The sequence below is a fragment of the Nostoc sp. UIC 10607 genome (genome assembly GCF_047228265.1).
GTDB lineage: Bacteria > Cyanobacteriota > Cyanobacteriia > Cyanobacteriales > Nostocaceae > Nostoc > Nostoc foliaceum_A.
On sequence record NZ_JBIQNW010000011.1, the window covers coordinates 1 to 100296 of the forward strand.

Annotated in this window: 87 protein-coding genes and 1 pseudogene; 42 read left to right on the forward strand and 46 right to left on the reverse strand. The window is 41.7% G+C overall.

Annotated features, from left to right (window positions below; translation table 11 throughout):
* Positions 1–173 precede the first annotated feature (173 nt).
* Together ACEYW6_RS12750 and ACEYW6_RS12755 are read right to left on the reverse strand one after the other, a co-directional pair.
* A complete protein-coding gene (locus tag ACEYW6_RS12750) occupies positions 174–536 on the reverse strand; it encodes a hypothetical protein (protein ID WP_412979974.1) in 363 nt (120 codons plus the stop codon).
* Between the two features lie 514 nt (positions 537–1050).
* Positions 1051–1188 carry a hypothetical protein gene (locus tag ACEYW6_RS12755; protein ID WP_412979975.1) on the reverse strand — a complete coding sequence of 46 codons (138 nt, stop codon included), beginning with the start codon at positions 1186–1188 and terminating at the stop codon, positions 1051–1053.
* Between the two features lie 228 nt (positions 1189–1416).
* Between ACEYW6_RS12755 and ACEYW6_RS12760 the strand changes: the two genes are divergently transcribed.
* Positions 1417–1689 (forward strand): GlsB/YeaQ/YmgE family stress response membrane protein, encoded by a 273-nt coding sequence (locus tag ACEYW6_RS12760; protein WP_196510460.1) that lies wholly within the window; start codon positions 1417–1419, stop codon positions 1687–1689.
* A gap of 164 nt (positions 1690–1853) precedes the next feature.
* On the opposite strand, the gene ACEYW6_RS12765 is transcribed toward ACEYW6_RS12760, so the two are convergent.
* Positions 1854–2036, reverse strand: a complete 183-nt coding sequence (locus tag ACEYW6_RS12765; RefSeq protein WP_190890341.1) for a CsbD family protein — start codon at positions 2034–2036, stop codon at positions 1854–1856.
* Between the two features lie 476 nt (positions 2037–2512).
* On the opposite strand from ACEYW6_RS12765, the gene ACEYW6_RS12770 reads away from it, so the two are divergent.
* Both ACEYW6_RS12770 and ACEYW6_RS12775 read left to right on the forward strand, forming a co-directional pair.
* Positions 2513–3400, forward strand: a complete 888-nt coding sequence (locus tag ACEYW6_RS12770) for a TIGR02587 family membrane protein (protein WP_412979976.1) — start codon at positions 2513–2515, stop codon at positions 3398–3400.
* Positions 3397–3792 carry a TIGR02588 family protein gene (locus ACEYW6_RS12775; RefSeq protein WP_412979977.1) on the forward strand — a complete coding sequence of 132 codons (396 nt, stop codon included), beginning with the start codon at positions 3397–3399 and terminating at the stop codon, positions 3790–3792. The genes ACEYW6_RS12770 and ACEYW6_RS12775 overlap by 4 nt, the downstream gene beginning before the upstream one ends.
* 244 nt (positions 3793–4036) lie before the next feature.
* On the opposite strand, the gene ACEYW6_RS12780 is transcribed toward ACEYW6_RS12775, so the two are convergent.
* The 5 genes from ACEYW6_RS12780 to ACEYW6_RS12800 form a co-directional block, all read right to left on the reverse strand.
* On the reverse strand, positions 4037–4804 hold the full coding sequence (locus ACEYW6_RS12780) for a ChaB family protein (protein ID WP_412979978.1): 768 nt from the start codon (positions 4802–4804) through the stop codon (positions 4037–4039).
* 161 nt (positions 4805–4965) lie between these two features.
* Positions 4966–5505 (reverse strand): Dps family protein, encoded by a 540-nt coding sequence (locus tag ACEYW6_RS12785; RefSeq protein WP_190890331.1) that lies wholly within the window; start codon positions 5503–5505, stop codon positions 4966–4968.
* A gap of 371 nt (positions 5506–5876) precedes the next feature.
* Positions 5877–6233, reverse strand: a complete 357-nt coding sequence (locus ACEYW6_RS12790; RefSeq protein ID WP_412979979.1) for a hypothetical protein — start codon at positions 6231–6233, stop codon at positions 5877–5879.
* An 856-nt stretch (positions 6234–7089) separates the two neighbouring features.
* Positions 7090–8190 carry a glutamate--cysteine ligase gene (locus ACEYW6_RS12795; RefSeq protein ID WP_412979980.1) on the reverse strand — a complete coding sequence of 367 codons (1101 nt, stop codon included), beginning with the start codon at positions 8188–8190 and terminating at the stop codon, positions 7090–7092.
* 261 nt (positions 8191–8451) lie between these two features.
* The gene (locus ACEYW6_RS12800; protein ID WP_412979981.1) at positions 8452–8646 is read right to left on the reverse strand and encodes a hypothetical protein; all 195 of its coding nucleotides are present in this window, start codon (positions 8644–8646) and stop codon (positions 8452–8454) included.
* A 241-nt stretch (positions 8647–8887) separates the two neighbouring features.
* Here ACEYW6_RS12800 and ACEYW6_RS12805 point away from each other — a divergent pair, with 241 nt between their 5' ends.
* On the forward strand, positions 8888–9568 hold the full coding sequence (locus ACEYW6_RS12805) for a Mo-dependent nitrogenase C-terminal domain-containing protein (RefSeq protein ID WP_412979982.1): 681 nt from the start codon (positions 8888–8890) through the stop codon (positions 9566–9568).
* 74 nt (positions 9569–9642) lie between these two features.
* Positions 9643–10671 carry a GTPase ObgE gene (gene obgE, locus ACEYW6_RS12810; protein WP_412979983.1) on the forward strand — a complete coding sequence of 343 codons (1029 nt, stop codon included), beginning with the start codon at positions 9643–9645 and terminating at the stop codon, positions 10669–10671.
* A 171-nt stretch (positions 10672–10842) separates the two neighbouring features.
* Here the strand turns inward: obgE and ACEYW6_RS12815 are convergent, their stop codons facing one another.
* Positions 10843–13926 carry a PAS domain S-box protein gene (locus ACEYW6_RS12815; RefSeq protein ID WP_412979984.1) on the reverse strand — a complete coding sequence of 1028 codons (3084 nt, stop codon included), beginning with the start codon at positions 13924–13926 and terminating at the stop codon, positions 10843–10845.
* Positions 13927–14021: 95 nt separating this feature from the next.
* Here ACEYW6_RS12815 and ACEYW6_RS12820 point away from each other — a divergent pair, with 95 nt between their 5' ends.
* From ACEYW6_RS12820 to ACEYW6_RS12835, 4 genes are all read left to right on the forward strand, one after another.
* Positions 14022–14174 carry a hypothetical protein gene (locus tag ACEYW6_RS12820; protein WP_412979985.1) on the forward strand — a complete coding sequence of 51 codons (153 nt, stop codon included), beginning with the start codon at positions 14022–14024 and terminating at the stop codon, positions 14172–14174.
* An 89-nt stretch (positions 14175–14263) separates the two neighbouring features.
* Entirely contained in the window at positions 14264–14869 is a 606-nt protein-coding gene (locus tag ACEYW6_RS12825) for a vWA domain-containing protein (protein ID WP_190890315.1), read from the forward strand.
* Positions 14870–14924: 55 nt separating this feature from the next.
* Positions 14925–15530, forward strand: coding sequence for a vWA domain-containing protein (locus tag ACEYW6_RS12830; protein WP_412979986.1), 606 nt, complete (start codon positions 14925–14927; stop codon positions 15528–15530).
* 140 nt (positions 15531–15670) lie between these two features.
* A complete protein-coding gene (locus ACEYW6_RS12835; protein ID WP_190890311.1) occupies positions 15671–16066 on the forward strand; it encodes a salt stress protein, Slr1339 family in 396 nt (131 codons plus the stop codon).
* A gap of 76 nt (positions 16067–16142) precedes the next feature.
* On the opposite strand, the gene ACEYW6_RS12840 is transcribed toward ACEYW6_RS12835, so the two are convergent.
* Complete coding sequence (locus tag ACEYW6_RS12840) at positions 16143–16484, reverse strand: winged helix-turn-helix transcriptional regulator (protein ID WP_412979987.1); 342 nt, start codon at positions 16482–16484, stop codon at positions 16143–16145.
* A 103-nt stretch (positions 16485–16587) separates the two neighbouring features.
* Positions 16588–16737, reverse strand: coding sequence for a hypothetical protein (locus ACEYW6_RS12845; protein WP_412979988.1), 150 nt, complete (start codon positions 16735–16737; stop codon positions 16588–16590).
* A gap of 1199 nt (positions 16738–17936) precedes the next feature.
* Between ACEYW6_RS12845 and ACEYW6_RS12850 the strand changes: the two genes are divergently transcribed.
* Positions 17937–19661 (forward strand): ABC transporter ATP-binding protein, encoded by a 1725-nt coding sequence (locus ACEYW6_RS12850; RefSeq protein WP_412979989.1) that lies wholly within the window; start codon positions 17937–17939, stop codon positions 19659–19661.
* A gap of 56 nt (positions 19662–19717) precedes the next feature.
* Here ACEYW6_RS12850 and ACEYW6_RS12855 read toward each other — a convergent pair whose 3' ends face one another.
* Positions 19718–20896: a TIR domain-containing protein gene (locus tag ACEYW6_RS12855; RefSeq protein ID WP_412979990.1), complete on the reverse strand. Its 1179-nt coding sequence runs from the start codon at positions 20894–20896 to the stop codon at positions 19718–19720.
* Between the two features lie 397 nt (positions 20897–21293).
* Positions 21294–22751, reverse strand: a complete 1458-nt coding sequence (locus tag ACEYW6_RS12860) for a protein adenylyltransferase SelO (RefSeq protein WP_412979991.1) — start codon at positions 22749–22751, stop codon at positions 21294–21296.
* Between the two features lie 122 nt (positions 22752–22873).
* Between ACEYW6_RS12860 and ACEYW6_RS12865 the strand changes: the two genes are divergently transcribed.
* Positions 22874–23545, forward strand: coding sequence for an SMI1/KNR4 family protein (locus ACEYW6_RS12865; protein ID WP_412979992.1), 672 nt, complete (start codon positions 22874–22876; stop codon positions 23543–23545).
* A gap of 80 nt (positions 23546–23625) precedes the next feature.
* Here ACEYW6_RS12865 and ACEYW6_RS12870 read toward each other — a convergent pair whose 3' ends face one another.
* Positions 23626–24201, reverse strand: a complete 576-nt coding sequence (locus ACEYW6_RS12870; protein ID WP_190890298.1) for a GNAT family N-acetyltransferase — start codon at positions 24199–24201, stop codon at positions 23626–23628.
* Between the two features lie 396 nt (positions 24202–24597).
* On the opposite strand from ACEYW6_RS12870, the gene bioB reads away from it, so the two are divergent.
* Positions 24598–25605, forward strand: a complete 1008-nt coding sequence (gene bioB / locus ACEYW6_RS12875) for a biotin synthase BioB (protein ID WP_412979993.1) — start codon at positions 24598–24600, stop codon at positions 25603–25605.
* Positions 25606–25692: 87 nt separating this feature from the next.
* On the opposite strand, the gene ACEYW6_RS12880 is transcribed toward bioB, so the two are convergent.
* Positions 25693–26187, reverse strand: coding sequence for a MarR family winged helix-turn-helix transcriptional regulator (locus ACEYW6_RS12880; RefSeq protein WP_412979994.1), 495 nt, complete (start codon positions 26185–26187; stop codon positions 25693–25695).
* A 101-nt stretch (positions 26188–26288) separates the two neighbouring features.
* Here ACEYW6_RS12880 and ACEYW6_RS12885 point away from each other — a divergent pair, with 101 nt between their 5' ends.
* Entirely contained in the window at positions 26289–27185 is an 897-nt protein-coding gene (locus ACEYW6_RS12885; RefSeq protein WP_412979995.1) for an EamA family transporter, read from the forward strand.
* A 64-nt stretch (positions 27186–27249) separates the two neighbouring features.
* Here ACEYW6_RS12885 and petL read toward each other — a convergent pair whose 3' ends face one another.
* On the reverse strand, positions 27250–27345 hold the full coding sequence (gene petL / locus ACEYW6_RS12890) for a cytochrome b6-f complex subunit PetL (RefSeq protein WP_100899295.1): 96 nt from the start codon (positions 27343–27345) through the stop codon (positions 27250–27252).
* 152 nt (positions 27346–27497) lie between these two features.
* Between petL and aroB the strand changes: the two genes are divergently transcribed.
* Positions 27498–28589: a 3-dehydroquinate synthase gene (aroB, locus tag ACEYW6_RS12895; RefSeq protein ID WP_412979996.1), complete on the forward strand. Its 1092-nt coding sequence runs from the start codon at positions 27498–27500 to the stop codon at positions 28587–28589.
* Positions 28586–28855 (forward strand): hypothetical protein, encoded by a 270-nt coding sequence (locus ACEYW6_RS12900; RefSeq protein ID WP_412979997.1) that lies wholly within the window; start codon positions 28586–28588, stop codon positions 28853–28855. The genes aroB and ACEYW6_RS12900 overlap by 4 nt, the downstream gene beginning before the upstream one ends.
* A gap of 54 nt (positions 28856–28909) precedes the next feature.
* Here the strand turns inward: ACEYW6_RS12900 and ACEYW6_RS12905 are convergent, their stop codons facing one another.
* The 3 genes from ACEYW6_RS12905 to ACEYW6_RS12915 all read right to left on the reverse strand — a co-directional run bounded on the left by ACEYW6_RS12905 (position 28910) and on the right by ACEYW6_RS12915 (position 34738).
* Positions 28910–29905, reverse strand: coding sequence for a PRC-barrel domain-containing protein (locus ACEYW6_RS12905; RefSeq protein WP_412979998.1), 996 nt, complete (start codon positions 29903–29905; stop codon positions 28910–28912).
* Positions 29906–29963: 58 nt separating this feature from the next.
* Positions 29964–33587: a chromosome segregation protein SMC gene (smc, locus tag ACEYW6_RS12910; protein ID WP_412979999.1), complete on the reverse strand. Its 3624-nt coding sequence runs from the start codon at positions 33585–33587 to the stop codon at positions 29964–29966.
* A gap of 677 nt (positions 33588–34264) precedes the next feature.
* Complete coding sequence (locus ACEYW6_RS12915; RefSeq protein ID WP_412980000.1) at positions 34265–34738, reverse strand: BON domain-containing protein; 474 nt, start codon at positions 34736–34738, stop codon at positions 34265–34267.
* A 649-nt stretch (positions 34739–35387) separates the two neighbouring features.
* Here ACEYW6_RS12915 and ACEYW6_RS12920 point away from each other — a divergent pair.
* Positions 35388–36308, forward strand: coding sequence for a ribonuclease D (locus ACEYW6_RS12920; RefSeq protein ID WP_412980001.1), 921 nt, complete (start codon positions 35388–35390; stop codon positions 36306–36308).
* A gap of 366 nt (positions 36309–36674) precedes the next feature.
* The gene (locus ACEYW6_RS12925; RefSeq protein ID WP_412980002.1) at positions 36675–37517 is read left to right on the forward strand and encodes a tetratricopeptide repeat protein; all 843 of its coding nucleotides are present in this window, start codon (positions 36675–36677) and stop codon (positions 37515–37517) included.
* Positions 37518–37612: 95 nt separating this feature from the next.
* On the opposite strand, the gene ACEYW6_RS12930 is transcribed toward ACEYW6_RS12925, so the two are convergent.
* Complete coding sequence (locus ACEYW6_RS12930) at positions 37613–39268, reverse strand: sodium:solute symporter family protein (RefSeq protein ID WP_412980003.1); 1656 nt, start codon at positions 39266–39268, stop codon at positions 37613–37615.
* Positions 39269–39277: 9 nt separating this feature from the next.
* Positions 39278–39559, reverse strand: a complete 282-nt coding sequence (locus tag ACEYW6_RS12935; protein ID WP_190890283.1) for a DUF4212 domain-containing protein — start codon at positions 39557–39559, stop codon at positions 39278–39280.
* Between the two features lie 760 nt (positions 39560–40319).
* On the opposite strand from ACEYW6_RS12935, the gene ACEYW6_RS12940 reads away from it, so the two are divergent.
* Positions 40320–40943 carry a site-2 protease family protein gene (locus tag ACEYW6_RS12940; protein WP_412980004.1) on the forward strand — a complete coding sequence of 208 codons (624 nt, stop codon included), beginning with the start codon at positions 40320–40322 and terminating at the stop codon, positions 40941–40943.
* 232 nt (positions 40944–41175) lie between these two features.
* Here the strand turns inward: ACEYW6_RS12940 and ACEYW6_RS12945 are convergent, their stop codons facing one another.
* Positions 41176–42567 (reverse strand): hypothetical protein, encoded by a 1392-nt coding sequence (locus ACEYW6_RS12945; RefSeq protein ID WP_412980005.1) that lies wholly within the window; start codon positions 42565–42567, stop codon positions 41176–41178.
* 719 nt (positions 42568–43286) lie between these two features.
* Between ACEYW6_RS12945 and ACEYW6_RS12950 the strand changes: the two genes are divergently transcribed.
* Entirely contained in the window at positions 43287–43676 is a 390-nt protein-coding gene (locus tag ACEYW6_RS12950) for an agenet domain-containing protein (protein ID WP_412980006.1), read from the forward strand.
* Positions 43677–43765: 89 nt separating this feature from the next.
* Here the strand turns inward: ACEYW6_RS12950 and pbpC are convergent, their stop codons facing one another.
* Positions 43766–46117, reverse strand: coding sequence for a penicillin-binding protein 1C (pbpC, locus tag ACEYW6_RS12955; protein WP_412980007.1), 2352 nt, complete (start codon positions 46115–46117; stop codon positions 43766–43768).
* Positions 46118–46603: 486 nt separating this feature from the next.
* Between pbpC and ACEYW6_RS12960 the strand changes: the two genes are divergently transcribed.
* Positions 46604–52282, forward strand: coding sequence for an alpha-2-macroglobulin family protein (locus ACEYW6_RS12960; RefSeq protein ID WP_412980089.1), 5679 nt, complete (start codon positions 46604–46606; stop codon positions 52280–52282).
* Positions 52283–52365: 83 nt separating this feature from the next.
* On the opposite strand, the gene ACEYW6_RS12965 is transcribed toward ACEYW6_RS12960, so the two are convergent.
* Positions 52366–53055, reverse strand: a complete 690-nt coding sequence (locus ACEYW6_RS12965) for a phosphorylase (RefSeq protein ID WP_412980008.1) — start codon at positions 53053–53055, stop codon at positions 52366–52368.
* A 311-nt stretch (positions 53056–53366) separates the two neighbouring features.
* Between ACEYW6_RS12965 and ACEYW6_RS12970 the strand changes: the two genes are divergently transcribed.
* The 10 genes from ACEYW6_RS12970 to ACEYW6_RS13015 all read left to right on the forward strand — a co-directional run bounded on the left by ACEYW6_RS12970 (position 53367) and on the right by ACEYW6_RS13015 (position 64133).
* Entirely contained in the window at positions 53367–56072 is a 2706-nt protein-coding gene (locus ACEYW6_RS12970; protein WP_412980009.1) for an efflux RND transporter permease subunit, read from the forward strand.
* Positions 56072–57055 (forward strand): hopanoid-associated sugar epimerase, encoded by a 984-nt coding sequence (gene hpnA / locus ACEYW6_RS12975; RefSeq protein ID WP_412980010.1) that lies wholly within the window; start codon positions 56072–56074, stop codon positions 57053–57055. The genes ACEYW6_RS12970 and hpnA overlap by 1 nt, the downstream gene beginning before the upstream one ends.
* A 98-nt stretch (positions 57056–57153) precedes the next feature.
* Positions 57154–58173 carry an adenosyl-hopene transferase HpnH gene (gene hpnH, locus ACEYW6_RS12980; protein WP_412980011.1) on the forward strand — a complete coding sequence of 340 codons (1020 nt, stop codon included), beginning with the start codon at positions 57154–57156 and terminating at the stop codon, positions 58171–58173.
* 773 nt (positions 58174–58946) lie between these two features.
* Positions 58947–59468 carry a phycocyanin subunit beta gene (locus ACEYW6_RS12985; protein ID WP_190890270.1) on the forward strand — a complete coding sequence of 174 codons (522 nt, stop codon included), beginning with the start codon at positions 58947–58949 and terminating at the stop codon, positions 59466–59468.
* Between the two features lie 83 nt (positions 59469–59551).
* Complete coding sequence (gene cpcA, locus ACEYW6_RS12990) at positions 59552–60040, forward strand: phycocyanin subunit alpha (RefSeq protein WP_190890269.1); 489 nt, start codon at positions 59552–59554, stop codon at positions 60038–60040.
* 163 nt (positions 60041–60203) lie between these two features.
* Positions 60204–61016, forward strand: coding sequence for a phycobilisome linker polypeptide (locus ACEYW6_RS12995; RefSeq protein WP_190890268.1), 813 nt, complete (start codon positions 60204–60206; stop codon positions 61014–61016).
* 165 nt (positions 61017–61181) lie between these two features.
* Positions 61182–62051, forward strand: a complete 870-nt coding sequence (locus tag ACEYW6_RS13000; RefSeq protein ID WP_412980012.1) for a phycobilisome rod-core linker polypeptide — start codon at positions 61182–61184, stop codon at positions 62049–62051.
* Positions 62052–62147: 96 nt separating this feature from the next.
* Positions 62148–62426, forward strand: coding sequence for a phycobilisome linker polypeptide (locus ACEYW6_RS13005; protein WP_190890266.1), 279 nt, complete (start codon positions 62148–62150; stop codon positions 62424–62426).
* Complete coding sequence (locus ACEYW6_RS13010) at positions 62401–63246, forward strand: HEAT repeat domain-containing protein (RefSeq protein WP_412980013.1); 846 nt, start codon at positions 62401–62403, stop codon at positions 63244–63246. Before ACEYW6_RS13005 ends, ACEYW6_RS13010 begins: the two co-directional genes overlap by 26 nt.
* Before the next feature lie 170 nt (positions 63247–63416).
* Positions 63417–64133 carry a HEAT repeat domain-containing protein gene (locus ACEYW6_RS13015; RefSeq protein ID WP_412980014.1) on the forward strand — a complete coding sequence of 239 codons (717 nt, stop codon included), beginning with the start codon at positions 63417–63419 and terminating at the stop codon, positions 64131–64133.
* Positions 64134–64255: 122 nt separating this feature from the next.
* Here the strand turns inward: ACEYW6_RS13015 and ACEYW6_RS13020 are convergent, their stop codons facing one another.
* The gene (locus tag ACEYW6_RS13020) at positions 64256–64978 is read right to left on the reverse strand and encodes a nuclease-related domain-containing protein (protein ID WP_412980015.1); all 723 of its coding nucleotides are present in this window, start codon (positions 64976–64978) and stop codon (positions 64256–64258) included.
* A 116-nt stretch (positions 64979–65094) separates the two neighbouring features.
* Positions 65095–65745: a hypothetical protein gene (locus ACEYW6_RS13025; protein WP_412980016.1), complete on the reverse strand. Its 651-nt coding sequence runs from the start codon at positions 65743–65745 to the stop codon at positions 65095–65097.
* Between the two features lie 287 nt (positions 65746–66032).
* Between ACEYW6_RS13025 and pruA the strand changes: the two genes are divergently transcribed.
* On the forward strand, positions 66033–69026 hold the full coding sequence (gene pruA / locus ACEYW6_RS13030) for an L-glutamate gamma-semialdehyde dehydrogenase (RefSeq protein WP_412980017.1): 2994 nt from the start codon (positions 66033–66035) through the stop codon (positions 69024–69026).
* Between the two features lie 63 nt (positions 69027–69089).
* Positions 69090–69551, forward strand: a complete 462-nt coding sequence (locus tag ACEYW6_RS13035) for a GNAT family N-acetyltransferase (protein WP_412980018.1) — start codon at positions 69090–69092, stop codon at positions 69549–69551.
* Between the two features lie 78 nt (positions 69552–69629).
* Here ACEYW6_RS13035 and ACEYW6_RS13040 read toward each other — a convergent pair whose 3' ends face one another.
* Positions 69630–71846, reverse strand: coding sequence for a PAS domain S-box protein (locus ACEYW6_RS13040; RefSeq protein WP_412980019.1), 2217 nt, complete (start codon positions 71844–71846; stop codon positions 69630–69632).
* 547 nt (positions 71847–72393) lie between these two features.
* Between ACEYW6_RS13040 and ACEYW6_RS13045 the strand changes: the two genes are divergently transcribed.
* Positions 72394–73320 (forward strand): cobalamin-binding protein, encoded by a 927-nt coding sequence (locus ACEYW6_RS13045; RefSeq protein WP_412980020.1) that lies wholly within the window; start codon positions 72394–72396, stop codon positions 73318–73320.
* 140 nt (positions 73321–73460) lie between these two features.
* Here ACEYW6_RS13045 and ACEYW6_RS13050 read toward each other — a convergent pair whose 3' ends face one another.
* The 3 genes from ACEYW6_RS13050 to ACEYW6_RS13060 form a co-directional block, all read right to left on the reverse strand.
* Entirely contained in the window at positions 73461–73763 is a 303-nt protein-coding gene (locus tag ACEYW6_RS13050; RefSeq protein WP_152589365.1) for a TMEM165/GDT1 family protein, read from the reverse strand.
* Between the two features lie 40 nt (positions 73764–73803).
* Positions 73804–74235, reverse strand: coding sequence for a TMEM165/GDT1 family protein (locus ACEYW6_RS13055; protein WP_412980021.1), 432 nt, complete (start codon positions 74233–74235; stop codon positions 73804–73806).
* A 130-nt stretch (positions 74236–74365) separates the two neighbouring features.
* A complete protein-coding gene (locus tag ACEYW6_RS13060; RefSeq protein ID WP_196510407.1) occupies positions 74366–74716 on the reverse strand; it encodes a YkgJ family cysteine cluster protein in 351 nt (116 codons plus the stop codon).
* Positions 74717–74921: 205 nt separating this feature from the next.
* On the opposite strand from ACEYW6_RS13060, the gene psb30 reads away from it, so the two are divergent.
* A complete protein-coding gene (gene psb30, locus ACEYW6_RS13065; protein ID WP_196510408.1) occupies positions 74922–75053 on the forward strand; it encodes a photosystem II reaction center protein Ycf12/Psb30 in 132 nt (43 codons plus the stop codon).
* A gap of 78 nt (positions 75054–75131) precedes the next feature.
* On the opposite strand, the gene ACEYW6_RS13070 is transcribed toward psb30, so the two are convergent.
* The 7 genes from ACEYW6_RS13070 to ACEYW6_RS13100 all read right to left on the reverse strand — a co-directional run bounded on the left by ACEYW6_RS13070 (position 75132) and on the right by ACEYW6_RS13100 (position 82821).
* The gene (locus ACEYW6_RS13070; protein ID WP_412980022.1) at positions 75132–77231 is read right to left on the reverse strand and encodes a single-stranded-DNA-specific exonuclease RecJ; all 2100 of its coding nucleotides are present in this window, start codon (positions 77229–77231) and stop codon (positions 75132–75134) included.
* Between the two features lie 82 nt (positions 77232–77313).
* A complete protein-coding gene (locus tag ACEYW6_RS13075; protein ID WP_412980023.1) occupies positions 77314–77739 on the reverse strand; it encodes a hypothetical protein in 426 nt (141 codons plus the stop codon).
* Between the two features lie 93 nt (positions 77740–77832).
* Positions 77833–78660: a phosphate ABC transporter ATP-binding protein PstB gene (gene pstB / locus ACEYW6_RS13080; protein WP_412980024.1), complete on the reverse strand. Its 828-nt coding sequence runs from the start codon at positions 78658–78660 to the stop codon at positions 77833–77835.
* A 51-nt stretch (positions 78661–78711) separates the two neighbouring features.
* Positions 78712–79611 carry a phosphate ABC transporter permease PstA gene (gene pstA, locus ACEYW6_RS13085; RefSeq protein ID WP_412980025.1) on the reverse strand — a complete coding sequence of 300 codons (900 nt, stop codon included), beginning with the start codon at positions 79609–79611 and terminating at the stop codon, positions 78712–78714.
* 5 nt (positions 79612–79616) lie between these two features.
* Entirely contained in the window at positions 79617–80558 is a 942-nt protein-coding gene (gene pstC / locus ACEYW6_RS13090; RefSeq protein WP_412980026.1) for a phosphate ABC transporter permease subunit PstC, read from the reverse strand.
* A 46-nt stretch (positions 80559–80604) separates the two neighbouring features.
* On the reverse strand, positions 80605–81606 hold the full coding sequence (locus ACEYW6_RS13095; RefSeq protein ID WP_412980027.1) for a PstS family phosphate ABC transporter substrate-binding protein: 1002 nt from the start codon (positions 81604–81606) through the stop codon (positions 80605–80607).
* Positions 81607–81663: 57 nt separating this feature from the next.
* Entirely contained in the window at positions 81664–82821 is a 1158-nt protein-coding gene (locus ACEYW6_RS13100) for a sulfate ABC transporter substrate-binding protein (protein WP_412980028.1), read from the reverse strand.
* Between the two features lie 523 nt (positions 82822–83344).
* Between ACEYW6_RS13100 and ACEYW6_RS13105 the strand changes: the two genes are divergently transcribed.
* From ACEYW6_RS13105 to ACEYW6_RS13115, 3 genes are all read left to right on the forward strand, one after another.
* Positions 83345–83560: a hypothetical protein gene (locus ACEYW6_RS13105; RefSeq protein ID WP_412980029.1), complete on the forward strand. Its 216-nt coding sequence runs from the start codon at positions 83345–83347 to the stop codon at positions 83558–83560.
* A 7-nt stretch (positions 83561–83567) separates the two neighbouring features.
* Entirely contained in the window at positions 83568–83993 is a 426-nt protein-coding gene (locus ACEYW6_RS13110; RefSeq protein ID WP_163936993.1) for a type II toxin-antitoxin system VapC family toxin, read from the forward strand.
* Positions 83994–84099: 106 nt separating this feature from the next.
* Positions 84100–85668, forward strand: coding sequence for a metallophosphoesterase (locus ACEYW6_RS13115; RefSeq protein ID WP_412980030.1), 1569 nt, complete (start codon positions 84100–84102; stop codon positions 85666–85668).
* A 189-nt stretch (positions 85669–85857) separates the two neighbouring features.
* Here the strand turns inward: ACEYW6_RS13115 and ACEYW6_RS13120 are convergent.
* Positions 85858–86094 (reverse strand): annotated as a pseudogene (locus ACEYW6_RS13120) (hypothetical protein); the annotation flags it as partial.
* Positions 86095–86204: 110 nt separating this feature from the next.
* Between ACEYW6_RS13120 and ACEYW6_RS13125 the strand changes: the two are divergent.
* Entirely contained in the window at positions 86205–86963 is a 759-nt protein-coding gene (locus tag ACEYW6_RS13125) for a YebC/PmpR family DNA-binding transcriptional regulator (RefSeq protein ID WP_412980031.1), read from the forward strand.
* Between the two features lie 345 nt (positions 86964–87308).
* Here the strand turns inward: ACEYW6_RS13125 and ACEYW6_RS13130 are convergent, their stop codons facing one another.
* Positions 87309–87470, reverse strand: coding sequence for a PEP-CTERM sorting domain-containing protein (locus ACEYW6_RS13130; RefSeq protein WP_412980090.1), 162 nt, complete (start codon positions 87468–87470; stop codon positions 87309–87311).
* 90 nt (positions 87471–87560) lie between these two features.
* Between ACEYW6_RS13130 and ACEYW6_RS13135 the strand changes: the two genes are divergently transcribed.
* Positions 87561–88868 (forward strand): FAD-dependent hydroxylase, encoded by a 1308-nt coding sequence (locus tag ACEYW6_RS13135; RefSeq protein WP_412980091.1) that lies wholly within the window; start codon positions 87561–87563, stop codon positions 88866–88868.
* Between the two features lie 19 nt (positions 88869–88887).
* On the opposite strand, the gene ACEYW6_RS13140 is transcribed toward ACEYW6_RS13135, so the two are convergent.
* Positions 88888–89451, reverse strand: a complete 564-nt coding sequence (locus tag ACEYW6_RS13140; protein ID WP_412980032.1) for a Uma2 family endonuclease — start codon at positions 89449–89451, stop codon at positions 88888–88890.
* A 398-nt stretch (positions 89452–89849) separates the two neighbouring features.
* Between ACEYW6_RS13140 and ACEYW6_RS13145 the strand changes: the two genes are divergently transcribed.
* Together ACEYW6_RS13145 and ACEYW6_RS13150 are read left to right on the forward strand one after the other, a co-directional pair.
* Entirely contained in the window at positions 89850–92045 is a 2196-nt protein-coding gene (locus tag ACEYW6_RS13145) for a transglycosylase SLT domain-containing protein (protein WP_412980033.1), read from the forward strand.
* 279 nt (positions 92046–92324) lie between these two features.
* Positions 92325–93701, forward strand: coding sequence for an MATE family efflux transporter (locus ACEYW6_RS13150; RefSeq protein WP_412980034.1), 1377 nt, complete (start codon positions 92325–92327; stop codon positions 93699–93701).
* A gap of 15 nt (positions 93702–93716) precedes the next feature.
* On the opposite strand, the gene ACEYW6_RS13155 is transcribed toward ACEYW6_RS13150, so the two are convergent.
* The 3 genes from ACEYW6_RS13155 to ACEYW6_RS13165 all read right to left on the reverse strand — a co-directional run bounded on the left by ACEYW6_RS13155 (position 93717) and on the right by ACEYW6_RS13165 (position 97250).
* Positions 93717–94706 carry a D-alanine--D-alanine ligase gene (locus ACEYW6_RS13155; protein WP_412980035.1) on the reverse strand — a complete coding sequence of 330 codons (990 nt, stop codon included), beginning with the start codon at positions 94704–94706 and terminating at the stop codon, positions 93717–93719.
* A 165-nt stretch (positions 94707–94871) separates the two neighbouring features.
* Positions 94872–96032 carry a KamA family radical SAM protein gene (locus ACEYW6_RS13160; protein WP_190890210.1) on the reverse strand — a complete coding sequence of 387 codons (1161 nt, stop codon included), beginning with the start codon at positions 96030–96032 and terminating at the stop codon, positions 94872–94874.
* An 813-nt stretch (positions 96033–96845) separates the two neighbouring features.
* Entirely contained in the window at positions 96846–97250 is a 405-nt protein-coding gene (locus tag ACEYW6_RS13165) for a hypothetical protein (protein ID WP_412980036.1), read from the reverse strand.
* A 439-nt stretch (positions 97251–97689) separates the two neighbouring features.
* Here ACEYW6_RS13165 and ACEYW6_RS13170 point away from each other — a divergent pair, with 439 nt between their 5' ends.
* Positions 97690–97974 (forward strand): DUF427 domain-containing protein, encoded by a 285-nt coding sequence (locus ACEYW6_RS13170; protein WP_069070791.1) that lies wholly within the window; start codon positions 97690–97692, stop codon positions 97972–97974.
* 194 nt (positions 97975–98168) lie between these two features.
* Here ACEYW6_RS13170 and ACEYW6_RS13175 read toward each other — a convergent pair whose 3' ends face one another.
* The 3 genes from ACEYW6_RS13175 to ACEYW6_RS13185 all read right to left on the reverse strand — a co-directional run.
* On the reverse strand, positions 98169–98741 hold the full coding sequence (locus ACEYW6_RS13175) for a Uma2 family endonuclease (protein WP_412980037.1): 573 nt from the start codon (positions 98739–98741) through the stop codon (positions 98169–98171).
* 103 nt (positions 98742–98844) lie between these two features.
* The gene (locus ACEYW6_RS13180; protein WP_412980038.1) at positions 98845–99021 is read right to left on the reverse strand and encodes a hypothetical protein; all 177 of its coding nucleotides are present in this window, start codon (positions 99019–99021) and stop codon (positions 98845–98847) included.
* Positions 99022–99550: 529 nt separating this feature from the next.
* Positions 99551–100296 (reverse strand): HEAT repeat domain-containing protein (locus tag ACEYW6_RS13185; RefSeq protein ID WP_412980039.1); only part of this gene is annotated, 746 nt, incomplete at its 5' end.

Below are 100296 nucleotides of genomic sequence, written 5' to 3' on the forward strand. Positions count from 1 at the left end.
TCCTCGGTTTACTTACCCTCAGTGCTAACCTACTTAACAACATTCCAATCTATCTTCATCGCTGGAGTTCTTTTCCTCGTACCCCTGTTGATGAATTTTACTGTTATAACTCCTCCTAACTGTAAAAAACCTACACTTGTCAGAGGGTTCGGGTGGGGTAAAACCCAGATTTATCAAGCAACAGCGTCTTGCTTAGGCTTTCGCACCGGACGTTTGCGATCGCTTCGACGAACGCCCCCCGCCATTTTGTACTCATCGCTATTCTTGCCATACTTTGCAGCTACACTCAGTAACATGTGTTCTGTTAGTTCCATTAGCGACTTTTCGGTAACTTCTAAGGCTTCCTGAGTCATATCCACGGTGGAGAGGCTTGAGTTATAAGCTTCCAACTTGTCTTGTGTTGTTTTGATAAGGGTTGCAAAGGCGTCAATTGTTACCCCATTCCCTAAGTCTAAGGTGGGACTGATCGATTTCAAAGCCGCAATCCGACGCTGCGCTCTATCAATTACTTTAGACCCGCGTTTTAGACGTGACATAAATCACCTTTCTTTTATTAATAATGCACCAGGATAAAAACTGACTTTTACCCTGGACTGTACAGCACTAGGATAAACAGAATTGGGGTTACTTGACACCCGCATTATTCAGTATAAATTGACTTATTTACTACAGATATCTAAAATAGTTTTGCGTAAATTCTTGTAGGTTGCCCAAATTCAATAAACGACTACCCGAATTCAATAAACGACTACCCGAATTCAATAAACAACTACCCGAATTCAATAAACGACTACCCGAATTCAATACACGATTACCCGAATTCAATAAACGACTACCCGAATTCGATAAACAACTACCCGAATTCAATATAGGAACTTATAGCAATCTTATTTGAGTTGTGAGAATTTTTGTTATGGTCGTCCTTGGTCAGTTGTCATTACAAAAGACAAATGACTAATGACATCTTCACGGGTAGTCTATGTAAAAATACTTAAAAACCTATTGACAGGTATAAAATACTACCATAAGTTGAAATAAGAAAGGCGATGTCTACGACGGGCTACGCCTACGCGGACTCTTGGCCGAGGGCGATCGCCTCCGGCGGGCGGTTACGCCATCGCTCAAAATGCCAGCATCAATCATGCGGTGATATTTGTCAATCGTCCATTTAGCAACAATAACAGTCATGACGATTGATTCCTCCTAATAATTCTTGATATTTCCCCATATGAAAGGAAGCCGCTAGCGTGTTTGTGTCTATATAGCCAAGGCTTACAATCATTGTGGGCGGCTGTAATTATTGACAGAAATGGTATTAGTTTTTATTGAACTTTAATACTTATATCTTCGGGTAGAAGGAAAACAATATTGTAATTTATAAGCTAGTTGTGAAGTTTTCTGATGGATGAAATTATGCTGAACATTATTGCTTGGATAATTCTGGGTTTAATTGCTGGAGCTATAGCGAAAGCTATTTATCCCGGTCGTCAGGGTGGTGGAATTGTTTCAACTATGGTTTTAGGTATTGTAGGTGCTGTGATCGGTGGAATTTTAGTTACTCTTTTAGAGACAGGAAGATTTCAATTAACTGCTGCAACCCTCAGTATTCCCGGTGTAATTGTTGCCATCATTGGTGCAATAATTGCGATTTTTATCTGGAACCTATTAGCTAATCGTGCCACTCATTAGTTGAATTAAATCCCCAGCAAAATTAATCATGGTTAGAACCAATTTCTTAGTAATTTTCCCTTTCATATTTTACGCAGACACAAAAACTCCACTTACTAAAAGTTAGTGGAGTAATTAATGTTAGACTATCAATTATGAATGCTATTTGCACTGTAAAAACTAAATTAGTCTAAAGCTTTCTTAAGTTCGTCTTTAATGTTTTCTACAGTGTGAGTAACTTGGGCTTCAGCTTGCTTTGCTTGTCCTTCAGTCTTATCTTGTGGATTACCGGTTATTTCACCCACAACCTCTTGAATTTTTCCTTCAATATTTTTCGCAGTAGCTTCTACTCTTTTTTCGGCACTCATGGTTTTTTTTCCAGCTTGTAGTTGATTCAGTTATTACATAAACTAACAGTAGTGTATTATTTTTGACTTCCATCAACCGATAGAATAATCTGGTAGATTATCTTATCTTAAGATATATACGAAGTGCTATAGGAGCACGCAACGTAAAAAATATGAATATATAGCAATCCTATTTGATTTGTGAAAATTCGCGCTGTCTAGATCCCCGATTTCTTTGAGAAGTCGGGGATCTAACTTTTCACGAATGATTTAGAAGTGCTATATACATCTTCATAGAGAATTAGTATAAGTCAACGTGAGTTCCATGAACCTCTCCCTCCCAGCCTCCCTCTCCGAAACGGAAAGGGAGGAGCAACGAAAAATTCGGCTTTTTGCTCCCCTCTCCGACACGGAGAGGGGTTGGGGGAGAGGTCAAATAAGACTTGTCGAACTCACGTTAAGTTAAAGCAAATTTTCAACAAAAGGAAAGTCAAGGAGTGGCAACAAAACGTAAAAAAAATGTATGGAAGAGTGAGATTAATGACATCATTCGGGGTGCTTGTGGAGGATTTTTATTTGGCATACCCTTGCTGTATACAATGGAGGTTTGGTGGATTGGATCACTTGCAAAACCACAACTGATGATGATGGCGATCGCATTCATGTTTATTGTGGTTTACTTGCTCAATCAGATAGAAGGTTTTCGGAAACGCAGATATACCTGGCTAGCTTATCAAGCCGCAATGGATACCGTAGAAGCGATCGCGATCGGATTAGCTTGCTCTACCTTTGTGCTGCTACTATTGCGAGAATTGACACTAGAAACTTCTCTCAAAGAATCTTTAGGTAAAATCATCTTTGAAAGTGTGCCCTTCGCTCTCGGTGTAGCATTAGCCAATCAGTTGTTGGGAGATAATGGAAACAGCAATGCACAAGGACAAGCAACTGATCAGGTAAACAGCACAACTAAGAACAAAGGGGATGATTTACATGCCACCTTTGCCGATGTGGGTGGAACCCTGATTGGTGCAACCATAATTGCATTTAATATTGCTCCAACAGATGAAATTCCTATGCTTGCAGCCGCAGCCTCACCACCTTGGCAGTTGGCAATGATCGCCACATCTCTGCTGATTTCTTATGGCATTGTATTTCAGGCAGGCTTTTCTGACCAGCAAAAGCGAAGACAGCAAAAGGGAATTTTCCAACGTCCATCAAGCGAAACCATTATGTCCTACCTAGTTTCACTACTAGCAACCGCTTTTATGCTGTGGTTCTTTCAAAAGTTAACTTTTAGCGACCCTTGGACAATGTGGTTAGATCACACCTTAATGCTGGGGTTACCTGCAACTATTGGCGGTGCAGCCGGAAGGTTAGCAATATGACTAAAACAGAACAACCACCACGCTCTATTGCAGAGTGGGTGACATTCAGCGTTGCCTTACTTATCCTAGCAATCATTGTGAGTCTGGTAGGTTACACTTGGCTGAACGAAAAGAATCAACCTCCCATCCTTTCTGTTACCAAAAAACAAACAATTCGGGAAGTTGACGGACAATTTTATGTTCCCTTTGAAGTCGAGAATACTGGAGGAGACACAGCCGAATCAGTCCAAATTATGGCTGAGTTACTAATTGACGGTAAAGTTACAGAAACAGGAGAGCAACAGATCGACTTTTTATCTGGTGGGGAAACTGAAGAAGGCGCATTTATATTCAGCCAGAACCCGCGCCAAGGTGAGTTAAATGTGCGTGTTGGTAGCTATAAATTGCCCTAATGAAGATTTAAAACCGCAGATATAGCGATTCTTATTTGAATAGGGACACGGCAATGCCGTGTCCCTATAAGTATCTGTGTTCATCTTTGGTTAATTATTTTTTCTCTATGTTACCCAACCCATGCGGGAACGGTTATAAACAGAGACGAACACAAGTAATTGTAGAGTGGGTATCTTGGAAGTTTTTAATTAAGGGTGTCAAGATACTCACCAAACAAGATTGGATATTTTTTTTTGGAAATCCTTAAACTTTAACCTTAGCTTTTGACCAAACGCCGTTTTCATCTTCATCATATTGCTGATGAACAGACTCCCAAGCGGCTTGTTCAGCTGTGAATTCGTCATTTTTTTCATTGAAGACAGTGTTATAGCGCTCAATGAATGTGCGTTGAGCTTCATCAGAAAGATGAGCGCGGACTTCAGGAGACAAATCTTGTGGGCTGTTGCACTGTCCGGGACAAGGGCGAGCAAAGGTTTTTTCAATGGTGTTAATTTCTTCGCCACCAGCACTTTCGAGGAGCAATTGAAATTCGCCGGTGCGATCGCTCGGTATTTCTGCCATCAATAAGAACTCGCCAGCTTGTAAGCGGGTTTGGTAGATAGTCGCTTTATCTTCTGGCATCCCCAAAGTAGTTAGAACCGATACTAAACCAGCACCTGCACTACCTGCGATCGCTCCACTAGCAGCCCCTAACAGCACTGCACCAATAGGCCCTGCTGCTACGATTGGGCCGACAAAGGGAATAAACAGTACACCTACACCCGTGAGTAAGCTGAGAAAGGAACCAAACAAGGAACCAAAAACTGCCCCTGTTCTCAAACCTCCCAGAATCACATCTTTTTTACTAATAAAGCCAGCGATTCTAGTTTCCGACTGAAAATTTCTGCCCATGACCGAAATATGATCTCTAGGCACACCCCTGTCTAGTAAACGTCGAATCACATCATCAATTTGCTTCTGTTCTTTAAATACGGCAGAGATAGTACGTTCTGCTTTATATACTTCTGGCACTTAAAAACTCCTTTTTTGGTTTGTATTATCTTGCTTTTGCAATGAATATGGTAAATAGGTAGATGTAGGAAGATTAACCCTTTCACACCATTTAGAAGGAGGATTGATTTCTCCTTCTAACTGATTTAACAGACAACCATGCTCAACTCAGACCTAATGAGCTACACACCGACAGGAGTCTTGGCCCCTTCTGCTGGCTGTCTACCATCTGGGCCCAGTGCTTCCCCTTCAATAAATGAACGCAGCATCCAAGCCATTTCCTCATGCTCTTCCATGAGTCCAGTCAGAAAGTCAGCAGTTCCTTGATCATGGAACTCATCACCAGACTGATCCACATGGTCTCTTAAGTTACGAATAACCTGCTCGTGGTCTTCCACTAGATTAGCTACCATCCCCGTTGCTGTGGGAACATTACCAGCATGTTCCTTGAGAGTAGCAATCTTGAGAAATCCTTCCATTGTGCCAACTGGATAACCGCCCAAAGCACGAATCCGCTCTGCTAAAGCATCAATATTTAGAGTCAGCTTTTCGTAGTGTTCTTCCCAAAGCTGGTGCAAAGAGCGGAACTGAGGCCCAACGACATCCCAGTGATACTTTTTGGTTTTCACCAACAGTAGATAGGCATCTGCCAAATCTTGATTTAACAGATTAATTACACCTTGACGCTGTTCTTCTGTCAAACCAATGTTTATCGCACGCATTGTTTTCCATCCCTAAGCAAACTTATTTACTAACTTCCCAAATTTCACACAGATTCCACATCAACCAAAGGAAATATTATGAGCTTAAATTAATTACCGCATTTACAATTATGCCTATGTCTTAATAGGTAGTGTTAAGCCAGTAATTTAGTAATTAGCGAACTTTATTGTTTTTAAGATCCAAAAATAAAAATATTAAATACAATAGTTAATTAAAACTATCTAAACGCAATTTCCCAAAAATTGCTTAGGATGAACATAATTTTATATTTACTTGAATTTGCCACCTTAAAATTACTAATTAGTAATGGGTGACTGCGTTTACACAATCACCCATTACTACCGAAAAATTACCAGAACTATTATTTTAGTTACTTACCTGTAACTTTCTCCAACACATTCTTTATATTTTCTTCAACAGATGTTGAACTCTGGGAATTTTCTGGACGCTTTTGCTTGTCAATATCAGCAGCTCCCTGCACCTCATTGAGTCCTGCGTTAGTTTCTTTTTGAGTCTTTCTCAATCCTATTGGTGGTTCTTTAGCGGCTTCGTCAGTTTTGCGCTGAATGTCAAGCAGTTGTGTAGTAGCTTCGGTAGGGTCACTTTGGTAGCTATCGATCGCAAAGGCAGGAAAAGCACTAGATAACAATAGTATCGCGCAAGTAAAAGCCACAACTAAAAAACGTACTGGGCTTAAGATAGATAAAACAGAAGCAATAATCTTCATTTCAAATCCTCGATAACAGCTTTAACAACGCAGAACTTTGATTGAAATAGCGGAAGCTCATACCTTTATTTGGTAAACTTGAGCAATAATAAAAATAGCAAGCCACGCTTCAATCTGGAAGTTCTTTAGAAACGAACCTGATGAAGAAATTGTCCTTGTACTTCTGCATCGAAATAGTAAGGGATAATAAGCAAATACCACCTTAATTCTTTAGCAAAATCATTACGTTTTTTCTTGACAATCTTCTCTCAAGGTTCCCTGTTTCTACTTGTACTTTGAAAATGCTAATGCCTGCATCAATCTCTAGAATGAAATTTCCTATATCTATAGTTGTAATAAAATCAGTCTCTAGGTATATCGACTTAATATAGTTATGGCAGGTTAACGAAAATCGGCGGGAATCCCATCTCTTCAAGGAGTATCCGGGATAACTTCCCGCCGATTTAGTCATTAGTCAGTGGTAAATAGTGATTAGTACCAATAACTAATCACTAATGACTTCGATTTCCCCAGCGCAATTCAAGAAAACATCGCTTTGCTCGTTTTTTCGTATTGCCGCGGGATGAGTTAATGTTTCTAGTAAGCTGTTACGCATTTAATTTGTACATTTACCTAATGACTGATGACTGATGACTGATGACTGTTAACAGTCAACAGTCAACAGTTAACAGTTAACAACCATCAAGAGTGTTTATATACTTTAGACGCGCATCAGCTTATTATGTTCAGTTCGCTTGACTTTATCCAGTCAAAGGACTTTAAAGACTATGCACTTTAACCAAACCGGATTGCGAGCACAGGAGCAAACAGAAAATTCTGCCCCTCTGCTCTTAATAGTCCCCATTGGCAATTTCCTCTAAACTTGATAAGTCTGCTTTATTACCTCTTCTATTGAACTTACGCAATGGAACATTTCTATTAATTCATGGGATCTTGTTTTTCGCTTCGTCAGCAGCACTTTTAACGGTGTTAAATAATGAACATCGGGGTCATCTCCCAAAGCAACTTCGGCTGCTTGCAAGACTTTTGTCGCATTCCCAAAAATATCCTCGTTGTCAAACCCTTCTTTTGCAGAAATTTGATGTAATGCTGCATCAGGTACAGTTGCTCTACCCAGCAAGGTTTCATCTAACACCAAACCTTTCAATAATGATAGCAAAGCCGCATAGATTAAAAAATTATCACAACTATCACAAGCCTTAAATTCAATACGTCCTACTTCAGCCGGAATGCGGGCGATTTTTGTCAAGGAAGGTGTGCTATCAATCAGTTGTTCTTGTTTTTGAACAAAAACTAGGGCTGCTGGTCTTTTTCCAGTTCTGATAAAAGTTCGTACTGATAGTCCATCCCATAAACCTCCCTTATAAAAAGGGGAACTATAACTAAAAGGGACGATATAAGGACTGTAATAAGTTAACTTTCTGCCAATATCAATTACACGTTCAGTAGACAAATCTGCCACTGAAATATTTAAGTCCGGGCCGTATGACACCATGTGAATATTAGCAGTTTGTTCGTCAGGATAAGCCTCTAACTGTTTGATTTCATAATCGTTTAATGGGGGTTGAGGCTCAAAAACCGGATTGTATGGATTAAAACTAACTAAAACTGGTGAGAAACCAAAGTTAGCAGCAATCTCACGTAGCAAGCCAAAACTTTCTGATAATTCAGTAATAGCGCCTTGAATATTAGAATGTATAGTCGTTCTAATTTCAATACCTTTAGCATGACAGTCTATCACCTTGTCGGAATCTGCAAATCTCTCAAATCCCTCAATATACCATCTTTTGATCTTAATGCCCGCATCCCCAACCCGCAGTTGAGGATAGTCGCTGGGGTATGTGGGTAGCTTTTCAATAATTTGATTGAAATCAGCAAATTTGGTGTGGGAAAAATCAGCAAATTTTCCTTCTTTGTTTAGGAAAGCGACTTCATGCTCAATGCCAAATAAAAACATTATGTATACCTTAATTCTTTAGAGTTAGCCTAATTTAACTAATGCCAAGCGATACGAATCCCACAGAAGAGGCGTTCCGTTTCCTCAAAAAACTGTCGTCGCAGAACTATGACAGACATCCGGTAAATCTATGTCAAACCAGCAAACTTTGCCGTTATCCACTCGCTCAAAGGGTGTATTCAGTCCTGCACCAATCTCGATAACGGAACCTTGGGGATGCTGATTGAGGTAAGTGCGTACCCAGTTGTCGAGGATGGTTCCTCATAAACAACAGCCTATCTGAGAAGATTTAGCAGTAGTAAATTTATCAAATTCGTAGTCTATCGCTGCAAGAATCTCAGATGATTGAGGATCTACTATAATTGGATCTGCTGCCTGAAGCTCACAAGCTCCAGCCCAGAGGGGAATTAGTAGTGTTCCTTGAATGGTACCGAGGTTAACTTTGGTTTTATTCATGAATACCTCCACAACACAGATTAAATCTCCATTTTCAGTTTAAGTAGAAAAAATTCTCAACATTACTCTCAAATGGATTTTACCCCAAGACCGACTGTTGCGATTTGAAAACTTCTCTGGTTTATTTCTTGAGGCGGCGATACCTACGCAGTTTCTGGTTTTTCTCTGCTGCCCCACTATCTTCCTAGTCGCTGGGTAGGGTAGCTTAGTAATGACTGAGGAAAGCTTGAGACGTGAGTTTATGACAAGTACCGTTCAATCCCCCTACAGCAGCGAACAGATTGCCGCTTGGTTGCGTGGGCTGCTCACCATTGCTTGGGCAGATGGTAATTTTGATGCCCAAGAACAGGAATTAATTGCCAGCATCACCAAAAATGAATTAGCTCCTAAGATTCAATGCGACTCACTAGAGGTAATTACGCCAGAAGAATTAGCCGCAGTGTTGGGTAAAGGTACATCAGCAGCGGAAAATTTCTTAAGGACAGCGATAATGGTAGCGATCGCAGATGGTATTTATTCTCCCAGTGAAGATCAGGTTCTGCATCAGTTCTGCCAAGCCTTAGAACAGCCAGAAAAGTTACTAGAAGCCCTTCGCCACACCCTAGAACACCCACAGCAAGTTACCACCTCCGCTATCCCCACCCCTGCGCTGACAAAGCCTCAAATTGATGCACTACACCCCCTGCGTGACTGGCTGGATGGGCTAGATATCCAAGACCCAAGAGTAGCCCGCTTTTTGTGTAAAATGATTCCCTCCCAGTGTCCCTTTGAGCGGGATGTGACCTTATTTGGACGCAAGATTGTCCACATACCGCCGATGTGTAAAATTAACCCGTTGTATGAACAACTAGTGGGCTTACGTTTCCGCGCCCTCTCCTATCTGGCAGATAAATGCGGTGAAGATGTTTCACCATATATTTAGTTAAAGTGAAGAGTGAGGAGTTATAATTTGTAACTCCTAATTCCTAACTCCTCACTTTTCACTATTATTTAAGTATGCAATTTATCGACCAAGCAAAAATTGAAGTTGAAGCTGGTAAGGGCGGCGATGGTATTGTTGCCTTCCGCCGGGAGAAATATGTGCCGACTGGTGGCCCCTCTGGTGGTAATGGCGGACGAGGCGGTTCAGTATTTTTCGTTGCCGACGAAAACCTGCAAACTTTGCTGGACTTCAGATACAACCATCGCTTTCAGGCAGAAAAAGGGACTCGTGGTGGCCCAAGTAACTGCACCGGAGCAGGAGGAAAGGACTTGATCATCGAAGTTCCCTGCGGTACAACCATTTATGATGCTGAAACTGGCGAATTGCTGGGGGATTTAACTGAGCCGAAGCAGACTTTGCTGATTGCCCAAGGTGGTAAAGGCGGACTGGGAAATCAGCATTTCTTAAGTAACCGTAACCGCGCCCCAGAATATGCCCTCCCAGGATTACCAGGGGAAATAAAGCAGCTGCGCCTGGAGTTGAAACTTTTGGCAGAAGTGGGAATTATTGGCTTACCAAATGCTGGTAAATCCACTCTAATTTCATCTTTATCAGCAGCACGTCCGAAAATCGCAGACTATCCCTTCACTACCCTGATCCCAAATTTGGGTGTAGTGCGGAAACCTACTGGTGATGGTACTGTTTTCGCCGACATTCCCGGACTAATTGAGGGAGCAGCTCACGGCGCAGGATTGGGACATGATTTCTTGCGCCATATCGAGCGCACGCGAGTGCTACTTCACTTGATTGATGCCACTAGTGATGATGTAGTTAGAGACTACAACACAATTAAGGAAGAATTACAAGCTTATGGGCGGGGTTTAGCAGAACGCCCGCAAGTTGTGGCGCTGAACAAAATTGATGCAGTTGATCGGGAAACTGTCGATTTGGAGGCATTAGCAACCCAACTTAATCATCTCTCTTACGCCCCGGTTTTTGTGATTTCAGCAGTTACCCGCACCGGCTTAGAACCGATGTTACAGGAAATTTGGGGAATTCTCGACCAAATGAAGGTTCCTGAAGAAGTTGAAGCATTTAGATAATTACTAATTCGTAATTCGTAATTCGTAATTCGTAATTCGTAATCAATATTTTCAGAAGGGGTAGCTGTCGGTAGTAAAAATACTTTGTTTTTTACTCACGGGGTGAAAGCTGTTAAAATTACGAATTACGTAGATTGCTTCTCGCCAGAGGTGAGTATTATTAATTACAAATTATGTTGACGCATCCTGGATCAGGGGAATTTTAATCATAAACTCAGCGCCTTGTCCTGGCTGCGAAAGACATTTTAAGGAACCGCCATGTCTTTCTGTAATGATCTGGTAGCTAATGGCAAGCCCCATCCCCGTACCTTTGCCGATGGGCTTGGTGGTAAAGAAGGGGTCGAATAGTTGTTTTCTAACATCTTCTGGTATTCCTAATCCATTATCGGCAATCGTAATTGTTACTTGATTTGGCTCCTCTAGTTGAGTGCAAATGCGAATTTGGGGGGAGATCATTTGCTCTACCCTACGGGCGTTTTCCCAATGGATAGGACAAATGACGTAGGCGCTTTGCCTTCCCGCAGGGTATGACTCTTCCAAAGCATCGATCGCATTTGACAAAATATTCATGAATACTTGATTTAGCTGCCCAGCATAACATTCAACCAGCGGGAGTTTGCCGTATTCTTTGATTATTTCAATTGTCGAGCGTTGCTCATTACCCTTGAGACGGCTTTGCAAAATCATCAGAGTACTGTCGATTCCCTCATGGATATCAACAGCTTTCATTTCGGCTTCATCCAAGCGCGAAAAATTCCGCAGGGAAAGCACAATCTCGCGAATACGGTCTGCCCCAACTTTCATTGAGTTGATTATTTGTGGCAAATCTGATGTCAAAAATTCCAGTTCGATGAGTTCTGCAAAATCCTGAATTTCTAGCACAGGTTCAGGATAATGATTTTGGTAGAGTCGTAAAAGTGAAAGTAAATCTTGGGTGTATTCTTGGGCAGGGTTGAGATTGCCATAGATAAAATTCACCGGATTGTTAATTTCGTGTGCCACTCCTGCAACTAGTTGACCCAAGCTGGACATTTTTTCAGTTTGAATCAAGTGAGTTTGGGTGTGTTGAAGTTCGTGGAGTGTTTCTTTGAGTTCTTGGGCTTGTTGTCGAAGTTGCGCTTCTGACTTTAGTAGGGCTTCTTTGGCTTGTTTACGTTCTGTAATGTCCCTAGCAACAGCTACCTGACAGAAAGGCTTTCCTGTTTCAGGATGTTTAACCATAAACAGGCTGCAATCTGTGGGAATTTCTATATCCGTTTGAAAATGCCTATGGCGAAACTCGCCCTGCCAGAAACCATGTTCAAGCATCAAAGGAATAATTTGCTCTTTCAACTCTACAAGAGCTTCTGGTGAATGAAAATCAACCAATAATTTAGTTTTGGCTTCTTCTAACTTATGAAGTCCCACCATCTTGAGTCCGGCGGGGTTCACATAGAGAACTTGCCCTTCTATTGAAGAAATACCAATAAAGTCGCTGCTGTTTTCAATCAACGCGACAAATTTTTGCTGTTCCTCTTCAGCGCGTTTGCGTTCTGTGATGTCTAACACCAGTGAAGCAACACCAATCACCTGGCCATCAGGAGCCACTAACGGGTTGTTATACCACTCACCGACTATTGTCCTACCATCTTTAGTGACGTTCTCATTGACACTCAAACTTCCTCCACGTTGTGTTAACAAGGCGGTGATAATCTCATTTACGTGCTTTCTAGCGTTTTCAGGTACTATGGTCTCAAAACTAGTCCCCAGCATTTCCTCTCTGGTGTATCCAAAGATTCTTTCTGCTGCGCGATTCCATGTCTGAATCTCAAAGTTGGTATTCCATTCAATAATGGCTAAAGGTGTTTGTTCAATCAGCAACGCCAGTCTTTGCTGTGAAGCCCTAAGTTCTGCCTCTGCTTGCTTGTATTCGGTAATGTCGCGGTAATACCAAATCCTACCGTAATAGTCTCCTAAAGGTGATATCTCATCACAAGCCCCTTGCTGTTTACGCACGGGTGCAGAATAGCGCTCAAAAATCTCTCCAGACTTGAGGAAAATTTCATCACGGCTGCTTTCCTCTGGATGCTGATAAAGATACTCCACCTTAGCCAGAAATTCGTCTGGATTTACTAGTTTGTCTAGTACCCATCCCACGAGTTGGCGATCGTCTCCTGTTTGGATCAGGTCCGCAGGAATTTGCCATAACTTGGAGAATTTCTGATTAAATGATGTAACTGTAAGATTTTCATCAATAATCAGAATTCCGTCGATGGAAGCTTCTTGTTGAGCTTGCAGTACAGCATTAATGCGATGTAGGTCTTTCTCTGCTTGCTGGCGTAAGCGCAGCGCAGCAAGCTGTTCGCTGATGTCGCAAATCAAGCAACGCCAGCCGACCTGCTGACCCTGTGAATTATACATAGCAACCATCCTGATCCGAGCAGGAAAGGCTGTACCTCTCCGTGGCTGTAGATAGGCTTCCCAATCCTGCACCTGCTGCAAATTTGCCAGTTGGTTTATGAAGGTTTTGCGGTCTGGTTCAGCGATAAAGAGGATTAATGGTTTACCTACCAGATACTTTTGTCTCACAGATAGTAAAGCTGCGGCTACATGGTTAGCCTCTTTGATGATGCCAGCTACATCGGTCACCAAGTAAGCATCTGGGGCGAGATCAAACAAATCCCGGTAACGCTGATGCTCTAATTCAGCCGTTTCACGAGCGATCGCTAATTCTTCGTTTTGTTGGCGCAGTTCTTCTTCAACTACCTGGAGTTCTTCTAGGGTTACCCGAAGTGCCTCGTAGGTTTCCATAAGATCAGTAGTATCAGTAATGCCAGTTATACCTAGAACTTTCCCGGCTTCATTCTGTAAAATGATGTCTCGAATACTACCCACAATAAATTTATTACCAGTCTCATCCTCAAAGCAAGACTTTTTTGTAGAGATGAGATGGGTTATACCCTGAGCATCGGTAAAAAGATCGTGGTTTTCATTCGTAATATTTGTGGTAAAAACCAGTTCATCTTTTTCGCGGAACACATCAGCTTCTGCTTGAGGAAAAAAATCATAGTCTGACTTACCAATTAATTCTTCTCGACTATGACCGACGAAATCAGAGTAGGTATCGTTAATTAATACCCAGCGATGTTGGCGATCTTTCACAAAAATTGGGTCAGATATGCCATTGATCATCTCATGCAGAAACGCCAAGGAGAAGTTTTGCGGCTGCGTGTTTTGTTTTTGCGCGGGGTTATCTAAGAATTTTGGATGGTTCATACCCGAATTTATCTTTAAAATCAAGCTAAACAAAAGCTGTTTAGCTACGTGTGCGCCAGCATAATTAGTATTTATTATTCCCAGACTAAATACGGATGCAACAACCAAACCAGTCTCTAACTTTTAGTGTTTCCAGGAGATTGGGGACTAGGAAGATTGTGCTTTCTGTGGAAACAAAAACGCTAGGTGATGCCTGCGGCGGTCTACGCCAACGCATTTATCAACTGTGGTGCGGCTTTTTTGAATAGCATAATTGATACAAATGCTTAAAAGCCTTGCTTGCTCGTAAAAAAACGGAGTTAGACTAGAACCACAGGGTAACAATCAGAGGAATATTATGATGAGCGATCGCGACTATACATTAATCATTGACAAAAGCGGTAGTATGTCTACACCAGACCAAGTAGGTGGTAGAAGTAGATGGGAGATAGCCCAAGAGTCTACTCTCGCTTTGGCAAGAAAGGCTGAACAGTTTGACCCCGATGGCATCACCGTTTACTTGTTTTCCGGTAGATTTAAACGCTACGACGATGTGACCTCAGCCAAAGTCGCACAAATATTTCTCGAAAATGACCCTGCTGGAACGACAAACTTAGCAGGTGTACTTCAAGATGCTCTCAATAACTACTTTCAACGCAAAGCTGCCGGTAAAAGCAAGCCAAACGGAGAGACAATTTTAGTCATCACCGATGGTGAACCAGACGATCGCAAAGCTGTGTTTGAAGTGATCATTCATGCGACTCGCCAGATGGAACGTGATGAAGAATTAGCAATTTCGATCATTCAAGTAGGTTCAGATGCCCAAGCAACTAAGTTCCTGAAAGCTTTGGATGATCAATTGCAAAGTGTTGGCGCTAAATTTGATATTTGCGATACCGTCACTTTAGACGACTTAGAAGAAATGAGTCTTGTAGATGTATTGACGAACGCAATAACTGACTAATGTGTTGATCACCCATAGTCCAGTAACTCTGAACTCTTAATTGGAGAATTGAATAATGCTCGAAAATCGTGACTATACCTTGATTATCGACAAAAGTGGCAGCATGGCAACCCAAGATCAAAAGGGTGGTAGAAGTAGATGGTTTGCGGCACAGGAATCTACTTTAGCTTTAGCTAGCAAATGTGAGCAATTTGACCCAGATGGCATTACTATTTATGTATTTTCTGGTAAATTTAAGCGATACGAAAATGTGACATCCAGCAAGGTAGCGCAAATTTTCCGAGAAAATGATCCTTCTGGTACAACTGATTTAGCAAGTGTGTTAAAACACGCAACTGATGATTACCTTCAACGCAAAGCAGCTGGTCAAACCAAGCCAAATGGTGAAACAATTTTAGTGGTTACTGATGGTGAACCGGATGATCGCAAAGCAGTCATGAGGGTGATTATTGAAGCTTCTCGCCGCATAGATCGAGATGAAGAATTAGCCATCTCCTTCATTCAAGTCGGCACAGATCAACAAGCTACCCGATTTCTCAAAGTCTTAGATGATGAACTCCAGAGTGCTGGTGCTAAATTTGATATCTGTGACACCATTACTATGGAAGACATGGAAGATTTGAGTCTATCCGAAGTGCTACTTAATGCCATTAATGACTAGTACAGTTCGGCATAAATAATCCACGCATTGAAAATGTCTAAAACCCTATGCAGTGGAAATTACGTTAGCGTAGCGGGGTGTAGCCCATTACGAATTACGCAAAGCGTTACTAGCTATACCATTTATTAGGAATTGCAAAAATGGATTCCATTGATAAGCTATTAGCTGAACTCCAAACCGAATACAAAGAAGTACAACCACAACAACAGCAGTCAAAATCAGCCACAGCTAAATCGTTTATTCCAGCATCGCCAAAGTCGGCATCTTTCATGGATAACCTTTTGGCAGAAGTTCAGGCTGATTTTGCCGAAGAGGATGCTGCTATTGAATTAAAAAGACAGCAAGAATTAGAACAAGAACGAATTCGACAAGAACAACTCAAAGCCAAACAACTAGAAGCTTTGAAAGTGGAAGCAAAAAAATGGTTAGCCAAAGTAGATCCACTGTCGTCCGAAGGACTTTGGTTTGAAAGGTTTGCTGAAAGTTACCCCTCAAAATTAGAGGCCGCGATTGAGTATTTACGAAACAACGAATAAAGTAATTCGTAATTCGGAAAAATCTGCCAGATAAAATTATAAGGTAGCAATTATTATTTATTATCTATGCTCAATATTAATGGCTATTTGTTTGAGCTAAATGTTGCACAGCCCATTCATGCATAGCATAGAGAATTGGTTGCAAAGTTTCTCCTAAAGGTGTCAGAGAATATTCTACCTTGGGTGGAATTTGGGGATAAACTTCTCGATGAATAATGCCGTCTTCTTCCATTTCTCTAAGTTGCTGAGTTAGCATCTTTTGCGTAACTCCAGGTAAAGCCCGTTGCAACTCACCAAACCGTTTTACGCCAGTCATTAATTCTCTAATAATTAAAACTTTCCAACGTCCGCCAATTACCTTTAGGGTAGTTTCTACTTCACAAGTCAGCCTGAGATGGTTGTCTGCTTCAGCTTTCATAGTTTTTTGTAGGAAATATTTTAATTTTAAGTGCTTTGAGGGGAGTTGAAGCACACCTGCCCCCAGCCTCTTTATTTAACGTTGCTAATGCGCCAAGTGCCAATCATGATTGTTCACTATTAATACTCTCATAAATACTGGATGGTAATTTTTCAAACACAACTGCTTTAAATTCTTGATTGTTCATCACTTGGATAAAGATTTTTTCGCTACCATTGTTGATTGTGTCTATTTTCAAGTCTAGATAAATCATGAGTGAAAGTGAAATGAGTCACTTTTTACGTAGTTTTTGGTTTGAAAACATGTATTTTTATACGTGGTTAAGTCAACGTTAAGAATTCTCTCAAAATCCCCAGTTTTTGGAGTGTAAACAGTTACGTATGGGAAAATAAACTTAAGCATCAACAAATATCTTTTTGTAAATTTTTGTTTGTTTTTTAAAACGTTAATGTGTTGAAACATACGCATGTGTGTAGGTGGGGCCCGTCGTAGCTATCGCTGCATAGATTAATTTAAATTTCTCTTGATTTAGTCTCTGGGAATCAGCAAATAAAGGCTGATTCTCCCAAAGATGAACTTTTATTTACTCAATGCAGGCTTAATGCATTAAGTAAGTGCAAGTTTAATAAAAATTGGAGGTTATAAAATGGCAATTCGGAATAACTTAGTTACTAATTTCTGGCAAAAAGTGCAAAAAGATTCAGTTAGCTGGGGATCGTTAGCTCTTTGGATAAGTGCATTATTTGTTCTATTAATAATGCTTACAATGTTTTCTAACGCTTAATCTCAGCAAGATTATTCTAGTTCCTGGGCAGTAGCCTGGGAACTAAGATAGGGTAAAATCACATCCATAAAAAACTCAAATTTGCATGACTTTCAGAGATATTTGACTCGAATCTTTTAAGTCAAAATAATTTATAGTTAATAGCCCACAAACGCCACTTGCTCTATTTTGGGAACCCCTTCCACCCTAGAAATTAACTACGATTGGGCATAACTTCTGTCGTCCAAATTTGAATTGTTCTGGAATACAATATCTAGAGGTTCTTGTTGAAGCCACTTCCTGGTATCGCAACACTAACGGCAAAGTTGGGTTAGTTGCAGCACAATCTACTGCAAGTATACAGCCACAATTAACTTGTGCTGCGGTTCCTAGGAGTTAATTTACCTCAAGAATTCCAACGGCTCAATACCAGGCGATCGCAAATACTTCCAGTATTCAAATAGCTCCCTTGTCGCTGATGTTAAGAAGAATAGAATTTAGGGAATCTTAAGTTTGGTATAAAATAAAACTTAAAAATGCAGTGCGATCGCTCTCTTTGGGTGGAGTAAATGCCAGATATATTGTGATTCAACAACGCCAATTTTGGGAACTAATTAGTTAACTGTTCAGAAACTCACCAAAAACTGATAGCGTCAAACAAAGTAAAATATCGTTGTGGACGTTAAAGCTTGAAAACGCGTTCTAATTATTGGCAACTGCTGCCTTATATCCGACTCCAGTGGCAAACCATCACCAAGGGTATTGTTGGTATCTTGGGATACGTGCTGGCGACATTAGTGTTGATCAATCTTGCCGGTAAATTGGCAACTCCCTTTGCACAAGGTAATGTAGTAGCGATCGCTCAAATAACTGGCAGTTGCGCCTTAGTATTTCTTGTTAGAGGTTTGTTTCAATCTATACAAGATATGTACATGGCAAAAGCTGCTTTAAGAGTTGCTTTTAATCTCCGCCAGCAAGTCTACGCCCATCTTCAAAAGCTAAATCTCAGCTATTTTGAGACGGCAAAAGCAGGTGATTTGTCTTACCGCCTCACGGAAGATGTTGACCGCGTTGGCGAAGTGGTAAATAAAGTATTTCACGACTTTATCCCCTGCATTTTGCAGTTGCTAGCAATTCCGATTTACATGGTTTACCTAAATTGGCAATTGACATTAGCAACAGTGATAGTTGCACCGCTAATGGCTATTTTAGTTGGCTGGTTTGGTGAACGGTTACGCAAATATTCCTTAAAAAGTCAAAATCGCGTGTCGGGTTTATCAGCCATTCTCGCGGAAGTTTTCAACGGTATTCGTTTGGTACAGGCTTTTGCTGCCGAAAATTACGAAATTGCCCGCTTTGGCCATGAAGCAGAACGCAGTCTCAAAGCAAAATACTCAGCCGAACGCCTCAAAGCGATTCAGATTCCCATCGTCGGATTTCTGGAAGCTTTAAGTGCGTTATCGTTACTGATTGTGGGAGCGTGGCAAATTTCCCAAAACAACTTGACAGTGGCAAATTTTTTCAGTTATCTAGCGGCGGCGGCGCTGTTAATTGATCCCATTGGTCATACTACTAACAACTACAACGAATTTAAGCAGGGTGAAGCATCTGTTGATCGCGTTTTTGAATTGATGGCAATTCAACCAACGGTGATCGAAAAAACAAATGCGATCGCTCTACCTCCAGTCAACGGCAAAGTAGAATATCGTCATATTTCCTTTGCTTATAAACCGGGAGAACCTGTATTAAAAGATATCAGTTTATTGGTATCACCAGGTGAAGCGATCGCTCTTGTGGGTGCTTCTGGCGCTGGTAAAACCACATTTGTCAATCTTCTCCCCCGTTTTTACGACCCCGAAACTGGTCAAATCTTCATTGACGGTGTTGATATTCGGGATGTGAAGCTGCACAGTTTACGGCGACAAATTGGGATTGTTCCTCAAGAAACCATCATGTTTTCGGGGACAATTGCCCAAAATATTGCTTTTGGACAAGATGTTTTTGACATGGAAGCAGTTATAGAGGCGGCGAAAATTGCTAATGCTCATCAATTTATTAGCCAACTGCCAGAGGGTTATCAGACTTGGGTGGGTGAACGTGGGGTAAACTTATCAGGTGGACAAAGACAAAGAATTGCGATCGCTCGTGCTGTTCTGCTCAATCCCCAAATCTTGATTCTTGATGAAGCGACATCAGCATTAGATTCTGAGTCAGAAGCACTGGTACAGGAAGCGCTGGAAAGATTGATGCAAAAACGCACAGTATTTATTATTGCTCACCGTTTATCAACCGTCAGACGGTGCGATCGCATTTTAGTTCTCGAACAGGGACAAATTGTTGAATCGGGAACTCATGAGGAATTATTAGCCTTAGAACGTCGCTATGCGCGGTTTTATGCCCAGCAATTTAGTTAGCTCCGAACTTTAGACATACGGAAAAATTAGCGATTGAGAAACCCTTCAAATGTCCTTTATGGATTTAGCATCATTTTTGCAAAAATAATTTCATTAACAATATCCATGACATCATTTATTACATCTTCTGCTGTTGATGGATCATGGATATATTGATTCAGTGACTTGAATTTTTCCGGTGAGATATTTCCCATTAGTTTACTATCCCAATTTTGTAGCATTTCGTCGAACACTTTTTTGGCATCACCATTAGTGCATACAATAGGAATCACCGGAATTTTTTCTTGTTTAGCATACAGATAAGTCTCATAAGTTCCGCCAACACCCCCCAGAAGAATAACCAAATCTGAATGTCGCAAACAATCGAGCCATTCATTAATACCTGACTCCGTATATTCGACTTTTCCACCCTTAAATACAGGTTGTTTTCCTCGTGGAACAACATGGGTTAACTTCTCGGTTAAGCGGATATTTTGTTGTGCGATTTTTTCAGCAAACTTATCAGCTACAACATAATCTACTCCCTCCCATCCACCTGTTATCAAGTTATAGTTGTATCCTGCTATTTTTTCACCAAGCTTTTGAGCGCACCAATTGATTTCATTAGGAATATTAAAGTATCCTGTGCCTGCAACTAAAATGCTTTTTTTGCTTCTGAGTTGAACAGCATCATTTTTAATAGAATCAGTAAGCTGATTGATAAATGCATTAAAGTTATGTGATGGATCAATGCTTAATTTATCCGAGATGAAAAACATAAACTCATCAATTCTTTGGGAAATTTCTATAATTTTTTCAGCCACATCATACATTGCTGAATGTTCGTGCGAAGATACTTCTGAACCGATGAGTTGTTTGGTTTTTTCTCTCTGTTGCTTCCAATATTTTATGTACTCGCTCTTACCTTCTTTGGTATATACATTCGCATCCTGTAAAACAACTGGAAAAACTTTTTGTTCATAATCCTTGCGTTTCATGATTTCAAGAGCTTCAAACATACAGTATTCCGATCGCAAATATTTGTCGCTGACAACAATAATCACATAGTTACCACGCCCGATTTCCTGCATGAAGTTCTGTATACTCTTGCCTAGTGTTAAGTAATTGCGATCGCGAATTAAGTTGTAATGTTCAGAAACAAGTGCTGCACAAATTTTATCAACTAATTCTTCGCGTTGACTGCCTAATTCACTCTGGTTATCTTTCCATGCATACGTTATGTATATCTGATTCATTCTTTTAAGATTTTCTTAGATGCTATAGAGAAGTTTGGAAACAATGAGTGAATAGAATTTACTACTACATAAACTCTCGTCCAACTACGTGGACTAAAAAATAACCCACGAGGCAAAGATGACTCTGAGCGTGGGTAACCATCAAAACTTTGGATTTTTGTTTGTGTAGTCGTGATTTATAATCGCCGATACTAAATAAAATTTTACTTTTATATTTGACAACTGACCTACGTATTTTCTCGCAATTCAGATTTCTGCATTTCTACAATTCAGCATTGCTTGTAGAGACGTTGCATTGCAACGTCTCTTATCTTATTAGATTATTCGTCGTGTCAGTTACAGCAGATTTAATCTCAATCAGTCTGTCGCTATGAAAAAGAAAATAGCTGTAATCTTACTATTTTTTAGACTGAATTTGCTGCACTAAATCATAAAAAGGTTGCCAATTATCTTCCTGAGCAATTGATTCCCAAATAGATTCAATTACAGGTCTTAATAATGCAGTTTTAGGATTATGATCAGCTAGAGTTTGGGCAATTACATCGATGCAATCGCGCTCCAAATCATTCAAAATTTTATGGTATAGTATGCACCAATCATCAAAAATTCCTGACGCGCCCGGTACTGGCACAATATCTGAACTATTCATCACAAAACCTGGCTCATCTCGCCATTTAGATGAAAAAGTCCGAGCCATCTCATAAAAGAATTGGTGATAACCAACTTGGCTCTCTTTCAAGAATTCAATCGTGAGATTTAAGAGTTCCTTAGCCTCTGGATGCGGCAACTCCACAAAACCTAACTTTTTCAACATCAAAGAACTGTATTCAGCTTGATAATACTCATCAAATATTGCTAATCCAGCTTCCATTTCCTCTTTATCGATAATCGCCTTTAAAGGTTCCTGGAACATTTGTAAATTCAACTGACAAATACTTGGTTGATTACCGTAACAGTAGCGTCCATAATAGTCAAAATATGCAGCTATAAAGGATGGGTTGTAAGTCGGGATAAACGCGTAAGGGCCATAGTCAAAACTCTCTCCAGTAACCGACATATTGTCAGTATTAAGGACTGCATGACAAAAACCAGCCGCCATCCACTGGGCTACTAATTCTGCAACTCGTTTCACTAATTCGGCGTAAAACAAGGCATATTTATTTTGTTCATCACTTAAGTGTCGATAATACTGCTCAATTACGTGGTCTAACAGCTTCTTAGTTAAATCTGGACGCTGGAAATAGTGCAGTCGCTCAAAAGTGCCAAACCGAATATGAGAACTACTCATCCTAATCATCACAGATGAACGGGTAGGCGAAGGTTCATCGCCCCGCCAGAGGGGTAAACCTGTTTCAATCATACTTAGACAGCGCGAGGTACGTACACCCAATTGGTGTAGTGCTTCGGCAGCCAAAACTTCCCGCACCCCACCTTTGAGCGTGAGCATACCATCGCCACCACGGGAGTAGGGCGTTCTCCCAGAGCCTTTCGTGCCAAAATCGTACAATTCGCCATCAGTGGCACGTACTTGTCCGTAGAGAAAGCCTCTACCATCACCTAACTGTCTGTTATATTCACCAAATTGATAGCCGTGGTAACGTAGTGCCAACAAGGGTTTACGCCCCTGAAATTTGCCAAAAGCTGTGATAAAATCTTCGTCTTTGACTAGTTGGGGGTCTAAACCCAAGCGGGGTAGTAGTGCATCGTTACGCCAACGCAGGAGGTGTTGAGGAAATTCCTCTGCTGCAACCTCATCGTAGTAGTCGTCGCCTAGAGATTCTAAAGCGCTTTCGTAGTTGAGGGAGAGAAAAGGATTGCTAGAATTTTTGTAGTTTGGAGTTTCGGCCAGAGTCATTACGAGCAAAGCTTAATTCATTCTTCCCTTAATACTACCTCTGGCTTCAGCATCAGCATAGACGCAAAAAGCGACCCATATCTAAAATATGGCAGCGTCACCATCAAAATCTGGAGCGCATAATGGATAAAGTTTTGCAATTAAAGAAAAAGTTAACTCAATTAGCTATTTTAGACGCTACATTTGAGGTTTTTGGCTCAGAATCACACCAATATAAATTCAAACCTTGCTTGAGTAACAAAGATATTCAAGTATTTGAATCTAGATACAATATTACGCTACCAAGTGAATATCGAAACTTTCTCTTAGAAGTTGGTAATGGTGGTGCGGGGCCAGGATACGGTTTATCTGGACTGTCGGGAATTGAATCTGAAGATGTCACCCCAGAAAAACTATACCAAGAGAACTACGAAATTCTCTCTAAACCATTTCCTTTAACAGAGGCATGGAATGATTTGGATTTGATTGTCAAGAATAATACGGGTTTTGTTATCAACAATGATGCCTACTTCGATGATAAATTTATCCAGGGCACTCTCACCATTACAAATTATGGTTGTGGAATTTATGCGATGTTAGTCATTACCGGGGAGCAGTCAGGAAAAATCTGGATAGATGACCGGACTAATGATAATGGGATATATCCTGCTTCTTTGAGTTTTTGTCATGCTTTCCATGACACCGACCCTGATGATTTTCATGCAGATAGTGATGAAGAGCAGCCTATAAGTTTTTATGATTGGTATGAAGACTGGCTTAACCGAAGTTTGGATCAAATCCGCCAGTCTTCGTAATTCGTAATTCGTAATGACGCTCCTACGTTGCTAATGCTTCGTTATTCGCTATCGAGGGTCATTATCCATTACGAATTATTTTAATATTGAGGTGCTTGCCAATTAGGATTTATGAGACTTGTCAAAATATGATCTTCCCATTGCCCATTAATTAACAAATAGTCTCTAGCATATCCTTCAACAACAAAACCGAGTCTTTTAAGTACATTGCCACTACGCTGATTGTGAGGCATATAATTAGCCATAACCCGATGAAAATTTGACTCTTGAAAAAGATATTGAGTTGCGGCTTTTAAAGCTTCTGTCATATATCCTTTACCTTGTTTACTTTCCGCAAGGCTATATCCCACATAGCAAAAATGAGCGGCACCCCGGACAAAATTACTAAAATTTACAGTTCCAATAATTACGGTTGGATTTTTTTTTGTAAAAATAAATAGCTTTAATGATTGACCATTAATAAATTCCAGAAAACTATTCTCTATCTGATACTGCCAATATTCTTCAGTGAAAAAACCATCAGCCCAAAGAGGGTAGAATGGAGTAAGATAAGTTTTGTTATGAATAAAGTATTTGAGAATTTGGGGTATATCTTCATGGATCGCCGCTCGTAAGAACAGGCGATCGCTTGTAATTAGTGGCAGTTCTGATATCATAAATTACTTCATCGACGGGATCTCTTCCCGGAACATTCTCTAGATTTTGTAAATTCTCTCATAACTCGCGGTTTCGCAGCAGTGAGATTAGCTGTATTATTATGTTCCAATTTGAATAATCAGTGATCTAAGTATGGGTGTTTTGCCAAAAACGCCATTCTTCCGCTTTACTTCCAACAGATAGGGTGAGTATTTTTGCTGTGAATCTGCCATTCCACCAAAATCTTGATAAGCTGATGTCTAATATCTAGAGCCAAAGGATTGAGAGCCAATGGGTGATAAAGGACAGTACGCGGCATAACTTCGATGAAATAGCTTTGCCCAAACGCTGTACCGCCGGAAATTCAACCAAAAGACAGCTCAAGATTTAACCCAGTCTACAAGAAGGATAGTGATGTGGTGGGAATACGCTACGATTGGCAGGAATTAGAGATTCGGGCGATATACAACACGCCATTGCTAGAGCTTATTTATCAAGCTGCTAGCGTGCATCGCCAATATCATGACCCAACAAAAATACAAGTTTGTAAGCTTATATCTATTAAAACGGGAGGTTGCCCAGAAGATTGCAGCTACTGTGCTCAATCTTCCCGCTATAAAACAGAGGTAAAGGCGGAAGCACTCCTAGAAAAGGAAACGGTAGTTAGCATCGCCCAGAAAGCGAAAGAAACTGGTGTTAGTCGTATCTGCATGGGTGCTGCTTGGCGCGAAGTGCGGGATAACTCACAATTTGAGGAAGTCCTGGAAATGGTCAAGGATGTAACCGCAATGGGTTTAGAAGTGTGCTGCACTCTGGGTATGTTGACGGCAAATCAGGCCCGGAAATTGGAAGAAGCGGGACTCTATGCCTACAACCATAACTTAGATACCTCGCAGGAATATTACAGCACAATTATTACCACGAGAACTTATAGCGATCGCTTGAACACAATCGAGAATGTCCGTCAGACAAATGTTACCGTATGTTCCGGCGGTATCCTCGGTTTGGGCGAAACTGTTGATGACCGGGTTGGGATGTTACAAACTCTGGCAAACTTACATCCGCATCCAGAGTCTGTGCCAATTAATATTCTCTCCCAAGTACCAGGCACACCCTTAGAAGATCAGCCTGATGTCCCCATTTGGGATATTGTGCGAATGATTGCCACAGCCAGAATTTTAATGCCAGCTTCTGATGTGCGTCTGAGTGCTGGGAGAGCTAGACTTTCTCAAGTAGAACAAGCTTTCTGCTTTATGGCAGGAGCCAATTCTATCTTTTCTAGCGACGATAACAAAATGTTGACGGTGACAACTCCCTGTCCAGATTACGATAGTGACCGAGAAATGCTGAATTTACTTGGTTTGGGAATGCGTCCGCCTTCCCAAAGACAAGAAAAGGTAGCAAGTCCGGCTGTTGTGGGATAAATATTTGATTTGGTGTAAAACATTTAGTCAAGGATTTAGATCCAGACTAAATGTTTTTTGTTGTGCCTTTCTTGAACAAGGTTGCCGCTATTCTCCTTCAAATGAAGTCAAGAGTTTTCTTAACAGCACAATAAGTAATTCCCGCTCTGACTGCTCCAAAACATTGAGTATGCGATGCTCATTGGCAACATGAGCTTCTACGGCTTTCTCAATTAAGTTGAAACCTTCTTCTGTCAGTTTAATTAAAGTGCCGCGCCGATCACTCGGATCAGGAATTCTTTGTACCAACCCAGCTTTCTCCAGTTGGTCGATGCGATGAGTCATTGTGCCGGATGAAACCATCAACGTGTTAAACAATGCCGTTGGTGATAGCTGGTAAGGAGCGCCAGAGCGACGTAAAGTCGCTAACACATCAAATTCCCCAAGATTCAGACCAAACTGAGAAAACGTCTCTTGGATTGCGTGTTCAAAATGCTTGGCTACCCGTCCCATCCGCCCAATTACTCCCATTGGCGATACATCCAAATCAGGACGCTCACGTTGCCATTGCGCCAAAATCATATCGACTGAATCGGAAGCCATTGTGCTGATTGCTTATACAAGTTTCTTGATATCAAATATCTTAACATCAAGATAAATGCTAAAATCTCGATATCAAGTATCTTGATGTCGAGATAAGTTTCATGAAGATAAAGACTGCCGGAAGGTTTGATATTTGGCTGACAGCCTTAGCACCAGCAATCTGGGGAACTACGTACATTGTGGCAACCGAACTTTTGCCACCGAATCATCCATTGTTAGTTGCAGCATTGCGATCGCTACCCATCGGTATTTTTCTAACCGCAAGTTTGCGACAACTCCCCAAAGGGATTTGGTGGTGGCGGATTTTGCTGCTGGGAGGGTTGAATATTGGTATTTTCCAAGCCTTGTTATTTGTGGCAGCCTATCGTCTTCCCGGTGGAGTAGCAGCAACTGCGGGAGCAATTCAACCGTTATTGGTAGTGATATTTTCGTGGCTATTACTGGGCGATCAAGCATCAAAACGATCAATTATCGCTGCCATTGTTGGATTTATTGGCGTTGGTTTATTGGTTCTCAGTCCTGCGGCTCGTCTTGATTGGATCGGAATTGGCGCTGCGATCGCGGGAGCAGTAACAATGGGCTTAGGAACGACATTAACCAAACGCTGGAAACGTCCAGTTTCTCTGCTGGTGTTTACGGCATGGCAATTGGCAATCGGCGGGATGATTCTTTTACCTATTGCCCTAGTTGTTGAAAAACCGTTGACTAACCTGAGTGTGACAAACCTATTGGGATTTGTCTATTTGGGTTTGGTGGGAACTGGGTTAGCTTATATGCTTTGGTTTCGGGGAATTGAACGATTAAAAGCCACAGCTGTTTCTTGCTTGGGATTGATGAGTCCGGTAGTTGCAACACTGATGGGATTTCTGGTGTTACATCAAACGCTAACACCAATTCAATTGATTGGAGCAGCGATCGTACTAGTGAGTGTTTTAGTGGGACAACAAACTAATCGATTAGGCGATCGTTCGACTACTTTGAAGCGAAACTTGTTATGAATTGAGGGACAGACAGAATGCCCGTCCTTCAATCATCGGTTGATAGGTTGAATGTATCTCTCGGTTAAATTATTTTGGCAGTCCGCAAACCGAACAGCAGACCGACAGCCAAACCAAAGAATAAAGCTAAAAAGCCGATGTAAGCTACAATTGCAAACATTTATGTTTCTCCACAATAGTTTCTAAATCTATTGAATCATTAGTTGTTGGGCATTGGGCATTGGAAAACTTTTCCTCAATCCCCAGTCGCCAATCCTCAATTCCCAGATTGCGATAGAATACAGCCCACGGGCGCTTGTTAGGGATTGGGCAATGACTTCTGTAATTAATGTGAATTTACCAGAGCAGTCTTATGAGATTGCGATTGCACCTTCGAGTTTAGATCAACTGGGTCAGCAGATGGCCAGTCTGAAGCTAGGCAAGAAGGTATTGCTGGTTTCTAATCCGACGATTTTTAAGCATTTTGGGGAAAGAGCGATCGCATCCCTAACATCTGCTGGATTTGAAGTTGCTAGCTGCACCCTACCACCTGGGGAACGTTACAAAACCCTCAATTCCATCCAAAAACTTTACGATATCGCCTTGGAAAACCGCCTAGAACGTTCTTCGACTATGGTGGCTTTGGGCGGAGGTGTAATTGGCGATATGACTGGCTTTGCGGCGGCAACTTGGCTGCGCGGCATTAATGTTGTCCAAGTGCCTACCACTCTCTTGGCGATGGTAGATTCGGCAATTGGTGGCAAAACTGGCGTGAATCATCCCCACGGTAAAAACTTGATTGGGGCATTCCATCAACCACGCTTGGTTTTGATTGATCCAGAAGTATTGAAAACTCTTCCTATGCGTGAGTTTCGGGCAGGCATGGCAGAAGTTATTAAGTACGGTGTGATTTGGGATGCCGAATTGTTTGCCCAGTTGGAAGCAAGTAAACGCCTCGACCAACTCCGCTATGTAAAGCCTGACTTGATAAACACCATATTAACGCGCTCTTGTCAAGCTAAAGCTGATGTTGTTAGCAAAGATGAAAAAGAAGGTGGATTGCGGGCAATTCTCAACTATGGACATACCATCGGTCATGCAGTGGAAAGTTTGACTGGTTATCGTCTAGTAAATCACGGTGAAGCAGTGGCCATTGGCATGGTAGCAGCCGGACAAATTGCTGTGGATTTGGGAATGTGGCAAAAGGAAGACACGGAACGTCAAAACGCTTTAATTCAAAAAACGGGTCTACCAACCAAGTTACCAACTGGGATAGATATTGAAGCAATTATTGACGCGTTGCAACTAGATAAGAAAGTCAAAGCGGGGAAAGTGCGGTTTGTTTTACCAACGGAGATTGGTGTAGTGACAGTTACCGATGAGGTGCCATCGGAAATTATTCGGCAAGCGTTGCGGGGAATGTGAACAATTTACAATTTAACATTAGTTGCTCTGTCCAACGTATCCGTGTTTTAGAAGCAGCAGCGATGCCTTCTCTACGAGAGGCTTTGCCAACGGCGGTAAACTACGCTTTTTTCATCTGTCTAATTTTATGCTTTTTTGAATCCTTTACTCCTGTAATTACCGCTGGAGCTGGTAAATGGCAGCGTGCGGTCAAAGGATGGTCAACAAAAGAAGGGTGGTTTATCTTAAAAAATAACCGATCTTACCTCGGTTATCAATGCTTATAAAAATAAAAACCCCCTCCTCGCTTGCGCGGGGAAGGGGCTAAGGGTGCGGATAGTCTAATATCCGCCTTCTTCTTCGTATTCTGGCTGTCTTTCTTTGACTTTCTTGGGAATATTCACGGGCTTCGGCGCATCTTCCCAAGCATCGCCCTCTACGTCGTCATAATCATCGTATTCATCAACGTATGGCTTGCTATAGGGCTGGGCTTCATACTTTAGCGGCTGCGGTTGTTGATACCTGTCGTTGCCTGTTGCTTCGCTCCAGTTATCTTCTTCCTCGTCTTCTTCGTATTGAATAGATTCATACTGCCGCGCTTTCATTACCTGACGCTGTGGCCTTTCTTCTTCCACATAGTCTTCATTCCATTCTTCTTCCCGCGCTACAGGTTCGGGGGCGCGAACTTTTTGCCTGGGTGGCTGCAATGGCACTCCACTAGGAAGTTGTTTATCTGGTGTAACTTGGCGTGGTGGAGTATAGCCGTATTCTTCTTCTATATCTCGTTCCCAAGGTGCTTTGCCGATACCAAGGCGCTCTAGTAAACCAACTGTCAACTGGTCTACTCGTTCTTCGGCTCCCTCAAACACAATCAATCGATTGGGGCCAGTGCTGACAATTTCATCCACTGAGAACTCGTAAGTACTCAGAAATTGATCGGGAATTTGGGGCAATCCTAAAGAAGCAATAACTATGGAGTTGAGCTTGCCAGTTTCGCCGTTGAACTTGAAGCCCCGAACTTTGCCTAATACTTCGCCTGTTTCTGTAATTACTTCCCAGTTAATCAAATTGCTGAGAGATTCAACTTCGATATCTTCAATTACATCTTCGTTATCAACTAGGATGACATCACCAATCTGGCTGATGTTGTTGAGGTACATATAGCGCGGTATGCCCGAAATAGAGATCAGGCTGTCTCGCAAACCAAGAGCCACAACCTCTCGTTGATCAATATCAACCCAGACTTGACTGATGATGCCTAACCGCTTGCCGTTATCGCGGGTAATCACCTGGGTATTTAATATGTCGGAACGCCTAATTATCTGTTCAGAGGTCATTCTATACCGAGTCCTGATCTCCAATCCGGTTTATATATACACTATTATTAACAAAAATTCAAGCAGATGTATTGGATGATTGTAATTTAATCCCCAAAACTTGAGTGTAAGCTCCTCGTGCTTGAGTAACGCCAATTGTGCGTTCGGCTGATTCTATCATCGGACGACGCAAACTCACAACTATAAATTGCGCTTGTTGTGACTGCTGTTTAATCATTCTAGCTAATCGTTCTACGTTTGCCCCATCTAGGAACATATCTACTTCGTCAAAGGCGTAAAAGGGCGATGGACGGTAGCGTTGCAGGGCAAAGATGAAGCTCAAGGCTGTGAGTGATTTTTCTCCCCCAGACATGGAAGCTAGGCGCTGTACGGGTTTGCCTTTGGGGTGCGCGACTAAATTCAATCCGCTGCTAAAAGGATCTTCAGGATTTTCGAGTTGTAAATAGCCGTCACCGTCTGAAAGAATGGCAAAAATTGATTGAAAGTTTTCGTTCACAGCATCGAAAGCTTCTTTAAAAGCAAGTTGCCGCAATGTGGTAAAGTTTTCAATCCGCAAAAGTAGTTCGGTGCGTTCCCCTTCTAGTGTTTCTAATTTTTGTGTGAGTTCTTGGAGACGGTTTTGGGTGCGTTCGTATTCTTCTAACGCCAGCATATTAACAGGTTCCATTGCCTGTAAGCGTTTGGTAAGCGATCGCAATTCTTTTTGCAATTCTTCCAAATCTACCTTATCTGGAACTTCTGGCAAGGGATTTGGTAATTCTGCTCCTACATCTCGCAACTGGCTTTGCAGTGCAATTAGTTCCTCTCGGCGCTTCTCTTGGGTTTCTTTGAGTTTTTCGATTTCCCATTGCAATTGTTGCTGGCGCAAAAGATGCGATCGCACTTCCTGTTCTGTAGCGTCGCGTTTTTGTTTCTCTTCTCCCAAATTCTGCTCCATTTGGCTGAGATTGGCGCGGGTTTGGGTGATTTGGTCGTCTATTGTTGTGGTTTGTGCAAAGACGCGATGAATAGCGTCTCTACAAGAGATTTGTTGGGTTTCGTATTCGGTGATTCGCGTTTCTGCTTCTTGGATTTTTTCTTGTAAACGTTGTTGCTGATTTTCCAAATTTTTTAATCTTTGTTCAGCTTCGCGTAATGCTGTCTCCCGTTGTTGCAATTGTTGCTCTTGAATTTTAATATTCGCCTGGATTTGCTGCCATTCGCTGGGGGTTTGAGATGCTTCCAACTCTGCTAAAGCGTGTCGCAATTGTTGCAACTGAGTTTCTTGTCCAGGTAATTCCCGCTCTAAAATTTCCAGACGGGATTGAGCAATGGCTAACTTTTCGCTGTTTTGGGCAAGTTGCGATCGCGTCCCCTCTAATTGCGTTGTCAAATTCTTAATATCTTTTTGCAACTGTTCCAATTGCAGCTGCTGTTCGCGGCGCGCTTGACGCGCTTCTGTGAGTTCTTGGGTGAGTTTTTTAGTTCTGGCTGACAAAGTTGCGATCGCTTCGGTACAACGCTCTAAAACCCGCTCAATGTCCACCAAGCGAGTTTTTAAAGCGATCGCTTCATCAGATTCCGCCGCTTCCGCATTGCCAAAGCGCAACGCCGAACGATTGCTGTTGCTACCACCAGTCATTGCACCGCTGGTTTCCAGAAGTTCCCCGTCTAAGGTGACGATGCGATACAGTCCTAAATTTTTCCGCGCCGCCTCAAGGCTGGAAAAAACTACTGTGTTACCGAAAACATAGCTGAATACATCTTGGTAACGGCGATCGCAATCGACTAAGTTAACAGCATAGTTAACGAAACCGCTAGCAAAACGCAGCGTTGCATCTTGAGTAAATTTGGGAGCGTGAATTTTATTCAGCGGTAAAAAAGTCGCCCTCCCTGCACGCTTCTGTTTGAGCAATTCAATACCCGCTGCGGCTACACTATCATCTTCCACCACAATATGTCCCAAGCGTCCACCGGCAGCCATTTCCAAAGCTAGCTGATGGCGGGGTTCAACCTTTCCTAACTGCACAACTAAGCCACAAAGTCCAGGCATTCCCGATTGTAAAATGACTTTACTCGCTTGGGTTCCTTGGACTTCTTGCTGTGCTTGCGCTTGTGCTTCTATTTTATCCAACTGGCGTTGTTTTTCCCGTTGTTCAGAAAGTAAGCGTTTTTGGGTTTCTTGTTGGATTTGTAATTCTTGTTCTGTGGCTGAGAGATTTTGGGCTAAATTTTGGATGGGTTCGCTAGAGGCGTTAAATTCTGTTTCAACTCGACTGCACTCAGTTTGTTTTTGAGCTAATTCGGGTTCGTCACGTTCAATTAACTGGGTTTGCTCTTGGATAAGCTGCTGTAACTGATTATTTCGTTCCCTGAGTTGTGCTTGTTCTGTGCGTTGCGGTTCCAGAGTTTGCAGCAGAGTTTCAATTTGACGGTTGAATGCCGTTTGTTGCTGCACCCACGCTTCGGAAGCTGAGGCGATTTCGGCGGCGGCTTCGCGGGAGGTTTCTAGAGCTTGGTGCGCTTCATTTCTTTGGTGTTGGGAAGACGCGATGAATTGCGTCTCTACAATTTGTGTTTCGGCGATTTCTTGTAGGGAATGGCGGTGTTTTTGAATATCTTGTTGAGTTTGAGCTAGACGTTTGGCAGTTTCTTGAGAAGCTGTTTCTAATTCCGTTAGCTGACGCTGGAGTTGTTTTCGTTCTGCTTCTTGGGTGGCGAGGGTAGATTGTACCGCCAAAAGTTCATCTTCACCCAATGCTTTGACATGGGCGTTGAGTTGTTCAAGTTCAGCAGTTTTTTGAACGATTTCGGAATTTAGGTTTGTGAGTTGGTTAGTGAGTTCAGTAGAATTGCGATCGCCTGTTTGAATTTCGTGAACTAACTTTTCTTGTTGTGCTTGCAAGGAACGCCATGATAAAACAGCTTCCCAAGATTGCTTGGCCAGAAATTCTGTGCGGAGTTTTTGATATTTCTCAGCTTTAGCACGATCTTGGGAAAGGCGATCGCGTTGTGCAGTTAATTCCGTTTCAATAATCCGACAGCTATCTTCCTTTTCCTTTACCTCATCTAAAGTTGATTTGGCTTGAATGATTTTGCGATCGAACGCCGCTACACCAGCCAATTCATCAATAATTTCCCGCCGTTCCCGTGCATTCATCGAGATAATGCTGGTGACATCCCCTTGCAGCACCACGTTATAACCTTCAGGATAAACCCGCAGGTTACTTAGTTGCTGATGCAACTCTGTCAGCGTACAAGCTTCACCATTGATATAGTAATTCGACGTGTAACTTCCTTGGTGAGTGACTCGTAGCCTTCTTGTAACACTCCACTCTCCCGATTTTGGATTTTGGACTTCGGATTTCGGATTTTCTTCCTCTGCTTCCTCTGTTTTCTCACTCTGCACCTTTGCGTCTTTGTGTGAGATTTCATCCGACAAATCAAACGTCACAGTGACGCTAGCCTCAATAGAAGCACGTCCTTTAGAGGTTTGAGTGTTATTTACCAAATCTGGCAGGCGATCGGCTCGCATCCCCTTAGAACTGGAGAGTCCTAGGCAAAATAGCAGTGCATCTAAAATATTCGATTTACCCGAACCATTTGGCCCAGATATGACAGTACACCCCGGTAGCAAAGGGACTGAGGTAGTGCCACCGAAGGATTTGAAGTTCGTAAGTTCCACGCGCTTGATGTGCACCATAGGCGCTGGTTCACTGGGCTAATGAAGAACAAGTGTATCAACTAATTAAAAATTCGCAAGAGGGTAGGAGGGAAATTTAGGATTATCGTAGACGAGTAGCAGCTTACCGCAGGCTACCGCACAGGGGAGGAAAATCGTGGTTCAGAGAAAACCAGAATATAGCGGTTCTCGTTTACGTAAGGTACACCCGTAGGGGCACGGCACTGCCGTGCCCCTACACCTCGTGAAATGTTGTACTGCATCTGAATGGGAACCACAATATTACTAGAGTTAGCATGAGCATGATATTTAATTGCACGCCCTTAGCAATATTAAAAAAATAGCTGCTACGGACGCTCACTAGAACACCAATTCAGTAATCCTGGAAGAACCTATCCCCCACAACCCCTCGACCTTGGCGTAAGCCTGCCGTTAAGCATAGAGGGGAGTTTGGCTCACCCTTCCCTAGCAGGGAAGGGGGCTGGGGGGTTAGGTTTTTGATTACTGAATCGATGCTCTATGTACTAGTATTTTGTCAAGCTAGTTTTGAGGATTTGTAGTAAGGAATTTAGTCCTTATTTTCTAAGCACTAAATTCCTTACTACTAACTTGCAAATACCAAACAGGGACTTACATCTGTGTAAGTCCCTGTTTGGCTTTCATGCCGATGTTAACTGAAAGCTTCAGTTATTCTTCTTTTATGGCTTTTTCACAGTTTCAACTTTTGCTTCCACCTTCACCGTCTTCACACCTTGAACTTCTTTCGCCAAGGTTTCAGCTTTCTGGAGTTCTTCAGCAGAAACCGCTGTGCCTTTGAGGATAATTTCACCCTCTTTATTTTCAACTTGTAACTTATTGCCTGGTAAGCCTTTATTCAACTTTTCGCTAACTTCAGTTTTCAAGTTGCTCTTAGCTTTTGTTGCTGCCGTTTTTTCAGAATCGGTTTTAACTTTAGTGCCTGTACTAGCTGCTAAAGGAGTCGTTCCTTTTGCTGGAACCTTAGTAGTAGTTTTATCCGCAGTTTGATTTATCTGAGAAGCTGGTGTTGCTGGTGCTTGAGCAGCTTGATTGGTAGTGCTCGGAGTTTCCAAACCAGTTTTAGGAGCTTCTTGGCAGCCAAAAGTACCAACTACTAAAATGCCACTAACTAGCAATAGAATTAGCTTTTTCATTATCTATCTCCGAATTGAGTACTTGAAGCGATTAATTGATGTGTGTGTCAAAATAATTCGTAATTGATAATGACGCTAGCGGACTCGCTAACGTAATTCGTAGTTGCACTTCTAGAGGGTTTGTCCCCTCCACTATCTTGTTGACCACTAAATTTTTAACTTAGTGTTGGCTTTGTACCCTGTTAATTACGAATTACGAATTACGAATTACGAATTACGAATTATTTAGTCATAGTGAGGAGCAGATGTTAAAAAACAATTAAAAATGAAGTAGCAAAAGTGCCTAAGCAAGCGCTCAGGTTACTGAAAATTCAAACTTAGACGATTTCTTGAAGCTAAGTTTTTGCGGCCAGTTTTAAGAAATGCCAATTTAATTTTCCTGACGGCTGCTAACATTGATGGCTCTGCATACAGCCTGTAGCTCTCGATGAATTTAACGTAGATGCTGAGTAGCTATTTCAATGGTAGATTATGCCACCCCACAGTGGTGACTCGATGTTATCAGATTTGAGTCAATTTGGCGATGTCTATGACGAATTCCAAATTTCAGCGTTTTTGCAATCCTGTGCCAGCAAAATTACCAACAAAATGTTACTTTAGAAAACTATGGCTTACTTACAATGCCCGAAATATCAGGAAAGATTAGCCAATGCCTTACCTTACTTCTGCCAGCGAAATTAGTGACATTGTTGCTGAATATACCAATGTTAAAACTCTGTGGATAGATACAGAAGTGGCTGACTATAAAAGTCGTAATCCCCGACTATCGCTGATTCAGGTATTAGATAATCCTCAAGATATGAGTGGCGATCGCGTCTACCTTTTAGATGTCCTAGATCAGCCTCATATTATAGCTGAATTTGTTGAAGAAATTATGATAAATTCTGCTATTGAAAAAGTTTTTCACAACGCCAGTTATGATCTAAAGTTTCTCGGTAACAAGAAAGCCAAAAATATTACTTGCACCTTGGAAATGGCAAAAAAAATCCCTTACTATCTTTTGCCATTACCCAACTACCAACTCAAAACTATAGCTACATCACTTTGTAGCTTTAACAACATCGATAAACAAGAACAACAAAGCGATTGGGGAAAACGTCCCTTGACTGAAGAACAGATAGAGTATGCTTACTTAGATTGTATTTATCTTGCACAAATCCACTCAATTTTGTTAGGATTACAAGCCCAAGCTAGCCCCAACCCCGCAACGGAAGACTTAGTATCACTAAGTACCAGATACTCTCAACTTGAGCAGCAATGGAAGTTGTTGAATTCAGAATTTGAGCATTTGCAAGAACGGATGAAAAAAGCCATGCAGGCTCAGAATATATCTGAAACTTCTTATTACAAACTGACTAGCTATGAGCGTACTACAGTCAAAGCTACTTTTACAGAATTAGCAAGGCTAGCACAAAATGAAGGTATTAATTTAGATTTTCCCATTACACTAACTCAAAAACTCCAAAAAGATTTAGGGCAAAATCTGGAACAACTTTCTGTAGATATTGACAAAAGTACTTCTTGGCGACTAACTCCCAAAACTCAAGAGAGTGAAACAGAAGATGAGTAAATTGTTCATCAGGCTACAAATGCCAGAATTTATGGAGTTATTATTTAGAATAAATCTTAATATTTTAAATATATTTTTTCGATAAGTATTCTAAAAAACATGAACAACAGTAGTTTTCTGTTCAGAAATCTCTTGTCAAGAAACTTAGAGATGACAATGGGAAAGAGCGAAATTGGCATTTTTTATACTTCATCTTTTATCATCTATCCTACACATAATAATTAAATAAAGTTAGTGAATATCAAGTAAAATTGTCATTTGATTTTATACTTCTATCAAAAGTTAGAATAATTATTGAGTTCAAGAATTAAAATCTAGATTTTGATACTAATTTAGTTCAGGCGTTATGGCGGTTTATATTAAATTATGAGACGGCGTTTATTTGGGCAAAAGCGAACAAGGGTAAATCAAATATTTACCATAGCTATTTTTACTACATTGACTACAATTAGCAGTATTTCTTGTAGTAAGAATGACAATGTGTTGGTGACAGAAATAGGAGTCAGCCAACCTAGCCGTCGTTCAGCTACAGCTTCCATTGGTGGGGAATTCTATCTTCAGGGAAAGAATCAGCATTTAAACGGTGATTTACAAGCTGCGATCGCTTCATATAGTAAGGCAATTGATCAAAATTCTCAATATGGCGCTGCTTACAACGGGCGGGGATTAGTCTACTTTGATTTGGGAGACAAGGAAAAAGCGATCGCAGATTACAATCAAGCCCTTCGTATCAATTCTAACGACGCGGAAGCCTATAATAACCTAGGGAATGCCCGCGCCTCACTAGGAGGTAACAGAGAAGCAGTTAAAGATTACAGTGAAGCGATTCGTCTGAATCCCAACTATGCCGAAGCCTACAATAACCGGGGGAATGCCCGCGCCACCAATGGGGACAAAAAAGGCGCACTAGATGATCTTGACCAAGCGATTCTCCTCAACCCCAAATATGCGATCGCCTATAATAACCGAGGAAATGCCCGTGCTGCCAATGGAGATCCACAGGGTGCGATCGCAGATTACAATCAAGCCATTCGCCTTAACCCTAACTTTGCCCCTGCCTATAATAACCGAGGAAATGCCCGCGCCACCAATGGAGACAAACAGGGGGCACTCAAGGACTTGGAACAAGCAGCAAACATTTTTCAAAATCAGGGCAACAATGAGTTATACCAACAGGTGACGAAAAACATCAAAGAACTTGGACAGTAGGGAGTGGGGAGTGGAGAGTGGGAAGCAGGGGGAGCAGGGAGCAAGAAAAAAGAGTTTTCCCCTCTGCCTCTTCTCCATGCCCAATCCCCAATCCTCTATTCTTCAATCAATGGGCTGCGGAGGTCTTCTACCATCGCTTGAATTTCTGCTGGAGGAGGTGGTGTTAAGCGCGAAACCACTAAGGTAACAGCAAAGTTAATTAGCATACCCAAAGTACCAATTCCTTCAGGAGAAACCCCAAAAAACCAAGGTTGCATACCGCCAAACTTGACGCCGACAATGTAGATGATCGTAAAAATTAAACCCGTCAACATGCCGGCGATCGCACCTTCAGAATTGGTGCGTTTGTCGAAAATTCCCAGGAAAATCACCGGGAAGAAACTAGCAGCAGCTAAACCAAAGGCAAAAGCTACCACCTCACTCACAAATCCCGGCGGATTCACCCCAAAATATCCGGCGAGGACGAGGGAAAAACCTACCATGATCCGCCCGACAAACACCCGTTTTTGTTCTGATGCTGTGGAATCTATGATGCGGTAGTAAATATCGTGGGCGATGGAACTGGAAATTACCAGCAACAAACCGGATGCTGTAGACAAAGCAGCAGCCAAACCACCAGCCGCTACCAAGCCAATCACCCACGGAGGCAGATTAGCTACCTCTGGGGTGGAAAGTACGATAATATCTCGGTCAATCTTTATTTCATTGGTGTCTTTGTTTGGGGTTAACTGGAGACGGCCATCCTTATTTATGTCATCAAAAGCCAACAGTTTAGTTTTTTCCCACTTGGCCGCCCAGTCTAGCTGCTGCACTTCTGCAACTGTATGATTGTGCAGGGAATCAATCAGGTTGTAGCGGGCAAACATGGACAGGGCTGGAGCAGTGGTATAAAGAATAGCAATAAATAGTAGTGCCCAACCAGCAGAAAAGCGAGCTGCACGCACACTCTTTACTGTGTAAAACCGGACAATAATATGGGGTAAGCCAGCAGTGCCTACCATCAGGGCAATGGTGGTGAACAGCACATCTAGCATCGACTTGTTCACAAATGGCTCAGTATACTGCTTAAACCCCAGGTCAACCTGAATTTTATTGAGTTTGTCAGCAATATCACTGAAGGTAAATGCTAGCTGGGGAACAGGATTACCAGTGAGAAACCAGGCGATCGCGATCGCTGGAATCAGGTAAGCAAAAATCAACACACAGTACTGTGCTACTTGTGTCCAGGTAATGCCTTTCATCCCCCCCAACACAGAGAAAAAGCCCACGATCACCATACCGATGATCACACCTGTATTGATATCTACTTGGAGGAAGCGGCTAAAAACAATGCCCACGCCCCGCATTTGTCCAGCAACGTAGGTGAGGGAGACGAAAATGGCTGCAACTACTGCCACCAGACGAGCGATATTAGAGTAGTAGCGATCGCCTACGAAATCTGGCACTGTATACTTACCAAATTTCCGTAGGTAAGGAGCCAGTAATAATGCCAGCAGCACATAGCCGCCAGTCCAGCCCATTAAATAAATAGAACCGTCGTAGCCCAAAAAAGAAATCAGCCCCGCCATTGAAATGAACGAGGCTGCGGACATCCAGTCGGCGGCGGTGGCCGCACCATTAGCAATTGAAGGTATCCCTTGACCTGCTATAAAGAAGTCTTTACTATTCTCGACTCGTGATTGCCAACCTATATAAATGTAGGCAAGGAAGGAAAGTCCAACTAATACAATAGTCCAAATTTCAACTGACACGGTTTTTCCTCACTTCTTGAGATTGTATTTGTTGTCTTGCTTGCTGAGATTGTATTTGCGGTCTAGCTTATCCATTTGAAAGGCATAAATGAAAATCAAGGCCACAAATACCAGGATTGACCCTTGTTGCGCCATCCAAAAGCCAAAAGGAACGCCAAAAAACCGTATCGCATTCAAAGGTTGAACCAACAAAATACTGAAAACTAGGGAAACCAATGCCCAGACAATTAAAAGATTACGAATTAAAGCAGTATTAGCACGCCAATAAGAACGGCGCTGATCTTCATCCATTGTTGTTCATCATCATTGCGTTGGTGCATCAAAATAATACCAATAAGCCGTTAATATCCTGTCTAGTGACTGTATTAATTTTTAAATTATTTAGTAAATAATATTTAACGTTGAGGTATCAAATATAACTAACTAATAATTAGCTGAGAATTTGTCTATGGTTAGTTATGAACAAATGTTGGTTGATGAAGCTGAAATATCCAATAAATTATTGATACACAATAATTTTATATACGAAAATTTTAAAATATATTACGTGTTATTTACTAGAAATTTTGCAACTATAAATGCTATGAATTGACTTTTTACAGCTATACAAGCAATTGACGCTATAAAATTGAGTAAAGTTAATTAAAAAAAGATACGAATAATTACTATAGATTATTACTTAGTTATTTTAGTAACATTGATATAATGATCTTGTTATTACACACATGGCCCATTACGAAAAGATAGTAAATTATTATACTAATACTTTCTTACACAGCTTTCCGATGCATTGCAGCCGTTATAGATGAGAACTTCGATCATCATGGTGAGAAAAAGCTGATTTCAAGCAACTGATTTGCTTCATTCTCAGCAACCAACGTCTCCATAGATTTTTTAACTAGTTTTGGAAGCCTCGCAAAAATAACTTACCTAATTTATTGGTGAGCAACCTTAATTCTCAAGGTTTGCAGTTTTTTAATTGGGTAACTTTTTCGTGCGTGTCTTCGGAAAGTGCGGATTTCAGCTTTAACCATACCACAAGCCAGAATATATGTTTATCCAAACACTCATCACAGAGCCGATTCATTTTTTCAGAATCGTTGTAATTGTCATATTCTCCATCACTTTGCATGAACTTGCTCACGGCTGGGCTGCGATGAGTCAGGGAGATAACACTCCACAAAAAACTGGTCATCTCACACTTAATCCTGTAGTTCATATGGGTAAGGAATCAATCATCTTTCTCTGTCTCATGGGTATAGCTTGGGGACAAATGCCCGTCAACCCATCTAAGTTTCGCTCTCCCAAGCTAGGCAATATTTTGGTATCCGCAGCTGGGCCATTATCAAATCTGGCTTTAGGCATTCTATTTATTTTGATGCTTAAATTTCTCTCTAATCCGAGTCTCTCAGGGCTTTTGAGTGGAGAATTTCTTTACTTAGCGGCTCGGATAAATTTGACCTTATTTCTGTTTAATCTGCTGCCAATTCCACCACTGGATGGTTTTCATGTTTTCAGTGAAATTTTTCCTCAGCTAAAGCCACTGCAATATAGCCAATTCGGAATTTTTGCAATGATGCTTCTATTTATAATTCCAGAATTTGGGACGGGACTTAGTGAGATTGCTCATTTAGTTATCCAATCGGCGCTTGGGGGAGAATCAGCAGCTTCTTAAACAAAAATAGATTATTTATATAGTGATCCTATTTTATTTGTGAGAATTGAAAGCCATGCAATACTGTTCGGTTAACGCAAGAGACGCGATGAATTGCCGTCTCTACGAAACGACTGATTATTGTAGAGACGGCGATTGATCGCGTCTTTGTGATGATTTATCGCGTCTGTCTTTGTGCTCTCGAATTTTCATCAAAAAACCTTAACCGAGCAGTATTGGGGGGTCTTGTCGATCACGAATGATTTAGGATAGCCACCTTTTTGCTATAATATTCAGTCTTGGCATAAATGCTGATAATACTATCACCAACTGCAAAAAAATTACCTTCTTGCTCATCTTTAGAAAATTGTAAATTTGGGTATTTAGCAGCAGCTTCTTCAGCAGTCATGGCTTTTGCTCCCATTTGTTTTGGCAATACTCCAGTACAACCAATGTAAAATACCAAAGGAGATATCTTATCTTGGTAAATATTTTCTACATATTGTTCTAGATTGTTATTTGCTGCCGTTAAAGCTACAACCATCTCCTCTTTACTGATCTGCTTACCAGCTTGTTTATCCTGCAATAACTGCGCCAAACTATCAGCACCAACTTTCTTAAGAATACCTACGACTATACCATTTTGCTCAAGCCCAAGAAAATCATCAAAAATTGGTTTCATAAACTCGTCAACTTTCGTAATTTTGGTGCGTAATGATAGCCGCCTGTGCCTAAAAGCAAGATTCTCATTCAGTGCGATCGCAAAACTCGGCTTAATGATAATTTCTCCAGTTTCTTTGTCATAAAAGCGATACATTCTATTCAAAAACTTGTTAGCAGAATGAAACTTACTCAGGTTAAGAATATCTTGACTACCGATATCAATTTTATAGCTCAATCTTGAGTCAAGGGTACCATTAACTAGAGCTTCATGGATGTCTGTGTATTCATTAGTTGTAGGGAAGTTGATGTAAACATTTTTGGACAGATAGTGCTTTTTAAACTCCTCTAACTGTCCTGCTACAAATACATCTGACTCCTTTTTCAAGTGAGCAGAAATAATACTAGTAAGTACTTTAATTTCTGCGAGTTCATTGAATAGTCCATCAATGCTGCTGTAACGACTATTAGCAGCTACAAGCGGCAAGTTATCTAACTGAAAGGTATATTCAGCACGGAAGTCAAATTCTTCTGCATCTAACACACCTTTTTCTTTGAGTGAGTCAAAGGCTTTTTTACTGCTGATTTTGACTTGTAAGGACTTGACGTTTATTTTGCCGTCACTGACAATCGTGTAATTATTAAAGCTATTAAGGTCATTTACTAGCAAACCTGCTACCTCAATAGTGGGGGTTTGGTCTTCAAATTTGGCAAGTTTGACTTTACGTTTGATAAGCATATTGATAGTAGCAGTATTCCGATTAAACTGAAACTCTCCCATACCAACATACTCAGCATTATCTATATTTTCTGTCCGCAACCAAGGCTGAAGCAGTTCTCCATTTTCGTTTCTAACACCTTGGATGCGCTTGATACCTGTCCTTTGATAATGTTCTTGTAGGTGTTTGATATTGACGATAATATTTTTGCGGTATTGTGCAAAAATTTGGATTAGTTCTACCAGAGAAATTTTATTATTCGTCATATTGCTACCTTCCATACAAAGATCAAGAATCTTTTAAATCCACGGTTACTGAGGTTTATTACTCTTTCAAAATAAGCTATTACAACCATGTGAAATTGAAAGAAAAACACACAATAAGTTGATGCCAAAATGTTAAATTTTGCTTATATCACACAAATATTGTGTCTTCATGATTGCATTCACTAACTAGCTACTATGGCGTTCATTTACTACAAACTTTGGGCATCGCCTGGTAAACTTCGCTTTGAATACTCACCGGATATTATTTTATAGTACAAGTGTATCATAAAAATACCAAGTTGTGTAGGCATCCCTTAATATCTCTATTTCTCAAAGAGGTGATTCAAAGTTCTTGTATAAATTTTATCGAAAGTTGCATTTAAGAAGTAATTCCTTTACTGATCTCTTTTTTTGCGTACTTTGCGGTAATCTGCGGCAAGCTGCTGCCTCTATACATCTACATTTCATAAATATTAAATGTTTCTTCATTGAGAATTTATCTTACCCTTTCAATTAAGTAAAGTCGATAACTACTGTTAATTTTAAATGCGTTATCTTTCGGCAGTATCTTCATAATTAGCGGTAAAAAATCATAATTTATGCTGAGGTGATCGCTAATTTAATTCCATAAAAATAGTAATAGCTAATTGCAAATTTTGAATTAGATTTCAGAAATCATAATCAAAATTCAGTTTTACTGTTTGAGGATAGAAAAAACGATGAAAAACAAAGTATTGTTTGGTGCCATCTTTATGGCAACCTGGGTAGGAACATTAATCCCCAGTGCTTTTGCTGCCTCACCCTGTTCTGTGGGACAAAAGGCTGAGGTTCTTTGGGAGGAAGCATGGTATCCGGCAACGGTACTTAAGGTTAATGATGATAATTGCTATATTACTTACGATGGTTATGATAGTTCCTGGAATGAATGGGTTAGCGCTGCACGCTTGCGGGCATTATTTAAAGTTGGAGATTCAGTTAGAATCCTGTGGAAAGGAAAATGGTATCAAGGGCAGGTTTTAGAAGTTAGTAACAATCTTTATAAAATTACTTATGATGGCTACGATAGCTCTTGGGATGAGTGGGTTGAACCTTCCAGAGTAAGCAGATAGGAAATATCTCACTTTTATCAATTGGGAGGGACGATTTCACCTGTAGGAGTCGTCCCTTAAATTTTTTATAATTTAATCTGGCTGCCTCCCTAAGAATTACTAATAGAAAAACCTCGACGTGTGGGTTTAATAGTAGCTAACTCTACCTGAAAACTTACTTTGTCGCTCATTTCACCGCTTCTCGCTTCCAAAGTCCACTTACCAGGACGCAGATACCAAAATAAAGAATTAGCTGACTGTGTATTTAGCTTTTCACCATTCAGCCACCACTCTACAGGCGCAGATTTATTTCCCGCTAACTTAAATTCGAGTTTTTGCTTCGCTTCTTCACCTGGATATAGTAAGAATAAATCGCCATGATGCGGAGATAAAATTCTCAAATTGGTAGAAACAAGACTCGATTGCTGTTGTTTTGCTAACCACTCATCATACTCTGGTGGCAAAGTGAATTGATTTTGACTTTGGTAGGCAATCTTATCTTCTGGATAGAAATATTCCTGCACCACTGAGGTACATTCTGATGTTGGGCGTAACCCCGAAATAGCACAAATAGGTAATTGCACTAAACCTTCTGGAGGTGGAAAACCTGCTGGTTCTTGATGTTCGTGCAGATGTAACATAATTCGATTCCACAAGGGTGCAGCCCCCGTAACGCCTGAAACTTGTCGCATCGGTTCGCCGTTGAAATTGCCTACCCAGGTAGCGACGGTGTAATCTGTGGTGAAGCCCACCGTCCAAGTATCCCGAAAATTGGAAGAAGTGCCAGTTTTAACAGCAACCGGGAAAGGTAAATTTAGCACTGAGTCTACACCAAATGCTGTTGCACGAGCATGGCTGTCACTGAGCATATTAGTTATTAATTGCCATATTGTCGTCGAATTTGGAATTTTAGATTTAGGACTTTGGTGTGAGCGCTCAGTCGAAGGATTTTGGATTGGGGAATCGGAAAATGTGCTTACTAGCGGCGTAGCTTCTCCGAGCCGCGCCATAGTAACATAAGCTCTAGCTAATTCCCATAAACTAACTTCGCCACTACCGAGAGTTAACCCTAAACCGTAATGTTCTGGGGTTTGATTAAGGTGTTCAAAGCCCAATTGATGCAAACGTTCGAGGAAAGTCTGCACACCTACCTTTTCTAACACCCGCACTGCTGGTACATTTAAAGAATTTGCTAAAGCGATTCGCACCCGCACAGGGCCAAGGAAGCTTTCGGTATAATCTGTTGGGCTATAAAGTTTTGCGCCGGGAATGGCGTAATGGGCGGGTACATCTGCCAAAATAGTATTTGGGCGAATTAAACCTTTTTCTAAAGCTAATTCATATACAAAAGGCTTGAGAGTAGATCCTGGTTGACGTAGCGCCTGTACTCCATCATTGCGTCCCAGTTTGGCTTCATTAAAATAATTAGGTGAACCGACATAAGCCAAAACTTCGCTGGTGTGGTTGTCAATCACCAATGCAGATGCATCATGGACATTATTGGCGGCCAGAGAAGAAATTACCTGCTGCACCTGTGCTTCGACAAACTGCTGTAAAGGACGATTTATAGTCGTGCGGATAACGGATTGATCCCCCCTAACCCCCCGGAGGATTAAGCCCCCCTTATCAAGAGGGGTTGGGGGAATCTGATTGGCTAACCAAAATAAAAAGTGTGGCGCGGCGATAATTCCCCGTTGGCTAGACTGAAACACAACCTTTTCGGCGGATGTTCGGGCTGCGTTCGCACCGCTAATATACTTTTCCTGTACCATCCGATTGAGGACATATTTTTGCCGCTGCTTCAGCCGTTCCCAATGCTGATAAGGGTTAAAGTATGTGGGATTATTGGGAATAGCAGCTAACAAACTCGCTTGGGCAAGATTCAACTCACTAGCTGGGATGGAAAAATAAGTCTGCGCAGCTGCTTCTACACCATATATATTCCCTCCCATTGGCAGCCGATTGATATATGCAGAGAGGATTTCATCTTTATTCATCCCTGCTACTAACCGCCAAGATAGCCAAATCTCTTGCATTTTACCTGACAGAGTACGCGGGACGGGATCTAACATCCGCGCCAACTGCATAGTAATTGTGGAAGCACCGGAAACAATTCTTTTAGCGTGGATGGCTTCTTTGCTGGCGCGGATAACAGCCTTCATATCCAACGCCCCGTGATGGTAAAAGCTAGCATCTTCGGCGGCTAAAATAGCATGGATAAACTGGGGCGAAACCTGATTTAGTGGTACTACTGATGTGTGCTCTTGGTCACGGGTGAGCAATGTTCCTAATGGTAAACCATTGCGATCGCTAAATTGCATTGCTAACTGATTTTGGGCAATGTCTGCGGCCCGAATGGGCGCAAAATAGGGTAGCAAGCGTACCACTAGGCATATTAGCAGCCCAGCTAGGATAACTTTACTATGCTTAATTTTGGTTAGCGATCGTGAAATTATTTTCATCAGGAAATCCCTGCCCAATAAAACCTATCTTAATTTTGACCATGCTATTACATCTACATCAGTAAATATGTCATATCCTTAATAATTCATTTGTCATAACCTAGCAGATATAAATTAATATTTGCAGAAGTTAAATACTTCTTCATCGTTAAGAATTGTAGTCATTTTTGGAACAATAACACTGGATTAGTTATCTATGTAAATAAACATACGAGACATCCAAACATTGGATATAAATCACTAGTGATAGTGTGCCCTCAACAAGAGATACAGACTTTTGTTTGCTATATTTTTTTATTTTAAATTAATAAAAATATGATTATCAAAATTTTAATCCGTTTCCACCATAAAATTATCAATTTCTTCCTTGGTGTAGTTGGTGTATTTGGTGGTAGCCTGCGGCAAGCCGAAGCGTCTACGTTAAACAAAATTAGTCATTCTTCAAGCCGGAAGAGAATAATCCAGTATTTTCTCATCTTTACATTTATGCTAGGGATGGCAGGATGTAATTTTTTTGGTATCAACTCAAGTCAAGAACAACTACCAGCAGTTTCCCCACTCACACCGCCAAAATTACCAGACTGGATTGAACAAATTAGTCCTATTGGGGATGCGAAACCTCTTAACCAAATCCGCATTCGCTTTAAAGAAGCTTTAATACCAGTTGAAAGCCTAGACAGTCCAGAACAGCAGAAAATATTGCAAAAATTTGCACTTTGGCCGCCTTTACCCGGTCAATTTCGCTTTTTGACACCGCGCATGGTGGGATTTCAAGCAGAGAAAGCCTTGCCAATAGCGACAAGATTTCAAGTTACTCTCAAAGCGGGTTTAGCCGATTTAAAAAATCATCGCCTAGACAAAGATTTACCTTGGACTTTCAATACCGCATCTATCAAACTGACTAATTTACCCGGTGTTAATCCCATTGAAAAGGCTGATGTTGAACCAATTGATTTAAAACAAAATTTACAGTTTACTTCCAATGTAGAATTAGATTTAGCTTCTGTTCAAGAGCATTTACAGTTAATTCCTGAAGGTAAAAATAAGGGTATAGGTTTTAAAGTTGAATTAAATAAAGAAGAAAAACCATTAGAAGAAAATGAAGATCCTTTAGAAAAAATTGATCCTTCAGCACGCAATTGGATTTATAACCTCATCCCACAGCAAAATCTCGAAAAAGCAACCCCTTATCGCCTAGTATTTTCTCCCGGAATCCGTCCTGCTTATGGCAATCTCCCTACAGAGAAAGAATTTGTCAGTAAGTTAGCAACTTATTCGCCTTTAGCATTTCAGAAAATTAACTTTTACGGACAGCCAGATGCAGGTGGAACTTTTGGAAGATTTCTTAAAGGCAGTCCTCAGTTAGAATTTAATAATATCTTAGTGGCAGATTCTGCTAAAGAAAATATTAAAATTAATCCGGCACCAAAAGACATTTCGAGAATTCTGCAAGTAAACGATGAAGATAAAATTGTTGGCATCAATCCTTATGCACTAGAACCCGCCAAGACTTATACAATTATTATCGGTGCTAATCTCAAAGATAAGTTTGGGCAAACTTTGGGTAAACCTATCACGCTTAAATATGATACTGGAGATTTAGCTGGGGATATCTGGGTACCATCAGATTTAAATATTTTCCCCACAGGTAAAGATTTACAGCTAAATATTAGTACGGTAAACCTACCAGAATCAAAATACAAAGCAGCTTATCGAGTAGTCCAACCAACAGATTTAGTTTATTTTAATTATGGTAATGATTTATTACCAAAACCTTCTAATTGGCAAAGTTTTAACGTATCAGGGAAGAAAAATCAATCTGTTGACATTGCTGTTCCTCTGCGGGAAAAAATAAGTGCAGCTACGGGAATGTTAGCTTACGGAATGCAAGCCCGCACTAATAAATATCAGGAGAATGGTAAAGAACTGTGGCGTGAACCTACGACTTATGGCTTGGTTGAATTGACAAATTTAGGCGTATTTACTCAATGGTTTCCTGAGTCAGGGTTAATTCGCGTCAATCATCTTACAGATGGTTCGCCAGTTAAAAATAGCGCTATTGAAATTTATCAATCAAAATTACAGGCAAAATCTCGCCCGGAACCTGTACCTTGTGCAACGGGTAAGACTGATGAAAATGGTACTTTTAAAATTAATAGTGAAGAATTACAGCAATGTTATTCTGGAAATGAAAGTTATAGTAAATCACCACAATTATTAGTAATTGCCCGTGAAAATCAAGACTGGGCATTTACCAGAACTGAGGAATATAGCGGCGTTTATGGATATGGCATTGATGCAGGTTGGCAAGATGGTAGGCCAGAATCACGCGGGGTCATTTTTTCAGATAGACAGTTGTATCAACCAGGCGAAAAAGCTTGGTTTACTGGTTTTGTTGACTTCTTACAAAATGGCACAATCCAGCAAGATAAAAATGCTGTTTACCAATTAACTCTGGTAAATCCTGATGGACAAAAGACTAACTTAGGTACGCAAACTACAAATGAATTTGGTACGTTTTCTCTGGAACTGCCAATCAAAACTACTCAGCGCTTAGGCTACTATACAATCCAGGCTAAGGGGAAGAATGGGCAAGAAATTTCTGGAGAATTTCGGGTAGCTGAGTTTAAGCCACCCAACTTTAAAGTCGAACTCAACTTAGATAACGAATTTGCTCTTATTGACGAGAAAATTGATATTAATGCCACAAGCAATTATTTGTTTGGTGCACCTGTAGAAGGTGGAGAAGCAAAATATTTTGTCACTCGCCAACAATCTAATTTTATCCCTAAAGGTTGGGAGGAATTTGCTTTTGGTCGGCAATGGTTATGGCCGGAGGAAACTCCTACCATATCTAGCGATGTATTGCAAACTAATTCCCAGCTAGATACTAATGGTAAAAGTAGCCAAACGGTAACTGTGGCTAATGATTTACCATATCCGATGACTTACCGGGTAGATGTGCAAGTTGCAGATGTTTCTAATTTATCTGTAGCGAATTCCAAAACTTTTACAGCCCTACCAAGTAATCGCCTTATCGGGTTAAAAAGTAATTTTATCGCTGATGCTGGTAAGGCTTTTCCTATTGAAGTGATTGTTACTGACCCTACAGGAAAAACGATCACAGGTCAACGGGTGCGCCTGGAATTACAACAGATAAAATACAGCAGCGTTACGCAGTTGGTGGAAGGTAGCCGAACCGCAAAAAATCAAGTTGAATATAAAACAGTGGGACAAGCAGAAATTACATCTGCTAGCAATTTGCAATCGGTAAACTTAACAGCGCCTGAATCTGGTTCATACAGGATTAGAGTTAATTTTAGCGATGCTAGAAGCGAATTAAGTGCCACAGATTTACAAATTTGGGCAACTGGAGCAAATTCAGTATTTTGGGGTTCTAGAGAACAAGATGTCTTAGAAGTTAAATTAGATAAAAAAGAGTTCAAACCGGGTGAAACGGCTACTGCACTAATTCAATCTCCCTATGCAGATGCAGAATTGTACTTTGCTGTAATTAAAGACAAACCCCTTTATCAGCAGATTACTAAAGTTCAGGGAGGCGCACCACAAATTCAGTTTCAAGTTACGCCAGAAATGCTGCCAAATGCAGCCATTGAAGCTGTATTAGTCAGACAAGGTAAACCCATAAACCAAGTGGAACCAGGAAGTTTAGATAACTTGGTCAAAATTGGTTTTACACCTTTTAAAGTTAACTTGGAGGAGAAGTATTTAAAACTGCAAGTTAAGCCAGTGCAAGCATCATTAGAACCTGGTGCAGAAGAAACAGTACAACTAGAATTAAAGGACAATCAAGGAAATCCCACCCAAGGACAGTTTACAGTCATGGTGGTAAATGAGGCTGTGTTACAACTTTCTGGCTATCGTCCGCCAGATTTGGTGGATACAGTTTATGCAGAACAGCCAATATCTACCCGCTTTAGCGATAATCGACCAGATGTAATTTTACAACCACAAGATGTAGCTAAACCCAAAGGTTGGGGTTATGGCGGTGGTTTCTCAACTGGTGCAGCAAATACTCGCACTCGTACAGATTTTCAAGCCTTAGCTTACTACAACGGTTCTGTTCTTACTGATACTAACGGTAATGCACAAATAACCTTTAAACTCCCGGATAACTTAACTACATGGCGGGTGATGGCTGTCGCCACTGATGGAAATCTGCGTTTTGGGAATGGGGACGCGACGTTTATCACCACAAAACCACTCCTAACTAATGCCATCTTGCCACAGTTTGCCCGTCCAGGCGATCGCATCCTCGCTGGTTTATCCGTAACTAACAATACTGGCAATACAGGAAATCTCTCAATTAATGGCGAACTTAGCGGTACTGTGAAGTTTGCTGAGAAAAACCCCACAGCTACTGCTTTGCAAACCAAAGCTGAATCTGCAACTCATGCTTATCGCTTTCCAATGGTGGCAGATAATGTGGGAGTTGGTAAAGTTCGCTTTACGACTCAGCTAAATGGTACAGCCGCAGATGCTTTTGAAGTACCTTTGGAAATTAAGTCACTGGAAATTACCGAACAAGTCGTTGAAACTGGTGTCACTGAAAAACAGGTGAAGATTCCCCTGAATGTTGATAAAAATACCTTCCCTGATGCGGGAGGTTTAGATATTCAGTTAGCGAGTACTTTAATACCGGAGATTCAAGCACCAGCAAAGCAGGTTTTGGAAGATGATGATTTACCTTTCACAGAACCTGCTGCAAGTCAGTTAATCATTGCTGTCAATCTGCAAACTATTGCCCAAAAATATGGTCAGACATTTGCAGAATTTAATCCTAGCCAACAGGCGAAACAAGCCATTGAAAAATTACAAAAACTTCAAATAGCCGATGGTGGTTTTGCTACTTTTCCTGGACAAGAAAAATCCGACCCTTGGGTTTCTTCCTATGTGGGTGAATCTTTGGTAAAAGCCAGTCAGACGTTCCCTAATTTAGTCGATTCTGCAATCCTGTCTCGCCTCAAAACTTATCTGCAAAAAGTTCTGGCGAACCCTGGAGAGTATGAGTTTTGCAAGCAAATACTATGTAAAAGGCAACTGCAACTTAATGCTTTAATTGCTTTATCAGAACTGGGTGAAAAACGCAATACTTTCCTCACAGATATTTATGAACAGCGCAATAATTTTGATATAGTAACTCAAATTAAATTGGCGCGATACTTATCTCAATTCCCAGAATGGCAAGACGAATCTCAACAATTAGTGAACAAGCTGCAACAGAATATATATGAAACTGGCCGCACAGCAGTTGTAAGTTTACCCCGTAGTTGGGAATGGATGAGTTCGTCTACCACCGCGCAAGCGCAAGCTTTACGATTATTTATTGCTAAACAAAGTAAACCTGAAGTGATAGATAAGTTATTCCAAAGTCTTATTGCACTGCGACGGAATGGCACATGGCAAACTAACTATAATAATGCCCAAGCATTAACAGCTTTGGTAGAGTATAGCCAACTGCAACCCACACCACCTAATTTTGTTGCCACAGTGCAATTAGCTGGTAATAAGTTAGGAGAAAATAGGTTTAATGGCTATCAAAATCCTAGCTTAAAGCTAAATGTGCCAATGGATAAATTACCTCGTGGTCGTCATGATTTAATGCTGCAAAAATCAGGTAATGGCACTTTACACTATCTGGTTGCTTATAATTATCGCTTGCAGGGAAATCAACCAGGCAGATTTAACGGTTTACGGGTAACACGAGAAATTAGCAAATTAAATGAAGGGAAATTTCTGCAAAAAACAGGACTTTACGCTTTTGATAAACCCTTGACTTTAGCTTCTGGACAAGTGTTTGATATTGGTTTAGAAATCATCGCCGATCATCCTGTGGATCATCTGGTGATTAAAGATCCGCTACCATCAGGTTTTGAGGCGGTGGATGCAAGTTTTCAAACTACCACAGCTGCATTACAAGCAAAAGCCGATAGCTGGGAACTTGGCTTTAGGAATATCTACCGCGATCGCATTATAGCCTACGCCGACCACCTGGAACCAGGAGTTTATAGCCTCCATTACTTAGTCCGTTCTGTCACCCCTGGTACATTTTCTTGGCCTGGTGCTGAAGTTCACCTGCAATATGCACCAGAAGAATTTGGGCGTACCGCTGAGTCTACATTAATCCTGGAAAATGGGAATTGAAAGCTATTTTAGAGCCTTTAGCCTCCGGTAACGTTTTGTTTTAGCTGTTAATTTATTCAGCCAGGGGAATGTCAATTCAACCTCTAGCCAGAAAAGAGCGTATTTGTAACTTTTTCTAACACCTTTAATGCTGTTAATGAACCTCGAATCAACCGAGTAGCAGCAAGGGGTTGTCGAAGCATTCCCATCGCTAAAGGAAAAGGGTTTAGGGAACCATCAGAGTTAATTGCTGGTGTGAGATCGGGGATATCGTGCTGACAATCGTCACTAACTACTCGCAGCATTGCTACGTCCACCCCGGCTGCATTGAAAAACTCTAGGGCGGTAAATCCTTCCATATCAACAACATCAGCCGCCAAAGTCTCACCTAAACGGCGTTTTTCGGCAGCAGACCAAATCACGCGATCGCTTGTCAATGACTTGACAAATGATATTTTATCTGGTATTAAGGAGTGCAATTGATCTGTGAAAGTGCGCTCGCATTCTTGCTGCTTCCCCTGATAAACACAATCTTGATACAACACAATATCACCAACTGCATAGCGATCGCTCAAGCTGCCACATACACCCATAATCAGCACTCTGGACTTTGGAGCCAGAAATTGTCCATTTCCTTGGGATTGTTGGAGGTATTTGAGTAAAGGCTTCATCCCAACAGGTATAGCTACTACTGTTGGGATGGAACCAGTAACGCCGCTTAATCCGCGACACACAGCTTTATATTCTGCTCCCTGAGGCACCAGAATTGTGTTGATGGGCAAAAAATTAGACACTAGCCCTCTCGACAGTTTCAAGTTTGCGTTTGGGTATAAATAGGCGAGCGTGGCTTAATTCTTCTGTACCTTGGAGAGTGATGTCTACGACGGGCTACGCCTACGCAGTTTGTAAAGCTCCGACAGAATAATTCCTTATGCTCGACAGAACCAAGTTTCATTTCTAAAGTTCAATTCTGTATTAAAAATTTTGCCACATCTGAGTAACAATAAGTAATATTGCCGTTTTCTGGTGCTTAAAACTCGCAAACCGAAGGTGATTGCTGTAGCATGACTAAATAATTGTGTCACCCACACGATAATTTTCCAAGATGGTAAAGCTTCATCGCTCAAAATCCGCACGAGAACTCTTCAATATTTCCAAATTGGCGATTCAATTTTCGTGGCTGACGGTGAGTTTTTGGATTGCCGTAACGGTAGCTGGTATTCTGGCTTTCAGTTCTCTCAAGTATGCTTTGTTTCCAGATATTACATTTCCAGTAGTGGTTGTAAATGCTACAGCCCCTCTGAAAACTGCTCTGGATACAGAGGCAAAACTCACCGAACCCTTGGAAGAACGCCTCCGCTCCCTAGAAGGACTGGAGAATATGCGCTCATCCACTTATCCAAGTCAAACAGCCGTTGCCCTTTCTTTTGCCGTTGGGACGAATTTAGAAACATCGACCAAAGAAGTTGAAGCTGCCCTCAAGCAGTTGACTTTGCCTCAGGGAGCGACTTCTAAAATTATTCCCCTGAATTTAAATGAGTCAGCCGCCATTAGCTATGCCATTGAGAGTCCCACGCGGAATCTCACAGATTTGACAAAGTTGGCGCAAGACGAGATTGTAAGTGCGATCGCTAAATTACCAGGAGTCCTGAAAGTCTCACTGTTGGGTGGTGCTACTGCAACTCCTCCCCTAAATCCAGCTAATGCCAGTGCATCTGTCCCCCAATCAGGGGCAACATTAGTCAGGTTTAACGGGCAAGATGCACTAGCATTTCAGGTAATCAAACGCGGTAGCGCTAACACCTTAGAAGTGGTCAGTCGGGTTGAGAAAGAAGTCCAAAGGCTACGCTCTACCCTGAAAGATGTGAACCTCACTTTAGCTGCCACCCAAGCAGAATATATCCGCCAAGCTACCCAGTCAACAATCGATGCGCTGATGGAAGCAGTCTTGTTGTCTATCGTAGTAATTTTTCCTTTTTTATGGAATTGGCGGGCAACTTTCATCTCTGCCTTGGCGATTCCAACATCTTTGTTGGCGACGTTTATTGTCATGGCAATTTTTGGTTTCAACCTAGAAACGATTACGTTGCTGGCTTTGGCCTTAGTGATTGGCAGTGTAATCGATGATGCGATCATCGATGTCGAAAACATCATGCGGCACATCGAAGAAGGCGAAACTCCTCGCCAAGCCGCCTTTTCAGCAACAGATGAAATTGGCTTAACAGTCATCGCCACCACTGCTACAGCAGTAGCGGTTTTTTTACCCATTGGTTTGATGGGTGGAGTAATCGGGCAGTTCTTCAAGCCATTCGGAATTACGGTTTCAGCAGCCATGATTGCTTCGACGCTGGTCGCCCGTACATTGTCACCAGCCTTAGCCACTTTCTGGCTAAAACCTGCTACTTCAACTCCGCGCCGCCAGGAAGCAAACACCTGGCTGAATTTTACCCAATATTACAGAAATTTACTCCACTGGTCTTTAAACCACCGCAAAACAGTTATCGCATTAGCCATACTTAGCTTTGTTGCAGGTATGGCACTGAGTCTACTCATTCCCAAAGGGTTTATTCCTAAATTAGATCGCGGCGAGTTCAATATTACTTACACCGCACCCTTGCCAAAAATCCCTGAGCAATTTTTGCAGGGACAAGGAGGGCAAGGGGGACAAGGGGGACAAGGGGGAATTTCTTCCTTATCTGCCGCATCCCAATTCCCTATCCCCAATCCTTTGAATGATTCTCTAGAAGTTGCCAAGAAACTAGAAGATGTGGTGAGAAAATCTCCAGTAGTGGAAACAGTTTTTACTACTGTTGGTTCTCGTGAAGGTGAGCCAAACAAAGGTACGCTTTATGTGAAGCTGAAGGAAGACCGCAACATCAAGACTGCGGAAGTACAAGACCAATTACGCTCGTCTTTGCCTAATCTTCCTGGTGTGAGTACCAGCGTAGAAGATATTCAATTTGTTGATACTGGTGGACAAAAACCCTTACAGGCATCACTACGAGGCGATAATCTCCAAAGCCTCAGCAAAGCTGCCAAGGCAATTAAAGAGCGCATCGAAAAACTACCGGGATTTGCTGATGTCACTGTGACAAGTGAAACAAACCCGCAGGGTACAGTTTTTCAAATTGAGCGGCTCAACAATCAAAGAGTTGCTTATATTAGTGCCAATCTGGGCAAGGATTTGTCCTTGGGTAGTGCCACCGACCAATTAGTAGCAGAAGCAAAAGCAGTGTTACCTGCTGGTGTAACTTTAGACTTGGGAGGAGATTCTGCCCGCCAAGGTGAAGTATTTAGTAGTTTTGGTACTACTTTACTTTTATCAGCATTGTGCATTGTCGTAGTACTGATTTTGCTGTTCAAAAGCTGGATAGACCCAGTAGTAATAGGTGTTTCTTTGCCCTTGTCAATTGTCGGTGCCATGTTGGCTTTACTCTTCACCAAGAGTGACTTTGGCATGATCTCGCTGATTGGCTTTGTATTTTTGTTGGGACTAGCAAACAAAAATGCCATCTTACTGGTAGATTACATCAACCAACTCCGCAAATCTGGCTTAGACCGCACAGAGGCGATTCTCAAAGCTGGCCCAGTGCGCCTCAGACCAATTATGATGACCACTGCCTCTACACTCTTAGGGATGCTACCGATCGCATTGGGCTTTGGTGCTGGTTCCGAATTGCGATCGCCTATGGCTGTAGCGATCGCAGGTGGACTCATAACTTCAACTATCCTCAGCTTGATTGTTGTGCCGGTAGTCTACGCCATTTTGGATGATTGGTTTCCCCGATTTCAGACGAGGGAGAGAAGTTGATGCAAGTCTTTGTCACAGGGGGTACGGGCTTTATTGGTGCTCACTTAGTACGGTTGTTACTCCAACAGAGATATGATGTCAAAGCACTGGTACGCTCAAGCAGCAATTTGGAGAATCTACGCGGTTTGGAGGTGGAAATTGTCAAAGGCGATTTGAATGATTCAAATCTCTGGCAACAGATGGAAGGTTGTCAATACCTATTTCATGTGGCAGCCCATTATTCCCTCTGGCAAACAGACCGGGAGTTACTCCACCATAACAATGTCTTGGGTACGCGCAATGTGTTGGCAGCAGCTCGCAAAGCTGGGATTGAGCGCACCGTTTATACTAGTTCAGTAGCGGCAATTGGAGTAGGATCATCTGGTCAAGTCGTCGATGAAACACATCAGAGTCCTTTAGAAAAGTTGGTGGGTGACTACAAAAAGTCCAAGTTTCTCGCTGAACAAGAAGCCATGCAAGCCGTTGCTACAGGTCAGGAAGTAGTTATTGTCAATCCCAGCAGCCCAATTGGCTCGTTGGATATCAAGCCTACCCCGACAGGTGATATAATCCTGCGGTTTTTGCGACGGCAAATGCCCTTTTACTTAGATACTGGTTTGAATTTTATCGATGTACGGGATGTGGCATGGGGACATTTACTGGCTTTGCAACGGGGTAAATCAGGCGATCGCTATATCTTAGGTCATCAAAACCTAAGTCTCAAGGAACTACTCGAACAACTTGCCGATATCACCAGTCTAAGCGCCCCTCAACGAACAGTACCCGCTTGGTTGCCTCTTAGTGTTGCTTGGGTTGATGAAAAGATTCTCGCACCCTTGGGAAAATTGCCTTCAGTGCCATTAGATGGCGTGCGGATGGCGAAACAACCTATGTATTACGATGCCGCCAAGGCTGTACGAGAGTTGGGTTTACCCCAATCTCCGCTGAAAGCGGCACTCAAAGATGCTGTGGATTGGTTTGTTGCTCAGGGTTACGTTCAATGAAAAATATAGCGATTCACGTGTGGATGCAATATGTAGGGGTGCATAGATGTGCGCCCCTAAAGTGGTGTTTTTATATTTAAAAGAGGAGCGATCGCACAATGGCAGTTAATCTACAACAAGCTATGGATATTGGGAAGTATCTTGTTACTCAGCGTTTGAAAGGACGTAAACGCTTCCCTTTAGTATTGATGTTGGAACCTCTTTTTCGGTGTAATCTTGCTTGTACTGGTTGTGGTAAAATCCAACATCCAAAGGAAATTTTAAAGCAAAATCTCACCCCAGAACAGTGCTTTACCGCAGTGGAAGAGTGCGGCGCACCGGTTGTCTCAATTCCTGGGGGAGAACCTCTGCTACACCCCCAAATTGATGAGATTGTCCGGGGCTTAATTGAGCGCAAGAAATATATTTACTTGTGTACCAATGGTTTGTTGTTAGAAAAGAATTTGGATAAGTTTGAACCTTCTCCTTACCTGACTTTTAGTGTGCATTTAGATGGGATGCGGGAGTTGCATGATCAGTGTGTCGATCGCAAAGGTGTTTTTGATATTGCTGTCAAAGCCATTCGCGCCGCTAAAGCTAAAGGCTTTCGTGTCACCACTAACACCACTATCTTTGAAGGTACCCAACCCAAAGATATGCAAGAGTTCTTCGACTTTCTAGAAACACTAAATACTGACGGGATGATGATTTCTCCCGGCTACAGTTACGAATGGGCACCAGATCAAGATCATTTTCTCCACCGTGAACAAACACGCGCCCTCTTTCGGGAAATTCTGGCTCCATACAAAGCTGGTGAAAAAAACTGGAACTTCAATCACAATCCTCTGTTCTTAGATTTTCTCACTGGTGAAAAGGACTATGAATGCACGCCTTGGGGTAGCCCTAGTTATAGTGTTCTTGGTTGGCAAAAACCTTGCTATCTACTAAACGAAGGTTATTACTCCACCTTTAAGGAATTACTGGCACAAACTGACTGGAGTCAATACGGCCAGAAGAGTGGTAATCCCAAATGTGCCGATTGTATGGTTCACTGCGGTTACGAACCCACTGCCGCAATGGATGCAATGCAACCGCAAAATATGGCGCGTGCCCTTGGCAGTGTGTTTGGTAGAAGCTAAAAAGTAGCAAAAACTACAACATATTGAGAGGGTGCGATGCCTGCGGCGGGCTACGCCTACGCACCCTCTAAATATTATTATCTGGTTCCTTGCGATCTATGAAAGTCATTATTGGCTAATAGATTTTGGGACTTGCCTATTCACCTGACTTGAATATGATTGAGCGATGTTGGGTCTTGGCTCAAGAGCATGATTTGAAAGCAGTTAGACCGATTTGAAATTTTGTCAGAGGCTATAGAGCATATTCTTCACTACCGCTATGAACCCACGGCTGCAATGGATGCAATGCAACCGCACATATAGGGTGTGCCCTTGGCAGGAGCTAAAAAGTAGCAAATGCTACACAACTTAAGGGTGCGATGCCTGAGGTGGGCTACGCCTACGCACTCTTAAAGGGATTTCCAGAAATAAATTCTCCCATCTTTTGGGCTGGAGAAAAGTCAAAAGAGCAAAGAGAGAAGAATGTGAACTTATGTAAACGAAATTAACAAACATAACAATAATTTGTAATAAATAATGACGCGGCAGCATTGTATAAAGAGAACTTGGAAGTAAAAAACAACATCTTAATCAGGTTTTCCAGTCGTTCATAGAAGTTTGAAGTTTTTTAACAAAAGTTTTAATCTGAAAGCCTGGAGATCGTAAACTTATTCCGTGGATGTCTGTTTTAAACCTTTCGTAACTCGTCAGGCAGTGCTGACATCAAAAAAGCTGAACCATTCAGTTTTGAGTCCAATTATTCTTACAGCAAGCAAATTAGGAGATTTAAGGCAATGGTTTTAGATGCATTTGCAAAAGTAATCACCCAAGCTGATGCCCGCGGTGAATATCTCAGCGCTGCTCAGTTGGATGCCCTAGCTGCCCTAGTTAAAGATGGCAACAAGCGTGCAGATACCGTAAACCGGATTACCAGCAACTCCTCAGCAATTGTTGCCAATGCAGCTCGCGCTCTGTTCGCAGAACAGCCTCAGTTGATTGCTCCTGGTGGTAACGCTTACACCAACCGTCGGAATGCTGCTTGCTTACGTGACATGGAAATCATCTTACGCTATGTAACCTATGCAATCTTTGCTGGTGATGCAAGTGTGTTAGATGATCGTTGTCTAAACGGTCTACGCGAAACCTACTTGGCTCTAGGAACTCCTGGTGCTTCTGTAGCAGTTGGCGTGCAAAAGATGAAGGAAGCAGCTTTGGCTCTTGTTAACGACCCCAATGGTATCACCAGAGGCGATTGCAGCGCTATATCATCTGAAGTTGCTAGCTACTTTGATCGTGCAGCCGCAGCAGTAGGCTAAACCCGTTCGAGACTATTGACTGACAACTGTCAGTTAGACAAAACAAATTTCAACAAAATTGTAAATAGGGAGATACTAAACCCATGAAGACACCTCTTACCGAAGCAGTTGCAGCAGCAGATTCTCAAGGTCGCTTTCTCTCCAGCACAGAAATTCAAACCGCTTTTGGTCGTTTCCGTCAAGCTCCAGCTAGCTTAGAAGCAGCAAAAAGCTTGTCTGCTAATGCTCAACGTTTGACAGAAGGCGCTGCTCAAGCGGTGTACAACAAGTTCCCCTACACAACTCAACAACAAGGCCCTAACTTCGCTTCTACCAGCACTGGTAAAGCAAAGTGTGCGCGTGACATCGGCTACTACCTGCGGATCGTTACCTATTCCTTAGTTGTCGGTGGTACGGGCCCCTTGGATGACTTCTTGATTTCTGGCTTGGCTGAAATCAACCGCACTTTCGATCTATCTCCCAGCTGGTACGTTGAAGCTCTCAAGTACATCAAGGCTAACCACGGTCTAAGTGGCGACCCTGCTGTAGAAGCTAATTCCTACATCGACTACGCAATTAACGCTCTAAGCTAATAGAGTGTATTTAGCCCGGAAAGGAAAACAAGCTCTGTTGGCAGATAGCTAGGAGTTGGTTTACCTTTCTGGGCAGTTTTATTTTCAAAAGACTGTTAAAAGACTAGAAAAAATTTTTCTAAAAAGTTTTCAGTTTTGCAGTTAAAACTGAGGAGGTTTAAAAATGGCAGCTTTGGGACAAGCCACAAGGCTAGGAATTGGAGCCTTTGAAAACTCAGGACTGGCAGAACTACGTCCCGATAGAACAGAAGCGGATGTGCAAGTGATCATCCGAGCAGCTTACCGTCAAGTTTTGGGTAATTCATACCTGCTGGAAGGAGAGCGTCTTGTCAGTGCAGAATCCCTGTTGCAGCAAGGTGTGATTTCAGTTCGGGGGTTTGTGCTAGCCATTGCTCAGTCGGAACTATATCGGGAGAAGTTTTTCCATTCAAACTCGCAAATTCGATTTATCGAGTTGAATTATAAGCATTTATTGGGTCGTGCCCCCGAAGATGAGTCAGAAATTTCGTACCACGTTGAGCTTTACAACTCACAAGGTTACGAAGCTGAGATTAACTCATACATAGACTCGCAAGAATATCAAGAAAGCTTTGGCGAAAATATTGTCCCATACTATCGTGGCTTTCAAAGCCAAGTAGGGCAGAAAAATGTTGGCTATAGCCGACTATTCCAACTGTATCGGGGTTATGCCAATAGCGATCGCGCTCAAGGGCAAAAACAAGGACGGCTAACTTGGGAAGTAGCTAAGAATCTGGCTTCACCTATCTACCCAGTCTCTACAGGAGCCTTAACAGGTCTCTCAACAGGTGGTCGAGGAGAAACATACCGGATTAGAGTACTACAAGCAGCTTCTCCAAACTCAGCTGTGGTGCGGCGCGGTACTGCGGAGTTACTCGTCCCCTACGAGCAACTTTCTAGTAAATTGCAGCAGCTTAATCGTAAGGGCAGTAAGGTTATTAGCATTACAGCCGTATAAATAGGGAATCGGGAATTAAGTGAGGAGTCAGGAGTTCGGTGAGGAGTCAGGAGTTAGAAGTTAGAAGTTATGAGTTTTGAATTCCTAACTATACCCCAACTCTCAACTGTTAACACCTAACTCCTCACTTTTACCAATTACTAAATTACAAAAGGAAAATTACCAATGGCTATTACAACAGCAGCTTCCCGTCTGGGAACAGAAGCTTTTAGTGATAACTCTCCTGTAGAATTGCGTCCAAATGCAACTAAAGAAGACATAGAGAAAGTAATTACTGCCGTCTATCGTCAATTGTTGGGCAACGATTACTTAATGAAATCTGAGCGCCTCACAAGTGCTGAATCTATTCTGCGCGATGGAAAAATTACAGTCCAAGAGTTTGTACGTCAAGTAGCTAAATCAGAACTGTACAAAACCAAATTTTTCTACAACAGTTTTCAAACTCGCGTCATTGAACTGAACTATAAACATTTGTTGGGTCGTGCTCCCTATGATGAGTCTGAGGTAGTCTATCACTTAGACTTGTATCAAACCAAGGGATATGAAGCCGACATTGATTCCTATATTGATTCGCCAGAGTATCAAAGTAGCTTTGGTGAAAATATTGTGCCTTTCTATCGCGGCTTTGCAACTCAAACAGGTCAAAAAACTGTTGGATTTAGCCGGATATTCCAACTTTATCGCGGCTATGCTAGTAGCGATACCTCCCAACTCAAAGGCAATTCCTCTCGCCTTGCTGCCGAACTAGGTCGTAATAGTGCATCTGTTGTTGTTCCTCCATCTGGTGGCCCTTCAGGTTTTTCCTACGTTGCTCCTGGAAAAGGCGTTACCCCCAACAGTACATTTGGTGGTGCAGGAACTTTTGGCAAAGAAGGCAGACTCTACCGCGTTGAAGTAGCAGGCGTTTTTGGAGCTGGCTATCCTAGCACCCGCCGTGTCAATCAAGCTGTAGTTATACCTTATGAAGAACTATCTAGTTACTTCCAGAGAGTGGTAAAACAAGGTGGTAAAATCGCTAGTGTGAAGCCGCTTTAGTGTCAATGGTCATTAGTCATTGGTCATTAGTCATTGGTAATTGGCAAAAGACAAAAGACTAATGACAACTTCGATTTATAAATTTGGAGTTGGTTTATGCTTGGACAAATTAGTGGTAGAAATAGTAATCGCTCCTTCCGCTATGAAGTAGTTGGTCTGCGCCAAAGCGAAGAAACGGAAAAAGTCGGCTATCCCATTCGTTCTAGTGGTAGCGTGTTTATCACGGTGCCTGAAAATCGAATGAATCAAGAAATGCAGCGAATTACTCGCTTGGGTGGCAGAATAGTCAGCATTCAACCATTGAATGCTGAGGCTAAAACAGATAGCGAACAGAGCGATCATTCTTCTCATGAATCCCAGTCCGCAGAAAATTGAAGATTTATCACCAATAGGTGACAATGCCGAAGGTGAATCTTTAACAGTAGAGCAAGCGATCGCTAATCTTGAAAGTGCAGATTTAGGTCTGCGGTTTTATGCTGCTTGGTGGTTGGGCAGGTTTCGCATAGGTGAAGCAGCTGCGATTACAGCACTGATCAAAGCGTTAGAGGATGAAGCCGACAGAACACCAGAAGGCGGATATCCTCTGCGACGGAACGCAGCTAGAGCCTTAGGGAAACTAGACGATCGCCAAGCAGTGTTACCTTTAATTGCGTGTTTAGACTGCTCAGATTTTTATGTGCGCGAAGCAGCGGTGCAATCCTTAGAAATGCTAGGCGATCCGGTTTGCATTCCTGCTCTGATCAATCTATTAACACTAGGTTTGCAGGGAGAGCAGCTTGTATCAGAGCAGCCTGATTTATCTCAACCCTACGATGCCCTCTTAGAAGCCTTGGGAACTTTGAGGGCAACTGAGTTCATCCCTTTGGTAAAGCCATTTTTAGAGCATCCAATCGAATTGGTGCAATATGCTGCTGCACGAGCGATGTATCAATTAACCCAAGAACCAGTTTATGGAGAACGGTTGGTACAAGCTTTAGCGGGTGAGAAATTGCAATTGCGTCGGGCAGTGTTAGCAGATTTGGGAGCGATTGGGTATCTACCCGCAGCAGATGCGATCGCACAGACTCTTGCTGAAAATAGCCTAAAGCTAATTTCTCTGAAAGGATTACTAGAACATCAAGTCAATCACATAACACCAAGCATTTTGTCAGAAGGTGCGATTAAAGTGATGCATTTGATGGACTCGCTGTTGTAGTCATATATTCTAGATAATGAGTTGTCATTAATACGTTTAAACCAAATGTTTACCACACATAAACCCCCAACCCAACTGCAAAATCAGGGCTAGGGGGTTTATGTATGATGTCAACTACGGATGACTTAAGCTACAATTGGCTGACAATTAATTACCCATGAAAAATTATTATGAATAACAGTGAACTTGCCCAAATATTGATCCGTGCTGTAGAAGAAGCAGATTCCTCGGATCGCTTATTAGACGCAGTTCAGGAGTTAGCAGCAGCTGGTATAGAGGAAGCTGTTCCTACTTTAATTGCAGCTTTGGGCTACAACAATCCAGGGGCGGCGGTGGCGGCGGTAGATGGACTGATTGCGATCGGGGAAGTTGCAGTACCTCCACTATTGCAACTAATTGATGACTACAACTACGGCGCTAGAGCCTGGGCTATTCGTGCCTTAGCAGGAATTGGCGATGTCCGAGCGCTGGATACATTGTTAGAGGCAGCAAAAACCGATTTTTCCCTGAGTGTGCGGCGGGCCGCTGCCAGGGGATTAGGCACTTTGCGCTGGCATCAAGTAGCGCCTGAGAAACTAGAATCTATTCAGACTCAGGTATTAGAGGCGCTATTACTCATTTCTCAAGATCCAGAGTGGGTAGTGCGCTATGCAGTAGTGACGAGTTTAGAAACACTAGCCATTGCGATCGCAGTCACCTTACCCGATCAAGCGTCGCGTATTACAAATCAACTTCAGCAAATTCTCGATACAGATGTTGATCTCGGAGTTCGTACCCGTGTCAAGTTTGCACAGGAAAAAATTCAGCAGCAACATCAAGAAGTCTTTGCACCTAAAAGAAAACTACACGAGACTGAAGTGCCTCATCGTGGCGGTGGCAGACGTTAACTAAGGGATTTACAACAAATTTATAAGTGGTACCACAGGGAGAAGGCAGCGACTATTGGCATATTGCCGCCGTACACATCAATGGCCAAGCCTTCTGCCTAACCCTCACGCACTTAATAAACTCAAATTATAGGATTCTGGCGCTTAACAGGTTTGGGCTTAGGAATCGGTTTAGTGTTTGTAGGAAGTATCAAGTTTTCAACGGCTTGGGTAATTGCCTGTACTTGTATTGGCGCTAAACAATCAGGAGAACTATTTATCATCTGTAGCAGTGCAGGGATACCTTGTAAAACTGGAACTGAGCAATCATTTGCTCCTATCCATTTAGCAATTGGGAAGACTACTGGAGCTGCAACAAACCCATTAGGAAGGTTAGGCATTAATGAAGTAATCCACTGACTAAACATTTTTTGATGGTAAATACTTTGAGAAGTCGGACTATTGTCAACTGCTACCCAATTGTTACCTTCACGCCGTTTCCATTTATCTTTATAAGCGCTAAATGAACCTTTCCAGGTTTTGACCTCTACTAAAAAAACACCACTTTCACCGATAATTAAATGGTCTATTTCCGTTAGAGAGCCTGAGCTAGTGGGGATTAAAGCATTATTAAATATCACCCATGTATCGGGGAAAGATTGCAAAAGTAGTGATACTCCCCATTCCCCCATATTGCCTTTGAATTTATTTGTTGCTTGGTTAAATTCAAACATGAATGAACCCAACCCACCTAAAAAGCCATCACCTAATCTTTCATGAATTTCTTGGTGTTTGGTAGATTTTTTGGTGTCGATTTTTTGTTGGAATACTGCCCTAAGTGAGGGTGATTGTTGAAGAGTTCTCATCAAAATTGTAGTAATATTTGTCAGTAACCGCCATTTTTAGAGTTCCCAGAATTGAAGGGAAATCGCTCTCCCCTAATTCATATAGAAAAAATTTTATGCTACTAACAGTGATAAAGCTAACGAGACAACAAAGAGTGAATTTCTCCCTGGATATTGCCACGGGCAGATGGTTCGGCAAACTCTAACATTAAAGGCGTAAAATAAATACGCGATCGCTTTAAAAATCGTTCTAAAACCTGCTGACGACCTGTGATATACGCTGCCTCTGACACCCAGCTATATTCCTGGCGAATGGCATGGGTGTATTCTCCATACTGCACTTGGTTAGTAGCCAAAATCGCTAAATCTGCATCAAGTAAAACTTGGCTATCACAATCATCTACCGCAGCTTGGTGGTCTTTAGTGTTCAGAATAAGACGGGTGACAGTAGCTATGGTACTTTCTGGAATACCCAAATTACTCAGCAATTCCAAAGCATAGTCTGCGCTTCGTTCTTCATTATCTTGAGCTTCAGTGTTATATACTACATCGTGGAACCAGGCAGCTAGTTGAACAGCAGCTAGGTTGTTGGTGTAGCCTTGTAAAATCTGAATTGTGCTGAGGACGTGATCAATGTGTTTCAGTGTATGGTAGTAGCGATTAGGGGTAGAGTAAGCTGCAACCAAAGGATTAAAGGCTTTATCAGCCGCTATCTGGTCAACGCCAAAGGGTTGGAGTGTGTGTTGCCAGTTAGAAAATAAAATATGCGTGAGGTTTTCTGTAGGCATAAATGTAGTATTCACACTCTTAGTATGACTGAGCTAATCTCTTGTGTTGCAACATCTGTCAATCAAGTTAGAAATAGATCAACAAAAGGATAACATTTGTTATTCAATTGGGCATTGTGATTAGGGGAGAGGAGACAGGTGAGAGGTTATAGGGAATAATCTGTACCCTGTAACCTATTCCCTTCTTTACTCCTCACTAAATATGGTGACAGCTAAATGAAAGCGTCAAAATAGAAGACACAGGCTTTGTACAAAAAGCCTTGCCTTAATTAAGGAGTTTACTATCAGTGGTATTACAAGTACAAACAAGCACCTACGAAGCTAAAACCCAAGAAATTGCTAAACAACTTCTAGCAGCAACGCAGGAAAATCGTTCGTTTTTTTCTTCCCTGCGGGATCAAATGCGCTGGGATGATAAATTACTAGCTTGGGCGATGAGTAATCCTGGATTGCGGGTGCAACTATTTCGCTTTATAGATACGCTACCTGCTTTGCACAGTAAATCAGAAATTGCCTCACATTTACAAGAATATTTAGGAGATGAATCTGTAGAATTACCGGCAGCTTTGAAGGGAATGCTAAACTTTGCTAATCCCGATTCGATGCCAGGACAAGTTGCTGCTACAACTGTTGGTACAGCCGTTGAGACTCTTGCTCATAAATATATTTCTGGGGAAAATATTAAACAAGTCATCAAAACAGTTGAACGACTGCGAAAAGAAAAAATGGCTTTCACCATCGACTTACTTGGTGAAGCCGTAATTACCGAAGCCGAAGCGCAGTCTTATCTAGAACGCTATCTAGAATTAATGCAACAATTGGTGGAAGCATCGAAGAACTGGTCAGCTATCCCGGCTATTGATGAGGCTGATGGCGAAACTATACCAAAAGTTCAGGTTTCTGTTAAGTTAACGGCGTTTTATTCCCAATTTGATCCTCTGGATGCTAAAGGTAGTGAGGAGCGAGTTAGCGATCGCATTCGGATTCTCTTACGTCGTGCTAAAGAGTTGGGCGCAGCTGTGCATTTTGATATGGAACAGTATGCCTATAAAGACATAACTCTCAGCATCCTGAAAAAACTTTTACTAGAAGAAGAGTTTCGGCAACGCACAGATATTGGGATGACAATCCAAGCATATCTGCGTGATAGTGAGCAAGATACCAAAGACTTAATTTCTTGGTTGAAAGAACGTGGTTATCCCCTAACAATCCGTTTGGTAAAAGGCGCATATTGGGATCAGGAAACTATCAAAGCAGCACAGAAGCATTGGCCACAGCCAGTTTACAACGATAAAGCGGCAACTGATGTTAACTTTGAAACCATCACTCAGTTGTTGTTAGAAAATCATCAATATGTGTATTCTGCCATTGGTAGCCATAATGTGCGATCGCACTCTCGCGCCATTGCCATAGCTGAAAGTTTAAATGTCCCTCGCCGTCGCTTTGAATTGCAAGTCCTCTACGGTATGGGTGATAAAGTTGCAAAGGCGTTGGTTGACAGGGGTTATCGAGTCAGAGTTTACTGTCCCTACGGTGAATTATTACCTGGAATGGCGTATTTAATTCGGCGGTTGTTGGAAAATACAGCTAATAGTTCTTTCTTACGGCAAAATCTCGAAAATCGACCTATTGAGGAATTATTAGCACCGCCGATTGTCAAAGAAGAAAAAAACTCTTTAACTCCTAACTCCTCACTCCAAACTCCTCACTCTCATTTCCTCGGTGTGGCTGATACCGATTACGCAGAAGAAGAGGTGAGAACAAAGGCGGCGCAAGCTTTCCAAAGCGTTCGTCAACAGTTGGGGAAAACTTATTTACCCCTAATTAATGGCGAATATGTTAATACGCCGGAATTTGTTGATTCTCTCAATCCTTCTAATTTCAGTGAAGTAATCGGTAAAGTTGGGTTGATTAGTGTTGAACAAGCTGAACAGGCGATGCAAGCTGCTAAAGCGGCGTTTCCTGGATGGAGGAAAACACCGGCTAAACAACGCGCTGATATTTTGCGGAAAGCGGGTGATTTGATGGAACTCCGCCGCGCCGAACTTTCAGCTTGGATAGTTTTGGAAGTTGGGAAACCAGTTAAGGAAGCCGATGGAGAGGTTTCGGAAGCGATAGATTTCTGTCGGTACTACGCTGATGAGATTGAACGGTTAGACAAAGGTGTGAATTATGACATTACTGGTGAAACTAATCGTTATATTTACCAGCCACGCGGTATTGCTGTAGTAATTTCTCCCTGGAATTTTCCGCTAGCGATCGCATGTGGAATGACTGTTGCAGCCTTAGTTTCAGGGAATTGTACTCTTCTTAAACCTGCGGAAACATCTTCTGTAATTACCGCAAAACTCACCGAAATTTTAATAGAGGCTGGTTTTCCCAAAGGTGTGTTTCAATACGTGCCAGGGAAAGGTTCGCAAGTCGGCGCTTATTTGGTAAATCATCCAGATACTCATGTAATTGCTTTTACTGGTTCTCAGGAAGTTGGCTGTAGAATTTACGCGGAAGCGGCAACTTTGAAACCCGGACAAAAGCACATGAAACGTGTAATTGCTGAAATGGGTGGCAAGAATGCGATTATTGTCGATGAAAGTGCTGATTTAGACCAAGCTGTTGTGGGTGTAGTGCAGTCGGCATTTGGTTACAGTGGACAAAAATGTTCTGCTGCTTCCAGGGTGATTGTGCTGCAACCGATTTATGATGCTTTTGTGCAACGATTGGTAGAAGCGACAAAATCCTTGAACATTGGGGAAGCAGAGTTACCGAGTACACAAGTTGGGCCAGTGATTGATGCTAATGCCCGCGATCGCATCCGCGAGTATATTGAGAAGGGTAAGGCAGAAGCACAATTAGCTTTGGAGTTACCAGCACCCGAACAAGGATATTTTATCGGCCCAGTTATCTTTAGTGAAGTATCGCCAAATGCGGTAATTTCCCAACAAGAAATTTTTGGCCCTGTGCTGGCGGTAATTCGGGTGAAAGATTTCCAGGAAGCACTAACAGTTGCCAATGGAACTAACTACGCTTTGACTGGCGGACTTTATTCGAGAACACCTTCGCATATTCAGCAGGCGCAGGTAGAATTTGAAGTCGGTAATTTGTACATTAACCGTAATATTACCGGAGCGATCGTTGGACGGCAACCCTTTGGTGGATTCAAACTTTCTGGAGTAGGTTCTAAAGCAGGTGGCCCTGATTACCTCCTACAATTCCTGGAACCACGCGCGGTTACAGAAAATATTCAGCGCCAAGGTTTTGCACCAATTGAAGGGGCAGATTAAACTACAAGAATAAGTAGGGCATATGCCCTACTTATTTGATGATTGAACCACAGAAAGAGTTTGATGAGTAATTTAGTTATAAAAGTTGCTGAATTACCTGAAGAATTTCCCGCAATTCAAGCAATTAGGCGAGCAGTTTTTCAGGAAGAACAAAAGGTAGCTCCGGCTTTAGAATTTGATGGTAAAGATCAAATATCTGAGCATTTGATTGCTTATTTAGATAAGGAAGCTGTTGGTACTGCCAGAATTAGATATTTGGATGATAAAACTGCCAAGATAGAAAGGCTTGCTGTGTTATCTACAGCTAGAGGGCAGGGTATTGGTACAAAAATTATGGAACATGCATTACAGGTAATAGCTAACAAAAATATTCCAGAAGTTGTGATTCACGCCCAAGAATATGTAAAAGATTTGTACAAAAAATTGGATTTTGTAGAAGAAGGAGAAATATTTGAAGAAGCTAGTATTCACCATGTGACAATGAGAAAAAAACTCACAGTCCGAATAAATAAAATATTTTTTTAATCAGTGATAATTAAAGCGGTTTTCAATGAATTAACTACACTACTGCTCAATCCAAAAACCTCGCTTTTCCTATTATAATTAGCTCAAGTATCGCATCAATAATGATTCTAGCTGGACTGTCCGAATTGGCTTAACTAAATAGTCATTAGCACTACCTTGCAGCATAGTCATTTCCTCTTCTAAAGGTTCGCTAAAGGTCATCATTACAATCGGCGTATTTTCCCAAGTAGGATCTTGTCTAATGATATTTAACAAATTTAAAATACTAACATCACTGATTAACTGGAAATCAAAAAAAACTAAATCTGGTTGGAAATTTTGCACTTGGTTCAAAAATTCTTTCTCATTATCTATCCACTTAACTTTGTAGCCAATTGTGTGGAGATAATCTTGCAACACAGTGGCAGTTTTTTCTTCTTTCTCCACAAGCAAAATAGTTTTATTTTTGGGGATGGCTGGGGAGGAGGACAAGGAGGATAAAGTAAAATTTTCTCCCTTGTCTTCCTCAACTCCTTCATCCTCTCCTGCTGGCGAAAGCACTGGATTTGGTAGAAACAGAGTGAACTGACTCCCTTCTCCCAAAGTCGATGTAACGGTCACATCTCCACCATGCAAACGCGCTAATTTGCGCGTTAAAGCTAAACCCAGACCTGTGCCTTCATACTGCCGATTTAACCGACTGTCAAGCTGTTTAAACGGTTCAAATAAAAATTGAAACTGACTTGAGTCTATACCAATTCCAGTATCTGAAACTGTAAACGTAGTTCCTTGCGGTACTTTTTTCACTACCAGCGATACCTGACCAGCCGGGGTGAATTTAATAGCATTAGTGAGGAGGTTGAGTAGCATTTGCTTAATGCGCCGCTCATCAGCAATACAAATATCCTCTTCTAGATCAATTTTACAGGTGAGTTGCAATCCTTTTTCTAAGGCGCGATCGCGCACTGTCCACATGGCATAATTACATAAATCTGACACTGGTAAAGGTGAGAGTAACAGTTCCTCTTTGCCTGCTTCTACCTTAGATAAGTCAAGGATATCGTTAATCAGTGCCAGCAGATGTTCACCACTACTATATATACAACTTACATATTCGTTCTGTTTTTCATTCAGAGAGCCGACTATTTCTTGTTGCAACAACTCTGACAAGCCCATAATCGCATTCAGAGGTGTCCGCAACTCATGGCTCATGGTTGCTAAAAATTCACTTTTTGCCCGACTAGCAGCTTCTGCTGCTTCTTGAGAAGCACGCAGTTTCAATTCTGTTTCCTTGCGTTCAGTAATATCCTCAATCATTGCTAGAAAAAACTCAGGTTCACCATTGGTGTCTGGTATAACAGAAACAGAAATATGAGTCCAAACTAAGCTACCATTTTGATGCAGGCAGCGTCTTTCCATCTCAATGCGATGTTTATCGCCAAGCTGCTTTTGAAGTTCAGAGGGTTGGAAGCCAAAGCTTGAAGTTTTCCCTGAGTTTGTGCGAATTCCTGACACCAGTTGTTTGTAAAGTTTTAAATCCCCCTTTTGTGTGGAAATATAATCTGTAAAGCTCTTGCCGGATAGATATTCTCGGCTATATCCTAAAATCTCACACAGTGCCGGATTGGTATCGACTATCTGCGCTTTCATATCTATAAGTCCAATGCCAATAGAAGAACGCTCAAAAATCGCTCGGAATTGCGCCTCACTGTGTCGCAGTGCTTCCTGTACAACGTTTCGCTCGCTCGCTTCTATAGCCAGGGTCACGAAATCTGCAATCGAGCCAGCAAAAGTTTCTTCTTCCAAAGTCCATTGGCGACCTTCGCCTATATGTTCGTGACAGACTACGCCTACTAAACGACCCTCTAACCAAATCGGTGCATCTAGCAGGGATGTGATGCCCAAAACAGAAAGATAAGACTCGGATAATTCTTGGGTTCTTGTATCGTTTCTGGCATCATCTGCGGCAATGGTACGTTCCTCTTCTAAAGCCTGGAAATAAGCTGGATAATTTTTTTGTGAAAGCGAGTTACCAAAGCTATGCTCCTTGGTGTTTACATCATATAAATCGATGCATTCAATTTTTGAACGCCCTTCATTATATAGCCACACCCCTACTCGCTTCACTAAAAGTGTCCGAGCAGCAGTTTCTGTAATTTCTCTTAATACTGCATTAAGATTACCTAGCTGAAATGTTTTACTCCTTGCCAGTTGTACGAGCGTCTGGCTTTGTTTTCGCCGACTATTTTCTCTGATTTGTAAAGCCTCTTGGGCCTGCTTGTGCTCTGTAATATCTCTAGCTGACACCACCTGCATTAGTTGCCCTCAAGAAGAAATAATTTTGTCTTGCAGTTCTACAAAAAAATTAGAACCGTCTTTGTATAACTACAGTTACTTAATAGGGTTTTTCATAACCGGAAAGTATATTTTTTCTCACCAAATCTTATGATTCTGGATAACGAGTTCTAGACTAGATTTTGCTTATTACTTCTGTTACATCATGCCAGTGATTTTTGCCACGGTATAATTAGCATTTTGAACAATTTCACTATTAAGTAATTTCACCAAGAACTACAAGTAGTATAGTATTTTGAATTTGGGTCTGGCGAGTAGGGAGTGATGTAGTTCAATTACCTAAAAGTCGCTGTAAGTTAATTTGTTGCTTAGTGCTGATAACAATTCTTTGTGAAACTGCACAAAATCAAGGATGGTTAGACTTGAGGCTTAAGTCTCAAGTTTTAGAGCAACCTTACAGCTAATCAAGATGACTACCAAAATACCCTTGATTCTCCTAGAGAAAGATACCTAATGACTAAAATTTTGCGAGAATTAAGGTAATGCCAGCTTTTGTGGAGGTGGAGCAATGACGGATAGTAATGTAAGAATTGTTTCTCTGATTCCCGGTGGAACAGAGATTTTAGCGACACTAGGGTTGGTTAATGCCATTGTAGGGCGATCGCACGAATGCGATTACCCTCCAGAAATCCAAGATCGCCCCATTTGTACCGAAGCACGCTTAAACTCCAGTGCCTCCAGCAGCCAAATTCATGATGAAGTGAACAATTTATTGCAGGCTGCTCTCAGTATTTATCAAATCAAAACAGATGTTTTAGAGCAATTGCAGCCTACCCACATTCTCACTCAAGACCAGTGTGATGTTTGTGCTGTCAGCTTACACGATGTTGAAAAGGCAGTTGCCACACTCATTAACAGTAAACCGCAGATTATTTCTTTACAACCCAATATTCTCCAGGATATTTGGGCTGACATTGAGCGAGTCGGCAACACCTTTGGCGTAGACTCGGTAAAAATCATAGAAAATTTAGAAGCTCGCGTCAAAATTTGTCAGCAAAGAATCCAGGGGCTTTCTTTAAATGAACAGCCTACTGTCGCCTGTATTGAGTGGACTGATCCTATGATGGTAGCCGCCAATTGGATTCCTGAATTAGTCAATTTAGCAGGAGGACAGTCCTTGTTTTGCGCTACAGGTCAGCCTTCTCCCATCTTGCCGTGGGAAACACTATTAACAACTGATCCAGATGTAATTGTTTTTATGCCCTGTGGCTTTGATTTAAATCGCACTCGCCAAGAAGCCAATTTGTTAACTCAACGTTCAGAGTGGGAAAAACTGCACGCTACCAAAGCTGGTAGGGTCTACATCACTGATGGCAATTCTTTCTTCAATCGTCCAGGGCCTCGACTGGTAGATTCTTTAGAAATTTTGGCAGAAATTTTGCATCCAGAAATTTTTCAGTATGGCTACAAAGGAACGGGTTGGGAACCCTTGTAAAGAAGAATTCCGAACTCATGAGCCAGAGTTCAGTATGAATTCGAGTCTAATGTTTATGATATTGGTTTAAAACCTTGGCAGGTTCCAATCCCACACGAAGAGTAATTCTGATTCCTGGATTCTGAATTGTGAATTCTTTTTTAAGGTGTTTGTTCAGAATCCGTCGATGGTTCATTGTTAAATAACAGCAGGCGTGCAGCAAGGATAGCAAATCCCACAGCAGCGATCGCTTTTAATAAGCGTGTAGGTAATAATTCGGCTACTGCTCCCCCTGCTAATGATCCCAATAGGCTTGTCAACAGCAATGCGCCTGCTGCACCAAAAAATACTGCGCGCGGAGAATTACAACGCCCTGAAAGTGCGATCGCTGCTAGCTGACTTTTGTCACCCAATTCTGATAAAAAAACTGTAATAAAGCTCAGTCCTAAGAGATGCCAATCCATATGTTTAAGGGGAGCGGGAAATGGGGAGTTTTTCTAATGACTAATGACCAATAAATACATCCCAAAACAGCATTAGGGAAATCATTAACAACATCACACCTGCTGATTTTTCTACAGTTTTTGGGCTGAGTCGCGTGGCTATCCAACTACCTAAAAGCACGCCTAATAAGCTGGTGGTTATTAGCGCAGCCGCAGATCCGATAAATACCACCCACGGCGAATGAGATTCTGCACTCATTAATAGGGTGGATAGCTGAGTTTTATCTCCAATTTCTGCTAGAAAAATAGTTACAAAAGTTGTACCAAAAACTACTAACGCTGATTGCTGCTTTTGAGGACTATCGGCAACTACAGGCTGAACTGGCTGGGCGATCGCACGAGTTAAGTTCAAATCATTGCTATCTTTCAGTTCTAGCTCGATCTCAGTTTGAGATATGCCAGAAATCTCCAAAGGTGCAGAGTCAAGTTTCACAGGCAGTAGTTTTGTTAGTAAGTTGCTTTCATATTTCTATCATATTCTCAGATTGTTGTAATAAATTGCAACTACATAAATAAATAGTGATAAAAAAATTATGGAGTGTCTTTGCGTTCTTGCATACTCCTCACAGCCCAACAGCTTTATTGAAGCGTAGTATTTCCAGACTGCGATCGCCGTATACTCCTTCTATTTGCTGGCGACAGCAGTCAATGGCAAAATCGTTAACTTCTTCTGGTTCAACCCCATACATATCTTGAAACACTTCTGATTCCACACGGCAGAAGCGAGGACGATCTGAGTAGATGCGGCATTCTCGCGTGGTATGGTCGAAGTTAACGCACCATCCCGCTTCGCCTACCATGCTGAGATAGAGTTCTAGTTCTGGTGGAGAGAGATACTCATCTAAATCTGGACGCTCTGCTGGATCAAGATTACAGCAGGCTCCACATTGCTTTACACATTGCCAAGTTGCCATTTTAAATTAGGGATTAGGGACAATGGAGCAAGGGCAGAATAATTAATAATCAATACCCAATGCCCTTATTTTACGTTTTTATGTCTTTTCTTATAATTTTGTTAAGTAAATTAAATCTAACAGACCATAGCCAGATATGATCGATTTCGGGTTTCCTAATTAAGTTATTGAATTTTTTAAGACAATTGGGAGGAGAAAAGGAAAAATGGACGCTTTGTTTAACGCTTTTACCAGTATCAATTGGGAAGTTATTTTCCAATTGCTGTCCGTGGCGCTAATTGTGATTGCTGGACCAGTGGTAATCTTTTTGCTGGCATTTCGCAACGGCAACCTATAAGAGTGCTGAGTGCTGACTAAGGAGTTAACAGTTAAGAGTTAGGAGTGAGAAGTTAATTAAGAATTCATAACTCATAACTCATAACTCAGCACTCAGTACTGATAATGCCTGAAGGGCAGCTTGAATAATGCTGTCATACTGTGGGCGAGAGATATCAACTTCTTTGGCGTTTTGACGATTAGTGCCTAGTAAACCGGTTATATGTCCTGGTTGCATGGCTAAAACTTTGCCTTCAGAATTTTTAATTCTTAATTCTGCTTCAATACCGTTTTTATAGAAACCACAAGTATATTGTCGCTGGTTGTATTCAAAAGTGGTGGTTGACGGGGTAGGTGGCGAAGCAAAAAATTGTTGAAGCTGAATTGGCAGTCTGACTCCTATTAACTCTAGCTCGATGGTAGTGTTACCGTTAAAGTAATTTTCTCGTAGTTTGTAAGCGACATCCACTCGCGATGGTAAGCGGAAATAGTCTCCCCAACGCCAGGCGATCGCTTTAATTTTGTATTCTTGATTATCAATAGTTTGGGCAATTGTCAGTTTAATGTGACCCTTCCCAACGATTTTTTGCTCAACTACTTGAACATTAGGTGTCCAGAAAACTGGATCGGGGTTATCCATACCGCAGGGATGTAGAGCATTAAGCTGTTGATAAAGCTGCTGATTGATGTGATTGAGGTTAACTTCGGCATCAATTTTGAGCAGAGGCTTGAGATGGTGGGGTTCAAGACAGTGGTTAGCAAACTCAATCAAACGCGATCGCACCATCTTTAAATTCTCTGCTGGTAGAGAGAATCCCCCGGCTGCTTTGTGTCCGCCATATTTGCCGAGTAAATCGTGAGAATATTCCAAAGCTTCAAACACATTAAACTCTGGAATTGAGCGTGCAGAACCGCGTATATGTCCCTCATCCTCAAAAGTACCGATAAACACGGGGACACCATAGCGTTCTACCAAGCGGGAGGCGACAATCCCAATAACGCCGTGATGCCAATTGGGTTGAACAACAACTAATACACGGTCTTGCTGTAGAGATGCAACAAATTCTGCTTCTACATAAGCGATCGCTTCTTGTTCAATTTGCTGACACATTTCCTGGCGAGAAGCATTTATTTGTTCGCACTGCATTGCTCTTTCCAGCGCCACCCCCATATCATCTGTAGTCAGCAATTCAATCACAGTTTGGGGATCACCAATTCGGCCAATAGCATTAATTCGTGGCCCGAGGCGAAAACCGATATCTTCAGGCTTCAGGGATTTGGGACTGGGGACTGGGGATGGAAAATTTTCCCTATCTCCCCCTGTTTTCTCATCTCCCCTCGCCTGCACACCACCCACCTGAATTAACGCCTGCACTCCAGCTAAGTTGGATTTGGGTAAATGCTGTAAACCGCGTTTCACCCAACGGCGATTCACGCCTGTTAAGGGGGCTAAATCTGCGATCGTTCCCAGTGTAAATAGTGCTAGCATCGGCTGAATCAAGCCCTTAGTTTCGCCTAGCTGTTGTGCTAGAGAGACTGCCAAAATATAGGCGACACCAACACCAGCAACACCCCGATAAGGTGAGGATTCAGCGATCAGTTTAGGGTTGAGGATAGCGTTAGCTGGTGGTAATTTTTGGGGGATATCGTGATGATCGGTGATAATAACGGCAAGACCAAGTTCTCTAGCTCTAGCAACTGGTTCAAACGCAGAGATGCCATTATCTACAGTCAGAATTAACCCCACACCTTCACTGTGGAATTCTTCAACTATGCGTTTATTGATACCGTAGCCTTCGTGCATCCGGCTGGGAATAGCATAATCTACCTGTGCGCCTAAAGTGCGGAGACTACGCAAAAGTAGAGCAGTGCTGGTCATTCCATCAGCATCGTAGTCACCACAAATAGCGATTTTTGTTTGAGAAGCGATCGCATTTTGCAACAACTCCAAACTAATCGCCAAATCTGGGAAATCTTCCAACGGCGAAGGCAAAACTAAGGACTCTGGATTTAAAAATGCTTGTACCTGTTCTGGTGTTTCCATACCCCGATTAATCAACAACTGGCTGATAATCGGTGAAATATTTGTCAAAACAGCCAGATTTTGGGAAATTTCTGGCTTTTGTGGATAAATTTGCCAGCGCTGATCGGGTAAGCGCCTGCGAGGTTTGGATATTTCAGATACAGGTCGGTCTAGCACAGTATAAAGTTAGGAGTTTTTAGTTATGAGTGTTGAATTGAGAGTTGTTTCTTAACCCATAACTAATAACACTATTTGCTATCTAAAACACGTTGATTCTACCATCATCCATAATATATAACGAGCGATCGCCTGGAGAGCGCCAAGTCGGACGGAGTTCAAGCCGCAATGTGCCAAAGTTAGGTTTCGAGACAATTGCTTGTAGTGATAAACCCGTTTCGCTCCAAAATATCAGAGATGTATTTGGTTCTGTACCCTCTATTTGTTCTAAATTTAATTTCTGCCCTGGACTCAAGGATATTGCACCAGTCCCAGAGGGTTTTTGGATTTTGATCAGGTTGGGTGTGCTATTTACGACTTCAACCCGGATGTTTTGCCCAGGCGTAAACTGAATTGGGCGAGAACCACACTTAGAAGCACAAGTTCCAGCTAAAGTATTGCTGGGATTATTGATTGATGCAACTAAAATGGTAGCTGCAACTAAAGCAAATGACAGAGGCTTAAACATAATACACAGTATAAGTACTAAGTTAAAATGTTACTTCAATTTAGTATTATCAAGCCTCAGCATATTTTCCAGAATTAGAACTGTAATCTGTTTTTAACCAAAGCGTCCACTGATATAATCCTCAGCTTCTTTGGTTTGAGGAGAACTGAACATTTGGGCTGTAGGATTAAACTCAACTAATTTTCCGCGACGTTTGCCATGCTCGTCAATTTCTGTATTGAAGAAAGCCGTGTAATCTGCCACTCTAGAAGCTTGCTGCATATTGTGAGTCACCATGATGATGGTGTATTGCTGCTTGAGTTCCAAGCAGAGTTCTTCTACTTGGCGGCTAGAAATTGGGTCGAGAGCAGAACATGGTTCATCCATTAATAATACATCTGGCTTCATGGCGATCGCACGGGCAATGCAAAGTCGTTGCTGTTGGCCGCCAGATAATGCAGTTCCCTTTTCTTTGAGTTTGTCTTTGACTTCATCCCAGATAGCAGCGCGTCTGAGGGAATTTTCTACCAATTCATCAACGTTACCTTTATAACCGTTAGCACGCGGCCCAAAGGCAATATTTTCGTATATTGACTTGGGGAAAGGATTCGGTCTTTGAAAAACCATTCCGACTTGCCGTCGTAATTTTACAGAATTTATCTTAGGATCGTAAATATTGCGATCGCGGTAATTCAACTTACCCTCTACCTTCGCTCCAGGGATTAAATCATTCATCCGATTAAAGCAACGCAATAAGGTACTTTTACCGCATCCCGAAGGCCCAATAAAAGCAATAATTTGTTTTTCAGGAATTTTTAAGTAGACATCTAAAAGTGCTAAAAATCCTCCATAAAATACCTTAACACCTTCGAGATTAAATACATCATTATCTTGGTCGATTGTGGCGCTATCTAATTTACTTCTACTGTTGCTATAAGTCATTTTGCGTATCTCCAAATATCTGTGAATATATGAAATTAGATATTTAATTATCTAACGGATTGAGAAGCGTTGCCGGATATAAATTGCTACACCATTTAAAGCTAAAATCAAGAGTAACAATTCAATAATTGTCGCTGCTGCTGCGCTAGCAAAACCCGGTTCAGGACGAGTGATATAACTGTAAATTTGAATGGGTAATGCCATAAATCTCTGAAACAAACCAGGGTCAAAGGTAAGAAAACCCACAGCACCTACAACAATTAAAGATGCTGCATCACCAATGGCACGAGATACAGAGATAATCACCCCTGTCAAAATACCGGGAATAGCATAGGGTATGACATGACTGCTAATAGTTTTCCATTTGGTGACACCTAAGCCGTAAGAAGCATTTCTTAGAGAATCTGGGACGGCGCGAATTGCTTCTCTAGAGGTGACAATAATTACTGGTAAAGACAGCAAAGATAAAGTCAATGCACCAGAAATTAAAGCGGGGCCAAACCCAAGCAAATAATTGAAAACTCCTAAACCCAGCAATCCATAGACGATAGAAGGCACACCTGCCAGATTACTGATATTAATCTCAATAATCGCTGTCCACCAAGCTTTAGGTGCATACTCTTCTAGATATAAAGCTGCTCCCACACCAATTGGAACAGTTACAAAAATCACAACAAGTCCCAACAAAATGCTGCTAACAATAGCCGGACGGATACCACCTTGGTCAGGAAAACGAGAAGGGGTATCTGTGATAAATCCTGGTGACAAAAATCTACCTAATCCGTCTCCCAAAATATCAAACAGGAGCAAAGCTAGGACAAATATTCCAATCAGTAACCCGATTAAAAAAATTACTTCAAATACTTTTCCTAAGTTCTCCCTTTTGTCAACATTATCAGTAAATTCTGCCGCTGATGCAAAGGAATCATTTTCTTGATAACTAGTAGCCATACTTATTACTCGTATTTTTCCTTATAACGATTAGCAATCCAGTAACTAACAATATTCAAAGATAGGGTAATCACAAACAAAACCGCACCGACAGCATATAAAGTCTTGAAATTAAGACTTCCACGCGGACTATCTCCGCCAGAAATTTGTGCCATGTAAGCTGTCATTGTTGCTATTGATTCTGCAAAACTAATAGTCAGCTTCGGCTGTAGTCCAGCGGCGATGAGGACAGTCATTGTTTCACCTACAGCGCGAGAAATACCTAAAATAATCGAGGCGATAATTCCTGAAAGTGCGGCTGGTAAAACTACTTTAAAAATAGTTTCTAGTTTAGTGATACCTAAAGCATAAGCTCCTTCGCGCAAAGAACGTGGAACTGATTTAATAGCATCTAAGCTAATAGAACCAACCGTAGGAGTAATCATAATTCCCATCATTACCCCGGCACTCAAGGAATTGAATATTTCTAGAGGAATAAAATTCCGCAGCAATGGTGTCAGAAACAATAGTGCAAAGTAACCATATACTACAGTTGGTACTCCTGCTAAAAGTTCCACGGCTGGGCGTAAAACTGCTGCTACTTTTGGTTGAGCATATTCACTCAAATAAATGGCAGAACATAAACCCAAAGGAATCGCAACTAACATAGCAATAGCTGTAGTCAAGAAAGTGCCATTAATTAAAGGCCAAATGCCAAAATGCCTCTCTGCAAATAGAGGTGTCCATTTAGTATCAAGAAAGAATTGAGCAAAGGAAACTTCTTGGAAAAAAGCAAATGTCTCTTGAAAAATAATTAAGACAATACCAAAGGTAGTCAAAACAGAAACTAAAGCACAAGCAAATAAAATGGTTCCCACAATCCTTTCTGATATATCTTCAGATATATCTTTGTCTAGTGATTGTCTGGATAGTAAATAAAGATCGTCTTGAGAAGTGGAATTTTGCATAAACAGTTAAGTCTTGACTACAAATCAAGTTACATTGAGTATTTGTCTAAAGAAAGTTTGTAATTGGTTCACCTGGTTTAGCTTTTTGAAATTTTGTCCCAGTTTCACCAGCAGCAAATTTTTGTTTTACCTTGACGTAAGCTTCATCAGGTAGTGCTACATATCCAGCACCATCTACCCACTTCCAAGAATTTTCTAGATAAAAATCTACAAATTCTTTGACTGCTGGTTTGTTATCTAAAGATATCTTACTGGCATAAATGAACAGGGGACGAGACAAAGGTGTGTAGGTATTTTTGAGGACATTATCCAACGGAACTGGTTTTTTGCATTCTCCTTTGAGATTTTCGATAGCAACTAAATTGAGCTTTTCTTGGTTTTGAATGTAGTAAGATATCCCTACATAAGCTAATGCTGATTCATCTCCAGAAACACCTTGCACTAGCAGATTTTGATTATGGCTAGGAGTGTAGTCAGTGCGGCCATTCTTGGCTTTGCCGGTAACAGCTTGAGTTAAATAATCAAAAGTCCCCGTATCAGAAGCCGGAGCGTAGAGCTTCAGTGGTAGCTTAGGAAATTTAGGATTAACTTGATCCCAAGTCAAGATTTTACCGTCTGATTTAGCACTCCAAATTGTGTTCATTTCCTTAATAGTTAGACATTTAGCAAAGTCGTTTTTACGATTTGCAATTACAGCTACGCCGTCTAAACCTATAGGTAACTCTACAAACTCAATATTCTTGCTTTTACATTTTTTGATTTCTTCATTTCTGATGGTACGAGAAGCGGTAACAATATCAATATCACCATTACAAAACTTACTGAAACCGCCACCCGTACCACTGGAAGCAACACTAACTTTCGCGTCAGATTTAACCTTCTGGTATTCTTCTGCAACTGCTAACGAAATAGGGAAACCTACGGCTGCACCATCAATACTCACCTGACTTTTCAATTCTTGTCCACTATTACAAGCAGTAATGCTGCTGGCAAGAACCATTAAAGACGTGAAGTAAACGCTATCTTTAAATCGGCGATGAAAGCTCATAAATTCTCAATTGAGATAAAGTGACTATACAAAGAATGCTGCTTAAAAAAGTAAAGTTTATGCTTTGCTAGCAGCTTGAACTTTGTCAAAAATTGCCCCATCTTCAAAAAACTTTTTCTGGATAAGCTCCCAACCACCTAAATCTTGAGAGGTAAATAAAGTTTTAATTTGCGGTTGTTTTGAGGCTACTTCTTGGGTAACGGTGGGGTTAACAGGACGATACTGTAATTTGGCAAATTCCCGTTGAGCTTCTGTGGAGTAAAGAAAATTCACGAATGCTTGTGCAACTTCTCTTGTACCGTGTTTATTAACGTTTTTATCAACTAGAGCCACAGGATTATCAATGGAAATATTAACTTGAGGTACAACATAAGGCAGTTTCAATCCACCTATTTGCGCCAAAATTACCTCATTTTCGTAGTTAATTAAGACATCTCCCTCGCCTTTTTGGAAGAATGAATCGCTAGCTTCACGGGCATCTTTCGTCAATACAGGGATGTTCTTATAAACTTTGGTGACATAATCTAATGCTGCGGTTTCGTCACCACCTGTTAAACTTACAGAACTCCAAAAAGCCAAGAATTCCCAGATAGCAATACCAGAAGTTTTGGGGTTGGCTGCAATTATTTTCACATTATCTTTTGCCAAGTCTGCCCAAGTCTGAATGTTTTTGGGATTACCTTCACGAGTAACGATCGCAGCTACAGATTTACTGACAATACCATTTCTTGGATATCTGATTTCCCAACCTGATTTAATCAAACCTGCTTGCTGAATTTTGATGACATCTAGGGGAATTGCCAAATGTACTATATCTGCTTCTTGTGAACCTGCAATAATTTCTGCCGTTTGAGCGCCAGAACCCCCATAAGTCGCCTCAATCGTGACGTTCTGATTGTGTTCTTTCTTCCAGCTTTCGACAAATTTGGGAATTATCTGGTCATGTGCTGCTTTGGTGACAGAGAAAGAAGCGAGTTTGATATTGACATCATTTTTGCTAGCTGAACTGCTTCCAGAGCAGGAGGCAACTGCTATACTCAAAAAAGCACCTATGAGAAACAGACTCACGAAGCTTTGCACAGTGTGTCTATTCAACAAACTCTTAATTGTGTGTTGATAGGAGAGTTGTATAGCTTGCAAAGCTTTCATGACATAAGCCTGCATACCTTCACTTAGCAATTTACTTAATTGTGTCAGCTGTTGCGACTTGCTCATCAGAATCACCCTTAAATCTACGGTATTTCTAGGCGAATACCGTAATTAAGAGAAGTATAGGACATATAAAACAATATTTCTCATCTAGCTTTAACTATTTTTACTAAGTCAGCAGTTACTCATCAAAGTAGCAAAAATAGTGTTTAAGCTCTGCGCTTTGCCCGCCTCCAAAAGGCTGATTTATTTACAGCCTACATACGCTATCTCTGTATAGAATTGCTACAAGGTTTTGTTGCTAAGAATTCGGAAGAAACCAAAAACTTTTCCCTCTTTTGTAAAAGGATTCTCAGAGGTTTTACTACGCAAAATCTTTCTCTCTCGCCCATTGGAGGGGAATTTGAACTTTAGTTCAAGACAGGGAGAGGTTCATTTAACATTAGTTCAGTTGGTAGCTTAGGCAATTGTGAAAAATCGATATAATTCGTAAGACAGGTATAAGTATCTTCACTAGTTATTGCATCGTCTACTCTACCAGTATTGCTACAACCAGCTTAGGATAGACTAAAAGCGTTTTTTGCAAACAATGGTAGAAAAAATCACAGCTGTGTTTAATGGCAAAGTGTTCTATCCGGCTGAACCGATCGCACTGCCAATCAATACCCGTGTGCGAATCAGTATTGAAATTTTACCGCCAAGTGAACATGAAACGGTATCATTTCTGCAAACAGCGCGATCGCTCAACTTAGATGGGCCAACTGACTGGTCTACCAATATAGATAAATATTTGTACAGTAAGTAAATTTTCCATGCATTCTGAAGTCTTTCTTGATACATCATTTGCCATTGCCTTATCTGCACCGAGCGATCGCTTGCATGACCGAGCCTTACATCTGGCTAAAATGTTACAAGCGGCAGAAACTCGTTTGGTGACAACACAGGCGGTGATGTTGGAAATTGGCAATGCCTTATCCCAACAACCTTATCGTCAAGCGGCAATCATATTATTAAATTCTCTAGTAGCAGACTCCAAAGTAGAAATTGTCCCCCTTTCCCAGGAACTCTACGAACGTGCTTTCGAGCTATATCGGGAACGAACTGAGAAAGAATGGGGATTTGTGGATTGCGTATCTTTTATAGTTATGCAATATAGTGGAATCACTGAAGCTTTGACTGCTGATGAGCATTTTCAACAAGCAGGCTTTCGAGCATTACTACGAGAAAATTTGCCTTAAAGATTGGGAATTAGGGATTGAGGATTGGTTATTCACAAATGACTAATGACAATTAAATATTTCGTTACAATCGGTGTGTGCATTAGGCATTCAAGAGTTATCAGCCATGAAATTGATTTCCGATCCACCGATTCCTGTAAAAATTCAAAAGATGAAGGAACGGGTGCGGTGGATGCATCCAAGTTTTGTGCAACGGGGAATTGATCAAACCAGCATGGTTATAGATGATGGCAGGCAGAATAGTCCAGAATTTTCCTTTATGGTTATCGGTGATTCTGGCACCCAATCCCATTATCGGCACCACCCCCAACGGAAAGTTGCTGAACTAATGCTTCCTCACCGCGATGATTGCAGTTTTGTGTTGCACACAGGCGATGTAATTTATGTGGTGGGTTCCCAAGAGTATTATTCAACAAACTTTATTGAACCTTACCGGGAATTTCTTGTAGGTGGCGACAACTCGAAAGATATTCCCTACGATCGCATGGTGTTTAATCTGCCATTCTTGCCAGTACTTGGTAATCATGATTACTACGATGTGCCGTTGATGTACCGTTTGTTTACTGGAACAACATCTTCATTACGTCGCCTGTTGCGCTACAAAGATATCGAGATTGGCTGGCATGGATCATATCAAGGTAATGCCTATGCACGGGCATTTATGGACTATACAGGGGCGATGTCCTCTTCAGAATTAGAACGTCATTTAGATCAACACTATACTGCTAAGACCGACACAGGGCGCTGTTTGCGTTACGAACCTGGACAGTTTACCCGCTTACCCAATCGCTATTACACCTTTCGTTACGGCGGGATTGATTTTTTCGCTTTGGATTCCAACACCTTTAATACACCATCACCTTTACCTGCAACTCAAGAGGGAGAAATTTACCGCCGGGAATTGCAAAAGCGTCGCCAGGAAATAGATCAAGAAGAATTGCAGATTTTGAAAATATCTGATCGCCTCAACCCCGATAAACCCATCGAAGCGGAACAACTTGATGAACTTAGTGCCAAATTAGAGCAAATAAACGAGATCAAAATCGATATTGAAAAACAATTGGCATCTCAGACAATGCCTGCGATCGACTTTGAACAACTTGAATGGTTGCGAAGCAGACTAATCGAATCTTGGAACACCTCTGAAGTGCGAGGACGGATTATCTTTTTCCACCATCCACCATACGTCACAGAAGCTACCAAGTGGGATCAGGCGCAAACCTTAGCAGTTCGCCACCGCTTGCGCTGGGTATTTGAACAAGTGGCAGAAACTCTTGGTTCTTTAATTAAAGAACGTCCCATAGTGGATTTGATTTTAAACGGTCACGCTCACTGTTTGGAGCATCTGTACACAACTGATACCGGATTTGCTGACTCCCACATTAACTGCATTATCTCTGGTGGTAGTGGTCATCGTCCCCGTTATCAAAGGCGAGAGGGGAATGAATTGATGGAGACTTTTACAGAAATTGCAGGTAAACCCACTCGGAAAGTTGCCGATTCAAAGCTTTTTGTGGGTCGTCATGATTACAATTTCCAAAAGCGCCTGCCTTACTCATGTGTGCGGATTGATGTTCTGGATGGTTGTCCGCCCAAGTTTATCATCAGACCGCTGATTACTGAACGGGTTGAACAAGAGTGGCATAACCGTGAGCTTGAACCTTTTGTGATTTAAATAAAAAACCTCACCCTGGTTATGCTACGCAAAACCTGTTCCATCTCCTTAGTAAGGCTACGGTGTACACACAAGTCACCAGTTTTATCCCAATACACTTGGGATAAGCCAGAAAGCCCTCATGTAGAGATGCGATTTATCTCATGTAGAGACGCGATTTATCTCATGTAGAGACGCGATTTATCGCGTCTAAAAGACTGACACGTTAGAGAGACGCGATAAATCGCCGTCTCTACAAAGAATGTACTTGTCAATTATTCCTTGACTACTATTTCCGACTTGTGTGTACAACACCGTAGCTTGCTCAATTGCTAGACCTACACTGTGAGAAATCCGATTGTAACCAGGAAATATTGGACGCGATCGCTCATATTTAGCTTGATCTAAAAATACTTTCACCTGTGGCATTTTATTCACACAATCCTGAGCTACAACAACTTTGCCATTCTGATCTAGCCTTGCACAATTATCTAAAGTTATGGTTATTGCAAGCGTTTATATCTTAATCTTGAATAGAGTTTTGATAATTTCAGATTATGGCAGGACATAGTAAATGGGCAAATATTAAGCGCCAAAAAGCCGTAGTAGATGCAAAAAAGGGAAAAACCTTCACTCAGTTATCTAGGGCGATTATCGTTGCAGCTAGAAGCGGTGTACCAGATCCGGCGCTGAATTTTCAACTTCGCACAGCAATTGATAAGGCAAAGGCAGCGAGTATCCCCAATGATAATATTGAACGAGCGATCGCTAAAGGTGCAGGCACTTTTGGCGGAGATAATACTATCTTTGAAGCAATTCGCTACGAAGGTTACGGCCCTGGTGGCGTAGCGATTTTAATCGAAGCCCTTACAGATAATCGCAATCGCACTGCTGCTGACTTACGTGTAGCTTTCAGTAAAAATGGTGGCAATCTTGGTGAAATAGGTTGTGTTAGCTGGATGTTTGACCAAAAAGGCGTTTGTGTAGTGCAGGGTGTGGTTGACGAAGAACAGCTTTTAGAAGCATCCCTTGAAGGTGGTGCTGAGTCTTATGAGATGGCTGAAGATGAGATGGCTGAAGTTTTTACTGATATTGGCAATTTAGAAACCCTTAGTCAGACGCTCAAAAATCAAGGCTTTAAGGTAACTGATGCCGAATTTCGCTGGATTCCTAGTAATAGTGTAGAAGTTACCGATCCAGATCAGGCGCGATCGCTTTTCAAGTTAATTGATACTCTAGAAGGCTTGGATGATGTGCAAAATGTCACAGCTAACTTTGATGTAGCAGAAGAATTGATGGCTCTCAGCATTTCTTAATCAAAATTCACGCAGGCATCATAGCTAAATACCACTTGTTTGGATGATGTCCAAGTTACATCTAACTTTGAAATGCCAGTAACTCTTATAGCCGTGAGTATTTTTTAGCCAAGTATTCCCCGTAATTGCGATATTTTACGGTTATAAAAATAGATATGAAAGGGGCGCAATGTGTCAAAAGAAAAGTTAATATTTGATGTTAAATAAAAATAAAAAATGGTTCTACATACCTCTTATGCCAAATTGTGTTCAAGTGTTATAAAAGGAATTTTCGTAAACCTTTCACTTGGATTAATGAGCATAAAGAAAGTCAGTAGAACCTAAAAACCCTGTTACAAACCGTCGTTAATTCCCAATATTTAACTGTTTACGCTTCCGGGTGGAAACAATACCGAATGCACCCATTGTTAAAAGACCAAGTACAGAAGCAGGTTCAGGAACTGTTTGGAAACCTTCTGGCGGTTTTTCTGCAAAGTAAACTTCATCACCTTTGCTCGAAGTTATCAGCGAGGTTTTTCAATGTTTGTGCCTCTAACTTGCTCAAGAGGGCGCGATCGCGTCAAAATAAGAGTAAAGACGCTGTTACCTAACTTAACAATGGCCTTAACGCAGCTTGAGCAAACTCTTCCCCCTCAACCAACACCGCCAAATGAGCGGGGATACGAATATGATTTGGTAATTGTCGGCGGTGGGATTATTGGGTTAACTCTAGCCTCTGCTTTAAAAGATTCTGGCTTGAGTATCTTGCTGATTGAGGCGAAAGTAGCTTCAGCGGCGGTAGCTAAGGGACAAGCCTATGCAGTTCATCAGCTTTCGGCGCTAATTTACCAAGGAATTGGAGTTTGGGACAAAATATTGCCTCAAATCGCCAAATATTGCCGAGTTCGTCTTTCTGATGCCGATTATCCCAATGTAGTGGAATTTACCACAGATGATATAGATACAGCAGAGTTGGGTTATGTGGCGGAACACCAAGCGCTGTTGCAGCCTTTGCAGGAGTTTGTCCAAGATTGTGCAAATGTGACTTATCTGTGTCCGGCTGAAGTGGTAAATACGCAGTACCAGCAAGATATAGTCGCGATAGATATTAAAGTTGCCGATCAGTTACAGACAGTCAAGAGCAAATTACTGATAGCAGCAGATGGGGCGCGATCGCCAATTCGTCAAGCTGCTGGTATCAAAACCTCTGGCTGGAAATATTGGCAGTCTTGCATCGTGGCATTTGTCAAACCAGAAAAACCGCACAACAACACCGCTTACGAAAGATTTTGGTCTAGCGGGCCCTTTGCGATTTTACCTTTACCGGGGAACCGTTGCCGCATTGTGTGGACAGCCCCCCACGAAGAAGCAAAAGCTTTATGTGCCTTAGATGATGAGCAATTTTTAACAGAACTCACCCGTCGTTACGGCGATCAAATGGGGAAATTGGAATTACTAGGCGATCGCTTTGTATTCCAGGTACAACTCATGCAAAGCGATCGCTATGTTCTCCCTCGACTGGCATTAATTGGTGATGCGGCGCACAATTGCCATCCTGTCGGCGGACAAGGTTTAAATCTGGGCATTCGAGATGCAGCTGCTTTGGCGCAAGTCCTGCAAACAGCGCACCAAGCTGGTAAAGATATTGGCGACATTCAGATTCTTAAAGGTTATGAACGCTGGCGCAAGCTGGAAAACCTGACGATTTTAGGTTTCACCGATTTGTTAGATCGGATGTTTTCTAATAATTTCTTACCTGTGGTATTGGTGCGTCGCCTGGGTTTATGGTTTTTGCAGCGAGTACCCGTTTTAAAGGTCTTTATGCTGAAGTTGATGATTGGCTTGAAGGGACGAACTCCAGAATTAGCAAAACTATCAGGCTTAAACGCTATACCACAGCAGCTTGAAAAATCTGGTTTGGGGTGAGATTAAATTCAGGGAAAGTTTAGGAGACAATGCGATCATTATCTCGAAACTTACTTATTTGATATTCTTCATCAACCAAGTTACACACGGTGATTGTCGGTTGTTTGGGATTGCCGATAAAATTACGTCCACCCAAGGCAGCATAATCGACAATCCAGTATTCTGGGATACCCATCTCTTCATAGTCAGCATACTTCAAGTAATAATAGTCTCGCCAGTTAGTTGATACAACCTCAATTGCCAAAGGTATTGATGCACCCAAACTAACAGTAGATTCTTTTTTCCATAATTTTTCGTTTACCAGATTTGCACGGTTTAGCACCAACACATCTGGTAAGTAACCAGAATCTTTTTCAGGAGGTCTAACTATAACTTGGTTAGGTATGAAGTAGGGCAATCCTAGACGCTTAATTTCAAAAGGAATTTCGATACCTAGAAATCCTTTAACTTCTTCGTGTTCCCCTACGGGTTGCGCCATTTCAACAATTTCTCCCTTATGTAGTTCGTAGCGGACTCGTCGATTTTCGGGTAGCCAATCGACAAATTCCTCAAAGGTTACTAGCTTGGGTATGGCTTGAGTCATGACTTTTGAGAGTTATTGCTTTGCAAATATTATCTCTAATCTAAGGGGCTTCGGACAGCTTTTCCACCACGGTTAAGAACCAGGGTATAAATCATCGTAGTTTTCACATTCTTGTGTCCAGCAAATGCCCACCCTAATTTTGTGTTCGAGAGAGTGAGTGCGCTATTGTTAATGGTGGAAATGGATTCTGGAGTTAAGGTATTACTCCTGAGAGCTAGTACCCAAGATAGATGTAATAGTATTTAACATGTGCTAGTTACTCAGTACTATCAACCGTAGGATTGAAAATTAGTATTTTTCTACATAAAATTAAAAATCTAAAATTAAAAATTGGTAACACTGATGGTTAGGAGTGTTAAAGTTTCAGGAAATTCATTGGAACTTTTCAGCGGGTATTCATGCTGAAGAAACTACAGAAAAAACAAATTTCCATAATTGCGGGTGCGGCACTCTTTGCCTTTTTAGCTGGGGCAATGGTATCAGCACCTGAGATTGGTAAATCCGTTGGACAATGGCTCAAACTGGGTAAGAATCAGGCAGAGCAAACATCTGATGCTAGCATTGCTCAATCAGCCGTCTTTCCACTGATATCACAATCTCTGCCAGAACGGGCGGCAAAACTAGCTGCGATCGCTCAAGAATCGCGATCGCCAGACCGAAATCGCGCTCGTTATCTTTTAGCGAGTGATTACATTGAAAGAACCCAAGCCCAAAAAGCTCTGGCTTTACTCCAAGGACTAGAGAAAGACTATCCGATCCTCGCGCCCTATATTTTGCTGAAACAGGCGCAGGCAGAGGATATGCTGGGCGAGGACGGCAAAGCTTCGGATCTCAGGCAAAGCGTGCTGAAACTGTATCCTAAAGAAGCGGCCACAGTGAAAGCACTATATCTGATTGCCCTACCGAAGCAACAGGAAATAGCGATCGCTCAATTTCCTTCCAATCCTCTAACTTGGGAAATTATTCGTAAACGCTTACAAGAAAATCCCAATCAGCCAAAATTACAATTGATTTTGGCTAAATATGCCTATGACCAACCTGGTATAGTGGGCGTTTTAGATCAGCTAGTAAAACAGCCTACCCTCAAACCCGAAGACTGGGAACTCATTGGTACAAGCTATTGGGAAAATAATCAATTTCTGAAAGCGGCGAATGCTTATGCCAAAGCACCCAAAACACCGCGTAACCTCTACCGGACTGCACGGGGCTTACAGGTAGGGGGCAAAGATAAAGAAAAAGCGATCGCTACTTATAAACAATTGGTGCAGCAATTTCCAAATAGCGAGGAAACTGGGACTGCACTACTACGGTTAGCAGAAACCGCAAAAACAGGTAAAGACGGCTTACCCTATCTTGAGCAGGTAATTAGTAAATTTCCGAAACAAGCTGGTACTGCACTGGTACAAAAAGCCAAAACTCTCCAAGCCCTCAATAATCAAAAGTCAGCTAACGAGGCGTGGCAATTACTCATAGCCAAGTATGGCAATTCTGATGAAGCCGCAGAGTATCGCTGGAAAATAGCCCAAGACAAAGCCAAAGCCAAAGATTACGTTGGTGCTTGGCAGTGGGCAGAACCAATTGTCACCAACAACCCCAATAGTATTTTGGCTCCGAGAGCAGGCTTTTGGGTAGGGAAATGGGCAGCTTCACTAGGGAAACAGCAGGAATCTCAAACTGCTTATGAGTATGTGATTAGCCAGTTTCCCTACTCTTACTATGCATGGCGAGCCGCGACAATGTTGGGGCTAAATGTTGGCAACTTTGACAACGTGCGCGTCATGAACCCGGAAGTAATCACACCCCAGCGTCCGTTACCACCGGCTGGCTCTGAAACTTTCAAAGAATTGTATCTGCTGGGTCAAGATCGCGATGCCTGGTTACAATGGCAAACAGAATTTTCGAACAAAATTCAGCCAACGGTAGCAGAGCAATTTACTGAAGGGTTAATGCGGCTGGCTAAGGGAGAAAATCTCATCGGAATTGACAAAATTTCTAAATTGGAAGACCGGGAAATCCCAGCTGAACTTGCCCAATATGAGACTCTGAGCCAACAAATCACCTACTGGCAAGCCCGTTATCCATTTCCCTATCTTCGGGAAATTGAGAAGTGGTCTACTGAGCGTCAACTCAATCCCTTGCTAGTCACTGCTTTGATGCGTCAAGAGTCACGGTTTGAACCAAAAATCAAATCCGTCGCTGATGCCACTGGCTTGATGCAGGTGTTGCCGAGTACAGCTAAATGGATTGCCCCACAAATCAAAGTGGATTTCAAAACAATAAGCCTAGAAAATCCCAACGATAACATCATGCTGGGTACATGGTATTTGGATCATACCCATGAGCAATACAACAATAACTCCTTGCTCGCGATCGCCAGTTACAATGCTGGCCCCGGTAATGTCTCCAAATGGCTGCAAACTCTAACTACACAAGATCCAGATGAGTTTGTTGAACAAATTCCCTTTGATGAAACTAAAAATTATGTACGGCAAGTATTTGGCAACTACTGGAATTATTTAAGGCTTTACAACCCTGAGATTTCTGGCATCGTGGCAAAGTACTCAACTACACACCCAAAATTGCCGACACAGTAATTTTACTCAATCGAATGAGCAAGTACAGAGCAGAGGAGCAGGGAAAGCACATATACAATTTTACTTCTCCTCATCTCTAGCTCAAATGCAAAATTTTACACATAGTTAAGTGGGGCGATGCCTAGGTTAGTCTGTGCCTACGCTGTTTTTTCTGTTGAGAGGGTCAGGTGATCGCTTATTTCACTGTTCACAGCTTAAGTTGAGCGCGGCTTAGGTATTAATATATCTTAATATATTAAATGTTACTTTTTTCGCGCCATCCTTAATTTCTGTGCCCCAATGGAGTTAACTTCAAAAGAATTTAAGTCAGAACTGATATTAGAAATCCAAGCCTGCCTGCAATTGGCAGTTCCTCTGGTAATTACTCAAATATTAGAAGCGGGCATTCCTTTATTGGATGGGGTGATGATGGGCTTACTTAACAGCCAAGCCCTAGCAGCAGGTGCTTTAGGTGCTGTTACCTTTTCTACCTTAGCTTCCATTTGTCGTTCTATTCTTTCAGCAGCAGGTGTGAGTGTCGCAAATGCCTTTGGTGCAGGAAAGATAGACCAAGTTCGCCGAGCTACCGGCCAAGGAATTTGGTTAGCTGTAACGATGTGCTTGCCTGTGATGTTTATCATTTGGCACTTTGACTATATGCTGCTGCTGACTGGTCAAGAAGAAAGCAATGTTTTATTAGCTCAAACATATTTGCGGTCTATTGTTTGGGGTTTTCCTGCTGCACTCGGTTTCTGTATCTTAAAAGAAGTTAGCTCTGCGCTCAATCGTCCCCAATTTCTAACAGTAATTACGGTAGCTGGACTATTATTGAATGCGGCTGCTAATTACGTGCTAATGTTCGGCAAATTTGGTTTACCAGCCCTTGGTTTAGCCGGTATAGGTTGGGCAAGTACACTCATTTTTTGGCTGAATTTTATCGCCGCTGCCAGTTGGATTTGCTTCGATAACTACTTTAAAGACTACCAGCTTGATCGCGCTCTGCACCAGTTCGATAAAGATATGTTTATAGATATCTTTCAAACTGGATGGTTCTTGGGGTTGCAGTATGGAGCAGAAATTGGAGTATTCACTGCCACTGCTTTAATGATGGGGTGGTTTGGAACAGAGACGTTAGCAGCCCATGAAATTACCGTTGAGACAGAAAGTTTTGTCGAAACGGTTTCTATAGGTATTTCCTATGCCATCACGATGAGAGTAGGACAGTTGAGAGGACAAAATGATCTTAGGGGTGCAAGCAGAGCAGGATTTATCTGCATTGCGCTTGTTACTCCCATTGTGAGCATTGTGGCACTAATTTTTTGGCTGTTTCCCAACTATATTGTGGCAATGTATTTGGACACCAATAACCTGGATAATATCGAGATCGTTAAAACGGCAACTTCTTTCCTAGCTGTGGGGGCATTAGTCCAAATATTTTATAGTATTCAGACTATTGCTGCTGGTGCATTAATCGGGTTGAAAGACACCAAAGTGCCAGTGTTAATAACTATGTTCGCTTACTGGGGTGTAGGTCTAGGTGGTGGCTATCTGATGACATTCACTTTAGGCTGGGGTGCTATAGGTTTATGGTTGGGTTTAGTACTAGGGCTACTTATGGGTGCAGTGCTTTTAACTTGGCGTTTTTATCTTTTGACTTCTGAGATTGAGTCTGCTTGAACAGCCCTAAAAATTTCAGCATTTGTACCTTTGCCATGCAGACTCGACAATTTCAGCAATGATTTCTGTGTATGTCACACCACCCAAACGTCCCATAATTACCAGGTCTGAGCGGATATGGTGTAGTCCTGGCAGTGGGTTAACCTCCATAAACTGCAACACACCACTAGCATCGCAGCGCAGATCCACGCGGGCAGCGTCACGGCAACCAAGAGTATGGTAAACATCCAATGCTAGTTGCCTTGCCTGTGCTGCCAGTGGTTCGGGATCTATGAGTAAACGATAAGATACCCGTTCCAGATACTCATCCTTATTAAGGGTGGTATAAGCAAAAGCTTCAGTTTGTCCTGTAAAAATTACTTCCATCACACCTACTACCCGTGAGTTGCTGCCATTGCCAATAATGCCCACTGTTACTTCTCGACCGGGAAGAAAGGTTTCTACGAGTACGGACTGCTGAAAAAGTTCGCGTAACATTTGGTAAGTATTGACTAGCTCCTCGCGTTCTTTAACAAGAGAACGCCCAGTTACCCCTTTAGAACTGCCCTCCGCCACAGGCTTGAGGAAAACTGGCATTGGCAGCGACACGGCTGCTGCTTCTGCGGTAGTACTCACAACTTCAAAGGGAGCTGTAGGCAAACCGCGATCGCGCACCACCCTTTTAGCAAGTGCCTTATCTAGTGTTAAGGCGCAGGTGAGCGGATCGGAAAAGGTGTAAGGTTGAGAAAATAATTCGCAGACTGCCGGGACTTGGGCTTCACGAGAGCGACCCTGCAAACCCTCAGCAATATTGAAAACCAGATCCCAGCGATCGCCTTTTGCCAAACGCAGAGCAAGTTCTCTACCATTGCCGACACGTTCAAATTGATGACCTAACTGAAATAGTGCATCTTCCAACCCGATGATAGTTTCTTCATCGTCGAACTCCATGACTTCAGAGGCACTGAAACCAGCCTGAAGGTAGTCTGCCTTCAAGTCATAACACAGACCAATTAATAACTCCATAGCCTTATAATTCCCAGTGAAAAAGCTTTCGCTGTTAGCTTGAATGTACAAATCAGGTATCTTCATTGAGGAATGACGATTACTAAATCCTCAATGAAGCGAAGATATCTGATCAAGAATATCAAACCATACAGGAGATTTGTCGTGGCGATCAACTATATAGTGTTAGCCCTGCTCTACAGGATCTACATAGGTGTATGTCTCACCTGCCCAATTTCGCACTGTAGCTGTGCCCTTCTCATAAGCAACTAGAGTCTCGGCTTGAATTGGAACTTTACCACCGCCGCCAGGGGCATCAATTACATAAGTTGGTACAGCGTAGCCAGTAGTATGACCACGCAATTTAGAAATTAAATCAAGCCCTGTTTGAACACTCGTTCGCAGATGTGCGGTGCCAACAACTGGGTCGCATTGGTAAAGATAATAGGGACGTACACGCAGCTTCAGAAGACCGTGAAAGAGATTCTTGAGAGCTTTTTCAGAGTCATTCACACCTTTTAACAGCACAGTTTGACTACCTAGAGGAATACCACCATCAGCTAGGCGATCGCAAGCTTGTGCCACTTCTGGGGTAAGTTCTCGGACATGACAAAAATGCAAAGACAGCCACACACGATGCTTGCGGAGCAAAGCAACCAGTTGCGGTGTAATTCGCTGTGGTAAGAAACTCGGCACGCGAGAACCAATCCGAATAAATTCAATATGCTCAATGGCACGTAACCGCCCAAGCAAATTATCTAAAGGTTCATCAGACATCAACAAAGGATCACCACCAGAAATTAGCACATCACGGATCTCGGTGTGTTCTTCTAGGTAAGCGACGATCGCATCCAAGCGCCGGGTTACTGGGTACATCTCACCTTGGCTCACCAAACGAGAGCGGGTGCAGTAACGACAATAAGCAGCGCATGTGTCTAGAGCAAGCAGCAACACCCGGTCAGGGTAGCGGTGTACCAGTCCTGGCACTGGAGTATCGTTATCTTCACCGCATGGATCTACCATGTCTGCTGTACTAACTATTAGTTCTTCTTGCCGTGGAATGACTTGTAACCGTAGCGGACAAAGCGGATCTTCTGGATCAAGTAGTGATGCAAAGTATGGGGTTACGGCTACAGCAAACTTCTCTGGTGCGATTAAAAGTCCCTGTTCTTCAGTAGCACTAAGTCTTAATAACTTCTGAAAATGTTCCAGCTTAGTCAACCGATGCCGCATTTGCCAGCGCCAATCGTTCCAGCGTTCTTGATTGTAAGTCTCTCCTAAAATCTGACAAATTTCTTCACACCGAACATTGGTAACTAGAGGCTCTAGAATAGTGTTTTTGATCATGGTTAGAACTAAATTAATCTGAGAATAATAAACCAATCACAGCCTAGTTCTTTTACCTGCATTCATAGATAAAAGAAAAAACTATTGACAAATGTGACCAATCCTGATTTAAACTCCTCATCAAACAGGTAGTGATTGTTGTGGCGTAGAAATATAAATAGTTTGACTTGTTTGATGTCAGAGATGATGGCTATTTCTGCCTCTAATAACAAGGATTTGGCACATCCTCAGTATAATCACGGCAATGATTAAGAGCGTTCATAATTACCTCAGATTTAAATGCCTCAGCCTTAGCAGCGTAAACAGCTAGCTTTTTATGAAGATGAGGTGGAATTTTAACATCGACTTGAATACAAGGCATGAAAACAAAGTTTAAGTACTCTAGAAATGATACCAAAAGTTTAACAATAAGTATCTTTATACACAGAATATAACTCTGCTGTCATGCTTGTTAATCTAATTAAGCTGTTACGCATTTAATTTGTACATTTACCTAATGACTGATGACTGATGACTGTTAACCGTCAACAGTCAACAGTTAACAACCATCAAGAGTGTTTATATACTTTAGACGCGCATCAGCTTATTTAGCTTTTTTGATTGAGATAGGTATTAGGTAGGCTAAAGATGATGACTAATTTTCAGAAAAACTAAAAACCTCTTTCAAAGCCAAACAGGCTAAGAAAAAGGCATGAATCCAAACACTATCCACCCACTAAGGATGAAAATAATTTTTTGGTGTAAAAACCGACAACATACCTCACTAGGTCAAGAAAGGCTATAAGTCAGTTACAAACTTTGTCAAACCTGTACTTAGTAATCTGAATCGCTAGGATTGCTGAGTGATGTCAATTGCGACTCGACCGCATTAAGATAACCTGGATCATTCAAAACTTGTGCTGGTAATTTGTGAGCTTTAATAGCAGCCTGAACTACATCTTTTGCAGTCAGGTTTCCTGTTTGGTATTTAAATACTAAAGCGCTCCCACTGGGAATACCCTGCTCTTTAAAATAACCTTGATAAGCTAGAAAGGCAGTATTGAAAGGTTGGAGATAGCTGGCCTTTGGGGAATTAGCATGTAAAGTATTAGAGTTAACATCTGTGTTGAGTTGTCCGCTACTATTGTTAGTATTAACTGTTTGAGCGCCAACAATTTCAGGTATAAAAGCAATACAAGCAACGATAAGCGCAGAATTGATCAAGTTTATAAGTTTCATAATTTTTTCCTCATTTGAACTAGGTTAATTAGTTTGATCCAGTAATAAAATCCTATTTTTTGGCAATTTCAACCGCATAAAATGAATTGTTTACCAGCGTTTATCGAAGGTGCGATCGCTCACATATATGTAATGATGATATTCTCTTCTAGATATTTTTTACTTTAGGCTATAAACTAAAATCCAACTGCGTTTTGGCTAATTAACTTTGCATACCAATATGCTAGAAAATCTTTTTGACAAAAGCAAATACTTTTAATTCTTAATTGGATAAATAAAATTGATTGTAATTAATACTGACATTGCCAAGTTTTCTCTCAACTTTACTTACCATTCATTTGAGCTTGGATAAACTCTGGTGTAAGTTAGCCGTTAAGGAGGATAAAATAAGCTGAACGTGTCAAAATGTTAAGTGTATAGTTTATTTGCAAACTCACTTATGCCAAAAGCAATTTGGAATGGCGCAGTTTTAGCCGAGAGCGATAATACCGTAGTTGTGGAAGGCAACCATTATTTCCCTGTTGACACCATTAACAAGCAGTATTTCACAGAAAGCAATACTCACACCACTTGTCCCTGGAAAGGTGTCGCTAGCTACTACAGTATCGACGTTGATGGACAAATCAACAAAGATGCTGCTTGGTACTATCCCAGTGCTAAGGAGAAAGCTAAGAATATTGAGGGTTATGTCGCCTTCTGGAAGGGTGTAAAAGTTGAGGCTTAATAAGGGTTCCTGAAAGTATTTTAGTTTCAGGGACATTGATATTATGTCCAGCTAATTGCCCATACATAAGATAATTAGCCCGCGCAGAGAGAAGTCTGAGCGGGCTTCGTATTTAAACTATTTGCGAATTTATTTTAAAAATTCAAAAACTCTGGGATATTAGTCTTATATCTTTTAACTGAATATTAATCATTTTATAAATTAACTTTTGTTGGTTTTAGCCATGCAAAAACCTGTGTAACTGTTAAAATCAGTTGCAAAAATTCAGGTACAGGCAATACTTCATCTCCAGTCATCTCTATAGGTTGCTGTCCTGGCAAAAATACTAATATTAAGCGTTCATCTGGATCGATTAACCACCCTAATCGAGTACCGTGTTTTAGACAGTGAAGAATATTTATAATTACCTTAGTTGTATTCTGTTCTGGTGAAAGAATTTCAATTGTCCAATCAGGATAAATTCCAAAGGTATTTTCAATTTCCCCATTAGCATCAAAGGGAATCCGCTCCCAAGCAAATACACTCACATCTGGTACAATCGAACGTCCGCCAAAAGTACAGCGTAATTTTGGAAAAGCCAAAGCAATTTCTTGTTCTTCAGCAATTTGGCTAATTGCGTTACAAAGTTTTAGTTGTAGCCGGGAATGTTTGCCTTGTGGCATTGGTTTCTGGTAGATACGACCATCTATAAATTCACTAGCAGGCTCTGTTTCTGGCAGTTTGAGGAACTCTGCTAAGGAGATAGATTTGTGCAGCGTACTTGTCATAGCTGTGCAAATGCCATATTTGATTGGAATCTTAGCATTTTCTGTCCTTGGATTTTAGGAAGCGAGTCTATTCTCCTTGATGTTGCTGCTTAAAAAAAGCGGTTCACTTTGCATCAATACCTTTCCACAGTTTAGATACAGGTACACTATTTCCGGTCATCGCATCGTACCAACCTTGACGAAAACTTTCACAGGCGGACTCAAAAAGTTCATTATCCTCTTCATTCTCTTCCGTGATTAAGACAATGGCTCGGACGCGGCTGTGTTTTGCTATAGTCAACGGCTTGTCTAAAGAAATTTGACCCTATTCGTTCACGGTTCCGTTGACTTCAATTGCTTTCATTGTCGTGAATCAGAGTTGTGCTGTTAATAGTATAGGACTTGTATATATAAGTTTTGCTTAAGCTATGGTAACGATCGCATAAGCGTTGTCACAAATAGATAAGCTCTGGTAACGAAACAACTTAATTGATAAGTTTTGCTTAAGCATTGTTAACGAAGACATAAGTTTTATCACAAAAACACAAGCATTCTGGACGAAACAACTTGTGTTCTGGACGAACGGACAAGTTTTCTGTAACAACGGATAAGCATTCTGGACGAAACAACTTGTGTTGTGAACGAACGGACAAGTTTTCTGTAACAACGGATAAGCATTCTGAACCAAACAACTTGTGTTGTGGACGAACGCACAAGTTATGGTAACGAAAACAACTTTATTCTTAACGTCCGCTTCTGTTTTGGTAACAAATTGACAAGCTGTTGTTATCGCGGCAACTTTATTTGTAACGTCGCTGCCGCAAAAGTACTTAAATTATTCTTGTGAGGAGGATTTTCTTTAAGCTTCGCATCGCACCAGTAGCAAAATTATGCTGATGCCAAGCTTGATAGAAATCGGGGTAAGGCATATTTTGGGCGCATTCCCAGACGACTAAATGGCAGTAACTATTATTTAATTGCCAATAACCGCTTAAAGCTTTGACTACCTCAAAGCGATGCTTATTATCCTGTAGAATTTTGCTTAAACTTGATGCTGCCTGCCAACGGGTGTAGTCATCCACAGTAGTTGATTGCAGCAGTTGCACCAAGGCGGCGATCGCAATTTCATTGCCTGGGTCGATTTTCCCTAAGCTTTCTGCTGCCCGCCAACGGGTGAAGTCATCCACAGTAGTTGATTGCAGCTGTTGCACCAAGGCGGCGATCGCAATTTCATTGCCAGTGCCGATTTCCCCTAACCTAGATGCTGCTTCCCTACGGATGTCGTCATCCACAGTAGTTGATTGCAGCAGTTGCACCAAGGCGGCGATCGCAATTTGATTGCCAGTGCCGATTTCCCCTAAGCTAGATGCTGCCCGCCTACGGATATCGTCATCCACAGTAGTTGATTGCAGCAGTTGCACCAAGGCAGCGATCGCAAATTCATTGCCAGTGCCGATTTGCCCTAAGCTTTCTGCTGCCTGCCTACGGGTGTAGTCATTCACAGTAGTTGATTGCAGCAGTTGCACCAAGGCGGCGATCGCAATTTCATTGCCTGGGTCGATTTTCCCTAAGCTTT

Coding starts and splice junctions, on each gene's coding strand:
- ACEYW6_RS13140 (WP_412980032.1), bottom strand. CDS start 89,451: ATGACTCAAGCCATACCCAAGCTAGTAACCTTTGAGGAATTTGTCGAT.
- ACEYW6_RS13170 (WP_069070791.1), top strand. CDS start 97,690: ATGCCAAAAGCAATTTGGAATGGCGCAGTTTTAGCCGAGAGCGATAAT.
- ACEYW6_RS12775 (WP_412979977.1), top strand. CDS start 3,397: ATGACTAAAACAGAACAACCACCACGCTCTATTGCAGAGTGGGTGACA.
- ACEYW6_RS12830 (WP_412979986.1), top strand. CDS start 14,925: ATGCTCGAAAATCGTGACTATACCTTGATTATCGACAAAAGTGGCAGC.
- ACEYW6_RS13175 (WP_412980037.1), bottom strand. CDS start 98,741: ATGACAAGTACGCTGCACAAATCTATCTCCTTAGCAGAGTTCCTCAAA.
- pstB (WP_412980024.1), bottom strand. CDS start 78,660: ATGACTTATAGCAACAGTAGAAGTAAATTAGATAGCGCCACAATCGAC.
- ACEYW6_RS13110 (WP_163936993.1), top strand. CDS start 83,568: ATGCATTCTGAAGTCTTTCTTGATACATCATTTGCCATTGCCTTATCT.
- ACEYW6_RS12905 (WP_412979998.1), bottom strand. CDS start 29,905: ATGACCTCTGAACAGATAATTAGGCGTTCCGACATATTAAATACCCAG.
- ACEYW6_RS12880 (WP_412979994.1), bottom strand. CDS start 26,187: ATGGCTTCCGATTCAGTCGATATGATTTTGGCGCAATGGCAACGTGAG.
- hpnA (WP_412980010.1), top strand. CDS start 56,072: ATGCAAGTCTTTGTCACAGGGGGTACGGGCTTTATTGGTGCTCACTTA.
- pbpC (WP_412980007.1), bottom strand. CDS start 46,117: ATGAAAATAATTTCACGATCGCTAACCAAAATTAAGCATAGTAAAGTT.
- ACEYW6_RS13100 (WP_412980028.1), bottom strand. CDS start 82,821: ATGAGCAAGTCGCAACAGCTGACACAATTAAGTAAATTGCTAAGTGAA.
- obgE (WP_412979983.1), top strand. CDS start 9,643: ATGCAATTTATCGACCAAGCAAAAATTGAAGTTGAAGCTGGTAAGGGC.
- ACEYW6_RS12995 (WP_190890268.1), top strand. CDS start 60,204: ATGGCAGCTTTGGGACAAGCCACAAGGCTAGGAATTGGAGCCTTTGAA.
- ACEYW6_RS12865 (WP_412979992.1), top strand. CDS start 22,874: ATGGATAAAGTTTTGCAATTAAAGAAAAAGTTAACTCAATTAGCTATT.
- aroB (WP_412979996.1), top strand. CDS start 27,498: ATGACTTCTGTAATTAATGTGAATTTACCAGAGCAGTCTTATGAGATT.
- ACEYW6_RS13025 (WP_412980016.1), bottom strand. CDS start 65,745: ATGCCTACAGAAAACCTCACGCATATTTTATTTTCTAACTGGCAACAC.
- ACEYW6_RS13015 (WP_412980014.1), top strand. CDS start 63,417: ATGAATAACAGTGAACTTGCCCAAATATTGATCCGTGCTGTAGAAGAA.
- ACEYW6_RS13035 (WP_412980018.1), top strand. CDS start 69,090: ATGAGTAATTTAGTTATAAAAGTTGCTGAATTACCTGAAGAATTTCCC.
- ACEYW6_RS12925 (WP_412980002.1), top strand. CDS start 36,675: ATGAGACGGCGTTTATTTGGGCAAAAGCGAACAAGGGTAAATCAAATA.
- ACEYW6_RS13005 (WP_190890266.1), top strand. CDS start 62,148: ATGCTTGGACAAATTAGTGGTAGAAATAGTAATCGCTCCTTCCGCTAT.
- hpnH (WP_412980011.1), top strand. CDS start 57,154: ATGGCAGTTAATCTACAACAAGCTATGGATATTGGGAAGTATCTTGTT.
- ACEYW6_RS12885 (WP_412979995.1), top strand. CDS start 26,289: ATGAAGATAAAGACTGCCGGAAGGTTTGATATTTGGCTGACAGCCTTA.
- ACEYW6_RS13045 (WP_412980020.1), top strand. CDS start 72,394: ATGACGGATAGTAATGTAAGAATTGTTTCTCTGATTCCCGGTGGAACA.
- ACEYW6_RS13075 (WP_412980023.1), bottom strand. CDS start 77,739: ATGTTTAAGCCTCTGTCATTTGCTTTAGTTGCAGCTACCATTTTAGTT.
- ACEYW6_RS12970 (WP_412980009.1), top strand. CDS start 53,367: ATGGTAAAGCTTCATCGCTCAAAATCCGCACGAGAACTCTTCAATATT.
- ACEYW6_RS12950 (WP_412980006.1), top strand. CDS start 43,287: ATGAAAAACAAAGTATTGTTTGGTGCCATCTTTATGGCAACCTGGGTA.
- ACEYW6_RS12825 (WP_190890315.1), top strand. CDS start 14,264: ATGATGAGCGATCGCGACTATACATTAATCATTGACAAAAGCGGTAGT.
- ACEYW6_RS12795 (WP_412979980.1), bottom strand. CDS start 8,190: ATGTTTTTATTTGGCATTGAGCATGAAGTCGCTTTCCTAAACAAAGAA.
- ACEYW6_RS12820 (WP_412979985.1), top strand. CDS start 14,022: ATGCAACAACCAAACCAGTCTCTAACTTTTAGTGTTTCCAGGAGATTG.
- ACEYW6_RS13020 (WP_412980015.1), bottom strand. CDS start 64,978: ATGAGAACTCTTCAACAATCACCCTCACTTAGGGCAGTATTCCAACAA.
- ACEYW6_RS13125 (WP_412980031.1), top strand. CDS start 86,205: ATGGCAGGACATAGTAAATGGGCAAATATTAAGCGCCAAAAAGCCGTA.
- ACEYW6_RS13040 (WP_412980019.1), bottom strand. CDS start 71,846: ATGCAGGTGGTGTCAGCTAGAGATATTACAGAGCACAAGCAGGCCCAA.
- ACEYW6_RS12750 (WP_412979974.1), bottom strand. CDS start 536: ATGTCACGTCTAAAACGCGGGTCTAAAGTAATTGATAGAGCGCAGCGT.
- ACEYW6_RS12870 (WP_190890298.1), bottom strand. CDS start 24,201: ATGATATCAGAACTGCCACTAATTACAAGCGATCGCCTGTTCTTACGA.
- ACEYW6_RS13165 (WP_412980036.1), bottom strand. CDS start 97,250: ATGAAACTTATAAACTTGATCAATTCTGCGCTTATCGTTGCTTGTATT.
- ACEYW6_RS12985 (WP_190890270.1), top strand. CDS start 58,947: ATGGTTTTAGATGCATTTGCAAAAGTAATCACCCAAGCTGATGCCCGC.
- ACEYW6_RS12790 (WP_412979979.1), bottom strand. CDS start 6,233: ATGAAGATTATTGCTTCTGTTTTATCTATCTTAAGCCCAGTACGTTTT.
- ACEYW6_RS12860 (WP_412979991.1), bottom strand. CDS start 22,751: ATGACTCTGGCCGAAACTCCAAACTACAAAAATTCTAGCAATCCTTTT.
- cpcA (WP_190890269.1), top strand. CDS start 59,552: ATGAAGACACCTCTTACCGAAGCAGTTGCAGCAGCAGATTCTCAAGGT.
- ACEYW6_RS12945 (WP_412980005.1), bottom strand. CDS start 42,567: ATGACGAATAATAAAATTTCTCTGGTAGAACTAATCCAAATTTTTGCA.
- ACEYW6_RS12785 (WP_190890331.1), bottom strand. CDS start 5,505: ATGCGTGCGATAAACATTGGTTTGACAGAAGAACAGCGTCAAGGTGTA.
- ACEYW6_RS12840 (WP_412979987.1), bottom strand. CDS start 16,484: ATGAAAGCTGAAGCAGACAACCATCTCAGGCTGACTTGTGAAGTAGAA.
- ACEYW6_RS13050 (WP_152589365.1), bottom strand. CDS start 73,763: ATGGATTGGCATCTCTTAGGACTGAGCTTTATTACAGTTTTTTTATCA.
- pstA (WP_412980025.1), bottom strand. CDS start 79,611: ATGGCTACTAGTTATCAAGAAAATGATTCCTTTGCATCAGCGGCAGAA.
- ACEYW6_RS12855 (WP_412979990.1), bottom strand. CDS start 20,896: ATGAATCAGATATACATAACGTATGCATGGAAAGATAACCAGAGTGAA.
- ACEYW6_RS13010 (WP_412980013.1), top strand. CDS start 62,401: ATGAATCCCAGTCCGCAGAAAATTGAAGATTTATCACCAATAGGTGAC.
- ACEYW6_RS12960 (WP_412980089.1), top strand. CDS start 46,604: ATGCTAGGGATGGCAGGATGTAATTTTTTTGGTATCAACTCAAGTCAA.
- ACEYW6_RS12765 (WP_190890341.1), bottom strand. CDS start 2,036: ATGAGTGCCGAAAAAAGAGTAGAAGCTACTGCGAAAAATATTGAAGGA.
- ACEYW6_RS12815 (WP_412979984.1), bottom strand. CDS start 13,926: ATGAACCATCCAAAATTCTTAGATAACCCCGCGCAAAAACAAAACACG.
- ACEYW6_RS12920 (WP_412980001.1), top strand. CDS start 35,388: ATGCCTTACCTTACTTCTGCCAGCGAAATTAGTGACATTGTTGCTGAA.
- psb30 (WP_196510408.1), top strand. CDS start 74,922: ATGGACGCTTTGTTTAACGCTTTTACCAGTATCAATTGGGAAGTTATT.
- ACEYW6_RS12835 (WP_190890311.1), top strand. CDS start 15,671: ATGGATTCCATTGATAAGCTATTAGCTGAACTCCAAACCGAATACAAA.
- ACEYW6_RS13150 (WP_412980034.1), top strand. CDS start 92,325: ATGGAGTTAACTTCAAAAGAATTTAAGTCAGAACTGATATTAGAAATC.
- ACEYW6_RS12755 (WP_412979975.1), bottom strand. CDS start 1,188: ATGACTGTTATTGTTGCTAAATGGACGATTGACAAATATCACCGCATG.
- ACEYW6_RS13145 (WP_412980033.1), top strand. CDS start 89,850: ATGCTGAAGAAACTACAGAAAAAACAAATTTCCATAATTGCGGGTGCG.
- smc (WP_412979999.1), bottom strand. CDS start 33,587: ATGGTGCACATCAAGCGCGTGGAACTTACGAACTTCAAATCCTTCGGT.
- ACEYW6_RS12845 (WP_412979988.1), bottom strand. CDS start 16,737: ATGATTTATCTAGACTTGAAAATAGACACAATCAACAATGGTAGCGAA.
- pstC (WP_412980026.1), bottom strand. CDS start 80,558: ATGCAAAATTCCACTTCTCAAGACGATCTTTATTTACTATCCAGACAA.
- ACEYW6_RS13060 (WP_196510407.1), bottom strand. CDS start 74,716: ATGGCAACTTGGCAATGTGTAAAGCAATGTGGAGCCTGCTGTAATCTT.
- ACEYW6_RS12800 (WP_412979981.1), bottom strand. CDS start 8,646: ATGAATAAAACCAAAGTTAACCTCGGTACCATTCAAGGAACACTACTA.
- ACEYW6_RS13155 (WP_412980035.1), bottom strand. CDS start 94,706: ATGGAGTTATTAATTGGTCTGTGTTATGACTTGAAGGCAGACTACCTT.
- petL (WP_100899295.1), bottom strand. CDS start 27,345: ATGTTTGCAATTGTAGCTTACATCGGCTTTTTAGCTTTATTCTTTGGT.
- ACEYW6_RS12940 (WP_412980004.1), top strand. CDS start 40,320: ATGTTTATCCAAACACTCATCACAGAGCCGATTCATTTTTTCAGAATC.
- ACEYW6_RS12805 (WP_412979982.1), top strand. CDS start 8,888: ATGACAAGTACCGTTCAATCCCCCTACAGCAGCGAACAGATTGCCGCT.
- ACEYW6_RS12915 (WP_412980000.1), bottom strand. CDS start 34,738: ATGAAAAAGCTAATTCTATTGCTAGTTAGTGGCATTTTAGTAGTTGGT.
- ACEYW6_RS13160 (WP_190890210.1), bottom strand. CDS start 96,032: ATGATCAAAAACACTATTCTAGAGCCTCTAGTTACCAATGTTCGGTGT.
- ACEYW6_RS13135 (WP_412980091.1), top strand. CDS start 87,561: ATGGCCTTAACGCAGCTTGAGCAAACTCTTCCCCCTCAACCAACACCG.
- ACEYW6_RS12935 (WP_190890283.1), bottom strand. CDS start 39,559: ATGGATGAAGATCAGCGCCGTTCTTATTGGCGTGCTAATACTGCTTTA.
- ACEYW6_RS13105 (WP_412980029.1), top strand. CDS start 83,345: ATGGTAGAAAAAATCACAGCTGTGTTTAATGGCAAAGTGTTCTATCCG.
- ACEYW6_RS13115 (WP_412980030.1), top strand. CDS start 84,100: ATGAAATTGATTTCCGATCCACCGATTCCTGTAAAAATTCAAAAGATG.
- ACEYW6_RS13000 (WP_412980012.1), top strand. CDS start 61,182: ATGGCTATTACAACAGCAGCTTCCCGTCTGGGAACAGAAGCTTTTAGT.
- ACEYW6_RS13095 (WP_412980027.1), bottom strand. CDS start 81,606: ATGAGCTTTCATCGCCGATTTAAAGATAGCGTTTACTTCACGTCTTTA.